At 69.2% G+C, this 111,179-nt stretch carries 116 protein-coding genes, 4 tRNA genes, 2 pseudogenes and 1 riboswitch (2 of these 123 cut by a window edge); of the genes and pseudogenes, 88 read left to right on the forward strand and 34 right to left on the reverse strand.

Annotation, left to right across the window (positions count from 1 at the left end; genetic code table 11):
- Together OHU35_RS25440 and OHU35_RS25445 are read right to left on the reverse strand one after the other, a co-directional pair.
- On the reverse strand, positions 1–226 hold the beginning of the coding sequence (locus tag OHU35_RS25440) for a glycosyltransferase family 2 protein (RefSeq protein WP_189728613.1). Its footprint begins 1,088 nt before the window's first position; 226 of the gene's 1,314 nt are visible here — the first part of the coding sequence; it begins with the start codon at positions 224–226; the stop codon falls past the left edge of the window.
- A 41-nt stretch (positions 227–267) separates the two neighbouring features.
- Positions 268–1,338: a GNAT family N-acetyltransferase gene (locus OHU35_RS25445; RefSeq protein ID WP_372498822.1), complete on the reverse strand. Its 1,071-nt coding sequence runs from the start codon at positions 1,336–1,338 to the stop codon at positions 268–270.
- A 186-nt stretch (positions 1,339–1,524) separates the two neighbouring features.
- Here OHU35_RS25445 and OHU35_RS25450 point away from each other — a divergent pair, with 186 nt between their 5' ends.
- Positions 1,525–2,373: an HAD family hydrolase gene (locus OHU35_RS25450; RefSeq protein ID WP_189728616.1), complete on the forward strand. Its 849-nt coding sequence runs from the start codon at positions 1,525–1,527 to the stop codon at positions 2,371–2,373.
- On the opposite strand, the gene OHU35_RS25455 is transcribed toward OHU35_RS25450, so the two are convergent.
- Positions 2,337–3,110: a LysM peptidoglycan-binding domain-containing protein gene (locus OHU35_RS25455; protein ID WP_189728618.1), complete on the reverse strand. Its 774-nt coding sequence runs from the start codon at positions 3,108–3,110 to the stop codon at positions 2,337–2,339. The genes OHU35_RS25450 and OHU35_RS25455 overlap by 37 nt on opposite strands.
- Before the next feature lie 5 nt (positions 3,111–3,115).
- A riboswitch (cyclic di-AMP (ydaO/yuaA leader) is annotated at positions 3,116–3,292 on the reverse strand.
- A gap of 501 nt (positions 3,293–3,793) precedes the next feature.
- Here OHU35_RS25455 and OHU35_RS25460 point away from each other — a divergent pair.
- From OHU35_RS25460 to OHU35_RS25475, 4 genes are all read left to right on the forward strand, one after another.
- Positions 3,794–4,804, forward strand: a complete 1,011-nt coding sequence (locus OHU35_RS25460; RefSeq protein WP_189728620.1) for a polyprenyl synthetase family protein — start codon at positions 3,794–3,796, stop codon at positions 4,802–4,804.
- Positions 4,805–5,046: 242 nt separating this feature from the next.
- Positions 5,047–6,270, forward strand: a complete 1,224-nt coding sequence (locus tag OHU35_RS25465) for a LolA family protein (protein ID WP_405507012.1) — start codon at positions 5,047–5,049, stop codon at positions 6,268–6,270.
- A 79-nt stretch (positions 6,271–6,349) separates the two neighbouring features.
- Positions 6,350–7,348: an ABC transporter ATP-binding protein gene (locus OHU35_RS25470; protein ID WP_189728624.1), complete on the forward strand. Its 999-nt coding sequence runs from the start codon at positions 6,350–6,352 to the stop codon at positions 7,346–7,348.
- Complete coding sequence (locus tag OHU35_RS25475; RefSeq protein ID WP_405507013.1) at positions 7,335–8,213, forward strand: ABC transporter permease; 879 nt, start codon at positions 7,335–7,337, stop codon at positions 8,211–8,213. Before OHU35_RS25470 ends, OHU35_RS25475 begins: the two co-directional genes overlap by 14 nt.
- A 27-nt stretch (positions 8,214–8,240) precedes the next feature.
- On the opposite strand, the gene OHU35_RS25480 is transcribed toward OHU35_RS25475, so the two are convergent.
- The 3 genes from OHU35_RS25480 to OHU35_RS25490 all read right to left on the reverse strand — a co-directional run bounded on the left by OHU35_RS25480 (position 8,241) and on the right by OHU35_RS25490 (position 10,773).
- Positions 8,241–8,822: a flavodoxin family protein gene (locus OHU35_RS25480; protein WP_189728628.1), complete on the reverse strand. Its 582-nt coding sequence runs from the start codon at positions 8,820–8,822 to the stop codon at positions 8,241–8,243.
- 95 nt (positions 8,823–8,917) lie between these two features.
- A complete protein-coding gene (locus OHU35_RS25485; protein ID WP_405507015.1) occupies positions 8,918–10,264 on the reverse strand; it encodes an amidase in 1,347 nt (448 codons plus the stop codon).
- 5 nt (positions 10,265–10,269) lie between these two features.
- Positions 10,270–10,773: a DUF6668 family protein gene (locus OHU35_RS25490; protein ID WP_189728630.1), complete on the reverse strand. Its 504-nt coding sequence runs from the start codon at positions 10,771–10,773 to the stop codon at positions 10,270–10,272.
- 160 nt (positions 10,774–10,933) lie between these two features.
- On the opposite strand from OHU35_RS25490, the gene OHU35_RS25495 reads away from it, so the two are divergent.
- A complete protein-coding gene (locus OHU35_RS25495) occupies positions 10,934–12,472 on the forward strand; it encodes a tetratricopeptide repeat protein (RefSeq protein ID WP_405507017.1) in 1,539 nt (512 codons plus the stop codon).
- A gap of 6 nt (positions 12,473–12,478) precedes the next feature.
- Here OHU35_RS25495 and OHU35_RS25500 read toward each other — a convergent pair whose 3' ends face one another.
- The 3 genes from OHU35_RS25500 to OHU35_RS25510 form a co-directional block, all read right to left on the reverse strand.
- Entirely contained in the window at positions 12,479–13,426 is a 948-nt protein-coding gene (locus OHU35_RS25500; RefSeq protein ID WP_189728634.1) for a M28 family metallopeptidase, read from the reverse strand.
- Between the two features lie 151 nt (positions 13,427–13,577).
- Entirely contained in the window at positions 13,578–14,051 is a 474-nt protein-coding gene (locus OHU35_RS25505; RefSeq protein ID WP_189728636.1) for a VOC family protein, read from the reverse strand.
- Positions 14,052–14,058: 7 nt separating this feature from the next.
- Entirely contained in the window at positions 14,059–14,484 is a 426-nt protein-coding gene (locus OHU35_RS25510) for a helix-turn-helix domain-containing protein (RefSeq protein WP_189728638.1), read from the reverse strand.
- Positions 14,485–14,650: 166 nt separating this feature from the next.
- On the opposite strand from OHU35_RS25510, the pseudogene OHU35_RS25515 reads away from it, so the two are divergent.
- Positions 14,651–15,730: pseudogene (locus OHU35_RS25515) on the forward strand (MFS transporter); the annotation flags it as partial.
- A gap of 80 nt (positions 15,731–15,810) precedes the next feature.
- Here OHU35_RS25515 and rarD read toward each other — a convergent pair.
- The gene (gene rarD / locus OHU35_RS25520) at positions 15,811–16,761 is read right to left on the reverse strand and encodes an EamA family transporter RarD (RefSeq protein ID WP_405509324.1); all 951 of its coding nucleotides are present in this window, start codon (positions 16,759–16,761) and stop codon (positions 15,811–15,813) included.
- Positions 16,762–16,958: 197 nt separating this feature from the next.
- Positions 16,959–17,813: an SDR family oxidoreductase gene (locus tag OHU35_RS25525; RefSeq protein ID WP_189728642.1), complete on the reverse strand. Its 855-nt coding sequence runs from the start codon at positions 17,811–17,813 to the stop codon at positions 16,959–16,961.
- Positions 17,814–17,904: 91 nt separating this feature from the next.
- Between OHU35_RS25525 and OHU35_RS25530 the strand changes: the two genes are divergently transcribed.
- Complete coding sequence (locus OHU35_RS25530; protein WP_189728644.1) at positions 17,905–18,285, forward strand: helix-turn-helix domain-containing protein; 381 nt, start codon at positions 17,905–17,907, stop codon at positions 18,283–18,285.
- Positions 18,286–18,316: 31 nt separating this feature from the next.
- On the opposite strand, the gene OHU35_RS25535 is transcribed toward OHU35_RS25530, so the two are convergent.
- From OHU35_RS25535 to OHU35_RS25555, 5 genes are all read right to left on the reverse strand, one after another.
- Complete coding sequence (locus tag OHU35_RS25535; protein WP_405507019.1) at positions 18,317–19,396, reverse strand: 2-oxoacid:ferredoxin oxidoreductase subunit beta; 1,080 nt, start codon at positions 19,394–19,396, stop codon at positions 18,317–18,319.
- Entirely contained in the window at positions 19,389–21,317 is a 1,929-nt protein-coding gene (locus tag OHU35_RS25540; RefSeq protein WP_189728648.1) for a 2-oxoacid:acceptor oxidoreductase subunit alpha, read from the reverse strand. The genes OHU35_RS25535 and OHU35_RS25540 overlap by 8 nt, the downstream gene beginning before the upstream one ends.
- 149 nt (positions 21,318–21,466) lie before the next feature.
- Positions 21,467–22,126: a response regulator transcription factor gene (locus OHU35_RS25545; RefSeq protein WP_308401003.1), complete on the reverse strand. Its 660-nt coding sequence runs from the start codon at positions 22,124–22,126 to the stop codon at positions 21,467–21,469.
- Between the two features lie 171 nt (positions 22,127–22,297).
- Positions 22,298–23,662 (reverse strand): sensor domain-containing protein, encoded by a 1,365-nt coding sequence (locus OHU35_RS25550; protein ID WP_359887328.1) that lies wholly within the window; start codon positions 23,660–23,662, stop codon positions 22,298–22,300.
- 138 nt (positions 23,663–23,800) lie between these two features.
- Positions 23,801–25,027, reverse strand: coding sequence for a sensor histidine kinase (locus OHU35_RS25555; RefSeq protein WP_405507021.1), 1,227 nt, complete (start codon positions 25,025–25,027; stop codon positions 23,801–23,803).
- Positions 25,028–25,250: 223 nt separating this feature from the next.
- Here OHU35_RS25555 and OHU35_RS25560 point away from each other — a divergent pair, with 223 nt between their 5' ends.
- The 12 genes from OHU35_RS25560 to OHU35_RS25615 all read left to right on the forward strand — a co-directional run bounded on the left by OHU35_RS25560 (position 25,251) and on the right by OHU35_RS25615 (position 37,186).
- Complete coding sequence (locus OHU35_RS25560) at positions 25,251–25,658, forward strand: NADH-quinone oxidoreductase subunit A (protein ID WP_030234112.1); 408 nt, start codon at positions 25,251–25,253, stop codon at positions 25,656–25,658.
- On the forward strand, positions 25,649–26,281 hold the full coding sequence (locus tag OHU35_RS25565; RefSeq protein ID WP_189728654.1) for an NADH-quinone oxidoreductase subunit B: 633 nt from the start codon (positions 25,649–25,651) through the stop codon (positions 26,279–26,281). The genes OHU35_RS25560 and OHU35_RS25565 overlap by 10 nt, the downstream gene beginning before the upstream one ends.
- Positions 26,278–27,885 carry an NADH-quinone oxidoreductase subunit C gene (locus OHU35_RS25570; RefSeq protein ID WP_405507023.1) on the forward strand — a complete coding sequence of 536 codons (1,608 nt, stop codon included), beginning with the start codon at positions 26,278–26,280 and terminating at the stop codon, positions 27,883–27,885. Before OHU35_RS25565 ends, OHU35_RS25570 begins: the two co-directional genes overlap by 4 nt.
- Positions 27,882–28,850, forward strand: a complete 969-nt coding sequence (locus tag OHU35_RS25575; protein ID WP_189728656.1) for a complex I subunit 1 family protein — start codon at positions 27,882–27,884, stop codon at positions 28,848–28,850. Before OHU35_RS25570 ends, OHU35_RS25575 begins: the two co-directional genes overlap by 4 nt.
- A gap of 2 nt (positions 28,851–28,852) precedes the next feature.
- The gene (locus OHU35_RS25580) at positions 28,853–29,539 is read left to right on the forward strand and encodes an NADH-quinone oxidoreductase subunit I (protein WP_189728657.1); all 687 of its coding nucleotides are present in this window, start codon (positions 28,853–28,855) and stop codon (positions 29,537–29,539) included.
- Positions 29,536–30,210 carry an NADH-quinone oxidoreductase subunit J gene (locus OHU35_RS25585; protein WP_229873329.1) on the forward strand — a complete coding sequence of 225 codons (675 nt, stop codon included), beginning with the start codon at positions 29,536–29,538 and terminating at the stop codon, positions 30,208–30,210. Before OHU35_RS25580 ends, OHU35_RS25585 begins: the two co-directional genes overlap by 4 nt.
- Entirely contained in the window at positions 30,210–30,602 is a 393-nt protein-coding gene (nuoK, locus tag OHU35_RS25590) for an NADH-quinone oxidoreductase subunit NuoK (RefSeq protein ID WP_189728659.1), read from the forward strand. Before OHU35_RS25585 ends, nuoK begins: the two co-directional genes overlap by 1 nt.
- Positions 30,599–32,593, forward strand: a complete 1,995-nt coding sequence (locus OHU35_RS25595) for an NADH-quinone oxidoreductase subunit L (RefSeq protein WP_405507026.1) — start codon at positions 30,599–30,601, stop codon at positions 32,591–32,593. The genes nuoK and OHU35_RS25595 overlap by 4 nt, the downstream gene beginning before the upstream one ends.
- A 6-nt stretch (positions 32,594–32,599) precedes the next feature.
- Complete coding sequence (locus OHU35_RS25600; protein WP_405507028.1) at positions 32,600–34,174, forward strand: NuoM family protein; 1,575 nt, start codon at positions 32,600–32,602, stop codon at positions 34,172–34,174.
- On the forward strand, positions 34,171–35,694 hold the full coding sequence (locus OHU35_RS25605) for an NADH-quinone oxidoreductase subunit N (RefSeq protein ID WP_359887312.1): 1,524 nt from the start codon (positions 34,171–34,173) through the stop codon (positions 35,692–35,694). The genes OHU35_RS25600 and OHU35_RS25605 overlap by 4 nt, the downstream gene beginning before the upstream one ends.
- 239 nt (positions 35,695–35,933) lie before the next feature.
- A complete protein-coding gene (gene htpX / locus OHU35_RS25610) occupies positions 35,934–36,797 on the forward strand; it encodes a zinc metalloprotease HtpX (RefSeq protein ID WP_405507029.1) in 864 nt (287 codons plus the stop codon).
- Entirely contained in the window at positions 36,794–37,186 is a 393-nt protein-coding gene (locus OHU35_RS25615) for a YccF domain-containing protein (RefSeq protein WP_189728669.1), read from the forward strand. Before htpX ends, OHU35_RS25615 begins: the two co-directional genes overlap by 4 nt.
- Before the next feature lie 293 nt (positions 37,187–37,479).
- On the opposite strand, the gene OHU35_RS25620 is transcribed toward OHU35_RS25615, so the two are convergent.
- Complete coding sequence (locus tag OHU35_RS25620; RefSeq protein WP_405507031.1) at positions 37,480–38,745, reverse strand: APC family permease; 1,266 nt, start codon at positions 38,743–38,745, stop codon at positions 37,480–37,482.
- Positions 38,746–38,938: 193 nt separating this feature from the next.
- Between OHU35_RS25620 and OHU35_RS25625 the strand changes: the two genes are divergently transcribed.
- The gene (locus OHU35_RS25625) at positions 38,939–39,205 is read left to right on the forward strand and encodes a GlsB/YeaQ/YmgE family stress response membrane protein (RefSeq protein ID WP_189728674.1); all 267 of its coding nucleotides are present in this window, start codon (positions 38,939–38,941) and stop codon (positions 39,203–39,205) included.
- A 105-nt stretch (positions 39,206–39,310) separates the two neighbouring features.
- Here the strand turns inward: OHU35_RS25625 and OHU35_RS25630 are convergent, their stop codons facing one another.
- Positions 39,311–39,799 (reverse strand): YajQ family cyclic di-GMP-binding protein, encoded by a 489-nt coding sequence (locus tag OHU35_RS25630; RefSeq protein ID WP_189728676.1) that lies wholly within the window; start codon positions 39,797–39,799, stop codon positions 39,311–39,313.
- 221 nt (positions 39,800–40,020) lie between these two features.
- Between OHU35_RS25630 and OHU35_RS25635 the strand changes: the two genes are divergently transcribed.
- A tRNA-Tyr gene (locus tag OHU35_RS25635) sits at positions 40,021–40,102 on the forward strand.
- A gap of 371 nt (positions 40,103–40,473) precedes the next feature.
- The gene (gene rox, locus OHU35_RS25640; protein ID WP_405507033.1) at positions 40,474–41,901 is read left to right on the forward strand and encodes a rifampin monooxygenase; all 1,428 of its coding nucleotides are present in this window, start codon (positions 40,474–40,476) and stop codon (positions 41,899–41,901) included.
- A 317-nt stretch (positions 41,902–42,218) separates the two neighbouring features.
- Here rox and OHU35_RS25645 read toward each other — a convergent pair whose 3' ends face one another.
- Positions 42,219–44,468 carry an MFS transporter gene (locus tag OHU35_RS25645; protein ID WP_405507034.1) on the reverse strand — a complete coding sequence of 750 codons (2,250 nt, stop codon included), beginning with the start codon at positions 44,466–44,468 and terminating at the stop codon, positions 42,219–42,221.
- A gap of 188 nt (positions 44,469–44,656) precedes the next feature.
- Between OHU35_RS25645 and OHU35_RS25650 the strand changes: the two genes are divergently transcribed.
- The gene (locus tag OHU35_RS25650; protein ID WP_359887302.1) at positions 44,657–44,869 is read left to right on the forward strand and encodes a hypothetical protein; all 213 of its coding nucleotides are present in this window, start codon (positions 44,657–44,659) and stop codon (positions 44,867–44,869) included.
- A gap of 67 nt (positions 44,870–44,936) precedes the next feature.
- Here the strand turns inward: OHU35_RS25650 and OHU35_RS25655 are convergent, their stop codons facing one another.
- Together OHU35_RS25655 and OHU35_RS25660 are read right to left on the reverse strand one after the other, a co-directional pair.
- The gene (locus tag OHU35_RS25655) at positions 44,937–45,593 is read right to left on the reverse strand and encodes an NAD(P)H-binding protein (RefSeq protein ID WP_189728685.1); all 657 of its coding nucleotides are present in this window, start codon (positions 45,591–45,593) and stop codon (positions 44,937–44,939) included.
- A gap of 88 nt (positions 45,594–45,681) precedes the next feature.
- Entirely contained in the window at positions 45,682–46,941 is a 1,260-nt protein-coding gene (locus OHU35_RS25660) for an amidohydrolase family protein (RefSeq protein WP_405507036.1), read from the reverse strand.
- Positions 46,942–47,180: 239 nt separating this feature from the next.
- Here OHU35_RS25660 and OHU35_RS25665 point away from each other — a divergent pair.
- The 9 genes from OHU35_RS25665 (at position 47,181) to OHU35_RS25705 (ending at position 52,396) form a co-directional block, all read left to right on the forward strand.
- A tRNA-Thr gene (locus tag OHU35_RS25665) sits at positions 47,181–47,253 on the forward strand.
- A gap of 46 nt (positions 47,254–47,299) precedes the next feature.
- Positions 47,300–47,372: transfer RNA gene (locus tag OHU35_RS25670), tRNA-Met, on the forward strand.
- An 89-nt stretch (positions 47,373–47,461) separates the two neighbouring features.
- Complete coding sequence (gene rpmG / locus OHU35_RS25675; protein ID WP_003948671.1) at positions 47,462–47,626, forward strand: 50S ribosomal protein L33; 165 nt, start codon at positions 47,462–47,464, stop codon at positions 47,624–47,626.
- A gap of 100 nt (positions 47,627–47,726) precedes the next feature.
- Positions 47,727–48,179 (forward strand): MaoC family dehydratase N-terminal domain-containing protein, encoded by a 453-nt coding sequence (locus OHU35_RS25680; RefSeq protein ID WP_215119497.1) that lies wholly within the window; start codon positions 47,727–47,729, stop codon positions 48,177–48,179.
- Between the two features lie 8 nt (positions 48,180–48,187).
- Complete coding sequence (locus OHU35_RS25685; RefSeq protein ID WP_189728801.1) at positions 48,188–48,616, forward strand: MaoC family dehydratase; 429 nt, start codon at positions 48,188–48,190, stop codon at positions 48,614–48,616.
- Between the two features lie 115 nt (positions 48,617–48,731).
- Positions 48,732–49,301, forward strand: coding sequence for a TetR/AcrR family transcriptional regulator (locus OHU35_RS25690; protein ID WP_189728691.1), 570 nt, complete (start codon positions 48,732–48,734; stop codon positions 49,299–49,301).
- 91 nt (positions 49,302–49,392) lie between these two features.
- Positions 49,393–50,829: an MFS transporter gene (locus OHU35_RS25695; protein WP_359887297.1), complete on the forward strand. Its 1,437-nt coding sequence runs from the start codon at positions 49,393–49,395 to the stop codon at positions 50,827–50,829.
- A gap of 35 nt (positions 50,830–50,864) precedes the next feature.
- Positions 50,865–51,245, forward strand: a complete 381-nt coding sequence (locus OHU35_RS25700; RefSeq protein ID WP_189728695.1) for a DUF3291 domain-containing protein — start codon at positions 50,865–50,867, stop codon at positions 51,243–51,245.
- Between the two features lie 92 nt (positions 51,246–51,337).
- On the forward strand, positions 51,338–52,396 hold the full coding sequence (locus OHU35_RS25705) for a UDP-N-acetylmuramate dehydrogenase (RefSeq protein WP_359887293.1): 1,059 nt from the start codon (positions 51,338–51,340) through the stop codon (positions 52,394–52,396).
- Positions 52,397–52,409: 13 nt separating this feature from the next.
- Here the strand turns inward: OHU35_RS25705 and OHU35_RS25710 are convergent, their stop codons facing one another.
- Complete coding sequence (locus OHU35_RS25710; RefSeq protein ID WP_189728699.1) at positions 52,410–53,441, reverse strand: adenosine deaminase; 1,032 nt, start codon at positions 53,439–53,441, stop codon at positions 52,410–52,412.
- Between the two features lie 141 nt (positions 53,442–53,582).
- Positions 53,583–54,809, reverse strand: coding sequence for a pyridoxal phosphate-dependent aminotransferase (locus OHU35_RS25715; RefSeq protein WP_189728701.1), 1,227 nt, complete (start codon positions 54,807–54,809; stop codon positions 53,583–53,585).
- A gap of 306 nt (positions 54,810–55,115) precedes the next feature.
- On the opposite strand from OHU35_RS25715, the gene OHU35_RS25720 reads away from it, so the two are divergent.
- The 10 genes from OHU35_RS25720 to OHU35_RS25765 all read left to right on the forward strand — a co-directional run bounded on the left by OHU35_RS25720 (position 55,116) and on the right by OHU35_RS25765 (position 68,393).
- A tRNA-Trp gene (locus tag OHU35_RS25720) sits at positions 55,116–55,188 on the forward strand.
- 108 nt (positions 55,189–55,296) lie between these two features.
- The gene (gene secE, locus OHU35_RS25725) at positions 55,297–55,581 is read left to right on the forward strand and encodes a preprotein translocase subunit SecE (RefSeq protein WP_104785540.1); all 285 of its coding nucleotides are present in this window, start codon (positions 55,297–55,299) and stop codon (positions 55,579–55,581) included.
- Between the two features lie 80 nt (positions 55,582–55,661).
- Complete coding sequence (gene nusG / locus OHU35_RS25730; RefSeq protein ID WP_189728703.1) at positions 55,662–56,486, forward strand: transcription termination/antitermination protein NusG; 825 nt, start codon at positions 55,662–55,664, stop codon at positions 56,484–56,486.
- Between the two features lie 162 nt (positions 56,487–56,648).
- A complete protein-coding gene (gene rplK, locus OHU35_RS25735; RefSeq protein WP_189728705.1) occupies positions 56,649–57,083 on the forward strand; it encodes a 50S ribosomal protein L11 in 435 nt (144 codons plus the stop codon).
- Between the two features lie 76 nt (positions 57,084–57,159).
- Positions 57,160–57,885 carry a 50S ribosomal protein L1 gene (rplA, locus tag OHU35_RS25740; RefSeq protein ID WP_189728707.1) on the forward strand — a complete coding sequence of 242 codons (726 nt, stop codon included), beginning with the start codon at positions 57,160–57,162 and terminating at the stop codon, positions 57,883–57,885.
- Positions 57,886–58,013: 128 nt separating this feature from the next.
- Positions 58,014–58,880, forward strand: coding sequence for a hypothetical protein (locus OHU35_RS25745; protein ID WP_405507039.1), 867 nt, complete (start codon positions 58,014–58,016; stop codon positions 58,878–58,880).
- A 426-nt stretch (positions 58,881–59,306) separates the two neighbouring features.
- Entirely contained in the window at positions 59,307–59,837 is a 531-nt protein-coding gene (gene rplJ, locus OHU35_RS25750) for a 50S ribosomal protein L10 (protein WP_189728711.1), read from the forward strand.
- 114 nt (positions 59,838–59,951) lie between these two features.
- Entirely contained in the window at positions 59,952–60,341 is a 390-nt protein-coding gene (gene rplL, locus OHU35_RS25755; protein WP_189728713.1) for a 50S ribosomal protein L7/L12, read from the forward strand.
- Positions 60,342–60,913: 572 nt separating this feature from the next.
- Positions 60,914–64,399 carry a DNA-directed RNA polymerase subunit beta gene (gene rpoB, locus OHU35_RS25760; RefSeq protein ID WP_189728715.1) on the forward strand — a complete coding sequence of 1,162 codons (3,486 nt, stop codon included), beginning with the start codon at positions 60,914–60,916 and terminating at the stop codon, positions 64,397–64,399.
- Positions 64,400–64,493: 94 nt separating this feature from the next.
- Complete coding sequence (locus OHU35_RS25765; protein ID WP_189728717.1) at positions 64,494–68,393, forward strand: DNA-directed RNA polymerase subunit beta'; 3,900 nt, start codon at positions 64,494–64,496, stop codon at positions 68,391–68,393.
- Between the two features lie 53 nt (positions 68,394–68,446).
- Here the strand turns inward: OHU35_RS25765 and OHU35_RS25770 are convergent, their stop codons facing one another.
- The 6 genes from OHU35_RS25770 to OHU35_RS25795 form a co-directional block, all read right to left on the reverse strand.
- The gene (locus OHU35_RS25770) at positions 68,447–69,397 is read right to left on the reverse strand and encodes a M48 family metalloprotease (RefSeq protein WP_359887281.1); all 951 of its coding nucleotides are present in this window, start codon (positions 69,395–69,397) and stop codon (positions 68,447–68,449) included.
- Between the two features lie 44 nt (positions 69,398–69,441).
- The gene (locus tag OHU35_RS25775; protein WP_405507042.1) at positions 69,442–69,948 is read right to left on the reverse strand and encodes a Pycsar system effector family protein; all 507 of its coding nucleotides are present in this window, start codon (positions 69,946–69,948) and stop codon (positions 69,442–69,444) included.
- A complete protein-coding gene (locus OHU35_RS25780) occupies positions 69,945–70,853 on the reverse strand; it encodes a hypothetical protein (RefSeq protein ID WP_405507043.1) in 909 nt (302 codons plus the stop codon). The genes OHU35_RS25775 and OHU35_RS25780 overlap by 4 nt, the downstream gene beginning before the upstream one ends.
- 20 nt (positions 70,854–70,873) lie before the next feature.
- Complete coding sequence (locus OHU35_RS25785; RefSeq protein ID WP_189728723.1) at positions 70,874–72,979, reverse strand: hypothetical protein; 2,106 nt, start codon at positions 72,977–72,979, stop codon at positions 70,874–70,876.
- A complete protein-coding gene (locus OHU35_RS25790; protein WP_189728725.1) occupies positions 72,976–73,716 on the reverse strand; it encodes a hypothetical protein in 741 nt (246 codons plus the stop codon). The genes OHU35_RS25785 and OHU35_RS25790 overlap by 4 nt, the downstream gene beginning before the upstream one ends.
- A gap of 123 nt (positions 73,717–73,839) precedes the next feature.
- On the reverse strand, positions 73,840–74,544 hold the full coding sequence (locus tag OHU35_RS25795; protein ID WP_189728727.1) for a Crp/Fnr family transcriptional regulator: 705 nt from the start codon (positions 74,542–74,544) through the stop codon (positions 73,840–73,842).
- A gap of 203 nt (positions 74,545–74,747) precedes the next feature.
- Between OHU35_RS25795 and OHU35_RS25800 the strand changes: the two genes are divergently transcribed.
- The 5 genes from OHU35_RS25800 (at position 74,748) to tuf (ending at position 79,920) form a co-directional block, all read left to right on the forward strand.
- On the forward strand, positions 74,748–75,269 hold the full coding sequence (locus OHU35_RS25800; protein ID WP_229873335.1) for a DUF1707 and DUF4190 domain-containing protein: 522 nt from the start codon (positions 74,748–74,750) through the stop codon (positions 75,267–75,269).
- A gap of 290 nt (positions 75,270–75,559) precedes the next feature.
- Positions 75,560–75,931 carry a 30S ribosomal protein S12 gene (gene rpsL / locus OHU35_RS25805; RefSeq protein WP_003948652.1) on the forward strand — a complete coding sequence of 124 codons (372 nt, stop codon included), beginning with the start codon at positions 75,560–75,562 and terminating at the stop codon, positions 75,929–75,931.
- A 2-nt stretch (positions 75,932–75,933) separates the two neighbouring features.
- Positions 75,934–76,404: a 30S ribosomal protein S7 gene (rpsG, locus tag OHU35_RS25810; protein WP_003992340.1), complete on the forward strand. Its 471-nt coding sequence runs from the start codon at positions 75,934–75,936 to the stop codon at positions 76,402–76,404.
- A gap of 39 nt (positions 76,405–76,443) precedes the next feature.
- On the forward strand, positions 76,444–78,570 hold the full coding sequence (gene fusA, locus OHU35_RS25815) for an elongation factor G (RefSeq protein ID WP_189728729.1): 2,127 nt from the start codon (positions 76,444–76,446) through the stop codon (positions 78,568–78,570).
- A gap of 156 nt (positions 78,571–78,726) precedes the next feature.
- The gene (gene tuf, locus OHU35_RS25820) at positions 78,727–79,920 is read left to right on the forward strand and encodes an elongation factor Tu (protein ID WP_189728731.1); all 1,194 of its coding nucleotides are present in this window, start codon (positions 78,727–78,729) and stop codon (positions 79,918–79,920) included.
- A gap of 119 nt (positions 79,921–80,039) precedes the next feature.
- On the opposite strand, the pseudogene OHU35_RS25825 reads toward tuf, so the two are convergent.
- From OHU35_RS25825 to OHU35_RS25835, 3 genes and pseudogenes are all read right to left on the reverse strand, one after another.
- Positions 80,040–80,171, reverse strand: a pseudogene (locus OHU35_RS25825) (Uma2 family endonuclease); the annotation flags it as partial.
- A 99-nt stretch (positions 80,172–80,270) separates the two neighbouring features.
- Entirely contained in the window at positions 80,271–81,116 is an 846-nt protein-coding gene (locus tag OHU35_RS25830) for a helix-turn-helix domain-containing protein (protein ID WP_359887268.1), read from the reverse strand.
- A 212-nt stretch (positions 81,117–81,328) separates the two neighbouring features.
- Complete coding sequence (locus OHU35_RS25835) at positions 81,329–81,784, reverse strand: ATP-binding protein (protein WP_189728734.1); 456 nt, start codon at positions 81,782–81,784, stop codon at positions 81,329–81,331.
- A gap of 155 nt (positions 81,785–81,939) precedes the next feature.
- Here OHU35_RS25835 and OHU35_RS25840 point away from each other — a divergent pair, with 155 nt between their 5' ends.
- On the forward strand, positions 81,940–82,818 hold the full coding sequence (locus tag OHU35_RS25840) for a helix-turn-helix domain-containing protein (RefSeq protein ID WP_405507046.1): 879 nt from the start codon (positions 81,940–81,942) through the stop codon (positions 82,816–82,818).
- Positions 82,815–83,000: a DUF397 domain-containing protein gene (locus OHU35_RS25845; protein WP_359887263.1), complete on the forward strand. Its 186-nt coding sequence runs from the start codon at positions 82,815–82,817 to the stop codon at positions 82,998–83,000. Before OHU35_RS25840 ends, OHU35_RS25845 begins: the two co-directional genes overlap by 4 nt.
- A gap of 7 nt (positions 83,001–83,007) precedes the next feature.
- Here the strand turns inward: OHU35_RS25845 and OHU35_RS25850 are convergent, their stop codons facing one another.
- Positions 83,008–84,384 (reverse strand): S41 family peptidase, encoded by a 1,377-nt coding sequence (locus OHU35_RS25850; RefSeq protein WP_405507047.1) that lies wholly within the window; start codon positions 84,382–84,384, stop codon positions 83,008–83,010.
- A gap of 142 nt (positions 84,385–84,526) precedes the next feature.
- Between OHU35_RS25850 and OHU35_RS25855 the strand changes: the two genes are divergently transcribed.
- The 38 genes from OHU35_RS25855 (at position 84,527) to truA (ending at position 110,568) form a co-directional block, all read left to right on the forward strand.
- A complete protein-coding gene (locus OHU35_RS25855) occupies positions 84,527–85,048 on the forward strand; it encodes a hypothetical protein (protein ID WP_405507048.1) in 522 nt (173 codons plus the stop codon).
- 62 nt (positions 85,049–85,110) lie between these two features.
- Positions 85,111–85,761, forward strand: a complete 651-nt coding sequence (locus OHU35_RS25860; protein WP_405507050.1) for a hypothetical protein — start codon at positions 85,111–85,113, stop codon at positions 85,759–85,761.
- A 7-nt stretch (positions 85,762–85,768) separates the two neighbouring features.
- Entirely contained in the window at positions 85,769–86,311 is a 543-nt protein-coding gene (locus OHU35_RS25865) for a barstar family protein (RefSeq protein WP_405507051.1), read from the forward strand.
- Between the two features lie 174 nt (positions 86,312–86,485).
- On the forward strand, positions 86,486–91,000 hold the full coding sequence (locus tag OHU35_RS25870) for an RHS repeat-associated core domain-containing protein (RefSeq protein ID WP_405507053.1): 4,515 nt from the start codon (positions 86,486–86,488) through the stop codon (positions 90,998–91,000).
- Positions 91,000–91,461, forward strand: coding sequence for a hypothetical protein (locus OHU35_RS25875; RefSeq protein WP_405507055.1), 462 nt, complete (start codon positions 91,000–91,002; stop codon positions 91,459–91,461). The genes OHU35_RS25870 and OHU35_RS25875 overlap by 1 nt, the downstream gene beginning before the upstream one ends.
- A complete protein-coding gene (locus OHU35_RS25880) occupies positions 91,436–91,981 on the forward strand; it encodes a hypothetical protein (protein ID WP_405507057.1) in 546 nt (181 codons plus the stop codon). Before OHU35_RS25875 ends, OHU35_RS25880 begins: the two co-directional genes overlap by 26 nt.
- On the forward strand, positions 91,978–92,637 hold the full coding sequence (locus OHU35_RS25885; protein WP_405507059.1) for a hypothetical protein: 660 nt from the start codon (positions 91,978–91,980) through the stop codon (positions 92,635–92,637). The genes OHU35_RS25880 and OHU35_RS25885 overlap by 4 nt, the downstream gene beginning before the upstream one ends.
- Positions 92,638–93,100: 463 nt before the next feature.
- Complete coding sequence (rpsJ, locus tag OHU35_RS25890; RefSeq protein WP_003948644.1) at positions 93,101–93,409, forward strand: 30S ribosomal protein S10; 309 nt, start codon at positions 93,101–93,103, stop codon at positions 93,407–93,409.
- 17 nt (positions 93,410–93,426) lie between these two features.
- Positions 93,427–94,071 carry a 50S ribosomal protein L3 gene (gene rplC / locus OHU35_RS25895; RefSeq protein WP_030839681.1) on the forward strand — a complete coding sequence of 215 codons (645 nt, stop codon included), beginning with the start codon at positions 93,427–93,429 and terminating at the stop codon, positions 94,069–94,071.
- Between the two features lie 7 nt (positions 94,072–94,078).
- Positions 94,079–94,735, forward strand: coding sequence for a 50S ribosomal protein L4 (rplD, locus tag OHU35_RS25900; protein WP_189728748.1), 657 nt, complete (start codon positions 94,079–94,081; stop codon positions 94,733–94,735).
- Positions 94,735–95,154 carry a 50S ribosomal protein L23 gene (rplW, locus tag OHU35_RS25905; protein WP_031105224.1) on the forward strand — a complete coding sequence of 140 codons (420 nt, stop codon included), beginning with the start codon at positions 94,735–94,737 and terminating at the stop codon, positions 95,152–95,154. The genes rplD and rplW overlap by 1 nt, the downstream gene beginning before the upstream one ends.
- 40 nt (positions 95,155–95,194) lie before the next feature.
- The gene (gene rplB, locus OHU35_RS25910; RefSeq protein WP_030839671.1) at positions 95,195–96,031 is read left to right on the forward strand and encodes a 50S ribosomal protein L2; all 837 of its coding nucleotides are present in this window, start codon (positions 95,195–95,197) and stop codon (positions 96,029–96,031) included.
- Between the two features lie 12 nt (positions 96,032–96,043).
- Entirely contained in the window at positions 96,044–96,325 is a 282-nt protein-coding gene (gene rpsS, locus OHU35_RS25915) for a 30S ribosomal protein S19 (RefSeq protein ID WP_057607913.1), read from the forward strand.
- 42 nt (positions 96,326–96,367) lie between these two features.
- Entirely contained in the window at positions 96,368–96,715 is a 348-nt protein-coding gene (gene rplV / locus OHU35_RS25920; RefSeq protein ID WP_184591450.1) for a 50S ribosomal protein L22, read from the forward strand.
- Entirely contained in the window at positions 96,715–97,539 is an 825-nt protein-coding gene (rpsC, locus tag OHU35_RS25925) for a 30S ribosomal protein S3 (RefSeq protein WP_184591448.1), read from the forward strand. The genes rplV and rpsC overlap by 1 nt, the downstream gene beginning before the upstream one ends.
- Before the next feature lie 5 nt (positions 97,540–97,544).
- On the forward strand, positions 97,545–97,964 hold the full coding sequence (gene rplP, locus OHU35_RS25930) for a 50S ribosomal protein L16 (protein ID WP_003992362.1): 420 nt from the start codon (positions 97,545–97,547) through the stop codon (positions 97,962–97,964).
- Positions 97,964–98,188 carry a 50S ribosomal protein L29 gene (gene rpmC, locus OHU35_RS25935; RefSeq protein WP_010036720.1) on the forward strand — a complete coding sequence of 75 codons (225 nt, stop codon included), beginning with the start codon at positions 97,964–97,966 and terminating at the stop codon, positions 98,186–98,188. Before rplP ends, rpmC begins: the two co-directional genes overlap by 1 nt.
- Positions 98,188–98,475: a 30S ribosomal protein S17 gene (gene rpsQ, locus OHU35_RS25940; protein ID WP_003992363.1), complete on the forward strand. Its 288-nt coding sequence runs from the start codon at positions 98,188–98,190 to the stop codon at positions 98,473–98,475. Before rpmC ends, rpsQ begins: the two co-directional genes overlap by 1 nt.
- Before the next feature lie 107 nt (positions 98,476–98,582).
- Positions 98,583–98,951, forward strand: coding sequence for a 50S ribosomal protein L14 (gene rplN / locus OHU35_RS25945; RefSeq protein ID WP_003992364.1), 369 nt, complete (start codon positions 98,583–98,585; stop codon positions 98,949–98,951).
- A gap of 2 nt (positions 98,952–98,953) precedes the next feature.
- The gene (gene rplX, locus OHU35_RS25950) at positions 98,954–99,277 is read left to right on the forward strand and encodes a 50S ribosomal protein L24 (protein WP_053674523.1); all 324 of its coding nucleotides are present in this window, start codon (positions 98,954–98,956) and stop codon (positions 99,275–99,277) included.
- On the forward strand, positions 99,277–99,834 hold the full coding sequence (gene rplE / locus OHU35_RS25955) for a 50S ribosomal protein L5 (RefSeq protein ID WP_003992366.1): 558 nt from the start codon (positions 99,277–99,279) through the stop codon (positions 99,832–99,834). Before rplX ends, rplE begins: the two co-directional genes overlap by 1 nt.
- Before the next feature lie 5 nt (positions 99,835–99,839).
- Complete coding sequence (locus OHU35_RS25960) at positions 99,840–100,025, forward strand: type Z 30S ribosomal protein S14 (protein ID WP_003948630.1); 186 nt, start codon at positions 99,840–99,842, stop codon at positions 100,023–100,025.
- 213 nt (positions 100,026–100,238) lie between these two features.
- On the forward strand, positions 100,239–100,637 hold the full coding sequence (gene rpsH / locus OHU35_RS25965; RefSeq protein WP_030839654.1) for a 30S ribosomal protein S8: 399 nt from the start codon (positions 100,239–100,241) through the stop codon (positions 100,635–100,637).
- Positions 100,638–100,661: 24 nt separating this feature from the next.
- Positions 100,662–101,201, forward strand: a complete 540-nt coding sequence (gene rplF / locus OHU35_RS25970) for a 50S ribosomal protein L6 (protein ID WP_059424839.1) — start codon at positions 100,662–100,664, stop codon at positions 101,199–101,201.
- 3 nt (positions 101,202–101,204) lie between these two features.
- Positions 101,205–101,588: a 50S ribosomal protein L18 gene (gene rplR, locus OHU35_RS25975; protein WP_007494754.1), complete on the forward strand. Its 384-nt coding sequence runs from the start codon at positions 101,205–101,207 to the stop codon at positions 101,586–101,588.
- 43 nt (positions 101,589–101,631) lie between these two features.
- On the forward strand, positions 101,632–102,237 hold the full coding sequence (gene rpsE / locus OHU35_RS25980) for a 30S ribosomal protein S5 (RefSeq protein WP_164332815.1): 606 nt from the start codon (positions 101,632–101,634) through the stop codon (positions 102,235–102,237).
- Positions 102,238–102,239: 2 nt separating this feature from the next.
- Positions 102,240–102,422 (forward strand): 50S ribosomal protein L30, encoded by a 183-nt coding sequence (gene rpmD, locus OHU35_RS25985; protein ID WP_003974250.1) that lies wholly within the window; start codon positions 102,240–102,242, stop codon positions 102,420–102,422.
- A 2-nt stretch (positions 102,423–102,424) separates the two neighbouring features.
- Complete coding sequence (gene rplO, locus OHU35_RS25990; RefSeq protein WP_005481206.1) at positions 102,425–102,880, forward strand: 50S ribosomal protein L15; 456 nt, start codon at positions 102,425–102,427, stop codon at positions 102,878–102,880.
- A 245-nt stretch (positions 102,881–103,125) separates the two neighbouring features.
- Complete coding sequence (gene secY, locus OHU35_RS25995) at positions 103,126–104,439, forward strand: preprotein translocase subunit SecY (protein WP_189728750.1); 1,314 nt, start codon at positions 103,126–103,128, stop codon at positions 104,437–104,439.
- Positions 104,439–105,101 carry an adenylate kinase gene (locus OHU35_RS26000; RefSeq protein ID WP_189728752.1) on the forward strand — a complete coding sequence of 221 codons (663 nt, stop codon included), beginning with the start codon at positions 104,439–104,441 and terminating at the stop codon, positions 105,099–105,101. Before secY ends, OHU35_RS26000 begins: the two co-directional genes overlap by 1 nt.
- Before the next feature lie 132 nt (positions 105,102–105,233).
- Positions 105,234–106,070, forward strand: a complete 837-nt coding sequence (gene map, locus OHU35_RS26005) for a type I methionyl aminopeptidase (RefSeq protein ID WP_189728753.1) — start codon at positions 105,234–105,236, stop codon at positions 106,068–106,070.
- A gap of 234 nt (positions 106,071–106,304) precedes the next feature.
- Positions 106,305–106,526 carry a translation initiation factor IF-1 gene (gene infA, locus OHU35_RS26010; RefSeq protein ID WP_003948620.1) on the forward strand — a complete coding sequence of 74 codons (222 nt, stop codon included), beginning with the start codon at positions 106,305–106,307 and terminating at the stop codon, positions 106,524–106,526.
- Positions 106,527–106,584: 58 nt separating this feature from the next.
- A complete protein-coding gene (rpmJ, locus tag OHU35_RS26015) occupies positions 106,585–106,698 on the forward strand; it encodes a 50S ribosomal protein L36 (RefSeq protein WP_003948619.1) in 114 nt (37 codons plus the stop codon).
- A 197-nt stretch (positions 106,699–106,895) separates the two neighbouring features.
- Positions 106,896–107,276, forward strand: coding sequence for a 30S ribosomal protein S13 (gene rpsM, locus OHU35_RS26020; RefSeq protein ID WP_189728755.1), 381 nt, complete (start codon positions 106,896–106,898; stop codon positions 107,274–107,276).
- Positions 107,277–107,341: 65 nt separating this feature from the next.
- The gene (gene rpsK / locus OHU35_RS26025) at positions 107,342–107,746 is read left to right on the forward strand and encodes a 30S ribosomal protein S11 (protein ID WP_003956432.1); all 405 of its coding nucleotides are present in this window, start codon (positions 107,342–107,344) and stop codon (positions 107,744–107,746) included.
- A gap of 136 nt (positions 107,747–107,882) precedes the next feature.
- On the forward strand, positions 107,883–108,905 hold the full coding sequence (locus tag OHU35_RS26030) for a DNA-directed RNA polymerase subunit alpha (RefSeq protein ID WP_003966937.1): 1,023 nt from the start codon (positions 107,883–107,885) through the stop codon (positions 108,903–108,905).
- A gap of 164 nt (positions 108,906–109,069) precedes the next feature.
- Positions 109,070–109,570 (forward strand): 50S ribosomal protein L17, encoded by a 501-nt coding sequence (gene rplQ / locus OHU35_RS26035; RefSeq protein WP_189722693.1) that lies wholly within the window; start codon positions 109,070–109,072, stop codon positions 109,568–109,570.
- Positions 109,571–109,713: 143 nt separating this feature from the next.
- Entirely contained in the window at positions 109,714–110,568 is an 855-nt protein-coding gene (gene truA / locus OHU35_RS26040) for a tRNA pseudouridine(38-40) synthase TruA (RefSeq protein WP_189722694.1), read from the forward strand.
- 3 nt (positions 110,569–110,571) lie between these two features.
- On the opposite strand, the gene OHU35_RS26045 is transcribed toward truA, so the two are convergent.
- Positions 110,572–111,179 carry the 3' portion of a hypothetical protein gene (locus tag OHU35_RS26045; RefSeq protein ID WP_189722695.1) on the reverse strand. Its footprint extends 265 nt past the window's final position, so the window shows 608 of its 873 coding nt (coding positions 266–873); its start codon lies beyond the right edge, outside the window — the gene reads right to left on this strand; its stop codon occupies positions 110,572–110,574.

Genomic DNA, 111,179 nt, shown 5'->3' on the forward strand with positions numbered 1-111,179 from the left:
GCACCACCTGCGCGTCCGCCCCCTCCGGTACCCGCCCGAGCAGCGTGCCCACGGGCCGCCCACCCCGGCGGACCAGCACGAACACCTCGCCGTGCGTCACCGGCGGGCTTCCCGGACCGGGGCTGAGCACCGCCTCGTCGCCGTCGAGGTCCAACTCGGCGATCTGCACCGCCCCGATGTCCAGGAACCGCCGTATCTCCTCCCGCGCACGCGACGAACGAGCCATGCGCCCCTCACCCCCCACTCGTGTCAGGTACGAACTCGCGCTCAGGTACGGCGCAGCCGAGCCGCGCCCTTCAGGGTCCGCGCGGCCAGCGCCGCGAGCCGCGGCCTGCCGCGGACGAAACTGTGCGCGCGGCGCGCCGGCTCGCGGCTCAGCCAGTGCAGCGCCGCGCCCGCCCCCGGCCGCGTCACCGCACCCTCGTACACGGGCAGTTCACCCGTCCTCAGCGCGTCCTTGTACTCCGCCGCGCCGCGCCCCAGGTCGAGCATGCCGATGCCCTCGGCGGCCGCCGCCTCGGCCATGCGCAGGTGCAGCACCAGCCCCGGCGAGTACTTCGCGAACTCCGGGTCGTAGGCCGGGAACCAGCAGGCCAGGACGGATGCCGAGCGCAGTCCGAAGTGCGCGGCGACGGGCCGCTCCCCGGCGTACAGCACGGACAGCGTGCCGGCGCACTCCGGTGCCCGGGTCCGGGCCAGCCGTCCCACGAGCCGGGTGATCCACTCCCGTGCGAAGCGGTCCTGCCGGCCCGTCCTGCGGTACTGCGCCGACTTCCACTCCATGAGGGTGCGCAGCGCGGCCGGGTCGCGTTCGTCGAACACGAACCGCGGCTCGCCGACCTGCCGGCCCAGCTTGCGCTCCTTGGCCAGGGTGGTCTTCAGGAACTTCGGCGACTGGGCGCGCAGCACCGACTCGTACGTCTCGTAGCCCTTCTCCACGTCGACGACGTAGGTGGCGTGCTCCTCGGCCGCGTACCGGACGAACAGCCGCTGCTCGGCCTCCAGGTTGTCGAAGGCGAAGCTCGACACCGAGCAGGCCTTGAGGAGCCGGCCCGTGTCCAGGTCCAGGCCCGGCCGCAGGATCGCCCCCTGCGCGTCCGAGACGCCGAGCCCGATCGCCCGGCCCTGCCCCAACGGGCCCCGTTCATAGGGCAGGAAGCCGACCGGCTCCAGCCCCTCGTACACCACCGCGACCCGTGCCCGCGGCCTCACCAGGCCGACGGCTTCGGTGAACTCCGGCTCCATGAAAGGGTTGCGCGGTGCCTCGGAGGCAGCGCGCAGTGCGCGCCAGCGCTCCTTTTCCCCTTCGCCGAGCTCCCCGGGCCCAGCCACGCGAATGCGCCCACTGCTCAACCCGACCCCCCGATCAAGTCCCCCCTGGACACATGGAAGGTACCGCTCGAGACGGCCCCGACGGTAGGTAGCGGACCATGTTGTTGCCAACTGGTACAGAGGCCTTCAACCGGGCAATCGGCGTGCGCCGGGGGATGAAACGAAGGGGCGCGCTGTCCGTATTCTCTGATCATGGCCGCACCCATCGCATATTCACTCATCGCCACCGACCTGGACGGAACGCTGCTGCGCGGCGACGACACCCTCTCCGACCGGTCGCTCGCCGCGCTCGCGCGGGTGGCGGACACCGGTGCCCAGCACCTCGTGGTGACGGGCCGGCCGGCGCCGCGTGTGCGACCGCTCCTCGACGACCTCCGCTGCACGGGGCTCGCGGTGTGCGGGCAGGGCGCGCAGGTGTACGACGCGGGCGCGGACCGGCTGCTGTGGTCCATCACCCTGGACCGGGAACTGGCGGAGACCGCGCTCGGCAAGATCGAGGCCGAGGTGGGGCAGGTGTACGCCGCGGTCGACCAGGACGGAGTCGACGGCCTCACGCTCATCGAGCCGGGCTACCTGATGCCGCACCCGACCCTGCCGGCCGTACGGGTCGACCGGCGCGACGATCTGTGGGGCGAGCCGATCAGCAAGGTGCTGCTGCGCCACCCCTACCTGACGGACGACGAGTTGGCGGCGACGGCCCGTTCGGTGGTCGGCTCACTGGCGACGGTGACGATGTCGGGGCCCGGCACGGTCGAGCTCCAGCCGTGCGGTGTCACCAAGGCGACGGGCCTGGCGCTGGCCGCCGAGCATCTGGGGCTGCGGCCGGCGGACACCATCGCCTTCGGTGACATGCCCAACGACATCCCGATGTTCGACTGGGCCGCCCACGGCGTCGCGATGGCGAACGCCCATCCCGAACTCAAGGCCGTGGCCGACGAGATCACCCTGTCGAACGAGGACGACGGCATCGCCGTCGTCCTCGAGCGACTGCTGGGCGGGACGGCTCAGTACGGGCCGTTGACGTTGTCGATCGAGCCGTAGCGGTCGGCCGCGTAGTTGCAGGCCGCCGTGATGTTGGCGACCGGGTCGTACGGGTCCCACGACGTGCCGTCCACGTGGTAGGCCTGGAAGGTCGGGTCGATGGTCTGGAGCAGGCCCTTGGACGGGGTGCCCGCGACGGCGTTCGAGTCCCAGTTGTTGATCGCCTGGGGGTTGCCGGACGACTCGCGCATGACGTTGCGGTAGATGCCGTCGTACGACCCCGGAATGCCCTTCTGCGCCATGATGTCCAGCGCCTCGCGGATCCACCCGTCGAGGTTGTTGGCGTAGGTCTTCGCGGAGGCCTGGGTGGCCTTGGCGACGCCACCGGGCTTCGCGGCCGGCTTGGCGGGGGCGGACGACGTGGTCGCCTTCTTCGCGGCGGCCGCCTTGGTCGTCGACACCTTCAGCTTCAGGCCCGGGTGGATCAGCTTCGGGTCGTCGCCGATGGCGGAGCGGTTGTCCTTGTACAGCTTCTTCCAGCCGCCCGAGACGTCGTACTTGTCCGCGATGCGGTAGAGGGTGTCGCCCTTGGTCACGGTGTACGTGAGCGACTTGGGCTGGGCCGCCCGGTGCACGGACTGTGCGACGACGGGTGCGCTCTGCGGCGCCTCGGCGGCGCTCGCGTAGGTGGCTCCGAGGAGCGGGAGGGTGAGTGCCGCTCCGCCGGTGCCGGCGATGGCGACACCTCGGGTGAGCGGGTTGGTTCTGGGGCGACGGTGCTTGCCTCGTCCGGCCATGGCGAAATTCCTCTCCGGCGCCTGCGAGGTGAGCTGTCGGGTTCGGGCCGGGAGGTGCCCGGCCGCGTACGGCGGTGTACTGCCGTGCGCGGCTTCACCCCGAGCCGTGCCGCTGTGCGGACCGGCGACTTACCTGGGTCCCCCGCTCCTGCCCTGCGTGAGTGAGTCGGTTCGTGTGGGGGTCCGGGCGGTGGCAGGATTCGGCGTCCGCCGGACAGGCCGGGAACGTATGCGAGAGCACATGTCGGGAACAAGCACCGGAGTCACATATCGCGTGGTTGACCTTGGTCGGGGGTGTTTGGTCCGCTTGATCCTTTGCGAGAGCCAAGGCTCAACTGGCGTTCGGCTGAAGGGGGTACGGGTCGATGCCGGGGTGGGGCGGCAAAGGGGTTAACGTGATTCAACTCACTGATCACAAGCCTGTGGGGCAATTCCCGCCAATGGGAATTTGCTCAATCATCATGGCAAATCGTGTATATCTCACTACCTCCTGGTAAGTCGATAAATGTCTGTTCTTATGAGTTGATCGAAAACATAACGGTCGTGATCAGATACCACCCGGCCTGTAACCATGGGCGCTGGCGGTGATCGAAACGTGACCGGATACGCTGACTCGAGTGATGGCAGCGACCTATCGACAATCCGCGTAATCACCGGCAGACACAGCAGACAGGAGACCCCTCGTGACCGACGTCGGGCCGTTCGGGCTGAGCGTGCGGGACCAGGCTCTGGAAGCCGATGTCCAGGCCGGGTTGGCGGCTGTCGAGGAAGGCTTGTTCGAGGCCACCAAGAGCGAGGTGCCCTTCATCACGGAGGCCGCCCAGCACCTGGTGCGGGCCGGCGGCAAGCGGTTCCGTCCGCTGCTCGTGATGCTCTCCGCCCAGTTCGGTGACCCGTACGCGCCCGGGATCGTGCCGTCGGCCGTCGTCGTGGAGCTGACCCACCTGGCCACGCTGTACCACGACGACGTGATGGACGAGGCGACGGTGCGCCGCGGGGTGGCGAGCGCGAACACCCGCTGGGGCAACTCCGTCGCGGTCCTCACCGGCGACTTCCTCTTCGCCCGTGCCTCGCACACCCTGGCCGACCTCGGTCCGGAGGCGGTGCGGGTGCAGGCCGAGGCGTTCGAACGGCTGGTGACCGGACAGATCCTGGAGACGGCCGGACCGCAGGACGGCCGCGACCCCGTCGAGCACTACCTGGACGTGCTGGGCGGCAAGACCGGTTCGCTGGTGGCCGTGTCGTGCCGGTTCGGCGCGATGATGTCCGGTGCCGACGAGACGACCGTGGACGTGCTGACCCAGTACGGCGAGCGGCTCGGCGTCGCCTTCCAGCTCGCCGACGACGTCCTGGACATCGCCTCCGACTCGCACGAGTCCGGCAAGACGCCGGGCACCGATCTGCGCGAGGGCATCCCCACGATGCCGGTGCTGCGGCTGCGCGAGCGGGCGGCCCGGCTCGGGCTCGCGGACGACATCGCCCTGTGCGAGCTGCTGGACTCCGACCTCACCGACGACGAACGGCACGCCGAGGCCCTGCGCCTGCTGCGGGTCCACCCGGCGCTGGAACAGGCCCGGAAGGACACCGTCCGCTACGCCCAGGACGCCCGCTCGGCGCTGGCCCCCCTGCCCGAGTGCGCCGCGAAGACGGCACTCGTGGAGCTGTGCGACGCGGTGGTGCACCGGGCCGGCTAGCCCCGAAGCGGCCCGAAGCGGCCCCCCGTCCCCTACGGGTCGGGGGAGGAGCCGCGCCTCCGTGTCATACCCCAGCAGTACGTGGAGTTGAGTCCGGGGTCTGACGTATTTCCCTGGCCGATTTGGTCAGATGGACACCACGGAAAACACCACTCCTCACCTGTTCGGGTGAGAATGGCGGCTCAGGGACGAGTGCGTGGACGACACGGACAGCCGCCGCCGACCACGGAGGTAGGGCACACATGGCACCGTACGCATCCGACGACAGCACGACCGCCGGGGAGGTCGACGAGCCACGTTCCGGACGGCGCAAGGCCGCACGGTACGTCGTACCGGTCACGGTGATGGGGGTGGCGGCCGCGACGATCGGGCTGGTCCCCGCGCTCGCCGACTCCGGTGACCCCGACCTTCCGAAGATCACCGCACAGCAGCTCATCGAGAAGATCGCGAAGTCGGACGTCCAGCAGCTGTCCGGCACCGTGAAGATCAGCACGGACCTCGGGCTGCCGGACCTCGGCGGGCTGGAGAGCAGCCTGATGTCCGGTGCCGCGAGCCCGGACGGGGGCGGCTCCTCCGCCGACCCGACGGCCAAGCTCACCGAACTGGCCTCCGGCACGCACACCCTGCGCGTCGCGGCCGACGGCCCGGACAAGCAGAAGCTGTCGCTGCTGGAGAACGCCGCCGAGTACAGCATCGTCCACAACGGCAAGGACGTCTGGGCCTACGACAGCAAGTCGAACGAGGTCCACCACGGCACGGCCTCCGAGAGCGGCAAGGACCAGCGGCCGCCGGCCACGCCGAAGGACTTCGCCGAGGAGGCCCTCAAGGCCGCCGACGACACGACCTCCGTGACCGTGGACGGCACCGCCCAGGTCGCCGGCCGGGACGCCTACAAGCTGCTCATCAAGCCGAAGCAGTCCGGCTCGACGGTCGGTGCGATCACCGTCGCCGTGGACGCGAAGACGGGCACGCCGCTGAAGTTCACGCTGACCCCGGCGAGCGGTGGCTCCGCCGTGGTCGACGCGGGCTTCACCCAGGTCGACTTCGCCAAGCCGGCCGCGTCGACCTTCGACTTCACCCCGCCGAAGGGTGCGAAGGTCACCGAGGAGAAGGCCTCGGAGCCGAAGGCGCCCGGCAAGGCCGAAGCGCGCGAGCACGCCCCGAAGTCCCTCCCGAAGTCCGAGGAGGACCTCGGCAAGGGCCTCGACGGCATGAAGACCATCGGCGAGGGCTGGAACTCCATAGCCACCTTCGACACCGGCGGCGAGGGCGTGCCCTCCGGCGAGGCCGGCGGTGACCTCGGCGGCTTCGTGAACTCGCTCGGCGACAAGGTCACCGGCAAGTTCGGCTCGGGCACGGTCTTCTCGACCCGCCTGGTCAACGCCCTGATCACGGACGACGGCAAGGTCTATGTCGGCCTGGTCACCAAGGACGCGCTCGTGAAGGCGGCCGACGCCGGCAACTAAGTCCCGAACGGCTACAGGACGTCGCGAGAACCACAGGGCGTCGAGAGAACCACGGGACGTCGAGAGAACGAGGAAGCCGATGGGCGAACCGTCCGCCACGGAGCCCGAGCGTGTGCCGGAGCCGAGCGGCGCGGATGCCGCGGCCGGGGAACCGGTCATCGCCACCCGCGCGCTCACCAAGCGCTACCGCGGCGGACAGCTCGCCGTCGACGGTCTCGACCTGACCGTCCCGGCGGGCAGCGTCTTCGGCTTCCTCGGGCCCAACGGCTCCGGCAAGACCACCACCATCCGCATGCTGATGGGCCTCATCGAGGCCACCTCCGGCACGGCGCGGGTCCTCGGGCAGCCCATGCCCCGGGCCACCCGCGCCGTGCTGCCGCACGTCGGCGCCCTCATCGAGGGCCCGGCCCTCTACGGCTTCCTCTCCGGCCGCGACAATCTCATCCGGTACGACTCGGCCGACCCGGCCGCCGATCCGCGCACCCGGCGGGCCCGGGTCGCCGCCGCCCTGGACCGGGTGGGCCTGACGGCCGCCGGGGGAAAGAAGGCCAAGGCGTATTCCCTGGGCATGAAACAGCGCCTGGGCCTCGCGGCCGCGCTGCTCCAGCCCCGCCGGCTGCTGGTGCTCGACGAGCCGACCAACGGCCTCGACCCGCAGGGCATGCGCGAAATCCGCACCCTGATACGGGAGCTGGCCTCGGACGGCACGACCGTCTTCCTCTCCTCCCATCTGCTCGACGAGATCGAGCAGGTCTGCACCCACGCGGCCGTGATGGCCCGGGGCCGTCTGATCACGCAGGGACCGGTGGCGGAGCTGTCCGCAGGGGCGCGCGGCCGGCTGGTGGTGACCACGCCGGACCCGGCGGAGGCGGCCCGGGTGCTGAAGGAGCAGGGCGTCGGCGATGTCGTCGTCACCGACGACCGGGTGACCGGCGAACCCCCGGACCGCGACCTCGCCGAGGTGAACGCCGCGCTGGTGACGGCCGGGGTGCGGGTGCGGGGCTTCACGGTCGAACGGGCCTCGCTGGAGGACGCGTTCGTGGCGCTGACGGGGGAGGGGTTCGATGTCGCAGGCTGAGACCGCGGGGGCCGTACGCCCGGTGAGCCCGCTGTGGACCTTCGGGCTGCTGCGCAGCGAGCTCACCACGACCTTCCGGCGCTGGCGCACCCTCGCGCTGCTGGCCGTGCTGGCGGGCGTGCCCGTCCTGGTCGGCATCGCCGTCAAGGTGGAGACCAGTGACGGTTCGTCGCCCGGCGGTGGCGGCGGCGGAGGCCCGGCCTTCATCTCGCAGATCACCAACAACGGCCTGTTCCTGGTCTTCACCGCGCTGGCCGCCACCCTCCCGTTCTTCCTGCCGATGGCGATCGGGGTGATCGCGGGCGACGCGATCGCCGGCGAGTCGAACGCAGGCACGCTCCGCTACCTGCTCGTCGCACCGGCCGGCCGCAGCCGTCTGCTGCTCACCAAGTACGCGACCGTCGTCATCTTCTGCCTGGTGGCCACCCTGGTGGTCGCCGTCTCGGCGCTGACGGTCGGCGCGCTGCTGTTCCCGCTGGGCGACCTGACGACCATCTCCGGTACGCGGATCAGCTTCGCCGAGGGCCTGGGCAGAGCCCTGCTGATCGCCCTGGCCGTCGCCGCGTCACTGATCGGCGTCGCGGCGCTCGGCCTGTTCGTGTCGACCCTGACGGGCAGCGGCATCGCGGCGATGGCGACCACCGTCGGTCTGCTGATCACGGTCCAGATCCTCGACCAGATCCCGCAACTGCACGCCCTCCAGCCGTACTTCTTCTCGCACTACTGGCTGTCCTTCGCCGACCTCATGCGCGAGCCGGTCTACTGGGACGACCTGACGAAGAACCTCGGCCTCCAGGCCCTGTACGCGGCGGTGTTCGGCTCTGCGGCCTGGGCCCGGTTCACGACGAAGGACATCACGGCCTAGAGGTCCCTCGCCGTGAGGGGCCGGGGCTCACTTCTCGTAGAGGAACCGGGCGGGCGGTGCCTCCTGGGTGAAGAACGTCTTCGCCCGGGTCAGCGCCTCGGTGTCGTTCAGCACGTCACCGGGCTTGCTGCCGTTGCCGAGCAGCACCCCGCCGAAGCGCATCCCCATGTACGCGGCCGAGTTGTGGAGCGTCCCGATCAGCGGGTCGGCGACCACCTCTTCCCGGTGCGCGAGGGCGGTGACGCCCCACAGGGTGCGTCCGGCCAGGGTCGCCTTGAAGTCGAGGCCGGGCGTGCGCAGCCAGCCCGACCAGTAGTCCAGGTAGCGCTTGGTCTGTGCGGAGACCGAGTACCAGTACAGGGGCGTGACGATCACGATGTCCGTCGCCGCGAGCGTGGCGTCGAGCAGCAGGGCGAGGTTGCCCTCGGTCGGGCGGACATGGTCGCTGTCGTGGCGCAGGTCCTCGAAGTCGGGTACCGGGTGCTCGCTGAGGTCGAGCCACTGCTGTTCGGCGTCCGGGGGCAGTTGCTCGGCGGCCCGGCGGGCCAGCAGCTCGGAGTTGCCCTCGGCGCGGGCGCTGCCCAGGACGAAAAGGAAGCGGCGGGTCATGGTGTCCCCCAGAAGAAAGGCGTACGGCGATTACGCGCGCTTGCATCATATGCGTGCGCATTCAAATCCGCCAGGGGTGGCCGACCGGAGTGCCGTCAGCTCCCGATACGCGCCTCCGCCTCCCGCGCCACGGCCAGCAGCAGCGCCTCCCGCCCGTGCGGCGCCACGAGGTGCAGCCCGGCCGGGCAGCCGTCCTCACCGAAGCCCGCCGGGAGGCTCAGCGCCGGATGCCCGCTGAGGTTGAACGCCCAGGTGAGCGAGGTGGAGTAGCGATCCCCCGGCCCTTCGTGGCCGTGCGGCGCGGTGGGTGCCGTGGGCGTCAGCAGCAGCTCCGCGTCGTCGAACAGCCCGGCCAGCCGCCGGTCGTTCTCCGCCCGGACACGGTGGGCCTCGGCCAGGTCGGCACCGGGCGTGCGCAGGGCGAGCCACGCGGGCCCGGGGTCCATGAGCCGCAGCGGCACCCGAGGTCGTACGAGCCGTACGACGCCCGCCGCCACGAGTCGTTCCACCGTGGCCCTGGCGAGGGCGACGGGCTCCGGATCGGGCCCGGCGAAACCGAGGTCGGGGGACCAGACGGCGGTGACGGGCAGGGGCGGCAGGACGGGCTCCGGCTCGCCCGTCACCACCTGCCACCAGCCCGCCGCGTCCGACGCCGAGCGGGCGAGCACGCCGGGGACGGCAAGCCCCGTACGGTCGGCGGAGGGCAGCCGCCCGGCCGTGGTCTTCAGGCCGACGACCCCGCACCACGCCGCCGGGATCCGCACCGACCCGGCCCCGTCGCTGCCCGTCGCCAGGGGCACCAGCCCGGCCGCCACCGCCACCGCCGACCCGGCCGAGGAACCGCCCGGCGTACGGTCGGCCCGCCACGGATTGACGGTCCGGCCGCGCGCACCGAGCCCCCAGGTCTGCCAGGGCGTCCCCGGCCCGGGCACGGAGGTCGCACCCACGACGACCCCTCCGGCCGCGAGCAGCGGCCCCGCCGCCCGCATCCCGTGCCGCCCCTTCACCGCGACCGGCACACCGGCGAGCGGCAACGACCCGCCCTCCATGAGCCTGTCGGCGACACCCCCTGACCCTTGGGCACCACTCGTGCGAGGGGCATCCCCGGATGTCTCGGCATCACTCGTGCGAGGGACGCCCCCGAGCCTGGCGGTCGCGCTCCCGCGGGGGACGTCCCCCGGCCCGTCGGGGGCTTCGCCCGCGCGCCGGAGGTGCCCGGAGTCGTCAGCTCCACTCGTACGGGGGACATTTCCGGAACGCCCGTCGAGCAGCGCGTCCACCTCGCCCGCCCGTCGCAGCGCCTCCTCGTGCCACACCTCGACGAAGGCGCACAGCTCCGGATCGGCCCGATCGATCCGCTCCAGCGCCGCCGCGACCACGTCCACCGCGCGCAGCTCCCGGGCCCGTACGCCCGCCGCGATCTCCCCGGCCGACAGGGGCACGGCCGTCAGCGTGCCGCTCCCGTCAGCCTGGCCAGGGGTGCCGTCTCGCGCGGCGGGTGGCCCAGTTCGCCGAGCCGCCAGGACGGCACCCACGGCACGCGGTACACGTCGATGACCGCCTCCAGGGACTTGACCCGCTGGGCGAGCGGGCGCGGCAGCCGGCCCGGGGCGTCCGCCACGAGGACGACGCCGTCGAGGTCGAGCCCCGGCGGAGCCTGACCGCGCCGGAAGATCTCCACCGCACCGGCGACCGTGTCCAGCCCGGCCGCGTGCGTCCGGGCGACCAGCAGCACCGACGGCGGATCGCCCGGCCCGGGCCAGGCGCGGCCGCTGTCATGACCGCCGTAGACCGCGGCGAGCGTGGAGACGCCCGCGCCGCCGTGCGTGCCGACCCAGGAGAAGCGCCGGGCCGCGGCATGGGCGTGGGCCGGCTCCGGCGGTCCCGGCTCCGGGGTGGTCACCGGGCCGCGGAGCCAGATCTCCGGGCCCTGTCGCATGCCTGTCTGCATGCACCTCTCCTCCCTCGTACTCCCGATCTTCATGCCAACCGGAACAACGCGCGCCGGGGCATACAGTCCTTGGGACGAGCCTGTGACACCGCGGTGACGTGAGAAACGGGAGCGAGCGGACACACTCGACAGTAGGTGTTCGACGCCGAGTGAGGGGACGATGTCGCGACTCAGCCGCGAGAAGAAGCGGGAACAGAAGCAGGCCGCACACGCGGCGACCCCGGCGGCGCCGATCGACGTCCATGTCCCAAGGGCAGGACACGGCGCCGGGCCGGGTGCCGTGGCGGGTGCCGGTGTGGCGGGCGTGTCCGACGGTGCGTCCGTCGGCGGCGTCCCGGTCTACGCGGCCCCCGGTGAGGAGATCCACAAGGCCGTCCTGAACCGCCTCCACCACATCGCCCTCGCCACCGGCCATGCCGTTCTCGCCACGATCCACGACGAGCGCATCGGCTACGTCGTCCCCCTCCAGGTCGACCCGGACGGCTCCAGCCACTTCACGGCCGAGCCGGTCCGTACGACACCGCCGGAGGGCGCCGTCGCCGGACGCCCGCCGGAACCGCCGACGGCCGGCGCGGCCACGGAACCGCCCATGGCCGGCGCGGCCACGGAACCGCCCATGGCCGGCGCGGCCACGGAACCGCCGATGACCGGCGCGGCGACGGTGTGGCCCGCCGCCGGCGCCGCTGCCGAGCCGCCCGAGGCCGGCCCGGCGACGGAGCTCCCCACGCGGGGCCCGGCGACGGAATGGCCCCAGGCGGGCCCGGCTACGGAGTGGCCCGAGGCGGGCGCGGCTGCCGAGCCGCCCCTTCCGGAGCCCGGACCGATGCCACCCGCGGCGGAGCAGGAGTCCCCGCGCAGCGACAGCGCCACACACGTCCTGCGCCCTGTACCGGGGTCCGGCGATCTCGGCGCGGCCCCGACCTTCCCGCTGCGCGCCGTACAGGAGCCGCCGCGGCCCGCCACACCGGAAGGCGCGCCTCCGGGCCCGGCCGCACCGCCCGGCACCGTCGCGCCCCCGACCGGTGAGTTCGGGCCGCCTCCGCCCATGGATGTGAGGCCGCTCCCCGTCCCCGAAGCCGGTCCCGCCGCCGAGCCCCGGCGCAGGAAGCCCGACCCGGTGCTCGAAGCGGAGCTGCTCGCCGACCTCGACGCCAAGCCCACCCCCGCACGCGGCTTCGACGCCGTCGCGGAGGCCATGTTCGGGGACGAGACTCCCGGCACCCCGGGGGACTCCGGTGCCCCTGCCCTCGTCGCGGAGCCGATCACGCGGATCAACGAGGCCGTGAAGGAGGGCAGGATCGACGCGGCGGCCGGGCTGGCGGAGCAGACCGTCGCGCAGGCGTCGGCGACGCTGGGGCCGGAGCACTCCGAGGTGCTCCGGCTGGGTGAACTCAGCGCGTACATTGCCTACTTGGCGGGCGACCCGCTCCGCGCCTTCCGGCTGTCGCTCGATCTGGCCGGTGCCCGCCGCCGTACGGGGGACGCGGAGGCCGCCTACGGCAACGTGCAGAGCGCGGCCACCGCCTGGCGGGCGGTGCGCGACCCGGCGCTGGGGCTGGAGCTGGGGCGCGACCTGATCGGCCTGTGGACCGAGCTCGCCGCCGTGGACGGCCCGGCCGCCGAGGAGATCGAGCAACTGGAGTCGGCCCGGGCCCGCATGGGCCGCCTCACGGAACGCGCCCGCGACCAGGAGGGGTGACCCGGACTACTCCGACAGCTCCCACACCGCGTACGCGACCGCGTCGCTGTTGCGGTCGAGGGCCGTGTCGTTGATGTTGGCGGTGGTGTCGCAGGAGGAGTGGTAGCAGCGGTCGAAGGCCTGCCCGGCCGTACCGCCCCACTTGGCCACCTGCGCCGCCGTCTTCGCGCGGCTGGCCCCGGTGAACAGGCCGCCCACCGGCACGCCGGCGCTCTTGAAGGGCGCGTGGTCGGAGCGGCCGTCGCCCTCGGTCTCGATCTCGGTCGGGACGCCGAGGCCGGTGAAGTACTCCTTGAAGGTCTTCTCGATCGCCGGGTCGTCGTCGTAGACGAAGTAGCCGGGGTTCGGGGAGCCGATCATGTCGAAGTTGAGGTAGGCGCTGATCCTCGAACGGTCTCCGGTGGCCAGCCGGTTGACGTAGTAGCGGGAGCCGACCAGACCGAGTTCCTCCGCGCCCCACCAGGCGAACCGCAGATGCTTGGTGGGCTTGTACTGCGCCCGGGACACGGCGAGGGCGGTCTCCAGGACGGCGGCCGAGCCGGACCCGTTGTCGTTGATGCCGGGCCCGGAGGAGACGCTGTCGAGGTGCGAGCCGGCCATCACGACCTGGCTCGTGTCACCGCCGGGCCAGTCGGCGATCAGGTTGTAGCCGGTGCGGCCAGAGGCGGTGAACTGCTGGAGCGTGGTGGTGAATCCGGCGGCGTCCAGCTTGGCCTTCACGTAGTCGATCGAGGCCTTGTAGCCGGTCCGGCCGTGCGCGCGGTTGCCGCCGTTGGCGGTGGCTATGGACTGCAGCTGGGTCAGATGGGCCTTGACGCCCGCCAGGGGCAGGTCGGGCGCCGCGGCCGGTCTCGGGGGAGCGGACGCGGCATCGGCCACGGCGCCACCAGTCAGGAGCATGACAGCCGCTATGCCGCCTGCTGCCACGGCACGCGCGGAAACGGAGAGCTTCATGTGGGGACTCCGAGTTCCTTCGGGCAGCCCGTGGGGTGTCCGCAGGCCGCCCACGGTGAATGGGGTGCCTGGATGGTGAAGCTGATACTGACTCTCCGTCAAGACCCCGAACAGGCCAGGGCGTTGTGAGGACGGCCGGTGTTCGCCGGTGTCACTGCACGCAGAACTCGTTCCCCTCCGGGTCCGCCATCAGGGCCCACTCGCCGCCCTGTTCCGCCACGCGCCGCAGCACCCTCGCCCCGAGGCCTTCCAGCCGCGCGACCTCTTCCTCGCGCCGCCCCTCGCCCGGGTGCAGATCGAGATGGAGCCGGTTCTTGACCGTCTTGGTCTCCGGCACCCGCTGGAACAGCAGCCGCCGCCCCAGCCCGGTCCCGCTCTCCTCCTCGAACGGGTCCTCGGGGTGCCGTACGGCGATCAGGTCCCGGAAGGCGTGACGGCCGTGCGACTCGACGACGAGTTCCTCCGGCACGACGCCGGCGCCGAGCAGCTTCCCGATGAGGACGCTGTTGTCCTCGACCTCGTAGTGGAGCGCGGCGGCCCAGAAGTCGGCCTGCGCGTGCGGGTCGTTCGCGTCGATGACGACCTTCCAGTGCACGGGGGCGGGACGTGCCGGTGTCTGTGTCATGTACCAGTTATACGGCGCGGGTGTCGTACGCGGTCCGGGCCGCGGCGATCTCGTCCTGGTGTTCCTCCGTCCAGGTCACCAGGGACTGGATCGTGGTGTGCAGCGTCCTGCCGAGGGAGGTCAGTTCGTACTCGACCCGCGGCGGCACCACCGGGTGCACGGTCCGCTTCACCAGGCCGTCCCGCTCCAGCGACCGCAGGGTCACCGTCAGCATCCGCTGGCTGACCCCGTCGATCTCCCGGCGCAGCTCCGTGAAGCGCAGCCGCCGGTTCTCCAGCAGCGCGATGACCAGCAGCGACCACTTGTCGGCGATCCGGTCGAGGATCTGCCGGACCTGGCAGTCCTCCCGGGTGTCCCACTGGAAGGGATCGGCGTCGCCGTAGTCCACGGTGCTCTCGCAGTTACTCGGTGACTTCGAAGTGCCTTCTTCCATGTCTGTCGATGCTGCCGCAGGGTGGTCATGGTTACAAGAGGGAACTGACCCTCAGTTGCGTAACCGACTACTGGCGGAGGAGTGTGGACTGATGGGCACCCGTGCCTGGGCGCTGCTGCTCGTTCTGTGCGGAACGATCTTCCTCGAAGGCATCGACGTCGCGATGATGGCGGTGGCGATCCCGGCCATCCGCTCCGACCTGGGGCTGGGCACCGACACCGCGGCGTGGGTGATGAGCGCCTACGTGCTCGGATACGCCGGCTTCACCCTCCTGGGCGGCCGGGCCGCCGACCTGCTCGGCAGGCGCCGGATGTTCCTGCTCTGGCTGGCCGTCTTCCTCGCCTTCTCGGGGCTCGGCGGCTTCGCGACCGACGGCTGGATGCTGGTCGTCGCCCGGTTCGTCACCGGCGTCGCCGCCGCCTTCATGACCCCCGCCGCGCTGTCCCTGATCACCACGTCGTACGAGCAAGGCCCGGAGCGCAACAAGGCCCTGCTGATCTTCGCGGGGACGGGTGCGGCCGGCTTCTCCCTCGGCCTGGTGATCGGGGGTCTGCTCACCGAGTTCGGCTGGCGCTGGGTGTTCTTCGCGCCCGTGCTGCTGGCCGCGGCCCTGCTCGTCGCCGCCGTACGGCTGATTCCCCGGAGCGATGTCCCGCCGGCCCGCCGGGGCACCTTCGACCTGCCCGGCGCGATCACCGCCGCCGGCGCGATGCTGCTGGCCGCCTACACCGTCGTACGCCTGGAACACGGCCTGCGCGACTGGCCGCTCACCGCGGCCTCGGGGCTCGCGGCGCTGCTCCTGGCCGGTGCCTTCGTCGCGGCCGAACGCCGCTGCCCGGACCCGCTCGTCCGCCTCGGCATCCTGCGTCAGGGCCCGGTCGTGCGCGCCGACCTGGGGGCGCTGCTCTTCCTCGGCGCCTTCTTCGGCTTCCAGTTCATCGTCACGCTCTACCTGCAGGAACTGCGCGGCTGGTCGTCCCTCCAGACGGCGCTGGCCCTGATCGTCATGGGCATCGACGCCGTCCTCGCCCCGACGCTCACACCGCGGCTGGTCGCCCGCTGGGGCAACGCCCGCGTGATCGTCGGCGGTTTCGTCCTGGCCGTGGCCGCGTACGCGCTGTTCCTGCCGGTCGGCATGGACTGGTCCTACGCCGCGATGTTCCCGACGCTGTTCCTCGCGGGCCTCGCCTTCGCCCTGGCCTACGGGCCGCTGACGATCGCGGCCACGGACGGGGTCGCCGAGTCGGAGCAGGGGCTGGCGGGCGGGCTGCTGACCACCGCCACGCAGTTCGGCTCCGCGATCGGCATCTCGGCGGTGACGGCGGTCTACGGCTTGGCGTCCACCGGGTCCGGCCCCGAGGCCACGCTCTCGGCGTTCCGGGCGGCGCTGGTCGTGCCGGTCGTCCTGGTGGTGCTGGGCACGCTGATCTCGTCGGTGAGCGCGCGGGCGGCGCGGCGGGCGGTGCGCAGCGCGTCCCAGGTGAGCAGCGTCAACGCCAGCCACACCAGCGCGAACCCGGCCCAGCGCTCCGGCGGCATCTCCTCGTGGAAGTAGAGGATGCCGAGCAGGAACTGGATGACCGGCGTCGAGTACTGCAGCAGGCCGATGGTGGACAGGGGGACGCGGATGGCGGCCGCGCCGAAGCAGACCAGGGGCAGCGCGGTGACGATGCCGGCCGAGGCGAGCAGTGCCGCGTGTCCCGCGCCCTCGGTGGTGAAGGTGGAATCGCCCTGCGCGGTCAGCCACACCAGGAAGCCGAGCGCGGGCAGGAACTGGATCGCGGTCTCGGCGGCCAGGGACTCGATGCCGCCGAGGCCCACCTTCTTCTTCACCAGCCCGTACGTGGCGAAGGAGAAGGCGAGGCAGAGGGAGATCCACGGGGGCCGGCCGTAGCCGATGGTCAGGACGACGACCGCCACGCAGCCGGTCCCGACGGCCGCCCACTGCACCGGCCGCAGCCGCTCCTTCAGCAGCAGCACCCCGATCGCGATGGTGACCAGCGGGTTGATGAAGTACCCGAGCGAGGCCTCGACGACGTGCCCGGAGTTCACGGACCAGATGTACAGGCCCCAGTTGACGGTGATGACCGCCGCGGCGACCGTGATCAGCGCCAGCTTGCGCGGCTGGCGCAGCAGCTCTCCGGCCCAGGCCCAGCGGCGCAGCACGAGCAGGGCGGCGCCCACGAAGACCAGCGACCACACCATCCGGTGGGCCAGGATCTCCACCGCCCCCGCCGGCTTCAGCAGGGGCCAGAACAGGGGGACGAGCCCCCACATCCCGTAAGCCGCGAACCCGTTCAGCAGTCCTATGCGTCCCTCGCCCCTCGGCTTGCCGGTCACGGGCCCCCTCCTTCGCACGTGGTGTTACGCGACCACGAAGGTAACGCCGAGCGCCCCCGGCTGTCATGCCCGTATCGGCATACGGTCATGACAGTCCGGGGGTGGGGCGGCTCAAGGGCCCGCCGGGTGGAACTTCAGCCCTTGAGCGCGGCGGCGATGGCCTCGGAGAACGGGGTGGTCGGACGGCCGGCCAGGCGCGACAGGTCGCCGGTCGAGACGACCAGCTCACCCTTCTCGATGGAGGCGTCGACCCCGGCCAGGATCTGGGCGAACGGCTCGGGCAGGCCGGCGCCGGCCAGGATGCCGGTGAGTGCCTCGGGCGTGACCGCGTTGTAGGTGATCTCCTTGCCGGTCTGCCGGCTGAGCTCGGCCGCGTACTCGGCGAAGCTCCACGGGGTGTCGCCGCCCAGCTCGTACGTCTTGTTCTCGTGCCCCTCGCCGGTCAGTACGGCGACGGCGGCAGCGGCGTAGTCGGCGCGGGAGGCGGAGGAGACCTTGCCCTCGCCGGCGGCGGCGACGACCGCGTTGTGCTCCAGCACCGGGGCGAGGTTCTCGGTGTAGTTCTCGTGGTACCAGCCGTTGCGCAGCAGCGCGTAGGGCACGCCCGAGTTCAGCAGGGCGTCCTCGGTGCCGCGGTGGTCGTCGGCGAGCGCGGCGGTCAGGCTCCCCGGGGCGCTGGTGTAGGCGAGCAGGGCGACCCCGGCCGCCTTGGCGGCGTCGATGACGACCTTGTGCTGCTGCACACGGCCCTTGTCGAACTCGTTGCCCGAGATCAGCAGGACCTTGTCACCGGCGGAGAAGAGGCCGTCGAAGGACGCGGGGGTGTTGTAGTCGGCCAGCGCGATCCTCACCCCGCGGTCCGCGAAGCCGGCCGCCTTCTCGGCGTTGCGGACGACCGCGGTGATCTGCTCGGCGGGGACCTTCTCCAGCAGCTGCTCCACGACGTGACGGCCGAGCTGTCCGGTGGCTCCGGTGACGACGATGCTCATGGTGATGACTCTCCTTGTGGGGTGCGATGGCACTAACCATAGGAGAAGCGCTAACTCTTCGAAAGTACCCACTTTGAAGTAAGGTACTGGCATGGCAGTAAGTGATGGCGAGGCCCTGTGCCCGTACCGGCTCGTCCTGGAACACGTCACCAGCCGCTGGGGCGTGCTCGTCCTGATCGAGCTGCTGGACCGTCCGTACCGGTTCAGCGAGCTGCGCCGGGCGATCAGCCGGTACAGCGGCCGGGGCGTCAGCGAGAAGATGCTCACGCAGACGCTCCAGACCCTGGAACGCGACGGCCTCGTCGACCGCGACGCCAAGCCGGTGATCCCGCCCCGCGTCGACTACTCCCTCACCGACCTGGGCCGCGAGGCCGCCGAGCAGGTCAAAGCCCTCGCACAGTGGACCCAGCAGCGCATGGACGACGTGGAGAAGGCCCGCCTGACATACGACGAGACCCGGGCCGCTTCCTAGCGCTCCCGGGCCCCGGTGTTCCCGAAGCGGCTCAGCCGACGACCGTCCAGGTGTCCCCGCCCGCCAGCAGCGCGCCCAGGTCGCCCTTGCCGTGCTGCTCGATCGCCTGGTCGAGCTGGTCGGTCATCTGGGTGTCGTAGACGGGCCGGTCCACGGCACGGAAGACGCCGATCGGGGTGTGGTGCAGGGTGTCCGGGTCGGCCAGGCGGGACAGCGCGAACGCCGTGGTCGGGGATGCGGAGTGCGCGTCGTGGACGAGCACCTGGTCCTCGTTGTCCGGCGTCACCGCGACCACCTTCAGGTCCCCGGTCAGCCGGTCCCGTGCGACGCCCTTGGCCAGGTCGCCGCCGAAGCGGATCGGCCTGCCGTGCTCCAGCCGGATCACGGCCTCCTCGGCCTGCTGCTTGTCCTTCAGGGCCTCGAAGGCGTTGTCGTTGAAGATATTGCAGTTCTGGTAGATCTCGATCAGGGCCGTGCCCTGGTGGGCGGCGGCCTGGCGCAGCACCTCCGTCAGGTGCTTGCGGTCGGAGTCGACCGTCCGCGCCACGAACGACGCCTCCGCGCCGATCGCCAGCGACACCGGGTTGAAGGGCGCGTCCAGCGAGCCCATCGGCGTCGACTTGGTGATCTTCCCGACCTCGGAGGTCGGCGAGTACTGGCCCTTGGTCAGACCGTAGATCCGGTTGTTGAACAGCAGGATCTTGAGGTTGACGTTGCGGCGCAGCGCGTGGATCAGGTGGTTGCCGCCGATGGACAGCGCGTCGCCGTCGCCGGTGACGACCCACACCGACAGATCGCGGCGGGAGCTGGCCAGACCCGTGGCGATGGCGGGGGCGCGGCCGTGGATGGAGTGCATCCCGTACGTGTTCATGTAGTACGGGAACCGGGAGGAGCAGCCGATGCCCGAGACGAAGACGATGTTCTCCTTCGCCAGACCCAGTTCGGGCATGAAGCCCTGCACCGCCGCGAGGATGGCGTAGTCGCCGCAGCCGGGGCACCAGCGCACTTCCTGATCGGACTTGAAGTCCTTCATCGACTGCCTGCCCTCGGCCTTGGGGACGAGGGAGAGCGCTTCGACGGTGCCCGTGCCGTGCGTGGACGTCTCAGCCATCGATGGCCTCCTTGAGAACCGCGGCGAGCTGCTCCGCCTTGAACGGCATGCCGTTGACCTGGTTGTACGACTGGGCATCGACCAGGTACTTCGCCCGGATGAGCGTGGCGAGCTGCCCGAGGTTCATCTCGGGGATCACCACCTTGTCGTAACGCGCCAGCACCGCGCCCAGATTCCGCGGGAAGGGGTTGAGGTGGCGCAGATGCGTCTGCGCCACGGACTCCCCGGCTCTGCGCAGCCGCCGCACCGCCGCCGTGATCGGCCCGTACGTGGAACCCCAGCCCAGGACGAGGGTCCTGGCCTCGTGCGGGTCGTCCACCTCGAGGTCCGGGACGTCGATGCCGTCGATCTTGGCCTGCCGGGTGCGGACCATGAAGTCGTGGTTGGCCGGCGAGTAGGAGATGTTGCCTGTGCCGTCCTCCTTCTCGATGCCGCCGATCCGGTGCTCGAGACCGGGCGTGCCCGGGATCGCCCACGGCCGGGCCAGCGTCTGCGGGTCGCGCTTGTAGGGCCAGAACACCTCGGAACCGTCGTCGAGGGTGTGGTTCGGGCCGTGCGCGAACTGCACCCGCAGGTCGGGCAGCTCGTCCAGGTCCGGGATCCGCCAGGGCTCGGAGCCGTTGGCCAGATAGCCGTCGGAGAGGAGGAAGACCGGCGTGCGGTACGTCAGTGCGATCCGCGCCGCCTCCAGGGCCGCGTCGAAGCAGTCCGCCGGGGTGCGCGGCGCGACGATCGGCACCGGAGCCTCGCCGTTGCGCCCGTACATCGCCTGGAGCAGGTCCGCCTGCTCGGTCTTGGTCGGCAGACCCGTCGACGGCCCGCCGCGCTGGATGTCCACGACCAGCAGCGGCAGCTCCAGGGAGACCGCGAGGCCGATGGTCTCCGACTTCAGCGCCACCCCGGGACCACTCGTCGTGGTCACGGCCAGCGAACCACCGAAGGCCGCGCCCAGCGCGGCCCCGATACCGGCGATCTCGTCCTCGGCCTGGAAGGTGCGCACGCCGAAGTTCTTGTGTTTGGACAGCTCGTGCAGGATGTCCGACGCCGGAGTGATCGGGTACGACCCCAGATACAGCGGCAGATCCGCCTGCCGGCTCGCGGCGACCAGGCCGTACGACAGGGCGAGGTTGCCGGAGATGTTGCGGTAGACACCCGGCGGGAACGCCGTGGCCGCCGGGGCCACCTCGTAGGAGACGGCGAAGTCCTCGGTGGTCTCGCCGAAGTTCCACCCCGCCCGGAACGCGGCGATGTTGGCCGCCGCGATGTCGGGCTTCTTGGCGAACTTGGACTTGAGGAACTTCTCCGTGCCCTCGGTGGGCCGGTGGTACATCCAGCTCAGCAGGCCCAGCGCGAACATGTTCTTGCTGCGCTCGGCCTCCTTGCGGCTGAGGTCGAACTCCTTCAGCGCCTCCACGGTGAGCGTGGTCAGCGGCACCGGGTGCAGGTGGTAGCCGTCCAGCGACCCGTCCTCCAGCGGACTGGTCTCGTAGCCGACCTTCTGCATCGCCCGTCTGGTGAACTCGTCCGTGTTGACGATCACCTCGGCGCCGCGCGGCAGGTCGCCGATGTTCGCCTTCAGCGCGGCCGGGTTCATCGCCACCAGCACGTTCGGCGCGTCGCCGGGCGTGAGGATGTCGTGGTCGGCGAAGTGCAACTGGAAGGACGACACACCCGGCAGGGTCCCGGCGGGCGCCCGGATCTCGGCCGGGAAGTTCGGCAGCGTCGACAGGTCGTTGCCGAACGACGCGGTCTCCGAGGTGAAGCGGTCACCGGTGAGCTGCATACCGTCACCCGAGTCCCCCGCGAACCTGATGATCACCCGGTCGAGACGGCGGACGCCCTTGGCGCCCTCCGCTTTGCGCTGCTCTCCTACGACTGGTCCGTCGGCCTGCTCCGCTGGGCTACTGACCTGGCTGGTCACTGAACTGGACCTCCCTCGAGGCGGCTGTCCCGGACAGGCCTTCCCGCAGGCCTCCCAGGATCAACCCTACGACCGTAAGGGTCGCCTTCTTTGTGTCATTCGCATCTTGGACGCGACTTTGGGGTGATCACGCACCCGTGCCGCCCATGTCAGGAATTGAGGTACGTCAGCACGGCCAGGACCCTGCGGTGGTCCCCGTCGCTCTGCGACAGCCCCAGCTTCAGGAAGATGTTGCTGACGTGCTTCTCGACCGCTCCGTCGCTGACCACCAGCTGCCGGGCGACCGCCGAGTTCGTCCGGCCCTCGGCCATCAGCCCCAGCACCTCCCGCTCCCGCGGGGTGAGCCCCGCGAGCACGTCCTGCTTACGGCTGCGGCCCAGCAGCTGCGCGACCACCTCCGGGTCGAGGGCCGTACCGCCGTCGGCCACCCGCACCACCGCGTCCACGAACTCACGGACCTCGGCCACCCGGTCCTTCAGCAGATAGCCGACGCCCCGGCTGGACCCCGCCAGCAGCTCCGTGGCGTAGCGCTCCTCCACGTACTGCGACAGCACCAGCACACCGAGCCCCGGGTGCGCCTTGCGCAACTGCACCGCCGCCCGCACCCCCTCGTCGGTGTGCGTCGGCGGCATCCGCACATCGGCCACCACGACATCCGGCAGCTCGCCCTGCGCGTCCAGCTCGGTGATGGTCTTGATCAGTGCCTCGCCGTCACCCACCCCGGCGACCACCTCGTGCCCGCGGTCGGTCAGCAACCGGGTCAGGCCCTCCCTGAGCAGCACTGAATCCTCGGCGATGACCACCCGCACCCTGTCCTCCACGATGTTTCGGCCCCCCACAGCCCGATGCCGCCCGTCCGCGGCCCACAACGGCTCCGCGCCCACCCGTGCGACGGGTCCAGCATTTCAGGATCGGGGGGTGGATGGGGGTAGGACCGGCTTCTTGTCCGGCTGAGTCAGGCAACGGCTTTCAACCGGAGGTCACCGCACGTACGCGCCCCGCCACGGCAGCTCCGCGGTCACCCGGGTCGGCCCGCCCGCCGGCGAGTCCACCACCAGGATCCCGTCCACCGCGTCGAGCCGCTCCGCCAGCCCCGCCAGGCCGGAGCCCTGGGACACGTCGGCCCCGCCCGCGCCGTTGTCCACGACCTGCAGCATCAGCCGGTTCTCCGTCCGCCACACCTCCACGCCCGCCCAGGTCGCCCGCGCGTGCTTGCTGACGTTCTGCAGCAGCTCCGACACCGTGAAGTACGCGATCCCCTCGATCGCCGGCGCCGGCCGCTCCCTCAGATCGACCTCGACCCGCACCGGCACCGTGCACCGCGAGGCCACCGCCGACAGCGCCGCGTCCAGCCCCCGGTCCGTCAGCACCGCGGGGTGGATCCCCCGGGCCAGGTCCCGCAGCTCCTGCAGCGCCGTCTTCACCTCACCGTGCGCCTCGTCCACCATCCGCGCGGCCGCCTCCGGATCCTCCTGGAGCTTCTCCTTCGCCAGCCCCAGATCCATGGCCAGTGCCACCAGGCGGGCCTGCGCCCCGTCGTGCAGATCCCGCTCGATGCGCCGCAGGTCGGCCGCGGCGGTGTCGACCACGACCCCCCGGTCCGACTCCAGCTCCACCACCCGCGAGGCCAGCCGCGACGGCCCGAGCAGCCCGTGCACCAGCAGCCGGTCCACCATCGTCAGCGCCCGCAGGATCCACGGCATCGCGATCGTGAACAGCAGACCCACCAGCGCGGTCATCGTGATCTCGAAGGGGTTGTCGAGGTAGATCTGGTGCGTCTCGTCGCCGTACAGCTGGATCCCGTCCTGGCCGGCGGACATCGGGAACACCCAGAACCACAGCGGGTACGTCAGCAGCCCCCAGCCCAGCACCCACACGTTCACGGCGACGGCGAACGAGAACACCGCCCAGGGCAGCTGCAGCAGCGCGTACAGCAGGGCCCGCCACGAGGCGCCGCTCTTGAGGACGGCACCCATCCACGCCATGGCGCCCGGCTTCCTCATCCGCAGCGGCTCCGGCTCGGCCACCTCCAGGTCCAGCAGCGCCCGCGCCCGGAACCGCTCCACCGCCCCGAAGCCACGGCACCCGGCGAGCGCCGCCGCCAGCACCGGTACGCCGAGGAACGTCACCAGCAGCCCCGCCCCCAGCGACACCATCGTCACCGCGTAGACGAACAGCAGGATGCTGATCGGCAGGCTGAGCAGCACATGGCCGAATTCCCGCCAGGTGCGGCCCTCGACCGGCGCCCGCAGCGCGACGGGCAGCCGGTGCCGCCGTCGTTCGGTGCTCCCGTCGAACCCGGGCCCGCCGTCGAGCCCGTATCCCTGTCCGTACTCCGTGGCCATCGGCGTCGTCCTTCTCCTCGTCCTGCGGCTGTGCTCTCGATACCTCCACCCTGCTCCGCCGCAGGTCGGCGGACCATGGAGTCCGTCGGCGTCTTGGACGGGGGGTTTTCCCCACCTCCGGCCGAGCGGTTCCCCGGCTCAGCGGCCGCTGGTGCCCGCGGCGGAGGCGTCCGTGCGGTCGCGCCACGGCAGTTCCGCCGTGACCGTCGTCGGGCCGCCCTCGGGCGACTCCAGGACGAACAGGCCGTCCACTGCGCCCAGCCGGTCGGCCAGGCCCTTCATCCCCGTACCGCCGTCGAGACTCGCGCCCCCGCGGCCGTCGTCCCACACCTGGATGAGCAGCCGGTCGGCCGTGCGCCACACATCCACCGACGCCGACCTCGCCCGGCTGTGCTTGCTGACGTTCTGCAGCAGCTCCGAGACGGTGAAGTAGGCGATGCCCTCGATGGCCGCGGCCGGCCGCGCGGGCAGGTCGGCCGTCACCTTCACCGGGACCGTGCAGCGCGAGGCGACCGAGGACAAGGCCGCGTCCAGGCCGCGGTCGGTCAGCACCGCCGGATGGATCCCGCGGGCCAGATCCCGCAGCTCCTGAAGCGCCAGCTTCACCTCGCCGTGCGCCTCCTCGACCATCGCCGCCGCCGCGTCGGGGTCCTCCAGCACCTTCTCCTTGGCCAGGCCGAGACCCATGGCCAGTGCCACCAGCCGGGCCTGCGCCCCGTCGTGCAGATCCCGCTCGATGCGCCGCAGGTCGGCCGCGGCCGTGTCGACCACGACCCCCCGGTCCGACTCCAGCTCGGCGATGCGCCGCTCCAGCTCGTCCGAGGGCGACAGCAGCCCGCGCACCATGGCCCGGTCGGCGTTGGCCAGCACCCGTGCGATGAACGGCAGCACCGGCCACAGCACGAACAGCGAGGTCAGCGTGATGGTGAAGGTGAGGACGCCCCACGGCAGCCGTATGAACTCGTACAGCACCGCCCGCCAGCCCACCGGGTCCTTCAGCGACATCCACACCTGGGCGAGGAAGCCGCCCGAGCCGCGCAGCGGCAGCCGGCTCGGCTCGTCCACCCGCACCCCGAGCAGCGCCCTGGCCCGCGCCCGCTCCAGCTTGCCCAGTTGCCGCGCGCCCATGAGTCCGGCCGCGAGCAGCGGGAACCCGATCACCGTGACGGTCAGCCCGAAGCTGGTGAACAGCACCGTCATGACGTAGGTGAATCCGAGCAGGGAGAGAGGAAGGTTCGCCAGGAGGTGCGCGATCTCCTTCCAGGTGTGCCGGTCGTAGGCGAACCGGGGCGGTGGCGGGCGGTCGTCCTGCCCGGCCGACGTCGCGGCCGCCTTCGAGCCGGTGGACGGGAAGCGTTCGGTCATACGCGTCAGCCTGCCCGGCCGCGGGCAGCCGCGCCATGAGGTGGACCGCCAGGATCGACTGAGGAAAACCCCACCCCCGCATGCCAGGGCGTGACGGGCTGCTTACCCTGCCTTTATCAGGGCCTAGACTCCCGTGCGTACAGATCGTCGAACAGCGGCGTCCGGGTGAGCCGGGGGATCGTCGCGGGACCAGGTCCGAGTTTCAAGGGAGCGAGGGACGGACGTGCCGGAACCGACCGTCGTCACCACGACCGTCGTCGCGGCGGACTACTTCCAGTCCTATTCGGTCGTCGGACTGCTCGCCGTCGTCGGCGTGCTGTTCGTCGCCGTCGCCTTCGGGGCCGGCCGCCTGCTGCGGCCCGTGGTCCCCACGCCAGAGAAGCTCCTGACGTACGAATGCGGCGTCGACCCCGTCGGCGAGGGCTGGGCCCACACCCAGGTCCGCTATTACGTCTACGCCTTCCTCTACGTGATCTTCGCCGTCGACTCGATCTTCCTGTTCCCCTGGGCGACCGTCTTCGCCGCCCCCGGCTACGGCGCGGCGACCCTGGTGGAGATGTTCATCTTCCTCGGCTTCCTGGCCGTGGGCCTGCTCTACGCATACAAGAAGGGCGTCCTGGCATGGACGTGACCCCCGACGTGACCCCCGCCGGCTCTGAACCCGTGCTGCTTCCGGAACCGAAGCGGCTCGGCGCCCTCGCGCGCCTCGCACCCGAGCCGATGAAGGTGATCCTCAACTGGGGCCGCCGCTACTCGCTCTGGGTCTTCAACTTCGGCCTCGCCTGCTGCGCGATCGAGTTCATCGCCGCGTCGATGGCCCGCCACGACTTCATCCGGCTCGGCGTCATCCCGTTCGCACCGGGCCCGCGCCAGGCCGACCTGATGGTGGTGTCCGGCACGGTCACGGACAAGATGGCGCCGGCGGTGAAGCGCCTCTACGAGCAGATGCCGGAGCCCAAGTACGTCATCTCCTTCGGCGCGTGCAGCAACTGCGGCGGCCCGTACTGGGACTCGTACTCCGTCACCAAGGGCGTCGACCAGATCATCCCCGTCGACGTCTACGTCCCCGGCTGCCCGCCCCGTCCCGAGGCGCTGCTCCAGGGCATCCTCAAGCTCCAGGAGAAGATCGCCCGCGAGTCGCTGGGGGAGCGGTACGGCACGGGACGCCCCTCTGCGGCGGCGCTGCAGAGCGGCTTGGTGCGACCGCCGTCCCCGTCCACGGCCTCGGAATCCGCGCCTGAGGAGGGACGATGACCGCGGTCGGCTGGCTGCCCGCCGACGTCGGGGAACTCTTCGGTACGGACGCGACGGCCGAGGAGTCGTACGAGGTCCTGACGGTCGACGTCCCGCCGGCGAGCTGGATCTCCGCCCTGGAGACCGCCCGCGACCGGCTGGGCTGCACCTATTTCGACTGGCTGAGCGCCGTCGACGAACCGGGCACGGGCTTCCGCGTCACGGCCCACATCGCGGCCCTGTCGCCCCTCCGCCGCCTCCTCCTGCGTACGACGATCCCGCACGAGACCCCCGCCCTGCCCTCCGCGGTCGGTGTCTACGCGGGCGCCGCCTGGCACGAACGCGAGACGCACGAGATGTTCGGCATCGCCTTCGAAGGCCACCCGGCACTCGACCACCTGCTCCTGCCGGACAGCTTCGAAGGCCACCCCCTGCGCAAGGACTTCGTCCTGGCCGCACGCGTCGCCAAGGCCTGGCCCGGCGCGAAGGAACCCGGCGAGTCGGAACACGGCGGCCCCAAACGCCGCCAGATGCTCCCACCCGGCGTCCCCGACCCCAACGAATGGGGCCCCCTCAAGGGCCAACTCCCCCCGGCCCCGACCCGCCCTACCCGCGGCACACCCCGAGCCTCGGGCGACCGCCCGACCCGCACCGCCGGCGAGCGTCCCGTGCGGCGTGCGCGTACGGCGGGGGAGGGCTCGGCGAGCCAGGCTGCTGCGGGCGAGGCGGCCGCTCCGGCTCCGGCAGGTCCGCGTCGTGCGCGTACGGCGGCGGAGGGGTCGGCGAGTCAGTCTTCGCCCGGGGAGTCGCCTGCTTCGGCTCCGGCTGGTCCGCGTCGTAACCGCACGGCGGGGGAGGGCTCGGCGAGCCAGGCTGCTGCGGGCGAGGCGGCCGCTCCGGCTCCGGCTGGCCCGCGCCGTGCGCGTTCGGCGGCGGAGGGGTCGTCGAGTCAGTCTTCGCCCGGGGAGTCGCCTGCTTCGGCTCCGACGGGGCCGAGTCGTGACCGCACGGCGGCCGAGGGCTCAGCGAGCCAGACGACGCCCGGCGACACCTCTCCCTCGTCCCCGGCCGCCCCGCGCCGTACCCGTACCGCCGCGGACGGCTCGGCGAGCCAGACACCCGGCGGCTCGGAGTCCCCGGCGACCGGCCCTGAGTCCCCGGCGCCCGGCCCTGAGTCCCCGACGCCGGGATCCGACTCCCCTGCGACCGGTTCCGAAGCAACGGTGCCCGGCATCGAGACGCCGACCACCGGGCAGCCGGAGTCTCCCGCCGCCGAGGCCGAGGCCGAGGCCGAGTCCCCGGCCCCGTCGGCCGGACCGCGCCGCGCGCGCAGCGCGTCGGAGGGCAGTTCGAGCCAACGCGCCGCGTCCGACCGAGGCGACAGCCAGCCGGGCAGGTCTGCCCGCTCTGCGCGCAGCTCGGACGCCCCCTGGCACCACGCCCGCCCGGCCTTCGAGGAACCGGAACCGGCACCGGAACCCGAACCGTCGCCCGAGACCGCGCAGTCGCCGGCCTCCGAGTCCTCTGGCGACTCGGAGACCCCCGAGCCCACAGAGACCACAGAGACCACAGAGACCCCAGATCCCACGGACAGCCCCGAAGACCCCGCAGGAGGTACGCGGTGAACGACGCGCTCGACGTCACCCTGCGACTCCTGATCGTCTTCGTCGTCTTCCTCACCTTTCCCCTGATCATCGGTCAGACGGAACACAAGGTCATGGCCCACATGCAGGGCCGCCTGGGCCCCATGTACGCCGGCGGCTTCCACGGCTGGGCCCAGCTGATCGCCGACGGCGTGAAGTTCGCGCAGAAGGAGGACATCGTCCCCGCGGGCGCGGACCGCCGTATCTTCCAACTGGCCCCCGCCGTCGCCCTGCTGCCGTACCTCCTCGTCCTGCTCGCCATCCCCATCGGCCCGGACGAGGGAGCCGTCGGCCAGGTCATCGACGCGGGCGTCTTCTTCGTCCTGGCCGTCATGGGCGTCGGTGTTCTCGGCTCTCTCATGGCCGGCTGGGCGTCCGCGAACAAGTTCTCCCTCCTCGGCGGCCTCCGCACCGCCGCCCAGCTCCTCGCCTACGAACTGCCGATGCTCCTGACCGCGGCCTCGGTCGCGATGGCGGCCGGCACGGTCTCGCTCCCCGGCATCCTCGACGCCTTCGAGTGGTGGTGGCTGCCCTGGCAGATCGTCGGCGCGATCGTCTTCTTCGTGGCCGGCCTCGCCGAACTCCAGCGCCCGCCCTTCGACATGCCCGTCGCCGACTCGGAGATCATCTTCGGCGCGTACACCGAGTACACCGGCCTCCGCTTCGCCCTCTTCCTCCTCGCCGAGTACGCCGGAATCGTCGTCCTGTGCGGTCTGACCACCGTCCTCTTCCTGGGTGGCTGGCACGGCCCCTGGGGCGCCGACGGCCTCGGCTGGGTCTGGACCCTGCTGAAGGCCGCCGTCCTCGCGTTCCTCGTGATCTGGCTGCGCGTCACCTACCCGCGCCTGCGCGAGGACCAGCTCCAGAAGCTCGCCTGGACCCTCCTCGTCCCCCTGTCCCTCGCCCAGATCGCCCTCACCGGCGTCGTCAAGGTGGTGATCCAGTAACCATGGCTGCCTCCCTCCCGCCCTCCCGGCCCCGCATCCCCGGCAGTGGCCTCGCCAAGGGCCTGGCCGTCACCCTCCGCACGATGACGAAGAAGTCCGTCACCGCGCAGTACCCGGACGCCCAGCCCGACCTCCCGCCCCGCACCCGCGGTGTGATCGGCCTGTTCGAGGAGAACTGCACGGTCTGCATGCTGTGCGCCCGCGAGTGCCCGGACTGGTGCATCTACATCGACTCCCACAAGGAGACGGTCCCGGCGGCGACCCCCGGCGGCCGCGAACGCAGCCGCAACGTCCTCGACCGCTTCGCCATCGACTTCGCCCTGTGCATGTACTGCGGTATCTGCATCGAGGTCTGTCCTTTCGACGCCCTGTTCTGGTCCCCGGAGTTCGAGTACGCCGAGACCGACATCCACGACCTCACCCACGAGCGCGACAAGCTCCGCGAGTGGATGTGGACCGTCCCGGCCCCGCCGGCCCTCGACCCCGCAGCGGAGGAGCCGAAGGAAGTCGCCACCGCCCGCAAGACCGCCGAGAAACTCGCGGCCCAGCAGCAGCCCGCGCCCACCGAGTCCGCCGCCGACGAGCAGGCCCGCGCGGCGGAGGCCCCCACCCGCCCGGCAGGAGACTCCCGGCAGCAGACCGACCAGCCGAGGCAGCGGCCCGCGGACGGGCAGGAGGGACAGGAATGACCCTGGCCGCAGCCGCCACGACAGCGGCACAAGCCACCACCACGGCAGCGCACGCCACCACCACGGCCGCCGAAAGCCACGGCTTCCTCTCCCCGACCGGCGTCGAGATCGCCTTCCTCCTCGTCGGCCTGGTCACCTTCGGCGCCGCGATCGTCACCGTCACCACCCGGCAGCTGGTGCACGCCGCCCTGTGGCTGGTGGTGACCCTCGGCGGCCTGGCCGTCGAGTACCTCCTGCTCACCGCCGAGTTCATCGCCTGGGTGCAGGTCCTCATCTACGTCGGTTCCGTCGTCGTCCTCCTTCTGTTCGGACTGATGCTCACCAGGGCCCCGATCGGCCGCTCCCCGGACGCCGACTCCGGCAACCGCTGGGCCGCCCTCACCGTGGCCCTCGCCGCGGCCGCCGCCCTGGTCTGGGTCGTCGTCGACGCCTTCCGCACGACCTGGATCGACCTGGACGGCCCCGCAGCCGGTTCCACCGAGGCCACCGGCGCGAGCCTCTTCCAGAACTGGGTCCTCCCCTTCGAGGCCCTCTCCGTCCTCCTCCTCGCCGCCCTGGTCGGCGCGATCGTCCTGTCCCGCAAGGCGAAGGCCGACGCGGCGACCGCACCCGAGGGCGCCCCAGCCGATGGCACCCCGGCCGGCCGGAGCGAGAAGGAAGGCACCCGCTGATGCACCTCGCCTATCCCGCCGTCCTCTCCGCCCTCCTCTTCTGCACGGGCCTGTACGGCGTCCTCGCCCGCCGCAACGCGATCCTGGTCCTGATGTCGGTCGAGCTGATGCTCAACGCCGTCAACCTCAACCTGGTCGCCTTCGACGTCTGGCTCAGCAAGACCGCCGAGGAGACCCTGCACTCCGGTCAGGCCCTGACCCTGTTCACCATCGCCATCGCCGCCGCCGAGATCGGCATCGGCCTGGCGATCGTCCTCGCCGTCCACCGCAACCGCGGCACCGCGGACATCGACAGGCTCCGCGACACCGCCGAAGGCCACGACTCCGACGGCCCCGACCACGACGCGGCCGAGCAGTCCGACGAGGCCCAGAAGGCTGAGGCCACCGCGTGACCACGACCACCCTCGCCGTCCTCGTCCCCCTCCTTCCGTTCCTCGGCGCCGCCGCCGGCCTGCTCCTGGGCCGCACGGCACCCGGCTTCGTCCGCCCGCTCGCCGTCCTGCCGACCCTGGCCTCCCTGGTGCTCGCCGCGCTGGTCGCCGCACGCCAGGGCGGTGACACGGCCGTCAACGCGGCCACGGAACTCACCCCGACCGGCTCGATCCCGATCGAACTCGCCCTGCACATCGACGGCTTCGCCGCCCTCGTCGCCGTCGTGGTCGGCCTCGTCGCCTCCTGCGTGCAGATCTACTCGACGGGCTATCTGCGCGACGACCCGCGCTACTCCTCGTACGCCGCTCTCGTCTCCCTGTTCACCTCCGCGATGTTCCTGGTCGTCTACTCCGGCGACCTGATCGTGCTGCTGGTCGGCTGGGAAGTCATGGGCATCTGCTCCTACTTCCTGGTCGGCCACTACTGGGAGACCCCGGAGGCCCGCGCCGCCTCCCTCAAGGCCTTCCTGGTCACCAAGCTCGGCGACGTCCCCTTCCTCATCGGCCTGTTCGCTCTCGCCACCGACGCCGGCTCCTTCCGCATCACGAAGGTCCTCGGCGCCGTCGCGAGCGGTGCGCTCGACCACCCGACACTGATCGCCCTGCTGCTCCTCGCGGGCGTGGCGGGCAAGTCGGCGCAGTTCCCGCTGCACACCTGGCTCCCCGACGCGATGGCGGGCCCGACCCCCGTCTCCGCGCTGATCCACGCCGCGACGATGGTCGCCGCCGGTGTCTACTTCATTGCCCGTCTCCTCCCGGTCTTCGAGGCCTCCCAGGCAGCGATGGTCGTCCTCGCCGTCATGGCCGCCGTCACGATGGCCGGCTCGGGGCTCGCCGCGCTCGCCCAGGACGACATCAAGCGCGTCCTCGCCTACTCGACGATCGGCCAGCTCGGCTACATGACCGGCGCCCTCGCCGTCGGCGACCGCGGAGCCGCCGTCTTCCACCTCCTGTCCCACGGCGCCTTCAAGGCGCTGCTGTTCCTCGCGGCCGGCGTGATCATCCACGCCGCCGGCACCAACTCGCTCGCCGCCATGTCCCGCATGCGGAACCTGCGCGACCGCGTCCCCGACGCCTACTGGACGATGACCGTGGCGCTGCTCGCACTCGCCGCGATCCCGCCCTTCAGCGGCTTCTTCTCCAAGGAGGCCGTCCTCGGCGTCGCCGAGCACGTCGTCACCGGACACACCGAGCACGCCCCCGCCGCCGCGGGCTGGATCGTCCTCGTCGCCGGCCTGCTCACGGCCGTGCTCACCGCCGCCTACGCGATGCGCCTGTGGCTGCTCGCCTTCCGGGGCCGGGGCACCGAAGCCCCCGACCACGGCAAGGAGCCGCTGACGATGACCGTCGTGCTGTGGGTGCTGGCCATCCCGTCCCTGGCCCTCGGCGGATTCGCGTTCCGCCTGCTGCCCGACTGGTTCGACGGCCGTGACCTCGGCCCGACCCTCACCACCTCGGTGCTCGGCACCGGCGTGGCCCTGGTCGGCGGCATCGTCACCTACGGCGCCTGGCGGCACACCACCGCGCTCGCGGCCCGCGTCCCGCTCGGCGCGGTCGCCGCCCACCCCGAGGGCGACGCCGCCCAGGTCGAGGCCGAAGCCATCGCCACCCACGAGCCGGCCTACGGGGACATCGCCTACGCGCCCGACCCCGCAGACCCGGGACGGCTCCTGCTCGGCCCCCTGCACCGGCACGCGGCCGCCGGCTTCCACCTGGACGCCGTGTACACGGCGCTCTTCGTCCGCCCGGTCCAGGCCGGAGCGAGCCTCGTCCGGTTCCTCGACCGCGAGGTCGTCGAGACCTATGTACGCGGTGCGGGTGCGCTGCCCCGCTGGCTCGGCGCCGCCGTACGGCGCGCCCAGACCGGCAACGTCCAGACCTATGTGAGCGCGCTGCTCGCCGGCACCGTCGTCCTCGCGGTCGCCGCCGTCCTCGTCGCCACGGGAGCGTGAGCAGGCGTGATCGATATCAACGAGTCCGTGATGCAGGTCCTTCTGGCGTTCATCGTCGTCGGCCCGCTCCTCGGCGCCGCCGCGGCTCTCCTGCCGGCTCCGCCCGGGCTGAAGGGGAAGTCACCCGAGCAGGCGGTGCTCCGGCACGGCGTCACCGTCACCGGTGCGGTCCTCATCGCGGCGATCGTCCTCGCGCTCGGCTTCGACCATGACCAGCCGTCGAAGATGCAGGCCAGCACGGACATCAGCTGGATCCCCGCACTCGACGTACGCGTCCACCTCGGCATCGACGGCATCTCCCTCCCCCTTCTGGTCCTGACCGCGCTGCTGACCTTCCTCTGCGCGCTCTACTCGTACTTCAAGATGCCCGAAGGCCCGACCCCGAAGGCCTTCGTCGCCCTGCTGCTCGTCCTCGAGTCCGGCACCCTCGCGACCTTCGCTGTCCTCGACCTGCTGCTGTTCTTCCTCGCCTTCGAGATGGTCCTCATCCCGATGTACTTCCTCATCGCCCGCTGGGGCGGTGAGGGCCGGAGCCAGGCCGCCTGGCGGTTCATCCTCTACACGCTGCTCGGCTCCGTGGTCATGCTGCTCGGCCTGCTCCTGATCGGGCTCAAGGCGGGCACGTTCGACATGATGGCACTCGCCACTGACAACGGCCGGTCGCTGACCACATCCGTGCAGGTCATCGCCGTTTTGTCGATCGGGATCGGGCTCGCGGTCAAGACGCCGATGTGGCCGCTGCACAGCTGGCTGCCCGACGCCCACACCGCCGCGCCGACCGTCGGCTCTGTCCTGCTGGCCGGTGTCCTGCTGAAGATGGGTACGTACGGATTCGTCCGGATCCTGCTGCCCATCGCGCCCGACGGCTTCCGCACGTTCGCGCCCTACCTCGCGGCGCTCGCCGTCGTCGGCATCATCTACGGATCCTTGGCCTGTCTGGCCCTCGCCAAGCAGGGCGCGAAGGGCGATCTCAAGCGCCTCATCGCCTACTCGTCCGTCGGTCACATGGGCTTCGTCCTGCTCGGTATCGCCACCATGACCCCGACCGGCGTGAACGGCGCCCTCTTCGCCAACATCGCCCACGGCCTCATCACCGGCCTGCTCTTCTTCCTGGTCGGCGCGCTGAAGGACCGCACCGGCACCACCGACCTCGACACCCTCGCCGAGGAGACCGGAGCCGCGCTCTACGGCAAGGCCCCGCGCCTCGGCGGCCTGCTCGCCTTCGCCGCGGTCGCCTCGCTCGGCCTGCCGGGCCTGGCCGGCTTCTGGGGCGAGATGCTGGCACTGTTCGGCGCGTTCCAGCCCGCCGCCGGCCTCAGCCGACCCGCCTTCCTCACCTTCATGGCGATCGGCGCGTTCGGCACCCTGCTGACGGCCGCGTACCTGCTGATCGTGGTCCGCCGCGTCTGCATGGGCGCCATGCCCCAGGACACCCCGAAGCTGACCGACGTGCGCTCGTACGAGTTCGCGGCCTGGACCCCGCTCGTCGCCCTCACCGTCGTCGCGGGCCTGTGGCCCAAGGTCCTCCTCGGCCTGAGCGACCCGGCCGTCCAGCAGCTCCTCGCAGGAGGCACCCGATGAGCTCCCCGGTCCAGCCCCTGGCCGCGTCGCTGGTCCAGTCCGTCGACTGGCTCGCGATCGCGCCGCCCACCATCGCGGCGGTGGTCGGACTCGTCGTCCTGGTCGCCGACCTGTTCGTCGCCGAGCACCGGAAGACGCTGCTCGGCTGGTCGTCGGTTGCGGGCCTGGCCGCCGCCACACTGATGCTGCTGCCCCTCCTGGACGGCGACCGCAGCACCTTCTGCCTGACCGGCGACGCCACCGTCTGCAGCTACACGGCCGACCGTTTCACCCTGGTCATCCAGTTCCTGGTCCTCGGCGGGGCCCTCCTCACCGCCCTTCTGTCGGTCACCGCCCTGAAGGACGCCCGCAAGGACCTCCCCGAAGGGGAGTACTGGTTCCTACTGCTGTCCTCCGCGGCCGGCGCCGCCCTCCTGCCCGCCTCCCGCGACCTCGCGACCCTGATCGTCGCCCTGGAGGTCGCCTCCCTGCCCGCCTTCGCGCTGGTCGGCCTGAAGTACGGCGACCGGAAGTCCTCCGAAGCGGCCCTGAAGTTCTTCCTGTCCTCGGTCACCGCGACCGCGGTCAGCCTCATGGGCATCAGCTTCGTGTACGCCTCCACGGGCACCCTCTACCTCACCCAGGTCGCCGACCGCATCCAGAACGTCGACGGGCAGCTCCACACGCTCGCCCAGACCGGCGTCGTCCTCACCCTCGTCGGCTTCGCCTTCAAGACGGCCGCCGTGCCCTTCCACTTCTGGGTGCCCGACACCTACGTGGGGGCGCCGCTGCCCATCGCCGCCTACCTGTCGGTCATCGGCAAGGCGGTCGGCTTCAGCGGCCTGATCCTCGTCACGGTCGTTGCCCTCCCGTCGTACGCCGACCTCTGGGGCCCGGCCCTGGCGGTCCTGGCCGCGCTCACCATGACCGTGGGCAACGTCGGAGCCCTGCGCCAGCAGGCCACGCGCGCGTACAGCGCGGTCCGGCTGCTCGCCTGGTCGTCCATCGGTCAGGCCGGCTACCTGCTCGTACCGATCGCCGCCGCCGCGTACTCCGGGGACGCCGAGAAGTCGATCGGTTCCACCGTCGCCTACGCCCTGATGTACGGCGCCGTGAACCTCGGCGCCTTCGCCGTGGCCGCGCTCGTCGGCCGGACGAAGACCCTCAACCGCATCGCGGACTACCGCGGCCTCTACGCGTCGAACCCCTTGTCCGCCCTGCTCCTCGCGTTCTTCCTGCTCTGCCTCGCCGGACTGCCCCCGGGCATCATCGGCCTCTTCGCCAAGGTCACCGTCTTCGCGGCGGCCGTCGACGCGGGCCTCGGCTGGCTGGCCGTGATCATGGCCGTCAACGTCGTCATCGCGCTCTTCTACTACCTCCAGTGGACGACTCTGCTCTTCCGCGCGCCCGAGGGCGAGCCCGTGAAGCACCGCGTCCCCGCCCCTCTCACCGCCGCGATCGCCCTGACCGGTGTCCTCGGCATCGCCCTGTCCGGGGCACCCCAGCTCGTCCTGCGCTTCACCGACACCGCCCTCTTCTGAACGACAGCCGCTTTCGCCACGCGCGCGTGGGGCACCCGCCTCCCCACGCGCGCGTTGCCGTTTCCCGGCGCCGTTCACCCGGACGGCCCATACCCGCCGCCGCACGCACAAGGGAACTAGTGCCCCCCGCCTGGCGTTGACCAGTACGGGAGGGTCCACTGGACGTGACACCACGGCACCAGTGGCACCGCAGATCACCGAGCAAGGGTCCCCCTGCCGCACCACTTGGAGGGCGTACCGTGCACCGCCGGCACAACGGGCTCAGGACCGCAGTCCTCCTCGGGGGACTGTCCGCCCTCATCGTCGTCATCGGCAGCTTTTTCGGCCGCATGGGGCTCGTCATCGCCGTCCTGGTCGCGCTGGCCACCAACGCGTACGCCTACTGGAAAAGCGACAAGCTGGCACTGCGCGCGATGCGGGCCCGCCCGGTCAGCGAGTTCGAGGCCCCGGCGCTCTACCGCATGGTCCGCGAGCTCTCCACCCAGGCTCGCCAGCCCATGCCGCGTCTGTACATCTCCCCGACGGAGGCCCCCAACGCCTTCGCCACGGGCCGCAACCCGCGCAACGCCGCCGTGTGCTGCACCGAAGGAATCCTGCGCCTCCTGGACGAGCGCGAGCTGCGCGGCGTCATCGGCCACGAGCTCAGCCACGTCTACAACCGCGACATCCTCATCTCGTCGGTCGCCGGTGCCCTCGCCTCCGTGATCATGTTCCTGGTCAACTTCGCCTGGCTGATCCCGATCGGGCGCTCGGACGACGATGACGGCCCCGGCCTGCTCGGCATGCTGCTGATCATGATCCTGGGCCCGCTCGCCGCCTCGCTCATCCAACTGGCCATCAGCCGCTCCCGGGAGTACCAGGCGGACGCCTCCGGCGCCCAGCTCACCGGCGACCCCCTCGCCCTGGCCGGCGCCCTGCGCAAGCTCGAACTCGGCACGAAGCAGCTCCCGCTGCCCCCCGAGCCGCGTATCGAGACCGCCAGTCACATGCTGATCGCGAACCCGTTTCGCCCCGGCCAGGGCCTCTCGAAGATGTTCTCCACGCACCCGCCGATGGCGGAACGCATCGCCCGGCTAGAGAAGATGGCAGGTGGGAACCAATGAGGACCATTCTCAACGTCATATGGCTCGTCCTGAGCGGCTTCTGGCTGTTCCTCGCCTACATGCTCGCGGGCCTGCTCCTCTGTATCACCATCATCGGGATCCCGTTCGGTATCGCGGCCTTCCGCATCGGTGTCTACGCCCTGTGGCCCTTCGGGTACACGACGGTGGAGCGCCGTGACGCGGGCGCGCCGTCCTGCGTGGGCAACGTGCTGTGGCTGGTGCTCGCGGGCTGGTGGTTGACCCTCGGCCACATCGCCACCGGCATCGCCCTGTGCGTCACGATCATCGGTATCCCGCTCGGCATCGCCAACTTCAAGCTCATCCCGGTCTCGCTGCTCCCGCTCGGCCGCGACATCGTCCGGACGGACGAGCCCTTCACGGCACGCTGACGGCGGGGCGACGCAGCCCGGTTTCCACAGGCCAGGGGTTATCCACAGGCCCGCCCGGCTGTCAGCGGCGGCCTGCATGATGAACCCATGACCGCGATCGAGCAGTTGCCGACCCGAGTGACGGCCAGGACCCACAAGCCCCGCCCAATGGGCCGGACTTCGCATCACGAGCCCGGGAACACGGTGAGAGGCCCCTGACCGGCGCCAGCCACAGGGGCTGGCCGGCAACAGCTGCGAAACTCTGCCCCCAACTGCCCCCAACTGCCCCAACTGCCCCAACTGGCCCAGCAGCCCTACGCCCTCCCCGCCCCGGCCCCCGTCCACCGCCGCACGCCGTACAGAACCGCCCCCACCACCAGCACACCCGCTCCCACGACCACCGAAACCGCCGGCAGCGAGAACGCCAGCACCACGCACCCGGCCAGCCCGACTCCCGCCACCACCCGAGCCGCCGGCACCGCCGATGCCGAATCCAGCGTCCAGGCCGACGCGTTGGCCACGGCGTAGTACGCCAGCACACCGAAGGAGGAGAACCCGATAGCGCCCCGGACGTCCACCGTCGCGGTCAGGACCGCGACCACCGCACCCACCGCCAGCTCCGCCCGGTGCGGCACCTGGAACCGCGGATGCACGGCCGCCAGCGCCCCCGGCAGATGCCGGTCCCGGGCCATGGCCAGCGTCGTCCGCGAGACGCCGAGGATCAAAGCCAGCAGTGAGCCCAGCGCGGCCACGGCCGCACCGACCCGCACCACCGGCACCAGCCTGGGCATACCCGCCGCCCGCACCGCGTCGGCCAATGGCGCCGCCGCGTCCACGAGCCCGTCCGACCCGAGCACCGAAAGGACAGCCACCGCCACACACGCGTACACCACCAGCGTGATGCCCAAGGCAAGTGGAATCGCGCGCGGAATGGTGCGCGCCGGGTCGCGTACCTCCTCACCGAGGGTCGCGATACGGGCGTACCCGGCGAACGCGAAGAACAGCAGGCCGGCCGCCTGAAGCACTCCGTCCGCACCGCCCGAGGCCCCGACGTCCAGCCGCCCGGAGTCCGCCGCACCGGACACCAGACACCCGACCACCACGGAAGCGAGGACAGCCAGGACCACCGCCACGATCACCCGCGTCAGCCACGCGGACTTCTGGATCCCGCCGTAGTTCACCGCGGTCAGTGCCACCACGGCCGCGACCGCCACCGCATGCGCCTGCCCCGGCCAGACGTAGATGCCCACGGTGAGCGCCATCGCCGCACAGGAGGCCGTCTTCCCGACCACGAACGACCAGCCGGCGAGATACCCCCAGAAGTCCCCGAGCCGCTCACGCCCGTAGACGTACGTGCCGCCCGAGGCGGGATACAGGGCGGCGAGGCGAGCCGAGGACATGGCGTTGCAGTAGGCGACCACGGCGGCGACGGCGAGCCCGAGAAGCAGCCCGGATCCAGCCGCTTGCGCCGCCGGCGCGAGGGCGGCGAAGATCCCGGCTCCGATCATCGAGCCGAGTCCGATGACGACGGCGTCCCCCACGCCGAGGGTGCGGCGCAGTCCGGAAGCGGATGCTGTCATGCGTCGCACCCTACTGATCAGTGCAACCGGCGGGCGGCGCCAAGGCGTCCTTCCCACCAAGACGGCGTGACAACGCGTGGCAAGGACGACGCGCGGGGTACGCCCGACGTACGACGCACGGGCACGGCCTGCCGGGAGCAAGATCACATGGCCGGGACAGTGCGGGCACAGCGTGAAAGGGCAGGTTCACGGCATGACCATTATCAGCTGGATCATCCTGGGACTGTTGGCCGGAGCCATCGCGAAGTTCCTGCTGCCGGGGCGCGACCCGGGCGGCCTCATCGGCACGACCCTGATCGGCGTCGCGGGCGCGTTCATCGGCGGCTGGATATCGGCCCGCTGGATGGACCACCCGATCACCAAGGACTTCTACGACGGCACGACCTGGGCCGCGGCGATCGGCGGATCGCTCGTCCTCCTGGTCGCCTACCGCCTCCTGTTCGGCAACTCGCGCAACTGAGCGCGCACACCGACCGCAGCCGACAGGCGAGAAGGGTGGACACCGGCAGGTGCCCACCCTTCCTCGTACCTGTGCAGACCGTGAGCCCCGAGGACCCGACCGGACCTACCGGTAGTTCACGAACTGCAGGGCGAAGTCGTAGTCCTTGTCCTTGAGCAGGGCGATGACGGCCTGCAGATCGTCACGGCTCTTGGAGCTGACCCGCAGCTCCTCGCCCTGCACCTGCGCCTTCACGCCCTTCGGGCCCTCGTCGCGGATGGTCTTCGCCACCTTCTTCGCGTTGTCCTGGGAGATGCCCTCCTTGATCGAAGCGAAGATCTTGTACTCCTTGCCGGAGAGCTGGGGCTCGCCCGCGTCCAGAGCCTTCAGCGAGATGCCGCGCTTGATCAGCTTGGACTGGAAGACGTCGAGGATCGCCTTCACCCGGTCCTCGGAGTTCGCCTCCATGAGGATCTGCTCACCGGACCACGAGATCGAGGCGCCCACGCCCTTGAAGTCGTAGCGCTGCGAGATCTCCTTGGCGGCCTGGTTGAGTGCGTTGTCGACCTCCTGCCGCTCGACCTTCGAGACGATGTCGAAACTGGAGTCGGCCATGTCCTGTGGCTCCTTGTATCGGGGTGCGTATCGTGCGTACCGGCGTACGTGGGCGGCCGCCGGTCCCGTTCAGGTCCCGGGCCGCATCCGGACAAGCCTAGCCACCCCCCGCCCTCCGGGCGCCGATCAATCGGGTGGCGAAGCACCCCTCCACATCAGGTATCGTTTACGTCGTTGCCACGGAGCGCCGCCGAAAAGCGGCTCGCCGGGCAGCTAACCCAGGCGGTGTGCCCGAGCGGCCAAAGGGAGCAGACTGTAAATCTGCCGGCTCAGCCTTCCCAGGTTCGAATCCTGGCGCCGCCACACTGGGGAGAACCCCCTTCCTCTGCGGAGACGCAGCGGAAGGGGGTTTTTCGTATGTGGTGGCCGCAGAGGCGGCGCTCCTCGGAGCAGGGTGATGCGTCTCTCACTGGGCAGCTACGGCAGCCAGCTACGGCGGCACAGAGGCAGCGAACCCCTGTGACGGCTGCGGGAGTTCGGGCGGCGACCGGCCTGGCCGTCAGGGTGCCGACCCTCTCGCTGATCCGCTCCACGGCGACAAAACAATAGGCAAGGAGTCACGTACTCCTTGCCACTCTCAACGTATAGCGCGCTGGGGGCCTTGCGGCAAGCCCCCGGTCGTGCCGCAAAATCTTCGGCCTGGAGCCAGAAACAGGCGAAAAGTGGGGTTTGCCGTGATTGATGTGATCATTGTCGGCGGTGGACCGACCGGCATGATGCTGGCCGCCGAGTTGCGCCTGCACGGCGTGCACGTGGTCGTGCTGGAGAGACTGGCGGAACCGACCGGGCAGTCCCGCGCGCTCGGTATCCATGTGCGCAGCATCGAGCTGATGGACCAGCGCGGTCTGCTGGAGCGGTTCCTCCCGCTCGGCCGGAAGTATGAGACCGGCGGATTCTTCGCCGGCATCGGCACGTCGTGGCCCGACCGGCTGGATACCGCGCATGCGTACGTCCTCGGCATCCCGCAGAGCGTCACCGAGCGCCTGCTGACGGAGCACGCCGTCGAGATCGGCGCCGAGATCCGGCGCGGCCGCGAGCTGGTCGGGCTGAGCCAGGACGACGACGGTGTGAACGCCGAACTGGCCGACGGCACACTGCTGCGCTCGCGTTACCTCGTCGGCTGCGACGGCGGCCGCAGCACCGTGCGCAGGCTGCTCGGCGTGGGCTTCCCCGGAGAGCCCGCCCGGCACGAGACGCTGCTGGGCGAGATGGAGCTGGCCATGCCGCCGGAGGAACTGGCGGCCGCGGTGGCCGAAGTCCGCAAGACCGAGTGGCGGTTCGGCGCCATGCCCCTCGAAGGCGGGACGTACCGCGTCATCGTGCCGGCCGAGGGGGTGACCGCGGACCGCACGGTTCCGCCGACCCTGGAGGAGTTCGAAGAGCGGCTGCGGCACTTCGCCGGCACCGACTTCGGCGTGCATTCGCCGCGTTGGCTGTCCCGGTTCGGCGACGCCACGCGGCTGGCCGAGCGCTACCGCGTCGGCCGGGTGCTGCTGGCCGGCGACGCGGCCCACATCCACCCGCCGACCGGCGGTCAGGGGCTCAACCTCGGGATCCAGGACGCGTTCAACCTCGGCTGGAAACTGGCCGCCGAGGTGCGCGGCTGGGCACCGGCGGGGCTGCTGGACAGCTACCAGACCGAACGGCATCCGGTGGCCGCGAACGTGCTGGACAACACCCGTGCGCAGATGGAGCTGTTGCTCTCCGAGCCGGGGCCCCGGGCCGTGCGCCGGCTGGTCGAGGAACTGATGGATTTCGAGGACGTGAACCGGTACCTGATCGAGAAGATCACCGCGATCGCGGTCCGCTACGACTTCGGCGAGGGCCACGAACTCCTCGGCCGGCGGCTGCGGGACGTGACGCTGAAGCGGGGTCGTCTCTACGAGCTGATGCGCGGCGGCCGCGGGCTGCTGCTCGATCAGACCGGCCGGCTGTCGGTGGCGGGGTGGGCGGATCGGGTCGACCACGTCGTCGACGTCAGCGAGGAACTGGACGCGCCCGCGGTCCTGCTGCGACCGGACGGCCATGTGGCCTGGGTCGGCGAGGACCAGCAGGAACTGCTCGGCCGGCTTCCGAGGTGGTTCGGCGCGGCGACGGGCTGATCGCGTCCAGCGGCCCGGACACCGGCGGCGGCTCACTCACATGAACAGCTCGCCCGGACACCGGCGGCGGCTCACTCACATGAACAGCTCGCCCGGACACCTGCGGCAGCTCACTCACATGAACGGCTCGCCCGGACACCTGCGGCAGCTCACTCACGTGAATTCATGAACTGCCGCCCGGATGCCGAGCTGGTTCGGCGCGGCAACCGGGCGAGAGGGCACGTCCTGAGCGACCTGACACGGGCGGGGCTCACCCGGTCGTACGTACGGCACCCGGGCGAGCGCGCCCCACGTGCCCCCAGTCACCACACAGCCGCCTACTCGCTCCCATGGGCGAGTTCGATGTCATGGTCGTCCACGCCGGTGCCCGAGACCGACACCGACGCCGCCTGCGGCGGATATCCGGTCGCGATGACCGTGTACGCACCGGTGTCCAGGTCGGAGAAGGCGTACGCCCCGTCGACGCCGGTCCGGGTCGTGGCGACCACGTTGCCCGCCGCGTCCACCAACGTCACCCGCGCGTCGCTCAACGGCGCGCCCCCTCCCCGCACAGTGCCCCGCACCTGCGCGCCGGGCCGCAGCTCGAGCTCGACCCGCGTGGTCCCGGCCCCGCCGATCTCGACGATCTGGGCCAGCGGCCGGTGCTTGGGGGAGTTGATCGCGAGGGTGACTGGGCCCGGCGCCAGGTCGGTGACGGTGAACTCGCCCAGCACATCCGTCCGTCCGGTGGCCAGGACGTCCCCGCGCACGTTTGTCACGATGACCACAGCCTCGGCGACCGGCGTCCCGCTGTCCGCCGACCGCACCACACCGGCGAGCCCGCTGGTGCCGCTCAGCAGCACGTCGTAGGCCACCGGCTCACCGGCCACGACGATCGTGGAGGCCTGCGGCTGGTAGCCCTCCGACGAGGCGATCAGGACGTAGGAACCGGCGTCGGGAGCGTCCACGCCGTACGACCCGTCGCCCCGCGAGACCGACCGCCCGAGCTGCTTGCCGCCGAGAGAGATCAACGTCACCGCGGCCCCGCCGACCGGCACCCGCTCGGCACCCAGGACACGCCCCTGCACGGGGACCCCGGCACCGGCGGACCCCATCGCCTCGACCTCCGCGGCAACAGGCCCTTCGACGGCCGGCACCTCCGCCGCCACCCCCACCCGCTGCCGCGGGATGAACGACGCGACCACGAAGGCGAGCAGCGCGGCCCCGGCCCCGATGGCCAGGACGACCTTGAACCCGTTCTGGGACGGCAGGGCGGTCTGCCCGAAGGGCGTCGTCATCTGGGCCAGGATCACCCCGGCCACCGCGCTGGCCGTCGACGTACCGATGGACCGCATCAGCGTGTTGAGGCTGTTCGCCGCGCCCGTCTCGGAGGCGGGCACCGCGCTCATGATGAGCGCGGGCATCGAACCGTAGGTGAAGCCGATGCCGGCACCGATGACGCAGGTGACGAGCACGAAGTGCCAGAGCTCGGACATCAGCACGATGTTCAGCCCGTACCCGGCGGCCACGATCAGCGCGCCGACCATCAGGGTGATCTTCGGGCCCTTGGCCTTGGACAGGGCGGCGGAGACCGGGGCCGTGGCCATCATGACCAGGCCGGACGGGGCCATCGTCAGGCCGGCGACGAGCAGCGACTCGCCCAGTCCATAGCCGGTCGCCTCAGGCAACTGCAGGAGCTGCGGAATGACGAGGGACATCGCGAACATCGCGAACCCGACGGCGATCGAGGCGAGGTTGGTGACCAGCACCTGACGGCGTGCGGTGGTGCGCAGGTCGACCAGCGGCTCCCGGACCCGCAGCTCCCACCAGCCCCACACCAGCAGCACGACGACGGCCGCCGCGAACAGACCGAGGGTGGTGCCGCTGCTCCAGCCCCAGTCGGCGCCCTTGGAGATCGCCAGCAGCAGGGACACCAGCCCCACGGCCATGCCGATGCCGCCGACCAGGTCGAAGCGCCCGCCGGTGCGCACCTCCGACTCCGGCACGATGGCCGGCACCAGCACGAGGGCGACGGCGCCCAGTCCGGCCGAGGCCCAGAACAGGACGTGCCAGTCGAAGTTGTCCGCGATCAGCGCGGCGGCCGGCAGTCCGAGGGCGCCGCCGACGCCGAGGGAGGCGCTCATCAACGCCGTGGCGGAGCCGAGCCGTTCGGCGGGCAGATCGTCCCGCATGATGCTGATGCCGAGCGGGATCACACCGGACGCGAGGCCCTGAAGTGCCCGTCCGACGATCATCGGGGCGAGCGCGTCGCTGAGTGCTGCGGTCACCGAGCCGGCCACCAGCATGACGAGGCTGATCAGGAGCATCCGGCGCTTGCCGTACATGTCGCCGAGCCGGCCCGTCATCGGGGTGGCGACGGCCGCGGCGAGCAGCGTGGCGGTGACGGCCCAGGCGGCGTCCGACGCCGAGGCGTTCAGCAGCCGGGGGAGCTCCGGGACGATCGGGATGACCAGGGTCTGCATCAGCGAGACCACGATCCCGCCGAAGGCCAGGACCGCGACGACGGCGTTGGCCCGTGGCGCTGCGGGCTTCCCGACGTCGGCGGGTCGGGAAAGGTCGTGGGACATGGCCGGGCCTCCGTAGGGGGCGTCAGGGACAGCGCGACCCGCCAAAACTAAGTCAATTGATTGACTTAAGCAACCGGAATGAGGTGAGGACCCAGTGGACGAAGGAAGCAGGCAAGGAAGCAGGAAAGGAAGCAGGCGCGGAGCAGGGGACAGGCATACACGCGCCCCACACGCGGCACACTGGCCCCATGTCCTCCCGCCGCAGAAACTGCCCCGAGTGCCGCCGCGAGATCGCCGTCGTCGCCGGGCGGTACGCGCGCCACGACCCGCCCGGCGCCCGGGAACACGGCGAACTCACCTCGTGCCCGGGCTCCCGCCGACAGGCCCGGCCCGGGGCGGAGCAGCCGTCCCTGGACGGCTACGCGGTGCCGGACTTCCCCGGCCAACTGCCCCTGTTCTAGGCGCTCTCCAGGAGTTCCCCGCCGACCGGCGGAGGAGGCCCGGCCGCGAACCGCCGGGCCCGGCTCCTCAGTTCCCGGCCACCGACTTCACCGCCACGGACACCGGCGCCGGTCCGCTGATCAGCTCCAGGGTGAGCCCGGCCGTCGCGGCGGTGTCCACCAACTCCGCCAGTACCGCGGCCACGTCGTCGCGCGGAATCGGCCCGCGGCCCGTGCGCGCCTCCAGGCGGACGAGTCCGGTGCCGGCGTCGTCGGTGAGCTGACCGGGCCGCAGGATCGTCCAGTCCAGGGCGTTGAGGCCGCGCACGTACGCGTCCGCCTCGCCCTTGGCGCGCAGGTACACGTCGAAGATCTCGTCGCCCTCGTGCCGCGGGTCGGCACCCATGGACGACACGACCACCAGACGCCGTACGCCCGCCTTCACCGCCGCGTCCGCGAAGAGGACCGCCGCGGCCTTGTCCACCGTCTCCTTGCGGGCCGACCCGCTGCCCGGACCCGCGCCGGCCGCGAAGACCGCCGCGTCGGCACCCCGCAGCCGGTCCGCGACCTCGTCCACGGACGCCGACTCCAGGTCGAGCACGACCGGTTCGGCACCGGCCTCCCGCAGATCGTCGGCCTGTTCGGCCTTGCGGATGATCCCCGCTACCTCGTCCCCGCGCGCGGCGAGCAACCGCTCCAGCCGCAACGCGATCTGACCATGACCACCAGCGATGACAATGCGCATGCCTTCGACCGTACGCCCGGACGCCCCCATCCGCCGCACGACTTCGGCCACGCCCCACCGGCCCACGCCCCACGACAGGGCCCCGGCCCTACGACACCTCCCCCCGCCCCTGCCGCGGCAGCCCCGGCTCCACCGAAGCCGCCGAATCGCAGTACTCCCGGACCGCGCTGGTCCGCGCCACCACACGCCCCCGGTGCACCACCACCCGGCTGTACGCCAGCGACAGCGCCCCCGCCAGCCGGTCCCCGCGCACCGCGAGCAGTTCGGCCGGGAAGCCCGCCTCCACCCGCACCTCGGGCAGCCCCAGCACCGCCCGCGCCGACCCGCTCACCGTGTCGTACGCCTCCTCGGGCGCCAGCCCGTAGCGCGAGGCCAGCAGGAACGCCGCCTCCAGGGGGTCGCCGCGCCCCACGGGGTTCGACACGTCCCGCAGCGCCCCGCTTCCGGCGGCCACCCGCACCCCGGCCGCGCGCAGCAGCCGAACCGGAGCCGCACCCCGCCGGTCCACGCCGCCGCAGCCGCCCTGTGGCAGGCACACCACCGCCACCCCGGCCGCCGCGAGCTGGTCGGCGGTCCGCGAGGCCACCTCGGTGGGCAGCCGTCCGAGGTCGCCGCACGGGCTCAGGCTCACGCCGGGACGCAGCCCGCCCGCCATCGCCGCGAGCCGGGCCAGCCGTGCCGGATCCCCGGCGTCCGTGTGCAGGTCGACGGGACAGCCGTGCTCGGAGGCCACCTCCAGGACCGCCTCCACGTACCCCGTCGGATCCGGGTCGAGATCGGGCCGGCCGCCCACCACCGAGGCGCCCATCTTCACCGCGTCCCGCAGCACCGCCAGCCCGTCCGCCCCGGCCACTCCGGTCAGCACCCGGGGCATCGCCACCGTCGTCAGCTCGGCCAGTCCTCGCAGGGCCCGCCGCGCCTGCAACACCGCCTCGAGCGCGCCCAGTCCCTGGACGTCCCCCACGCGCACATGGGCCCGCAGCGCCGTCGCCCCGTGCCCGAGCTGGAGCAACGCGGCCTCGGTCGCCCGGCGCTGCACGTCCTGCGGCTCGTACGGGACCGGCCCCTCGGCGTCGGCCGACAGGGCCGTGTCGGCGTGGGCGTGCGGTTCGGCCGGGGCCGGCAGGAGCAGATAGCCGCCGAGATCCACCCGCGCCCCGCACGCGCGCGTGCCGCCCGCCGCCAGGCTGCCGGCCGTCCCGACCGCCTCGATGCGCCCGCCGCCCAGCCGCACGTCCACGGTCCGGCCGTCGGTGAGCCGCGCCCCGCACAGCAGCAGCGACGAGGGGTCGGCCGGACCCGGAGAGGAGGACGGGGGCGGTGGCGGCTGCGGCTGGCTGTCGGGCATCGCGCTCCAGGGGCTCGGGCTTGCGCACGGGAGGACGCATGATCACGCAGAGTGAGTCGAGCCTAGGACGGCCTCCCGCCCATGGCGGGGAGGAGCGCAATAGTCGTACCGGTGTGGCCCGCTGTGCGGAAGGGAAGGCGCTTGCGAGGCTGCCGGCAGGACGGTCGGAGCGCCCGCGGCGGGTACCCCGAAACGGATTTGGGTGAACGGCTGCCGAGCGTGTAATGTCTTCATCGCTCGCCCCAATAGCTCAGTCGGCAGAGCGTCTCCATGGTAAGGAGAAGGTCAACGGTTCGATTCCGTTTTGGGGCTCTGGTGTGTGAGGTTCCCGCCGCGAGGCGGGGCCCGATCGCATCACAGCGGTGTAGCTCAGTCGGTAGAGCAAGCGGCTCATAATCGCTGTGTCACCGGTTCAAGTCCGGTCACCGCTACTGACAGTAGCCGATTGCGGGGTCGGTCCTTCGATCGGCTACTCTTTTATGCGTTAAACCGTCCCATCCGTTCGTCAAGGAGCACTCACGTGGCTGCCACCGACGTCCGCCCGAAGATCACGCTGGCCTGCGTGGAGTGCAAGGAGCGGAACTACATCACCAAGAAGAACCGGCGTAACAACCCGGACCGTCTTGAGATGAAGAAGCACTGCCCGCGTTGCAACGCGCACACCGCGCACCGCGAAACGCGATAAAACAGGCTCGTACACGAGGCCGCTCCCGAGTGATCGGGGGCGGCCTCGCGTCGTTGAATGACCCGTACCGGTCAGTAGAGCAACCAGGAGGTGCCGAGCCATGGCGCTCGACCAGTCCTTCGTGGGGCGGACGTACCCGCCCACCGCGCCCTACGAGGTGGGCCGGGAGAAGATCCGTGAGTTCGCCGAGGCGGTCGGGGACGCCAACCCGGCGTACACGGACGCGGAGGCGGCCAAGGAACTCGGCCACCCCGACGTGATCGCGCCGCCGACCTTCGTCTTCTCGATCACCTTCAAGGCCGCCGGCCAGGTCGTCCAGGACCCCCAGCTCGGCCTGGACTACAGCCGGGTGGTGCACGGCGACCAGAAGTTCGCCTACCGCCGCCCGGTCCGCGCCGGCGACCGGCTCACGGTCACCTCGACCATCGAGGCCGTCAAGTCCCTCGCGGGCAACGACATCCTGGACATCCGCGGCGAGGTCCACGACGAGGCCGGCGAGCACGTCGTGACCGCCTGGACCAAGCTCGTGGCCCGCGCGGCCGAGGAGGCGTGAGCGATCCCATGACGGCGAAGATCTCCTACTCCGACGTCGAGGTCGGCACCGAACTGCCCGCGCAGACCTTTCCCGTGACCCGCGCGAACCTCGTCCAGTACGCGGGCGCCTCCGGCGACTTCAACCCGATCCACTGGAACGAGAAGTTCGCCAAGGAGGTCGGCCTGCCGGACGTCATCGCGCACGGCATGTTCACCATGGCCGAGGCGATCCGCGTGGTCACCGACTGGGTCGGCGACCCGGGCGCGGTCGTCGAGTACGGCGTCCGCTTCACCAAGCCGGTCGTCGTCCCGAACGACGACGAGGGGGCCGTGATCGAGGTCGCCGGCAAGGTCGCGGCCAAGCTCGACGACAACACCGTCCGCGTGGACCTGACGGCGACCAGCGCGGGACAGAAGGTGCTGGGCATGTCGCGGGCGGTCGTACGGCTGGCCTGAGCCGGCAAGACGAGTGACGGGTAAGGGGCGCTCTCCATGGCGGGGCGCCCCTTACGCGTACGGAGTCGGCGATGTGCCCTTGACGTAGTTAGTGATTGAGTACTAACTTACTTGCATGGTCAGGATGAGTGCGGAGGAGAGGCGCGAGAGCGTCATCCGCGCGGCGACGATCGAGTTCGCCCGCGGCGGCTATCACGGCACGTCGACCGAGGCGATCGCCCGGCGGGTCGGCGTCTCGCAGCCGTACCTCTTCCGGCTCTTCCCCGGCAAGAAGGCGATCTTCCTGGCGGCGGCGCAGCGGTGCGTGGAGGACACGATCCGCACGTTCGCGGAGGCCTCCGAGGGGCTCGAGGGCGAAGACGCCCTGCATGCCATGGGGAACGCGTACACCAAGGTCATCGCGGAGCGGCCCGAGCGGCTCATGATGCAGATGCAGATGTACGTCGCCGTGAAGGCCGCCGAGGAAGAGGGCGACCACGAGTTCGGCGAGTCGGTGCGCGCCGGCTGGATGCGGCTGTGGGACACCGTCCACGTGCCGCTGGGCGCCGATGTCAACGAGACGACGACCTTCATGGCCTACGGGATGCTCGTCAACTGTCTGGCGGCCATGGGCTTCCCTCCCGAGCATCGCGTCTGGGAGGGGCTGTACCCGTCGGCACGGCTCAAGGGCCGACTGGAGATCTGACAAGGGAAGGCGGGATCGCCGCGCCTTTTCATGATCGCGAAAGTTAGTAATCAATAACTAATCGATCACGCGAATCACCCTTGGGGGAGCGATGTCACAGCAGACCGCACGTCGCGGGGGAGCCGCCTGGGCCCTCGTCATCACCAGCGTCGCCGGATTCATGGCGGCTCTCGACAACCTCGTCGTCACCACGGCCCTGCCCTCCATCCGCGAGGACCTCGGCGGCGCCCTGCACGACCTGGAATGGACCGTGAGCGCCTACACGCTCACCTTCGCCGTCCTGCTGATGTTCGGCGCGGCCCTCGGCGACCGCTTCGGCCGCCGCCGGCTCTTCATAGCGGGACTCGCCGTCTTCACCGGGGCCTCCGCCGCCGCGGCCATGGCACCCGGCATCGACTCCCTCATCGCCGCCCGCGCGATCCAGGGCGCCGGCGCGGCCGTCATGATGCCGCTGACGCTCACCCTGCTGACCGCCGCCGTACCCGCGGCCAAGCGGGGCATGGCGTACGGCATCTGGGGCGCCGTCAACGGACTGGCCGTCGCCTCCGGCCCGCTGGTCGGCGGCACCCTCACCGAACACATCTCCTGGCAGTGGATCTTCTGGCTGAACGTCCCGCTGGGCCTGGCCCTGCTGCCGCTCGCCCGGCTGCGCCTCGCCGAGTCCCGCGGCACCGGGGCCCCGCTGGACATCCCCGGTACGCTGCTCGCCAGCGGCGGTCTCTTCGGCATCGTCTACGGCCTGGTCCGCGGCCCCGTGGACGGCTGGACCGGCTCGCTGGTCCTGACGGGCCTGTTCGCGGGCACCGCACTGCTCGCGGGCTTCGTCCTCTACAGCACCCGTGCCAAGAACCCCATGCTCCCGATGCGGCTCTTCCGCTCCCGGGCGTTCTCCGGCATCAACGCGGCGAGCCTGCTGATGTTCCTCGGCATGTTCGGCTCGATCTTCCTGCTCAGCCAGTACATGCAGGGCGTCCTCGGCTACTCGCCCACCGAGGCGGGCCTCAGGATGCTGCCCTGGACCGGTATGCCGATGCTGGTCGCCCCGATCGCCGGCATCCTCGCCGACCGCATCGGCGGCCGCCCGGTCGTCGCCGCCGGCCTGTTCCTGCAAGCCCTGGGCCTCGGCTACATGTCGGTCGTGGCCACGGCGGACGCCTCCTACACCGCCCAGCTGCCCGCCCTGATCGTCAGCGGCATCGGCATGGCCCTGTACTTCGCCCCGGCCGCGCACCTGGTGATGTCCAGCGTCCGGCCCCAGGAGCAGGGCATCGCCTCCGGCGCGAACAACGCCCTGCGCGAGGTGGGCGGAGCGCTCGGCATCGCCGTCATGGCGTCGATCTTCGCGGCCCAGGGCGGCTATGAATCCGGCCAGGCCTTCGTCGACGGCATGCGGCCCGCCCTGGTGACGGGCTCGGCGGTGGTCGGCCTCGCGGGTATCGCGGCCCTGCTGATCCCGACCCGGCGGCGCACCGAGCGGCAGACGGCCCCGGCCGAACCGGCGCCCGTCCTGGAGACCGCTTCCCACTGACACCAAAGGTCTGACGACCCGAAGGAGGACCGGCCATGCCCACCCTTCCCTGGACCGTCCCGAACACCCCGCCCCACGACACCGAGGTGCACGTCTTCGCCTCCCGCTTCGAGACCCGGACCCTGTGGGGAGCGCTCAAGTTCCTCGCCGGCACGCCCGCCGTCTGGCGGCAGGTGAGCCGGAGCCCGGGCGCCTACGGGGCCACCCTGAAGGCCAAGCCCCTCAAGCGGACCTTCTGGACGCTGTCCGCCTGGGAGTCGAAGGCCGCGCTCCAGGACTTCGTCCGCTCGGGCGCCCACGGGCCGGCTGCCCGGGGCCTCGCCTCGCAGATGAGGGACGCGACGTTCACCACCTGGCAGGCGAGGAGCGACGACCTCCCGCTCTCCTGGTCCGAGGCGTTCCGACGCCTGCCCTGACAGCCACGCGCGCGTGCGGCCCACTTCCTCGCGAAGTCGGCCGCACGCACGCGTGCCCGAGGCTGTCAGTGCCGTCTCGTACTCTTGAGCCCGTGCAGGAACTCCACGACGCCCCCCTCGCCCCGCTGACCACCTTCCGGCTGGGCGGTCCCGCGACCCGGCTGATCACCGCGACGACGGACGACGAGGTGATCGCCGCCGTCCGCGAAGCCGACGAGGCGGGCACCCCCCTGCTGCTCATCGGCGGCGGTTCGAACCTGGTCATCGGCGACAAGGGCTTCGAGGGCACCGCCCTCGTCATCGCCACCAAGGGCTTCTCCCTCGACGGCACCCGGCTGGAGCTGGCCGCCGGCGAGGTGTGGACCGACGCCGTGGCCCGCACGGTGGAGGCGGGCCTCGCGGGCGTCGAGTGCCTGGCCGGCATCCCCGGCTCGGCGGGCGCGACCCCCATCCAGAACGTCGGGGCGTACGGCCAGGAGGTCTCCTCGACGATCACCGAGGTCGTCGCGTACGACCGCCGGACCGGCGAGACGGTCACCCTGGCCAACGAGGACTGCGCCTTCTCCTACCGCCACAGCCGCTTCAAGTCCGACCCGGAGCGATTCGTGGTGCTGCGCGTGCGCTTCTCCCTGGAGGACGCCGGCGGCCTCTCCGCCCCCCTCAGGTACGCCGAGACGGCCCGCGCACTCGGCGTCGACGCCGGCGACCGTGTCCCGCTCGCGTCGGCGCGGGACACGGTGCTCAAGCTGCGCGCCGGCAAGGGCATGGTCCTGGACGCCGAGGACCACGACACCTGGTCGGCCGGCTCCTTCTTCACCAACCCGATCCTCACGGACACCGACTTCGCGACGTTCCGCGCGCGCGTGAAGCAGCGCCTGGGCGACGACGCCGAGCCCCCCGCCTACCCGGCGGGAGAGGGCCACACCAAGACCTCCGCCGCCTGGCTGATCGACAAGGCGGGCTTCACCAAGGGCTACGGCGACGGCCCCGCCCGCATCTCCACCAAGCACACCCTGGCCCTCACCAACCGGGGGAGTGCGACCACGGAGGACCTCCTCACCCTGGCCCGTGAGGTCGTGGCCGGTGTCCACGAGGCCTTCGGCATCACGCTGGTCAACGAGCCGGTGACGGTCGGGGTCAGCCTCCAGTAGGAGAGGCCGGGCGCTAGGACAGCAACCAGTCGTCCACCCTCGCCAGCAGCTTCTCCTTCACATCCTCCGGTGCCGCCGACCCTCGTACCGACTGCCGGGCCACCTCCGCCAGCTCCGCGTCCGTGAACCCGTGATGCTGCCGCGCGATCTCGTACTGCGCCGCCAGCCGGGACCCGAACAGCAGCGGATCGTCCGCGCCCAGAGCCATCGGGACACCCGCCTCGAACAGAGTCCGCAGCGGTACGTCCTCCGGCTTCTCGTAGACACCGAGCGCCACGTTCGACGCCGGGCACACCTCGCAGGTCACCTCCCGGTCGGCCAACCGCTTCAGCAGCCGTGGATCCTCCGCCGCACGCACCCCGTGCCCCAGCCGGTTCGCGCCCAGGTCGTCCAGACAGTCCCGCACCGACGACGGGCCGGTCAGCTCACCCCCGTGCGGCGCCGACAGCAGGCCGGCCTCCCGCGCGATCGCGAACGCGCGGTCGAAGTCCCGCGCCATCCCCCGTCGTTCGTCGTTCGAGAGCCCGAAGCCGACCACGCCCCGATCCGCGTACCGCACCGCCAGCCGGGCCAGGGTGCGGGCGTCCAGCGGGTGCTTCATCCGGTTCGCCGCGACCAGGACCCGCATACCGAGCCCCGTGTCACGCGACGTCGTCTCCACCGCGTCGAGGATGACCTCCAGCGCCGGGATCAGACCCCCCAGCCGCGGTGCGTACGACGTCGGGTCGACCTGGATCTCCAGCCACCCCGAGCCGTCCCGCAGATCCTCCTCCGCGGCCTCCCGCACCAGCCGCTGGATGTCCTCCGGCTCCCGCAGGCACGAGCGCGCCGCGTCGTACAGCCGCTGAAAGCGGAACCAGCCCCGCTCGTCCGTCGCCCGCAGTCTCGGCGGCTCCCCGCTGACCAGCGCCTCGCTCAGCGCGTCGGGCAGTCGCACCCCGTACTTGTCGGCCAGTTCCAGCACGGTCGAGGGCCGCATCGATCCGGTGAAGTGCAGGTGCAGATGGGCTTTCGGCAGTTCAGAGACATCACGTACACGCTCCATCCCAGGATCCTGCCGTATGCCTCAGCCGTCCCGACAGCGTTTTCCCCGAACGTGGTCTTGCTCGCACGCGCACACGACAGAGCGGGCCGCTCCCCGCGAGGGGAACGGCCCGCTCCAAACTACTCACGTGAGCAGGCTGGATCAGTCCCTGGCCTCCGCCAGCAGCTTCTGGATCCGGCTCACGCCCTCGATGAGATCCTCGTCACCCAGCGCGTACGACAGCCGCAGATACCCCGGCGTGCCGAACGCCTCGCCCGGCACCACCGCGACCTCGGACTCCTCCAGGATCAGCGCGGCCAGCTCGACCGTGTCCTTGGGCCGACGCCCCCGGATCTCCTTGCCGACCAGACCCTTCACCGACGGGTACGCGTAGAACGCGCCCTCCGGCTCCGGGCACACCACGCCGTCGATCTCGTTCAGCATCCGGACGATGGTCTTGCGGCGCCGGTCGAACGCCTCACGCATCTTCGCGACGGCGTCCAGGTCGCCGGAGACGGCGGCCAGCGCCGCCACCTGCGCCACGTTGGACACGTTCGACGTGGCGTGGGACTGCAGGTTCGTCGCGGCCTTGACCACGTCCTTCGGGCCGATGATCCACCCGACCCGCCAGCCGGTCATCGCGTACGTCTTCGCGACACCGTTGACCACGACGCACTTGTCGCGCAGCTCGGGCACCACGGCCGGCAGCGACACGGCGGACGCGTCGCCGTAGACCAGGTGCTCGTAGATCTCGTCGGTCAGCACCCACAGGCCGTGCTCGGCGGCCCAGCGGCCGATCGCCTCGGTCTCGGTCTCGCTGTACACCGCGCCCGTCGGGTTGGAGGGCGACACGAAGAGGACCACCTTGGTCTTCTCCGTACGGGCCGCCTCCAGCTGCTCGACGGACACCCGGTAGCCGGTCGTCTCGTCGGCGACGACCTCCACCGGGACACCCCCGGCCAGCCGGATCGACTCCGGGTACGTCGTCCAGTACGGCGCGGGCACGATGACCTCGTCGCCCGGGTCGAGGATCGCGGCGAAGGCCTCGTAGATGGCCTGCTTGCCACCGTTGGTGACGAGGATCTGCGACGTGTCGACCTCGTAGCCCGAGTCGCGCAGCGTCTTCGCGGCGATCGCGGCCTTCAGCTCGGGCAGACCGCCGGCCGGCGTGTAGCGGTGGTACTTCGGGTTCTTGCAGGCCTCGATCGCGGCCTCGACGATGTAGTCCGGGGTCGGGAAGTCGGGCTCACCGGCGCCGAAGCCGATCACCGGCCGCCCGGCGGCCTTGAGGGCCTTGGCCTTGGCGTCCACGGCGAGGGTGGCGGACTCGGAGATCGCGCCGACTCGGGCGGAGACCCGGCGCTCGGTGGGAGGGGTTGCAGGGCTCATGGGCCCCATCGTTTCAGACCGGAAACGCTCGCGGCACGGGGGTTTCACAGACTGAACAACGTCGGGCAAACCCCTGAACAACAGTACGGATCGGCCGCCTGGCCTGGACGATCTTCAGCCTGAGGCCTGCCGTCCGCTTCCTGTCCCGAGGGCGATCTTGCGCCAACAAGGCCTCCCGCGGGCCCTTTCTGTTCGACGACCGGCCGCGGAGCACGTACACTCTCACCTCGTTGGCCTTCAGCAGGCCGCGCCCGTTCGGTGCACACCAGGCATCCGGATGGATGCGGTACGTTGGGGGACACACAAAGGGTCGTAGCTCAATTGGTAGAGCACTGGTCTCCAAAACCAGCGGTTGGGGGTTCAAGTCCCTCCGGCCCTGCTACACACACCTTCGCCAGGATGTGTGCGCATGTACGTACAGCAATGCACCGCCGTGCGGCTCAGACCGGGCGCGGCACGGCCACGACCCGGAATCAGGTGAGGACGAGTGACGGACGCCGTGGGCTCCATCGACATGCCTGATGCCCAGGATGAGGCGCCGGAGTCCAAGAAGGCCCGCAAGGGCGGCAAGCGCGGCAAGAAGGGCCCGCTGAAGCGCCTGGCCCTCTTCTACCGCCAGATCGTCGCGGAGCTGCGCAAGGTCGTCTGGCCGACGCGCAACCAGCTCACGACGTACACGACCGTGGTGATCATCTTTGTCGTCATCATGATCGGCCTGGTCACCGTGATTGACTATGGACTCAGCAACGCCGCCAAGTACGTGTTCGGCTGAGCAGCCCGCGAAGAGCGCCGAGGTACCCGGCGCTCCTTTCGCATGTTCCACCCCTATGTATCCAGGAAGAAGCAGCCACCGTGTCTGACCCGAACGTGAACGACGCCATCGAGCCTGTCGAGTCCGTCGAGGACGAGCTCGACACCGTCGAGGGCGCGGACAGCGAGGACACCGAGACCTCCGCCGAGGTCGAGGCTGCCGACGCCGTCGCGGACGACACCGCCGAAGCGGAGTCCGAGGACGGCGAAGAGGCCGCGGACGAGCCTGAGGAAGAGCCTGAGGACGACCGCGACCCGATCGAGAAGCTCCGCGAGGAACTGCGGGTCCTGCCCGGCGAGTGGTACGTCATCCACACCTACGCCGGTTACGAGAACCGCGTGAAGACCAACCTCGAGCAGCGCGCCGTCTCGCTGAACGTCGAGGACTACATCTTCCAGGCCGAGGTGCCGCAGGAAGAGGTCGTCCAGATCAAGAACGGCGACCGCAAGACGATCAAGCAGAACAAGCTCCCCGGCTACGTCCTCGTCCGTATGGACCTGACGAACGAGTCCTGGGGCGTCGTGCGCAACACCCCCGGCGTCACCGGCTTCGTGGGCAACGCCTACGACCCGTACCCGCTGACGCTGGACGAGATCGTCAAGATGCTCGCCCCGGAGGCCGAGGAGAAGGCCGCCCGCGAGGCCGCCGAGGCCGAGGGCAAGCCGGCTCCGCAGCGCAAGGTCGAGGTCCAGGTGCTGGACTTCGAGGTCGGCGACTCGGTCACCGTCACCGACGGCCCGTTCGCCACGCTGCAGGCGACCATCAACGAGATCAACCCGGACTCGAAGAAGGTCAAGGGCCTCGTCGAGATCTTCGGCCGCGAGACGCCGGTCGAGCTCTCCTTCGATCAGATCCAGAAGAACTAGCAGTCACCCAGCTTCCGAACAGGTCAGACGGGCTCCTGGAGCCTGCCTGACCTGCTCGGTTTTTGGCCGCACGTAGATACCCGTTATCGTGGTGCGGTATGCCTCCATCCGGATGATCCGGATCGGCGGCTGGAAAACTCTCACTAGGACCCGGAGAGAGCAATGCCTCCCAAGAAGAAGAAGGTCACGGGGCTCATCAAGCTCCAGATCCAGGCCGGTGCCGCCAACCCGGCCCCGCCGGTCGGCCCCGCGCTGGGCCAGCACGGCGTCAACATCATGGAGTTCTGCAAGGCCTACAACGCGGCGACCGAGTCGCAGCGTGGCTGGGTCATCCCGGTGGAGATCACGGTCTACGAGGACCGTTCCTTCACCTTCATCACCAAGACCCCGCCGGCCGCCAAGATGATCCTGAAGGCCGCGGGCATCGAGAAGGGCTCGGGCGAGCCGCACAAGACCAAGGTCGCGAAGATCACGCGTGACCAGGTCCGTGAGATCGCCACGACCAAGATGCCCGACCTCAACGCCAACGACCTGGACGCCGCCGCGAAGATCATCGCCGGCACCGCCCGGTCCATGGGCGTCACGGTCGAGGGCTGAGCCCCAACTCCATCAGCAGAAGTGGCGGGGCCTGCTCGGCCCGGACCACGACTCCTAAGAATCCACAGGAGCAGTAGTGAGCAAGCGCAGCAAGTCCCTTCGCGCTGCGGACGCCAAGATCGACCGGGAGAAGCTCTACGCCCCGCTCGAGGCCGTCCGTCTCGCCAAGGAGACCTCCACGACCAAGTTCGACGGCACCGTCGAGGTCGCCTTCCGTCTGGGTGTCGACCCGCGTAAGGCCGACCAGATGGTCCGTGGCACCGTGAACCTCCCGCACGGCACCGGTAAGACCGCCCGGGTCCTGGTCTTCGCGACCGGTGACCGTGCCGAGGCCGCACTCGCCGCGGGCGCCGACATCGTCGGCTCCGACGAGCTGATCGACGAGGTGTCGAAGGGCCGTCTGGACTTCGACGCCGTCGTCGCCACCCCGGACCTCATGGGCAAGGTCGGCCGCCTCGGCCGCGTGCTCGGCCCGCGTGGTCTGATGCCGAACCCGAAGACCGGCACCGTCACCCCCGATGTCACCAAGGCTGTCAACGACATCAAGGGCGGCAAGATCGAGTTCCGCGTCGACAAGCACTCGAACCTGCACTTCATCATCGGCAAGACGTCGTTCGACGACACCAAGCTGGTGGAGAACTACGGCGCGGCGCTGGAGGAGATCCTCCGTCTGAAGCCGTCCGCCGCCAAGGGTCGCTACATCAAGAAGGCCGCCATCAGCACCACGATGGGCCCCGGCATTCCGCTCGACTCCAACCGCACCCGCAACCTCCTCGTCGAGGAGGACCCGGCCGCGGTCTGAGCCTGACGGCTCGCCCAACCGGTCACGGGCCCCGCACCTCTTACAGGTGCGGGGCCCGTTCCCTTTTCCGGTACGTACGCCGGTGGCCTGGGTTAACGTGCGGGAACCGGATACCAACGGGGGGACGTATGCAGGGCACGACCGTGCGCCGCGTGGGCCTGGTGCTCGCGGTGGCGACCGCGCTGACGGGGGTGGCCGCCTGCACCTTCCCGGACTCCTCCGACCGCCCCGGCAAGGACGACCGTGCCGCGCACGGCACCTCCCTGGCGGCCCTGCGCTCCGCCGAACGGGCCACCGCACGGGCCGAGTCCGCCCGGGTCGAGTCCACGACGACCATGGGCTCGCTGATGTCCATGACCGCCGACGGCACCCTCGGCTGGAGCGACGGCATCACCGGCATCCTCACCATCACCTACACCGGCGGCACGATCGCCGACACCATGCGCCGGCTCGGCACCACCTCGATGGAGGCCCGCTACCTGCCCGACGCCTACTACGCGCGCATGGGCGACACGTTCGCCGAGCAGGCCGACGGCAGACACTGGATCCGGTACGCGTACGACGATCTCGAGGCCCTCGCCGGCGGTTCCGGGGCGCACCTCGGCGACCAGATGCGCACCACCACGCCCAACCAGTCCGTGAAATTGCTGCTGGCCTCCGGGGACGTCAGAAAGGTCGGTGAGGAGACCGTGCGCGGCCGGGCCGTCACGCACTACTCCGGCACCGTGGCCGCGGCGGATGTCCCCGACGAGGGTCTGAGGAAGCAGCTGACCGAGGCCGGCGTCGCCACCGAGACCGTCGACATCTGGATCGACGAGCGGGATCTTCTGGTCAAGAAGGTGGAGAAGGCGCGGATGACCACGGGCCGGATGACCCAGACCGCGCACTACCGCGACTACGGGGTGCGGGTCCGGGCCCAGCGGCCGCCGCTGTCCGACACGGGGGACTTCGAGGACCTGATGCGGAAGAAGGCCGGTACAACCGGTACGCCCTGAGGCTGCCGTGAGGGCCGCACCAGGGGCGAGGCGTCGATGTGCTTGAAGCCCACGATCGGCATGAGCGTGAAGGTGACGGCGCCCTGGAGCTGGAGCAGGGCTGATCAGCTCCGCACCGATCCGCCCGCACCGATCCCGTCGTACGGGCGGATTTGCTTGACGGGGATCCGTTCCCGTACCCTCCTGTAGAAGCCAAAGACCGCTGGTCGTTGCCGCGTGCTCGATGAGGGCGCGGTGGCCGAAGGATCCGCTGAACAGCGGACGACCCGCGCAGGTGACACTGGAAGAGCTCCTGGAGTTCGCCGCCGTGTGCGAGCGGACAACCGGTTGAGCTACGCCCCGTGCGCTTGCGCCGGGGCGTTTCGTTTTCCCCAGTCCTCCTTCGGGTCCGCGCGGTCCGAATCACCCGGAAGGAGGCCGAGGCTCATGGCGAGGCCTGACAAGGTCGATGCCGTCGAGGAGATGCGGGACAAGTTCCGCAACTCCAACGGTGCCGTCGTTACCGCGTACACCGGTCTCACCGTGGCGCAGCTGCAGCAGCTGCGTCGTTCACTCGGTGAGAACGCTAACTACCGTGTGGCGAAGAACACGCTGACCAAGATTGCGGCCAATGCGGCCGGGATCAACACGATCGACGACCTCTTCACGGGTTCGTCGGCCGTCGCCTTCGTGACCGGTGACCCGGTCGAGGCGGCGAAGGGTCTCCGCGACTTCGCCAAGGACAACCCGAACCTCGTCATCAAGGGCGGTGTCCTTGACGGCAAGGCGCTGTCCGCCGACGAGATCAAGAAGCTTGCGGACCTCGAGTCCCGCGAGGTTCTGCTCTCCAAGCTGGCCGGTGCCATGAAGGGCAAGCAGTCCCAGGCTGCCTCTGTCTTCCAGGCGCTGCCGTCGAAGCTCGTCCGCACCGTGGACGCGCTCCGTGCCAAGCAGGACGAGCAGGGCGGTGCCGAGTAACTCGGCTCGCATCCCGGCCCCCGCTGCCTGAACGCGGAGGCCGTCGCGGGCCAGACGTACGCCCGCCTCACATGTACATCCGGCACCTGCCGATTTAGTGGAAGGACCGCCATCATGGCGAAGCTCAGCCAGGACGACCTGCTCGCGCAGTTCGAAGAGATGACCCTCATCGAGCTCTCCGAGTTCGTGAAGGCCTTCGAGGAGAAGTTCGACGTCACCGCCGCCGCTGCCGCGCCGGTCGTCGTCGCCGGTGGTGCCGCTGGTGGCGCCGCCGCCGAGGCCGCCGAGGAGCAGGACGAGTTCGACGTCATCCTCACCGGTGCCGGCGACAAGAAGATCCAGGTCATCAAGGTCGTGCGTGAGCTGACCTCCCTGGGTCTGAAGGAGGCCAAGGACCTCGTGGACGGCGCCCCGAAGCCCGTTCTCGAGAAGGTCGCCAAGGACGCCGCCGAGAAGGCCGCCGAGTCCCTCAAGGGCGCCGGCGCCTCCGTCGAGGTCAAGTAACACCCTCGGATCCTTCCGGATCCACGACACGTCCGGCTGGACGTGTAACGCGTAAGCGCGGAAGAGCGATCATCCATCCGGGTGGTCGCTCTTCGGCGTTCCCGGGGTCCGGCCACGGTTGCCTTGCACCCTCAGTGACGGGGGGTATGGTGATCTTCGTCGTGTCTCCGGGCGGCTCCGCTTCGGGCAGGGGGGCCTTGACGAACCGCACGCAGCGCGCAATTCTCAGGACGCGTCGTCACAAGGATCCGTATCCGAGGCATGGATCGACGACGAAGAGGGCAGTATCAACGTGCGTTGAGGGCAGCGCCTTGTAGCAGGAGTGGAACAACGAGGGTCAACACGGGCGTGAAAACCCGGACTGGACATCAGTGTGCCAAGTGGCTACACTGACCCTTTGCGCTGCCTGTTAGCTGTCCCCTGCCCGTCACCAGGGGTCTGCCCTCACTCGAGCATCGACGACAAGAACTGTCTGACCTGGCCTTTCGGCCGGACCGACTCAGCTTGTCTCTGTGTACGGGAGAGGGGCCGGTACGCGCGTAGTGAGTCCGAGCCCTCGGAAGGACCCCCTCTTGGCCGCCTCGCGCAACGCCTCGACCGCGAATACGAACAACGCCGCCAGCACTGCCCCGCTGCGCATCTCTTTTGCAAAGATCAAGGAGCCTCTCGAGGTTCCGAACCTGCTCGCGCTGCAGACCGAGAGCTTCGACTGGCTGCTCGGCAACACCGCTTGGCAGAGTCGGGTCGAGGAGGCTCTGGACAGCGGTCAGGACGTCCCCACCAAGTCCGGTCTGGAGGAGATCTTCGAGGAGATCTCCCCGATCGAGGACTTCAGCGGGTCGATGTCGCTGACCTTCCGTGACCACCGCTTCGAGCCGCCGAAGAACTCGATCGACGAGTGCAAGGAGCGCGACTTCACGTACGCGGCCCCGCTCTTCGTCACCGCCGAGTTCACGAACAACGAGACCGGCGAGATCAAGTCCCAGACCGTCTTCATGGGCGACTTCCCGCTCATGACGAACAAGGGCACCTTCGTCATCAACGGCACCGAGCGTGTCGTGGTGTCGCAGCTGGTCCGTTCGCCGGGTGTCTACTTCGACTCCTCGATCGACAAGACGTCCGACAAGGACATCTTCTCCGCCAAGGTCATCCCGTCCCGGGGTGCCTGGCTGGAGCTGGAGATCGACAAGCGCGACATGGTCGGTGTCCGCATCGACCGCAAGCGCAAGCAGTCCGTCACCGTCCTGCTCAAGGCTCTCGGTTGGACGACCGAGCAGATCCTCGAGGAGTTCGGCGAGTACGAGTCCATGCGCGCCACCCTGGAGAAGGACCACACCCAGGGTCAGGACGACGCGCTGCTCGACATCTACCGCAAGCTGCGTCCGGGCGAGCCCCCCACGCGTGAGGCCGCGCAGACGCTGCTCGAGAACCTCTACTTCAACCCCAAGCGCTACGACCTCGCCAAGGTCGGCCGCTACAAGGTCAACAAGAAGCTGGGCGCGGACGCTCCGCTCGACGCCGGCATCCTGACCGTCGAGGACGTCATCTCGACGATCAAGTACCTGGTGAAGCTGCACGCGGGCGAGACCGAGACGGTCGGCGACAGCGGCACCTCGATCGTCGTCGAGACCGACGACATCGACCACTTCGGCAACCGCCGTCTGCGCAGCGTCGGCGAGCTCATCCAGAACCAGGTCCGTACGGGTCTGGCCCGTATGGAGCGTGTCGTCCGCGAGCGGATGACGACCCAGGACGTCGAGGCGATCACGCCGCAGACCCTGATCAACATCCGGCCGGTCGTCGCCTCCATCAAGGAGTTCTTCGGCACCAGCCAGCTGTCGCAGTTCATGGACCAGAACAACCCGCTGTCGGGTCTGACGCACAAGCGGCGTCTTTCCGCGCTCGGCCCGGGTGGTCTGTCCCGTGAGCGGGCCGGCTTCGAGGTCCGTGACGTGCACCCCTCGCACTACGGCCGCATGTGCCCGATCGAGACGCCCGAAGGCCCGAACATCGGTCTGATCGGCTCGCTCGCCTCCTACGGCCGGGTCAACGCGTTCGGTTTCGTCGAGACCCCGTACCGCAAGGTCTTCGAGGGCCAGGTCACCGACGACGTCGACTACCTGACCGCCGACGAGGAGGACCGCTTCGTCATCGCGCAGGCCAACGCGCCGCTGACGGACGACCTCCGCTTCGCCGAGGCCCGCGTCCTGGTCCGCCGTAAGGGCGGCGAGGTCGACTACGTCACCGGTGAAGACGTGGACTACATGGACGTCTCGCCGCGCCAGATGGTGTCGGTCGCGACCGCCATGATCCCCTTCCTCGAGCACGACGACGCCAACCGTGCCCTCATGGGCGCGAACATGATGCGTCAGGCCGTGCCGCTGATTAAGTCCGAGGCCCCGCTCGTCGGCACCGGCATGGAGTACCGCTCCGCCGCCGACGCCGGCGACGTGGTCAAGGCCGAGAAGCCGGGTGTGGTCCAGGAGGTCTCCGCGGACTACATCACCACCGCCAACGACGACGGCACGTACATCACGTACCGCCTGGCCAAGTTCGCCCGCTCCAACCAGGGCACCTCGGTCAACCAGAAGGTCATCGTCAACGAGGGCGACCGGATCATCGAGGGCCAGATCCTCGCCGACGGTCCGGCCACCCAGCACGGCGAGATGGCGCTGGGCAAGAACCTGCTCGTGGCGTTCATGCCGTGGGAGGGTCACAACTACGAGGACGCGATCATCCTGTCGCAGCGCCTCGTGCAGGACGACGTCCTCTCCTCGATCCACATCGAGGAGCACGAGGTCGACGCCCGTGACACCAAGCTCGGCCCCGAGGAGATCACCCGGGACATCCCGAACGTCTCCGAGGAGGTCCTCGCCGACCTCGACGAGCGCGGCATCATCCGCATCGGTGCCGAGGTCATCGCCGGTGACATCCTCGTCGGCAAGGTCACGCCCAAGGGTGAGACCGAGCTGACGCCCGAGGAGCGCCTGCTGCGCGCGATCTTCGGTGAGAAGGCCCGTGAGGTCCGTGACACCTCGCTGAAGGTGCCGCACGGCGAGACCGGCAAGGTCATCGGCGTCCGCGTCTTCGACCGCGAGGAGGGCGACGAGCTTCCCCCCGGTGTGAACCAGCTGGTGCGCGTGTACGTCGCGCAGAAGCGCAAGATCACCGACGGTGACAAGCTCGCCGGCCGTCACGGCAACAAGGGCGTCATCTCGAAGATCCTGCCGATCGAGGACATGCCGTTCCTGGAGGACGGCACCCCGGTCGACATCATCCTCAACCCGCTGGGTGTGCCGTCCCGAATGAACCCGGGTCAGGTCCTGGAGATCCACCTCGGCTGGCTCGCCAGCCGCGGCTGGGACGTCTCCGGTCTCGCGGACGACTGGGCGCAGCGCCTCCAGGCCATCGAGGCCGACAAGGTCGAGCCCGGCACCAACGTCGCCACCCCCGTCTTCGACGGTGCGCGTGAGGACGAGCTGGCGGGTCTGCTGAACCACACGATCCCGAACCGCGACGGCGAGCGCATGGTGCTCCCGACGGGTAAGGCGCCGCTGTTCGACGGCCGCTCCGGCGAGCCGTTCCCGGAGCCGATCTCGGTCGGCTACATGTACATCCTGAAGCTGCACCACCTGGTCGACGACAAGCTGCACGCCCGTTCGACCGGTCCGTACTCGATGATCACCCAGCAGCCGCTGGGTGGTAAGGCCCAGTTCGGTGGCCAGCGCTTCGGTGAGATGGAGGTGTGGGCGCTGGAGGCTTACGGCGCCGCGTACGCCCTCCAGGAGCTGCTGACCATCAAGTCCGACGACGTCACCGGTCGCGTGAAGGTCTACGAGGCCATCGTCAAGGGCGAGAACATTCCCGAGCCCGGCATCCCCGAGTCCTTCAAGGTGCTCATCAAGGAGATGCAGTCCCTGTGCCTCAACGTGGAGGTGCTGTCCTCGGACGGCATGTCCATCGAGATGCGCGACACCGACGAGGACGTCTTCCGCGCTGCGGAGGAGCTTGGCATCGACCTGTCCCGGCGCGAGCCGAGCAGCGTCGAAGAGGTCTGACGGGAGTTCGGAGGCCTTCGCCATGAAGGCCTCCGGCCCCAGGACCCCCGTATCAGACCCCATGACTTACAACCCTGAGAGGGATTGACGCATAGTGCTCGACGTCAACTTCTTCGACGAGCTCCGGATCGGTCTGGCTACCGCTGACGACATCCGTCAGTGGAGCCACGGCGAGGTCAAGAAGCCCGAGACCATCAACTACCGCACCCTCAAGCCCGAAAAGGACGGACTCTTCTGCGAGAAGATCTTCGGTCCGACCCGGGACTGGGAGTGCTACTGCGGCAAGTACAAGCGCGTCCGCTTCAAGGGCATCATCTGTGAGCGCTGTGGCGTCGAGGTCACCCGCGCCAAGGTGCGTCGTGAGCGGATGGGCCACATCGAGCTGGCCGCGCCCGTCACGCACATCTGGTACTTCAAGGGCGTCCCGTCGCGTCTGGGCTACCTGCTCGACCTGGCTCCCAAGGACCTCGAGAAGGTCATCTACTTCGCGGCGTACATGATCACGTACGTCGACGAGGAGCGCCGTACGCGCGACCTGCCCTCGCTGGAGGCCCACGTCTCCGTCGAGCGCCAGCAGGTCGAGCAGCGCCGCGACGCCGACCTGGAGGCCCGGGCCAAGAAGCTCGAGACCGACCTGGCCGAGCTGGAGGCCGAGGGCGCCAAGGCCGACGTGCGCCGCAAGGTGCGCGAGGGTGCCGAGCGCGAGATGAAGCAGCTGCGTGACCGTGCGCAGCGCGAGATCGACCGGCTCGACGAGGTGTGGAACCGCTTCAAGAACCTCAAGGTCCAGGACCTCGAGGGCGACGAGCTGCTCTACCGCGAGCTGCGTGACCGCTTCGGCACGTACTTCGACGGCTCGATGGGTGCCGCGGCGCTGCAGAAGCGCCTGGAGTCCTTCGACCTCGACGAGGAGGCCGAGAAGCTCCGCGAGATCATCCGCACCGGCAAGGGCCAGAAGAAGACCCGTGCGCTCAAGCGCCTGAAGGTCGTCTCCGCGTTCCTGCAGACCAGCAACAGCCCCAAGGGCATGGTGCTCGACTGCGTGCCGGTCATCCCGCCGGACCTTCGCCCGATGGTGCAGCTGGACGGTGGCCGCTTCGCGACCTCCGACCTGAACGACCTGTACCGCCGTGTGATCAACCGGAACAACCGCCTGAAGCGCCTTCTCGACCTCGGTGCGCCCGAGATCATCGTGAACAACGAGAAGCGCATGCTCCAGGAGGCCGTCGACGCGCTGTTCGACAACGGCCGTCGTGGCCGTCCGGTCACCGGTCCCGGCAACCGCCCGCTGAAGTCCCTCAGCGACATGCTGAAGGGTAAGCAGGGCCGCTTCCGTCAGAACCTGCTCGGTAAGCGTGTGGACTACTCCGCGCGTTCCGTGATCGTCGTCGGTCCGCAGCTGAAGCTGCACCAGTGCGGTCTGCCGAAGGCCATGGCGCTGGAGCTCTTCAAGCCGTTCGTGATGAAGCGCCTGGTCGACCTGAACCACGCGCAGAACATCAAGAGCGCCAAGCGCATGGTCGAGCGCGGCCGCACGGTCGTGTACGACGTGCTGGAAGAGGTCATCGCGGAGCACCCGGTTCTGCTGAACCGTGCGCCCACGCTGCACCGCCTCGGCATCCAGGCCTTCGAGCCGCAGCTGGTCGAGGGCAAGGCCATTCAGATCCACCCGCTCGTCTGCACCGCGTTCAACGCGGACTTCGACGGTGACCAGATGGCCGTCCACCTGCCGCTCTCCGCGGAGGCGCAGGCCGAGGCCCGCATCCTGATGCTGTCCTCGAACAACATCCTCAAGCCCGCCGACGGCCGTCCGGTGACGATGCCGACCCAGGACATGGTCCTCGGTCTGTTCTTCCTCACCACCGACGGCGAGATGCGCGACCTCAAGGGCGAGGGCCGTTCCTTCGCCTCGGTCGCCGAGGCGATCATGGCCTTCGACGCGGGCGAGCTGTCGCTCCAGTCGAAGATCGACGTCCGCTTCCCGGTGGGCACCATCCCGCCGCGTGGCTGGATGCCGCCGGCGCGTGAGGAGGGCGAGCCCGAGTGGCAGCAGGGTGACAGCTTCCGGCTGAACACCACCCTGGGCCGCGCGCTCTTCAACGAGCTGCTGCCCGAGGACTACCCGTTCGTCGACTACGAGGTCGGCAAGAAGCAGCTCTCCGAGATCGTCAACGACCTCGCCGAGCGCTACCCCAAGGTCATCGTGGCGGCGACGCTCGACAACCTGAAGGCGGCCGGCTTCTACTGGGCGACCCGTTCCGGCGTGACCGTGGCCATCTCCGACGTCGTCGTTCCCGAGGCGAAGAAGGAGATCGTCCGCGGGTACGAGGCGCAGGACGAGAAGGTCCAGAAGCAGTACGAGCGCGGTCTGATCACCAAGGACGAGCGCACGCAGGAGCTCATCGCGATCTGGACCAAGGCGACCAACGAGGTCGCCGAGGCGATGAACGACAACTTCCCGAAGACCAACCCGATCTTCATGATGGTGAACTCGGGTGCACGAGGCAACATGATGCAGATGCGTCAGATCGCCGGTATGCGTGGTCTGGTGTCGAACGCGAAGAACGAGACGATCCCGCGTCCGATCAAGGCGTCGTTCCGTGAGGGTCTGTCCGTGCTGGAGTACTTCATCTCCACGCACGGTGCCCGTAAGGGTCTGGCGGACACCGCTCTGCGTACCGCCGACTCGGGTTACCTGACCCGTCGTCTGGTCGACGTCTCCCAGGACGTCATCATCCGCGAGGAGGACTGCGGCACCGAGCGCGGTCTGAAGCTGCGGATCGCCTCGAAGGACGAGACCGGTGTCCTGCGCAAGGCCGAGGACGTCGAGACCAGCGTCTACGCCCGCATGCTCGCCCAGGACGTCGTCATCGACGGCAAGGTGATCGCGCCGGCCAACGTGGACCTGGGCGATGTGCTCATCGACCAGCTCGTGCACCACGGTGTCGAGGAGGTCAAGACCCGCTCGATCCTGACCTGCGAGTCGCACGTCGGCACCTGCGCCATGTGCTACGGCCGTTCGCTGGCCACCGGCAAGCTGGTCGACATCGGTGAGGCGGTCGGCATCATCGCCGCCCAGTCCATCGGTGAGCCCGGCACCCAGCTGACGATGCGTACCTTCCACACCGGTGGTGTGGCCGGTGACGACATCACCCAGGGTCTGCCGCGTGTCGTCGAGCTCTTCGAGGCCCGTACCCCGAAGGGTGTCGCCCCGATCTCCGAGGCCTCCGGCCGCGTGCGGATCGAGGAGACCGAGAAGACCAAGAAGCTCGTTGTCACCCCGGACGACGGCAGCGACGAGACGGCGTTCCCGATCTCGAAGCGTGCCCGGCTCCTGGTCAGCGAGGGCGAGCACGTCGAGGTGGGCCAGAAGCTCACCGTGGGTGCCACCAACCCGCACGACGTGCTGCGCATTCTGGGTCAGCGTGCCGTCCAGGTCCACCTGGTCGGCGAGGTCCAGAAGGTCTACAACTCGCAGGGTGTGTCGATCCACGACAAGCACATCGAGATCATCATCCGGCAGATGCTCCGCCGCGTGACGATCATCGAGTCCGGCGACGCCGAGCTGCTGCCCGGCGAGCTGGTCGAGCGCTCGAAGTTCGAGACCGAGAACCGTCGTGTGGTCCAGGAGGGCGGTCACCCGGCCTCCGGTCGTCCGCAGCTGATGGGTATCACCAAGGCCTCGCTGGCGACGGAATCCTGGCTGTCGGCCGCCTCCTTCCAGGAGACGACCCGAGTTCTGACGGACGCGGCGATCAACGCCAAGTCCGACAGCCTCATCGGCCTCAAGGAGAACGTCATCATCGGTAAGCTCATCCCGGCCGGTACGGGTCTGTCCCGCTACCGCAACATCCGGGTCGAGCCGACCGAGGAGGCCAAGGCCGCGATGTACTCGGCCGTCGGCTACGACGACATCGACTACTCGCCGTTCGGCACGGGCTCCGGCCAGGCCGTTCCGCTGGAGGACTACGACTACGGTCCGTACAACCAGTAAGCGAGTCGCTTGAGTCGAGGGCGGTCACCTTGGGGTGGCCGCCCTTCGGCGTGTCAGCGCCGGTTGTCCAGATGGGCCTGCAAGCGGTGCAGCCGGGTGTGGACGTCGGGGTGCGAGTCGAGGAGCCGCGCGATCATTCCGCCCTTGTTGAAGGCGAGACCCGGGGCGGTGGCCGTGGCCTCCCGTTCGCGCTCCTGGTGCAGTACGGCCATCAGCTGGGGCGCGAAGCCGAGCCCCGCCGCGTGCTCGTCGGCCCGCAGCTCGGACCGCCGGGAGACCGCGGCCACCAGGTAGGGCGTCGCCAGCGGCAGGAAGATCAGCCCGTACGTGGCGGTCGCCAGCGCGATCAGGGTGGCCCCGGCCACGCCGATCACCACGGCGGCCGCACCTGTCGGGAGCCGGTCGAGCCGTGTGGCCGACCGGAGCAGCAGCCGCCAGGTGAGCCGGGCCGGCAGCGCGTACCAGAGGGACAGCAGTGAGGACCACGCGTGTCCCCGCGTGTGATGTCCCAGTTCGTGGGCGAGGACGCCGGCGAGCTGGGCGGGCGTCAGGGTCCGCAGCGAGTGACGGGTGACGCCGACGATGTGCCCGGCCGCCGCCAGGGCGTTGATCTCGTCGCTCTCCTCCATCCAGAGCTGATAGGCGCCCGCGTCCACTCCGGCCCGGGCGGTCACCTCGCGCCAGACGGGCCGCAGTCGCCCGTCCTCCTCCGGCGTGGGGTAGCGCAGGCCGAACAGCCACCGGGCCAGGAGCCGCTCGCACGGCCGGTGGAAGACCAGGGCCCCGCTCAGGACCCAGCAGCCGAAGAGAAGCCACCAGGGCAGATCGCTCAGGTGGCCCAGGGCGTACGACACGACGAAGACGACGGCCAGGCTGGCGGTGACGTGGGGGAGGTGCAGCGCCAGCGAGCCGAGGGCGGTGAGGTCCGCCCCGCGCCGGCGGGCGGCTATGTGGACACGGCCGGGGCGGCGGGGGAGGTCGTCGTCGGGGACCGGTGAGGACATGGGTAGGGGCCTTCCTTCCCGTGCGGGGAACAGAGCGGCGAGGTTCAGGCGAGGAGCATCGATCCGGGCAGCAGGACCGCCGCGCAGCCGAACGAGAGCAGTCCGGTCCGGATCCAGAAGTGCTTGCGGGCGGCGATGCCGCTCGTCTCGGCGAGGGCGAGCAGAAGGCCACGAGCGGGGTCGCGGCCCGTGTCCGCGAGGGCCGTGGTGAGCCGTCCCTCGCGTGCGGCTCGTCGTACGTCGCCGAAGTACGTGAGCGGGCTGCCGGGCGTCCAACGGCTGCCCCGGTAGCGGGGCGTGACCGCCAGCAGCAGGGCGAACAGCGCGACGACCAGGGCCGCCGCCCCGGCCCACCACAGCACGGCGGCGGGCGCCGGAAGCCGGTCGGGAGTCCAGCCGCGCTGGGTCAGGAGCGCGGCGAGCATGCCCCCCGAGATGCCGAGCGCGCCCACGAGCACGGTGGCCTTGGCGTCGGCACGGGCGATCTCACCGCGGAGGTCGGCGAGCAGCTGGGTGCCCGCCCGCACCGCGGAGTCGTCCGAGGGGGTCATGTGCCGGACTCCGGGTCGTCCTCGGGCGGGGCGGACGGGTCCGTGGTCCGCAGGATGGCCTTCATCCGCTCGGCGATGAGCTTGTGGGGCTCATCGAGCTGGTAGCCCTCCAACTGCTTGTTGTCCAAGGCCTGGTTGATCAGGTTCACCTGGGTGTCCAGCAGCCTGTTCTGGCCTGACTGGAGGTGTTCCAGGACGAGCCGGGTCTCGTCGGGGTGTGCCGCCAGGTGCAGGGCGAGTGCGGCGGTGCCGCCCCTGGCCAGGGTGAGTTGGTAGAACCTGATCTGTTCGGCCCTGCGCTCGGCCTCGTACGTGTCACGGAGCCGGGTCGCCTCGTGCTCCGGCTGCGCGGCCTCCACCTCGTGCCGGGCGGTCCGCAGGCGGTCCTGGTGGGATCGCTCGGTGGCGTCCCGGCGCAGGCGTATGGAACAGGTGACGTGCAGGCCCTGGGCGCGGCCCAGCGAGGTCGCGTCCCGCACCGCCCGCTGCACGGCCTGCTCCGCCTCGGCGCTCGCGTCGATGGGGTGACGGCGGCCGGCCTCCCGCATCAGGGGCAGCAGCTCCCGTGTGAGCAGGCCGGGCACGTCCCGCTCCTGGCTGCGGACGAAGAGCGCCGGGTGGGTGACCCGCCAGCCGACGTCGGCCGTGACCTCGAACTCGAAGCTGTCGACCAGGCTGGGCAGGGGCACGGTCAGCTCGAAGGCGTGCGGGTCCGTGTCCACCTCGTACACGGCGACGTACCGCCGCACGGACGTGGGACGGTCGGGCGGCGGGAAGGTCTCGTACGCGCCCTTTCGGGTCACACACACCAGGGCGTGGTCGATGCGCCCCATGAAGCGCCGGCCGCCGAGATGGAAGCGTGGCAGCTGCCAGACGGTGCGGACGGGGTCGGTGTCGTGTTCCATGGTCGGCCTCCGAAGGCGGGTCAGTCGAGGGCGAGGCGCTTGCTCAGCCGGTCCGCGGCCGGTGTGACGGCTCCCCTGGAGTCGCGGACCGTGCCCAGCAGATGGCTGACGCGCTGCCGGTCGGTGGGCGTGGTGACGAGGGCGCCGAGCAGCGAGGCGAGGGCCGATTCCGTCTCCGGGTCGTCGTCGGCTCCGCGCACCCAGCCGCGCAGGACGCCGAGGGCCTTCGGGTTGTGGGTCCGGTCGGTGAGCAGCGCGTCCCAGAACGCGGCCAGCTGCCGGGCGGCCGCCGGGTCCTCGGCTGCCGCGGCCCGCGCGTACCAGGCGAGGACGGGCGGGCGGTCGCTGTCGTCGTCCTTCGTCTGCCGGCAGGCCTGGAGGAAGGCGAGCAGGGCGTGCGGGCGGACCACGCGGTCGGTGCGGCGGAGTTCGTCCAGGGCGGTCAGTACGGGGTCCCGTACGGCGAGGAGGAGGAGTTCGAGGGCGTCGGCGAGCTGCCGGGCCTCCTCCGGTGGCTCCCCGTCCTCCTGGACACTGGCGGCCTCGGCGGGCGGTGGCCGGTGCATGGCGTCCACGAGTGCCGCCAGGGTCTCCTCGTGGAGCACCGGTCCCAGGAGGCCGTAGGCACGGATGGCCGTCCAGCGGCGGCTCTCGACGTCCCCGATGCACCAGTCGTGCAGGATCCGGGAGACGGCCGGCACATCCAGCAGCTGGGTCATGGTGAGGGCGTTGGCCGCGGTCAGCCAGGCGTGCGGTTTACGGCCGTCCGCCCACGGCTCGATGAGGTGGGCCATGGCGGACGACAGATCGGCCCTGGCCAGCCGCGCGGCGGCCGACGCCGCCCGGGTCCGCACGAGCGGGCGGCGGTCATCGGCCAGCTTGCGGATCCACTCCGCGAAGGCCGGGCGCGCGGACGGGTGGAGGTTCCACACCTCCTCCAGCAGCATCGGAGCCGTCCGCTCGTCCCGGAAGGCGGCGCAGAACCTGCCCTTCAGGGGACCCCACTCGGTGACCTCCGCTGTCATATAGCCGTCGGCGTGCGCGAGCCGGAGCCGCTCCTCGCGGGAGCTGCCGAAGACGGGAATGGACGGCCGGACGTTCGGATCCTGGATGTCGTGCAGGCGTACGAAGAGGCCGTCGGCGAGCTCGGCCGTCACCGCGTACGGCGCCTTGTCGAAGACGGCGAGGGAGACGAGGAACGCCTTGTCGCGCAGCTCGGGCTTCTCCTCGGTGAGCCAGCGGTTCACCTGGGTCGCCACGGCCGTCTCGCCGAAGGCGGCGAGCTCCGCCTCGTCGACCTCGCCGCGATGGTGTGCGACGAGCTGCACGGCGAACTGCCTGATCTCGTCGGGCCGGTGGTGCCGGGTGAGGAACTCCTTCACCGCCGTCAGTCCGCACAGCTCCGGCCAGGCGGACTCACCGGCCGCCGGTGTGACATGGGCGTGCAGCAGGTTCTCGGCCGACGGCGGCTCCCACCGTACGGAGGGCAGGTCGCCCAGCGCCGCCGAGGGCTCGACGGTGATCACCATACGGGCGTGGGCGCGCTCCAACCGCTCGCGAAGACGGTGCAGTTGGGCCTCGCGCAGGGGACGGTTCCGGCTGACGGGCAGATCGCACAGGACGTATCCGGCCGAGGAGTCCACCTGGTCGGCCAGCGCCGGGAACGACGCGGGAGGATCCAGGGAGCGCAACCGCTCGGCGCCCAGCCGGTGCAGCAGCATCAGCGCGGCGGTACGGCGGCCTGTCTCGCGTCCGCCGGACAGGATGACGAGCCTGTCGTCCCGCAGGAGCTCCAGGGCCTCGTCGAAGCTCTGGCAGCCCCGGAAGACGACCTTCAGTTCTTCGATCTCCGCGTGCGGTATCGGCCCGGACAGCGGAAGAGGCGCCTCGGCCCGGCCTCCGAAGTGGAAGTGCTGGTCGCCGTAGTGCGTGCCGCCCGCCTGGCCGAACTGGTCGCGGGCGACGAGAGTGGAGACGAAGTCCGGGGCGTGCGCGATCAGGTCCCGGCGCGCGGCCCACGCCTCCTGCCTCGGCTGTTCCTCGGCCGCCTCGTCCCGCTGCTTCTTCTCGCCGTCCTGCGCGTCGGCCGGATTCGCCGCGTCCGCCGCCGTTTCCTCCTGGCTCATCGGCGCTCGTCCCGGGCGCGGCCGGTGAAGTCGAAGTGCTGGCCGCCGTGGAGTGTGCCGCCCGCCTGACCGTACTGATCGCCGTGGACGCGGACGTCGGAGCGCTGGGGGGCGGGTGCGTCCGGGCCCGAGGCACCGGCGGGGGCTTCGGGGGAGGCCGGCGTGCTGCCCGGCTCCCCGTGCACCCAAGCCACCGTGGGCCCCTCCTTCGTCCCCACCGTCACCCGGTGGAACTCCTCCGGCCGTACACCCAGCGGGCCGTGCCGTACCACCCCCTGGTAGATCCCTTCCGACACGCACAGCACGCAGTCGGACTCGCGCTGCTTCAGGGCGTCGCGCAGGGGGTCGGAGTTCAGCAGGCGGACCGCGTGGTTGAGGTCGGAGCCGACCCAGCCGTCGAGTTCGTCGACGGCGACGTAGCCGGAGGACAGGACGATGCGCAGCCGCATGCGGGCACTGGTCGCCAGGAGGCGGTTCTTGTTGTGGAGCAGGGCCGGGGTCTCGGTCAGAAGGGTCTTGATCAGGGCGGGTACGGGGACCGCGGTGTCGATCAGCTCCATCACGGAGTCGCCGCGGTCGGCGCGCAGCCGGGCCGTCTCGTCGACGGCGGCGTCGAGCAGGGTCGTGTCGACGACGTCGTACAGGACGCGGCGTAGGAACGCCTGCTCCACGTCGTCGCGTGAGCCGTACTGCTCGATGTCGAAGAGGAGGATCGTGCGGTACACGGGGTCGGTCATGGCTGCCTCTCGCACGTCGGTGTCCGTCGTCCAGCACGATGGCGGGTCGCGGGCGAGCGCCGGAGGGCCGATGACACGGACGGAATGTGACCGTGTGCATGGAACGGCGGGCGGGGATGTGCGTCAGGCGCAGGCGTCGCCGGCGATGCGGCGCAGCACGTCGGGGCGGAGAACGACGATGCGGCGGCGCCGGGTGGCGACGACCTGCCGGTCCCGCAGCTCCTTGAGGAGCCGGGCCACCGCCTCGCGCGAGGAGCCCACGGAACCGGCGAACTCCTGCTGGCTGAGCCCGATGGTGAGTTCGATGCCCTCGTCCGTCCGGCTGCCGTGCGTGCGCACCAGTTCGAGCAGCAGGACGGCCAGCCGCTCGCGCACGCTCAGCGCGGCCCATTCCAGCCGGCGGCGGTCGGTCGAGCGCTGCCGGTCCGTGGACAGGCTCAGCAGGTGCAGGGCCACCCGGGGGTTGTCCGAGACGAACACGGTGAAACGGTTCTGGTCGATGACGACCGCCTCGACCGGCTCCAGGGCCGTCACGGTCGCCGAGCGGCCGCGGCCGCTGAGGGCCGCGCCCTCGCCGATGATGTCGCCGGGGCCGCGCAGGGCGAGCAGAGCCTCGTAGCCGTTGGCCGCGATCGCCGTGACCTTGGTCCAGCCGTGCAGTAGCAGCAGGACGTGGGCCGAGGGCTCGTCCTGGTGCAGGATGACGCCGCGGGCCCGGTAGCCGAGGGGGCGTCCGATGGCGAGCAGGGCGGAGCGATCCTCCCGCTCCAGCCGGGCGAGGAACGGGACGCCGTCGTCGTCCCACGCGCGTGCCTGCCCCCCGGTCATTCCGCCGACCCCCGCGTTCACCTGTGCCGATGCCTGCCCTCTACAGGCGTCGTACTCGCGTCAACGTACTGGAAACGACCATGGAGGAAACGGGCGTGATTCGGCCGCGTGGCTGACGAACGGCGCCTCGCCCGGGTGCACCGATGCCGGAACCGTCCCTTCGGCGCATCATGGAAGGACTCAGGCTCCCGGGGAGGTACTCCGTGTCGCAGCCGCCCTATCCGTCCTGGCAGCCCTGGCAGGGCGCCGGCGCCCCGTCGATGCTCGCCTCGCACGCCGATCGGGAGCGGGCTGTGGACGTGCTCAGAGCCGGGTACGGCGAGGGCCGGATGGAGCGGGACGAGTTCGAGAAGCGGGTGGCGCGGGCGTACGGGGCCCGCACCGTGGGGGAGCTGGCGCTGCTCGTCGCGGATCTGCCGCAGGGGCCCGTGCCGCAGTCGGCCGGTGCCGTGCCCGTGTCGCGGACGTTCCTGCCGGTGCCGCGGCCCCCGACGAACGGCAAGGCGGTCGCGGCCGGTGTGTGCGGGCTGCTGTGTGTGCCGACGATGGGGCTGACCGGGATTCCGGCCGTCGTGCTGGGGCACGTGGCGCGGGCCGAGATCCGCAGCCGGGGCGAGCTGGGGGACGGGCTCGCGCTGACCGGGCTGGTGCTCGGATGGTTGTCCACGGCAGGCTGGGCACTCGTCCTGGTGTTGCTCACGGTGGTGTCCATCGCGGCGGGCTGAACGGCCGGGGGACGGTCGTGGGGTCTTGACATGTCCCGCATATCGATGCGGGCGGTGCCCATTTGTTTTGACCGCAGCGAATGCGATAGGTACGCTCAGACCTTGTGCCTGGGGTGTGCCCTGGCTCTCGTGCGTGCCATCAACCGCATCGCGAGCTGTTACCGGCCACCGCAATCTGCGCTTCTTTCTGCCTCGCGGCGGGAGTCCGCGGGATTCGACACACCCGACCGCGTGGGTCGGCGACGTTCCAGGTTAGCTTCACCATTCGGCACACAGAAACCGGAGAAGTAGTGCCTACGATCCAGCAGCTGGTCCGTAAGGGCCGGCAGGACAAGGTCGAGAAGAACAAGACGCCCGCACTCGAGGGTTCCCCTCAGCGTCGTGGCGTCTGCACGCGTGTGTTCACGACCACCCCGAAGAAGCCGAACTCGGCCCTGCGTAAGGTCGCGCGTGTGCGTCTGACCAGCGGGATCGAGGTCACCGCTTACATTCCGGGTGAGGGACACAACCTGCAGGAGCACTCCATCGTGCTCGTGCGCGGCGGCCGTGTGAAGGACCTGCCGGGTGTTCGCTACAAGATCATCCGCGGCTCGCTCGACACCCAGGGTGTCAAGAACCGCAAGCAGGCCCGCAGCCGCTACGGCGCCAAGAAGGAGAAGTAAGAATGCCTCGTAAGGGCCCCGCCCCGAAGCGCCCGGTCATCATCGACCCGGTCTACGGTTCTCCTCTGGTGACCTCCCTCATCAACAAGGTGCTGCTGAACGGCAAGCGCTCCACCGCCGAGCGCATCGTCTACGGCGCCATGGAGGGTCTGCGTGAGAAGACGGGCAACGACCCGATCATCACGCTGAAGCGCGCACTGGAAAACATCAAGCCGACCCTCGAGGTCAAGTCCCGCCGTGTCGGTGGTGCGACGTACCAGGTTCCGATCGAGGTCAAGCCCGGTCGTGCCAACACGCTCGCGCTGCGCTGGCTGGTCGGTTACTCCCGCGCCCGTCGCGAGAAGACCATGACCGAGCGTCTGCTCAACGAGCTTCTCGACGCCTCCAACGGCCTTGGTGCCGCTGTGAAGAAGCGCGAGGACACCCACAAGATGGCCGAGTCCAACAAGGCCTTCGCGCACTACCGCTGGTAGTCGCTACCCACATCGAGACCGAGAGAAGACTGAAGCCTTATGGCTACCACTTCACTTGACCTGGCCAAGGTCCGCAACATCGGGATCATGGCCCACATCGACGCGGGCAAGACGACCACCACCGAGCGGATCCTGTTCTACACCGGCGTTTCGTACAAGATCGGTGAGGTCCACGACGGCGCTGCCACCATGGACTGGATGGAGCAGGAGCAGGAGCGTGGCATCACGATCACCTCTGCTGCCACCACCTGTCACTGGCCGCTCGAGGACAACGACTACACCATCAACATCATCGACACCCCGGGTCACGTCGACTTCACCGTCGAGGTGGAGCGCTCCCTGCGCGTGCTCGACGGTGCCGTGACGGTGTTCGACGGTGTCGCCGGCGTTGAGCCGCAGTCCGAGACGGTGTGGCGTCAGGCGGACCGCTACGGCGTTCCGCGGATCTGCTTCGTCAACAAGCTCGACCGTACCGGTGCCGAGTTCCACCGCTGCGTCGACATGATCACCGACCGTCTGGGCGCGCAGCCGCTGGTCATGCAGCTGCCGATCGGTGCCGAGGCGGACTTCAAGGGCGTCATCGACCTCGTGACGATGAAGGCCCTGGTCTGGTCGGCCGAGGCGACCAAGGGCGAGATGTACGACACCGTCGACATCCCGGACACCCACGCCGAGGCTGCCGAGGAGTACCGCGGCAAGCTGCTCGAGGCCGTCGCCGAGAACGACGAAGAGCTGATGGAGCTGTACCTGGAGGGCACCGAGCCCACCGTGGAGCAGCTCTACGCCGCGATCCGTCGCATCACGATCGCGTCCGGCAAGAGCGACGGCACCACCGTCACCCCCGTGTTCTGCGGCACCGCGTTCAAGAACAAGGGCGTTCAGCCCCTGCTCGACGCGGTCGTGCGCTACCTGCCCACCCCGCTCGACGTCGAGGCCATCGAGGGCCACGACGTCAAGGACCCGGAGCAGGTCATCGCGCGCAAGCCGTCGGAGGACGAGCCCCTCGCCGCGCTGGCGTTCAAGATCATGAGCGACCCGCACCTCGGCAAGCTCACCTTCGTCCGCGTGTACTCCGGCCGCCTGGTGTCCGGCACTGCTGTGCTGAACTCCGTCAAGGGCAAGAAGGAGCGCATCGGCAAGATCTACCGCATGCACGCGAACAAGCGTGAGGAGATCGAGTCGGTGGGCGCCGGCGACATCGTCGCCGTCATGGGCCTGAAGCAGACCACCACCGGTGAGACGCTGAGCGACGACAAGAACCCGGTCATCCTGGAGTCCATGGACTTCCCGGCGCCGGTCATCCAGGTCGCCATCGAGCCCAAGTCGAAGGGTGACCAGGAGAAGCTGGGCGTCGCGATCCAGCGCCTGGCCGAGGAGGACCCGTCCTTCCAGGTCCACACCAACGAGGAGACCGGCCAGACCATCATCGGTGGTATGGGCGAGCTTCACCTCGAGGTGCTGGTCGACCGCATGAAGCGCGAGTTCAAGGTCGAGGCCAACGTCGGCAAGCCGCAGGTCGCCTACCGTGAGACGATCCGCAAGGCCGTCGAGCGCGTCGACTACACGCACAAGAAGCAGACTGGTGGTACCGGCCAGTTCGCCAAGGTGCAGATCGCGATCGAGCCGATCGAGGGCGGCGACGCCGCGTACGAGTTCGTGAACAAGGTCACCGGTGGCCGCATCCCGAAGGAGTACATCCCTTCGGTGGACGCCGGTGCGCAGGAGGCCATGCAGTTCGGCATCCTGGCCGGCTACGAGATGACGGGCGTCCGCGTCACGCTCATCGACGGTGGCTACCACGAGGTCGACTCCTCCGAGCTCGCGTTCAAGATCGCCGGTTCGCAGGCCTTCAAGGAGGCCGCCCGCAAGGCCAGCCCCGTGCTGCTCGAGCCGATGATGGCCGTCGAGGTCACCACGCCCGAGGACTACATGGGTGAGGTCATCGGCGACATCAACTCCCGTCGTGGCCAGATCCAGGCCATGGAGGAGCGGGCCGGTGCCCGTCTCGTGAAGGGCCTGGTGCCCCTCTCGGAGATGTTCGGCTACGTCGGAGACCTCCGCAGCAAGACGTCGGGTCGCGCAAGCTACTCGATGCAGTTCGACTCCTACGCCGAGGTTCCCCGGAACGTCGCCGAGGAGATCATCGCGAAGGCCAAGGGCGAGTAACGCACCGCGTCTACACGCCGTAGGCTTGACTCCGGAGCCTTGAGGGGCATTCCGCCACAATCATGGTGAGAATGCCCCGGGGCCCGGGCTTTCCAGCAAAGATCACCTGGCGCCGATGAGTAAGGCGTACCAGAACCACTCCACAGGAGGACCCCAGTGGCGAAGGCGAAGTTCGAGCGGACTAAGCCGCACGTCAACATCGGCACCATCGGTCACATCGACCACGGTAAGACGACCCTCACGGCCGCCATTACCAAGGTGCTGCATGACGCGTACCCCGAGCTGAACGAGGCCTCGGCCTTCGACCAGATCGACAAGGCTCCCGAGGAGCGCCAGCGCGGTATCACGATCTCGATCGCGCACGTCGAGTACCAGACCGAGACGCGTCACTACGCCCACGTCGACTGCCCCGGTCACGCGGACTACATCAAGAACATGATCACGGGTGCGGCGCAGATGGACGGCGCCATCCTCGTGGTCGCCGCCACCGACGGCCCGATGCCGCAGACCAAGGAGCACGTGCTCCTGGCCCGCCAGGTCGGCGTTCCGTACATCGTCGTCGCCCTGAACAAGGCCGACATGGTGGACGACGAGGAGATCCTGGAGCTCGTCGAGCTCGAGGTTCGTGAGCTTCTCTCCGAGTACGAGTTCCCGGGCGACGACCTGCCGGTCGTCAAGGTCTCGGCGCTCAAGGCCCTCGAGGGCGACAAGGAGTGGGGCAACTCCGTTCTCGAGCTCATGAAGGCCGTCGACGAGAACATCCCGCAGCCCGAGCGTGACGTCGACAAGCCGTTCCTGATGCCGATCGAGGACGTCTTCACGATCACCGGTCGTGGCACCGTCGTCACCGGTCGTATCGAGCGTGGTGTCCTCAAGGTCAACGAGACCGTCGACATCGTCGGTATCAAGCAGGACAAGACCACCACCACGGTCACCGGCATCGAGATGTTCCGCAAGCTGCTCGACGAGGGCCAGGCCGGTGAGAACGTCGGTCTGCTGCTTCGTGGCATCAAGCGCGAGGACGTCGAGCGCGGCCAGGTCATCATCAAGCCGGGCTCGGTCACCCCGCACACCGAGTTCGAGGCGCAGGCCTACATCCTGTCCAAGGACGAGGGTGGCCGCCACACGCCGTTCTTCAACAACTACCGCCCGCAGTTCTACTTCCGTACGACGGACGTGACCGGCGTGGTGACCCTCCCCGAGGGCACCGAGATGGTCATGCCGGGTGACAACACCGAGATGAAGGTGGAGCTCATCCAGCCCGTCGCCATGGAGGAGGGCCTGAAGTTCGCCATCCGTGAGGGTGGTCGGACCGTGGGCGCCGGCCAGGTCACCAAGATCAACAAGTGAGTCTTCGGACTGGCTTGAGGGTCTACTGACCTGAGTGGCTCGAAGGGGCCCGTACGACTTCGGTCGTGCGGGTCCTTTTGCTGTGTCGGCTTGGCTGTGTGTCGGCCGCCTCCAGCGGCTCACCCCTGCGGGGTGTCGCTGTCCCGGTACAGGGGCAGGCCGTCCGTGGCGATGGTCCAGTCGGCGATGGTCACGTCCTCGCCGTAGACGAAGTCCTTGCGTGTGGCGTAGCGGGGGCCGTCCGGCGTGCTGAGGCGCCCTGCCGCGCGTTGTCCGGGGCGATGGTCATGGCGCTCGCTCCTCGTCACCTGTGCCCAGGGCAAGGATCGTCACGTTCATGCTGGGCGGCCTCACGGGGAATCGGATCGGCAATCGCTGCAGCGGCCGCCGCCGGGACCGCGGAAGGCCCGGTCGCAGCCGTCACAGTTCTGGAGGGGGTGTCGGACGGACGCTGGTGGTGCGGGAGCGCGGAACGGGGGCGGTGGTGGCAGCTGGGCTGTGAGGCGGTGGGCCAGGAAGGCGACTGGACGGACCAGGGGCTCCAGGGGCAGGTCGTCAGCCAGGGCCTGGCGTACGGCGGCCGGGGTGACGTCGCGTTCGAGCCAGGCGGCGACGCCGGGGGCGAGGTGGGCGGTGTCGCACACGGAGAGCAGGAGACGGGGGTCCTCGCGGCGGAGGCCGGCGAGGAGGTCCGAGGCCTGCTGGAGGAGAGCGGGGGCGGGGCAGGCCGGTTGCGGTACGGCGGGCAGGGGCTTGCTGCCGGGCGGCCTCGTCCGTTTCCTCGGGGCTGGGCGTGGGGCCTCCGTACCGCTGTGACCTGGCTGGTTGCAGGAAGTCGTACGGGTGATGATCCGGCCGTCGGGGACGCGTACGCGCTCGCGGCGCAGGTAGCCGTGGGATTCCAGCTCGCGCAGGGCGGCGGCGATGCGGGTCGTGCCCTCGGGGAAGCGGGCGGCGAGGGTCTTGATGTCGATGCGGGCGCCGACCGGGAGGGACTGGATGTGCGTGCCGAGCCCGATCGCGAGCAGCGACAGCTCCGGGTGCTGGGCGAGGTGGTTGCCGATCACCGTGAAGCGGGTGGTGTGGCGGGTGTGGTCGTGGACCAGGCCGGAGTGGGGGTGCCGCCGGTTCGGGTGCTTCTTTGCTGCAACTCGGGTGTGGGCGTGCGCGGGCACGTTAGGGTTCTGCGTATCCATCGGGAAGCTCTCTTCTTCCTCGGTGGTCAGGCCCTCGCACTGGGATTGCCGTCCCGGCGGGGGCCGTCGCATGTCTGCGGTTGTGTGGTGACGTGTTGCGCTGAGCGTAGGGCAGGCAATGGCTCCCGAAGCTAGTCGAGTTGGTGATGTTCACCCGCGCGGGTGAGGCCGCTCGGTGGGCGGGAGGAGGGGTGGGGCTTGGTGGGGTTCTTTCACCTATGTGGTCCTTCTGGGAGACCGTCCGCGCCACCGGAGTGCAGGTTCTTGGGTTCCGGTGCGAGGTTCAGTTCTGCCCAGACGGTCTTGCGGGGCGGGAGTCCTGGGGCGGTGCCCCAGCGGTCGCTGAGTGCCTCGACGAGGAGCAGGCCCCTGCCGGAATCGGACAGCGCCGGCAGACGGTCGTCGCGGGTGTCCGTCACCTCGATGCGGAGAGTGTCGGCGACGACGTAGAGGAGCAGGCGGAAGTCGCGGCCGGGGACGCGGCCGTGCGTCACCGCGTTGGCCGCAAGCTCCGCGACGACCTGCCTCGCCGGGTCCAACGGAAGCCCCCAGGAGCGCAGTTGCTCGGCGGCCAGGAGGCGGGCCAGGCGGGCGCCGCGTGGAGTCGGCGACAACTGGAGGCTGAAGTTGCGGATGGGGGAGGTGAGTTCGGGGGATTTCTGCTTCACGTCACTCAGCGTGGCGGTCCGTGCCTACTGTGAACAGTGACTCAGCGGGTGCGTACGGTGACTGTCCGGAGCTTGTCCGGTGGTGTCCGGGCTGTCGGAGCCGGGCGTACGGGTAGAGCGCTGGGCACGGTCGTGCGACGGCGGAAGGGTGCGGGATGACGGTGGTCGAGGCTGGCTCGGGGCGGCTCAAGGGCGAGGCGGACGAGCCGGGTTGGGAGGTGGATCCCGACGACGAGTGGGGCGTCGCCCTCATTGCGACCGTCGGGCGGCAGCTGAAGCTGCGGCGGGAGGCGGTGGGGATGCGGGCCGCGGAGTTCGGGACGGCGGTGGGGTACGGCGAGGACATGGTCTACAAGATCGAGGGCGGGAAGCGGATTCCTCGGCAGGACTATCTGAGCAGGGCCGATGAGGTGTTGGGGGCGGGTGGGCTGGTTGCGGCGACTTGGGAGGACGTGAAGAGGGTTCGGTATCCGAAGAAGGTGCGGGAGCTTGCCAAGTTGGAGGGGCAGGCGGTTGAGATCGGGGTGTATGAGTGCAACAGCATCAATGGGCTGCTGCAGACCCCCGACCATGCGCGAGCCCTGTTCGAGTCATGGCAGCCCGCGTACTCGCCTGAGGAGGTTGAGCGTCTGGTGGGCGCCCGTATGGCCCGGCAGTCCGTGTTCGAGCGGTCGCCCGCGCCATCGCTCAGCTTCGTCCAGGAGGAGGCGACGCTGCGCCGCCCGGTTGGGGGCACAATGGTCTGGCGTCAGCAGCTTGAGCGTCTGCTGGAGGTGGGACGGTTGCGTAACGTCAGGCTTCAGGTGATGCCGACGAGCAGCGAGGCCCATCCCGGTCTGAACGGGAGGATCGAGGTGCTGAAATTCGGGGACGGCACTGCGGTGGGCAGGTCCGACGGCGCTTTCGCCGGCCGGCCGACCACCGATCCGAAGCACATCCGGATCCTCGAACTCCGCTATGGCACCATCCGAGCTCAGGCCCTTCCCCCGCGGGAGTCGCTGGCCTTCATCGAGCAACTGCTGGGAGAGACATGATCCGCAACGCTGAACTGGCGTGGTTCAAGAGCAGCTACAGCAGTGGCCCTGACGGCGACTCCTGCGTCGAGATCGCGATAGCCCCCCACACCATCCAGGTCCGCGACTCCAAGCACGCCACCCAGGGCCCCCGGCTCGCGCTCGCGCCGGAGGCCTGGGTCGGGTTCGTGGCTTCCCTCTAGCCGTCGTTCAGCCCTTGTTCCGAAGGACGCTCACCGCGCGGTCGAACGCCGAGTCGCGCTTCTTGGCGAACTCCTCCTTCGTGAAGACCGGTTCGGTGAGGTGGGGCGGGACGCCGGAGCCGTCGTAGGTCCGGCCCGACCGGTTCAGGAACTCCTCGTTCGGGAGGATCGCGGTCATGCCGTTGGGCAGGTTGCGTTCCATGACGTCGGAGAAGACGCCCTGGGTGGGCCGACCGATGCGGATGGTGCCGCCCGGCCGGTCGATGAGGGCCTGGGTGAAGGTCTCGCCCGCGCTGACGGTGGAGCCGCCGGTCAGTACGGCGATGGGGCCGGTGTAGCGGGGGCCGTCGGCAGGGGCCACCCGGATGGGCTCGGGGCGGGTGTGCCGGCCCGGGTCGGTGGGGTGATTGCGGGCGCGCTTGGCGTAGGCGACGTAGGGCTTGTCCGTGAGGCGCTCGGCGATGTGGATGCCGAGGGCGTCGGAGCCGCCGCCGTTGATGCGCAGGTCGATGATCAGGCCTTTGAGCCGCTGGGTGCGGTCCTTGGTGAGGATGGTGTCCAGGGCCTTGTCGAGTGCGGCGAGGTGGGCGGCGTACGGGGCGTCCTCGGAGGTGTAGCCGCCGAAGCCGGAGATACGGAGATAGCCCTGGCGGGCGCTACCGGGCAGGTCGGCGTAGGTGATGCGGCCGTTCGCGAAGTCCTGGCGGTACGGGGCGCCCTTGAGATCGCGCTCGACGACGAACTTCTTGACCTTGGTGTCCAACGACTCCGTGGGCACCTCGGTGCCCGGGCGGGCCTGGGCGAAGACGAGGTCCCCGTCCTCGACGGCGACATGGGCGTCGTAGAGAGGCCGCACCATGTCGCTGAAGATCCCGAAGAGCTCCTTGCGGGTGGTGTCCTTGTGCACCATGGGCCGATACCGGTCCCGCATGTCCTGCCAGTCGATGCCCTTCGCGGCGAAGAAGGGGTAGTTCTCGGCGAAGGAGTGCCAGAAGACGTCGAAGGAGGTGCGGGCGTCCTTGGGCGTGGGGCGGGTGCAGTCGGAGGGCAGTTCCTTGATCCGCCGGAGTGCGCGATGGCCGACGGAACTGTCCGCTCCGAGGGTGGCGCGGTCCTGGTCGGGGCCGGGGCGGACGGTCAGCACGGTGCCGTCGTCGGTCGTGTAAGCGCCAGGCCCGGTCCTCCGCGCGGCCTCGCCCTCGACGCAGCTGACGGATGTCGTCTGGAACTCCTGGAGGGTGTCGCCGTCGAGGGAGAGGACAGTGCCGTAGCCGTCCATGCGCCAGACGCCGTCGATGCCGGGCCTGCTGGGGCTGGCGGCGGCGGGCGCTGCCGCTGCCGCGGCGAGGGCCAGGGTGAGGACGGTGGCTGTGACGGTTCGCATGATCGGTTCCCCCGTTGAGTGGTCGTGTATCTCCTACGGTGCCCGGGGGAGCGGGGGCGGGCCATCCGGCGGGCTGGTGGACGGGGGTGGGGACAGCCCCCTCTTCCGCCGGTCGGTCGCTGCCGTGCTGTGACACTGGAGCATGACTTCAGAACCGGCGGCTCGCGATGACCACCTTGACCTGGACGCGATCGAGGAACTGTGCGCGGCCGCGACCACGGACCCCGCGTTCGCCGCCATGGCGAGGGAAGCGGTGCCGCGACTGGTGGCAGAGGTGAGGCGCCTGCGCTGGCTCGTCTCCTTCGGGGCGTGCGATACGGCCGGCACCACGGGCACGGAGTTCGTGCTGGCGCTCGACGAGGAGATGCTGGCGTACTTCCGCGAGATGGCGGACGTACTGGTGGAGCGCATCGGTATCTCCCGTGCGGAGGCGGTCGCGAGGATCAACGCGGTGTACGGGACGCGCGAGTCGGTCAGCTGGGGTGTGGGGCTCCTGGGCCACGAGCTGCCCGAGTACTGGGCCTACGGGGTCTACTACGGTCCGGACGACCGACACCGTCTCCCGATCGGCGACCCGAACGCCGACGCGGACATCGACTTCAGCACACACCCCGTGCGCCCCGCACCACCGAAGGACTCGCCGTTCTGGACGCTGGAGGAGTAGTGGCACGATGTGCGCACGGGAACGAATGACCGAGTGATCGTGCGAACGGGGAGGCCGGCGTCATGGCCCGCTACATGGAGACACTGACCGTCGAGCGGGGCGGTTTCCGGATCAAGGTGCCGGAGACGTGGTGGGAGTTCGACGTACGGCCGGAGTCGCGGGACGATTCGATCCGCCGGATGGTGAGCGAACGTGTGCAGCAGCGCCCGGAGTTGGAGCAGTATCGCGGCACGTACGTCGACTTCCTCCAGAAGGCCGCCGCGGACGCCTGGAAGTCGGGCGCGCTGTACTGCGGCTGCATGGCGGAGAACTTCGGAGGCGAAACGCCGATAACCGGCTCGGTGACCGTCTCCCTGGTCGGCGGCCGCAACGAGCGGGGCGAGCCGCTGTCGAACGACCCCTCTGTCATCGCGAGCCAGCTCGCGGTGAAGGAGGCCAAGCGGGAGGGCGACTCCTGGCGCAAGGTGACGACGGTCGACATCCCAGGGGTCGGTCCCGCCGCGCGCACGCAAGGCATCGAGGACATCGCCGTACCCGGCGACGCGCTCAATCGCACGATCCGCGCTGTGCTGATGCAGACGTACATCCCCGTGCCGGGCCAGGAGGGCAAGGTGGCCCTGGTCGCCGGCAGCAGCCAGGTCCTCGACCTCGCGGACTCGTTCTTCGACATCTTCGACGCGATCACGTCTACGTTCCGGTTCACGGAGGCGTGATGAGGCAGTGACCGGTGTCGATATCACGGGGACATCGAAGCCCTGGGTTGTCTTCGTGTCGCGAGGAGACACCGGGATCCATCGGCAGTTGTCAGGTCTGGAGGCGAAGGGAGGGCGCGTATACCACTTCGACTCCCGCGACCTGATCACCGAGGAGGGGATCTACCGCTCGTTCGCTGAGCTGCTGCAGTTCCCCGGCTGCTTCGGGAGGAACTGGGACTCTGTGGTGGACTGCCTGGATGACCTGTGCGGTGCGGTGACGGGCGGAGTCGGGATCGCGGGTGTGATCCATGACGCGGATCGAGTGCTGGAGGCGGAACCCTTTCCCCTGTTCGTGTCAGTCCTTTGTCAGGGAGCCGACCGCGCGAACTCGGCGGTAGATCTCGACGGGTTTCCCCTGGATCGTCCTGCGATCGCCGAACACTTCGTCTTCGAGTTCCGTCAGTTCGATCGCGAGAAGGTGGCGCTGCGCATCGAACAACCTGACCTCACCGTCACCACCGGCGACTCCTTCGTCGCTGCCACTCTCAACCCCCGGATGTGGCACTGAAGTCGCGGCGAGCGGGCCGTGCTCGGACGCCGTCCGCGATGTGGGCGCTCATGTTTCCGTCGAACGGTTGTGCCTTGTAAGTTCACGTGTGCATACGGTTGTTGACGTTGATGTGCGCGTGACGGGGGTTGCGGTATGGCGGGGCACAGGCCGGCGGACTGGCACGTCCTGGACTTGGACAAGGACCCGACCCCTGGCGATCCGCAACGCGTGCGTTCGCTCGCGAAGCAGTTGCATGACTTCGCTGACGACGTCTCCGACGCGCTGCGTCTGGTCAAGGGCATGGCGGGGGAGGGCACGCTCCTGGAGTGGGCGGGCAAGTCCGCGGACGTCTTCAAGGAGGACTTCGCGGATGTCCCGAAGAACCTCAAGAAGCTGAAGAAGTCGTACGAGATGTGCGGCGACGCGCTCTCCGACTTCTGGCCGAAGCTGGAGCGGGCCCAGTCCCTGGCGGACAAGGCGTTGCGCAAGGGCCGCGAGGCGCGCGACAGCCTCTCCACCGCCCAGTCGAAGCTGACCTCTGCCGACTCGTGGGTGACGCGGGCCGGCAAGGAAGCGGACAAGTACAAGGACGACCCCACCGGCAGCAAGTCCGACGCCGACAAGCCGGACGAGGCCAAGGTCCGCGCCGCCACCCGGGATGTCCAGCACGCCAAGTCCGCCCAGTCCAAGGCACAGTCGGATGTCTCCGACGCCCAGGACGCTCTCGCCGCGGCGAAGAAGATGGCCGCGGACGCCCGCACGATGCGCGATGAGGCCGCGCGCGAGGCGAAGTCGAAGATCGACGAGGCGTCCGACGCCGGTATTCAGAATCGGTCGTGGTGGGAGGAGGTCGGCGACTGGTTCGTCGACAACTGGGACACCATCGTGGCCGTCTGCAAGGTCGTCGTCGCGGTGGTCGGGATCGTGGCGATGATCATCGGCGGGCCGATCCTGGGCGCGATCGTGCTGATCGCCGCCGCCGTTGTCCTTGCCGACACGCTCTACAAGTACTCCAAGGGGCAGGCATCTCTATGGGATGTCGGGTTCGCGGCCCTGGACTGCATACCCGGCATGAAGGGCCTGACCACCGTCGGCGGCCTCGCCAAGGGGCTCAAGGGTGGGATGGCCGGGTTGAAGGGCCTCAAGGGCGGTCTGAGGGGGATGGGGCTCGCCGCGCGCGGGCTGGGCAAGAACGCTCGCCGCATGATCGCGGACGGGGCCCAGGGCGCACACAACCGGGTCAAGAGCGTGGTGCGTTCCGACGGCAGTGACCCGGTCGACATGGCCACAGGCAGGATGTTTCTCCCTCAGACTGACGTGGAACTTCCAGGGCTGCTCCCCATGGCCTTCGAGCGCCGGGCGGAGTCGGGATACGGCACTGGCTGGTGGTTCGGTCCTTCTTGGTCCTCCACCTTGGACCAACGGCTCGAAATTGATGAGGAGGGCATCGTCTTCGTAACTGAAGACGGGCTGCTCCTCGCCTACCGGCACCCGAACGACCCCGCGTCACCGGAGCTACCGGATGTCGGCCCACGTCGGCCCCTGACCCGACTGGATGACGGCGGCTACACGGTGACCGACCCCGTCACCGGACACACCCGCACTTTTGGCAGACCACGCGACGGTCTGGCACTGCTGCAGCGGATATCCGACCGCAACGGCCACACCATTGACTTCCGCTACGACAGCGCCGGGGCCCCGATCGACATCCGGCACTCGGGTGGCTACCACCTGAAGTTCACTGCCGAGGATGGTCGCATTACTTCGCTGTCCTTGGCCGAAGCGGCCGAGGACGGCTCAGACGTCACCGTCAAGCGGTATGGCTACACCGACGGCAACCTCACTGAGGTCATCAACTCCTCCGGTGCGTCGCTTCGCTTCACCTACGACGAGCGGTTGCGCATCACCTCGTGGACCGACAGCAATGGCAGCCGCTACGGGTACACCTACGATGCTTTGGATCGCTGCACGGCCGAGGGCGGCGAGGCCGGCCACATCGCGATCGCCCTGACCTACGACGGCACGCATCCACACTGGCCGGACCTCGCGGTCACGACCCTGGCCACCGCCGAGGGCGCGGTGAGCCGCTTCGTGATCAATGACCGTTGCCAGGTGGTGGCCGAGATCGATGCCAACGGCGGCACCAGGCGCACCGTGTACGACGACAACCACCATGTGCTGGCCCGGACTGATGCTCTGGGCCACACCACGCGATTCACCAACGACTCGGCGGGTCGGCCCCTGACCATCGCCCACCCGGACGGCGAAGTCACCCAGTACACGTACAACGAGCTGGGGCTTCCCACGACCGTCGTCCTGCCCGAAGCTGCTCGTTGGCAGCGGGAGTACGACGATCGTGGCAACTGCACCGCAGTCACCGATCCCACGGGGGCCACGGTTCGGTACACCTTCGACGACGCCGGCCGGCTGACGGCGGTCACCGACGCACTCGGGGAGACCACACACGTTCGCTGCACAGCCGTCGGCCTGGTGACCGAAGTAACCGATCCGTTGGGCAACTGTTTCAGCGCACACCATGATGCTTTCGGCCGGACCGACCTGATCACAGACCCACTGGGAGCGCAGACCCGCCGCTGGTGGACCGTGGAGGGACATCTCGCTCGGACACTCGGTCCGGATGGCGCGGAACAGTCGTGGGTGTACGACGGGGAAGGCAACTGCATTCGCTACACAGACGCCGATGACCGCGTCTCCACCTACGAGTACACACACTTCGACCTGCTGACCGCGCGGACAGGGCCCGACGGAGCTCGCTACGAGTTCGAGCACGACCCATCGCTACGACTGACCAAGGTCATGGCTCCAAGTGGCCTGACGTGGGCATATGAGTATGATCCGGCCGGTCAGCTCATCGCGGAGACGGATTTCGACGACCGCCGGATCGCGTACCGGCATGATGCGGCAGGCCGCTTGGTGGCGCGCACGAATCCGTTGGGGCAGTCGGTTGAGTACGAGTACGACGAATTGGGCCGACTCACGACGAAGCGCGTGGACGGTGCGGTCACGACGTACGAGTACGACCGCTTGGGAAGGCGGCTGCGCCTCGTGAGCCCTGACTGTGAAGTGGCCTGGGAGCGCGACGCCTCGGGGAGGCTCGTTGCCGAGGCGGTGAACGGCCGCACACTGCGGTTCAGCTACGACGCGGCGGGTCGGCGTACTGAGAGGACGACGCCAACGGGTGCCCGCGCCGTCTACGGTTACGACGCGGTGGGCCGCACGACTTCGCTGGTCAGCTCCGGTCATGCCTTGGCCTTCACCTACGACGCCGCCGGCCGCGAGGTGCATCGCCTGATCGGTGACTCGCTCACCATTTCCCAGGGACGAGACGCGGCTGGTCGACCGACAGACCTGGCGGTGACCACGCCAGAAGGGCTCGTCCAACGCCGTTCATACTCATTCCGTCGGGACAACGCCCTCGTCGGCATGGACGACCCCTCGCACGGCCCTGTGGTGTTCGGCCTGGACGACGCCGGTCGTGTGACGGACGTCAGCGCTCGGAACTGGACCGAGTCCTATGCCTATGACGCGACAGGCAACCAGACCCGAGCTTCCTGGCCCCTCCACAACCCCGGCCAGGAAGCGCAGGGCGACCGTGCATACACCGGCAACCGCCTCACGCAGGCAGGCTCCGTCCGATATGAGTACGACGGAGCAGGGCGCATCGTGGTTCGGCGCAAGATCCGCCTCTCGCGCAAGCCCGACGTATGGCGGTACGAGTGGGATGCCGAGGACCGCCTCACCTCGGTGACCACCCCTGACGGGACGGTCTGGCGTTACCGCTACGACCCGTTCGGCCGTCGGACAGCGAAACAACGCCTGGCTGCGGACGGGGTGACGGTCTTGGAGGAATCGCAGTTCACCTGGGACGGCCAGACCGTCACCGAGCAGACCACCACCGCTTCACATCTGCCGCACCCGGTGACACTCACCTGGGATCACGAGGGACTGTTTCCCGTGGCACAGACCGAGCGCCTCACCGACGAGTCCCTCCAGGAGGAGATCGACTCCCGCTTCTTCGCCATCGTCACCGACCTTGTCGGAACTCCTACCGAACTCATCGACGAGTCCGGCAATATCGCTTGGCACTCACGCAGAACCCTCTGGGGCATCACCACCTGGCAGGCGGACAGCACTGCCTACACGCCGTTGCGGTTCCCCGGCCAGTATCACGACCCCGAAACCGGTCTTCACTACAACTACCTTCGCTACTACGACCCTGAGACGGCCCGGTACACGTCCCCCGACCCTCTGGGCATCGAACCCGCGCCCAACCCCACCGCTTACGTCCACAATCCCCACACCTGGGCGGACCCGCTCGGTCTTGCTCCGTACAACAGGAACTTCGACACACGGCAAGAGGCATTCAATGCCGCCAAGGACCGGGCGGGTGTTCCGCGCAGTCAGCCGCCCACCCGTCAATGGACGGTCGGCGACGACCCGGCCATGCGGCACAGGACCAGTAACTACGTCTACGACGAAAGCCCTGGTTCTCACGGGCGCTACTACCAATATGAAACACCTGAGGGCACGCGAGTGGTCGTCAACCACACGAATGACCCCAACGCGCCGCATCCGCACTTCCACGCAGGGCAGCCCAAGGGTGGGGGCAGGAACGTCGACATGATGGGGCAGCGCTACCAGCAAGTAGGCGACAAGCACCACTTCTATTACCCGGAAGGTACCTAGTGCCGAGCGAAGAATTGCGCAAGAAGCTCCAGTTGCGCAAGGAAGAGACTGAAGCGGCACGGCTCCCGGAACTACTGGGCGACGTGCGAACCTTGGGCTACCGCCAGGACAACGAGATGCCCGGTTGGCTGGCGAGGATACTGGCTGAATTTCGGCGAACCGACTCTGTGCCGACCTCTCGGATCGGGGACGAGGCGAGTGAAGAGGAGGTGAATCGGTGGATCGAGAAATTCACCGAGGAATCGGGAGTCGGGAAGAGATTTTACGTGCACACTCGGATGGAATTCTTTCCGTGGCTCGACTGCCTCGTTGCCCGACCAGGATGGGTCGGATCACTTCGTGAAGTGTTGGGCAGTGATCTCGTCTTCGTCTCCCACGACGCGAAGGCGTTGGTCGTGATCTTCGAGGAGGAGTACGACCATCAAGCCTTTCGATATGCTCCGACCGACGCCGAGCAGTAGAGGGCCGCACACAGTCTCCTCGGCACCCCGCGACGTCTTCTGGGCCGCTCCCGAGAGCCGAGCCGCATGGGACGAGCTCTCGCGGCCCGTCCTGGAAGCGATCGCCCGGTGCGACGCGGAGCGGCTGGAGGTGGAGCGGTCGCGAGTCGCACCCCACCTGCGGGAAAAGATCACGGCACCCGTGTACTCGGTGGCGGACCGCTTCGCCTCCTGGGAACGCCTGGTGCGCCGGCTGGAGCCCGGCTGGTCGAGCGACGAGTTCTACCCCATCAGCGCCTACGACAATGACCTCGACTCCAGGGACGCACTGGACGAGGTGATGCGTGTCCTGACCGTGGAGGCGTTCGAGGGTGCGCTCGGGCAGCTCCTGGCACGACTGGACGCACGTTTTGGCGGCGCCACCCTTCCCGACCCGGAGGGTTCGCTCCGCCCTTGGGTGAGGCCGACGAACGAGAGGCCGGAAGAGGAACTCGGCGAGTGGCGGAAGCGCAAGCCGGTGCGCGTTCCCTGGGCCGAATGATCTTGTCCCGCCAGGAGACGACACGCCCTCCGGAGGACAGGCTCGCGCGCTCCGTCTTCGGTCCGCTCGGGGGAGTGGTGGAGATCGGCGCGGTGAACGCCACCGGTACCTGGAGACTCACGGACGTTTCCCTGGGCGCCTTCGTGGCGGTACGACAGCATGACGTGGACCGCATGCTGGACGGCATTCGCTCGGTCTGCCGGTTCAGCGACGCGGCCATGACGATCGTCGGCGAACTGGGATACCTCAGGGACCACGAGGTATCCGCAGCCGCGCTGCTGCTGTGGTCCGACGGCATCGCAGGCGTTCCTGAATCCCTGACGCAGCTCGAGGAGCCCTCGCTCGTGCGGCGCATGTGCCGCATCGGCACCGATCTTCAGCTGACCCGGCTCCTCCAGGCCCTCGTCACCGCCGCGCTCGCCGCGGGAACCGAGGCAGGGGAGGGAGTCGCCGGGATCGCGGAGATCCTCCGAGTCGTCGGCGGCCTCGCCGACCCGGATGAGGGCGCCCGTACCACCCCCGCCGACATCCACCGCATGTGGCGCGTCGCCCACCTGCCCGGCATCCTGCGGCCGGCATCGGACGCACCCGAGTGGGGGAAGGCCGGCTACCGGGCCTACGACGCAGAGCTGGAGCGGCTCGTCCAGCGGGAGTGAGGGGCTCGCGGGCAGGGTCGTCCGGCCTTGGGTTTGACCTACATCACCCCCGGGGTATTCTCCTCGGCTCGATTGGCGTCCCCCCTGCCCCATATGGCAGACTGTCCGAGTTGCTCGGTCGAGTGTTGATGCTGCGCGCCTCCCGCCGGGGGGACCGGAAGCGAGTCCCACAGTACTCGTCGCCCTAACTGCCACACGGCAGCGCTGGGGCGGACGTACGGGAATCTTTCGGGAAGTGTTAGTGCGGCACCGGCCAGGCACCCGGTGGGCCCGCGTCAGCCAATTGATGCAGTCGCCCCCGGCTCGCGGTTCCGGAAGGGCCGTGTGCAATCCCGCAGGGATGTTCGAACCATGGGACATCCATGTCAGCGAGAGAGCGACACGCCCGACCGCGTGGGTCGGAGAACGAAGGTACGGAACACCGGGTTCCAGAGCGTTACGAGAGACAGGACTACTAGTAGCCATGGCGGGACAGAAGATCCGCATCCGGCTCAAGGCCTACGACCACGAGGTCATCGACTCCTCGGCGAAGAAGATCGTCGAGACGGTGACTCGCACTGGTGCGTCGGTCGCGGGCCCGGTGCCGCTGCCCACTGAGAAGAACGTGTACTGCGTCATCAAGTCGCCGCACAAGTACAAGGACTCGCGCGAGCACTTCGAGATGCGCACGCACAAGCGCCTGATCGACATTCTCGACCCGACCCCCAAGACCGTTGACTCTCTGATGCGACTCGACCTCCCGGCCGGTGTCGACATCGAGATCAAGCTCTGAAGGCCGGTGATCTGAGAATGGCTAAGCAGATCAAGGGCATCCTGGGCGAGAAGCTCGGCATGACGCAGGTGTGGGACGCGAACAACCGTGTTGTTCCGGTCACCGTCGTCAAGGCCGGCCCCAACGTCGTCACCCAGGTCCGCACGAACGACGTCGACGGCTACGAGTCCGTCCAGATCGCGTTCGGCGAGATCGACCCGCGCAAGGTGAACAAGCCCCTCAAGGGCCACTTCGCCAAGGCCGACGTCACTCCCCGCCGCCACCTCGTCGAGATCCGTACCGCTGACGCCAGCGAGTACACCCTCGGCCAGGAGATCACCGCCGAGGTGTTCGAGGCCGGCCTCAAGGTCGACGTGACCGGCAAGAGCAAGGGCAAGGGCTTCGCCGGTGTCATGAAGCGTCACAACTTCAAGGGCCTCGGCGCCGGACACGGCACCCAGCGCAAGCACCGCTCCCCCGGTTCCATCGGTGGCTGCGCCACCCCGGGCCGCGTGTTCAAGGGCCTCCGCATGGCGGGTCGCATGGGCAACGAGCGTGTCACCACCCAGAACCTGACCGTCCACGCCGTTGACGCGGAGAAGGGTCTGCTGCTCATCAAGGGCGCGGTTCCCGGTCCGAACGGCGGCCTCGTCCTGGTCCGCACCGCGGCCAAGGGGGCCTGAGGTACCGATGAGCACTGTTGACATCCTTTCGCCTGCAGGCGAGAAGACCGGTAGCGTCGAGCTCCCCGCGGAGATCTTCGGCGTGGAGAAGATCAGCATTCCGCTGATCCACCAGGTCGTCGTCGCGCAGAACGCCGCTGCCCGCCAGGGCACGCACAAGACCAAGCGTCGCGGTGAAGTCCGTGGTGGCGGCAAGAAGCCGTACCGCCAGAAGGGCACCGGTCGCGCCCGTCAGGGTTCGACCCGCGCGCCGCAGTTCGCCGGTGGTGGCGTCGTGCACGGTCCCGTGCCGCGCGACTACTCGCAGCGGACCCCGAAGAAGATGAAGGCTGCCGCTCTGCGTCACGCCCTCACCGACCGGGCCCGCCACAACCGCATCCACGTCGTCTCCGGCGTCATCGAGGGTGAGAACCCGTCGACGAAGGCCGCCAAGTCGCTGTTCGGCAAGATCTCGGAGCGCAAGAACCTGCTCCTGGTCGTCGACCGCGCCGATGAGGCCGCGTGGCTGTCCGCCCGTAACCTGCCCCAGGTCCACATCCTGGAGCCGGGCCAGCTGAACACGTACGACGTTCTCGTCTCGGACGACGTGGTCTTCACCCAGGCCGCCTTCGAGTCCTTCGTGTCCGGCCCGAAGGCCAATGACACCGAAGGGAGCGAGGCCTGATGGCTATCCGTCACCCCGCTATCGCCTCCAAGGCGGCGAAGAAGGCCAAGGCCGCGCGCGTCGCCAAGGCGCGCCGCCACGCCGCCGAGGGCAAGAACACCGTCGAGACCCCGCTGAGCAAGTCCTTCACGGACCCCCGTGACGTGCTGCTCAAGCCGGTCGTCTCGGAGAAGAGCTACGCGCTCCTCGACGAGGGCAAGTACACGTTCGTCGTGGACCCGAGCGCCAACAAGACCCAGATCAAGCAGGCCGTCCAGGCGGTCTTCTCGGTCAAGGTCACCGGGGTCAACACGATCAACCGCCAGGGCAAGCGCAAGCGGACCCGCACCGGCTTCGGCCAGCGCGCGTCCACCAAGCGCGCGATCGTGACCCTCGCTGAGGGCGACCGTATCGACATCTTCGGCGGTCCGACCGCCTAAGGGCGGTCCGGATCGTCCGATATCGGACGAGGACTGAGAAATGGGAATCCGCAAGTACAAGCCGACTACGCCGGGCCGCCGTGGCTCCAGCGTCGCCGACTTCGTCGAGGTCACGCGGTCCACGCCGGAGAAGTCGTTGGTCCGCCCCCTGCACAGCAAGGGTGGCCGTAACAACTCCGGTCGTGTGACCGTCCGCCACCAGGGCGGTGGCCACAAGCGCGCCTACCGCGTGATCGACTTCCGTCGTCACGACAAGGACGGCGTGCCGGCGAAGGTCGCGCACATCGAGTACGACCCCAACCGCACCGCGCGCATCGCGCTGCTGCACTACGCCGACGGCGAGAAGCGCTACATCCTCGCCCCGCGCAACCTGCAGCAGGGTGACCGCGTCGAGAACGGTCCCGGGGCCGACATCAAGCCGGGCAACAACCTTGCCCTGCGCAACATCCCGGTCGGTACCACGCTGCACGCCATCGAGCTGCGTCCGGGCGGCGGTGCGAAGTTCGCCCGCTCCGCCGGCGCCTCGGTGCAGCTGCTCGCGAAGGAGGGCTCGATGGCCCACCTCCGCATGCCGTCCGGTGAGATCCGCCTGGTCGACCAGCGCTGCCGCGCCACGGTCGGCGAGGTGGGCAACGCCGAGCAGAGCAACATCAACTGGGGTAAGGCGGGCCGTAAGCGCTGGCTGGGCGTTCGCCCGACCGTGCGTGGTGTGGTCATGAACCCGGTGGACCACCCGCACGGTGGTGGCGAAGGCCGTACCTCGGGTGGTCGTCACCCGGTGTCCCCCTGGGGCAAGAAGGAAGGCCGTACTCGTTCGCCCAAGAAGGCGTCGAACAAGTACATCGTCCGCCGCCGCAAGACGAACAAGAAGCGCTAAGGACGGGTTGAGATGCCTCGTAGCTTGAAGAAGGGGCCCTTCGTCGACGACCACCTGATCAAGAAGGTGGACGCTCAGAACGAAGCCGGCAGCAAGAACGTCATCAAGACCTGGTCCCGTCGCTCCATGATCGTGCCGGCCATGCTCGGCCACACGCTCGCGGTGCACAACGGCAAGACCCACATTCCGGTGTTTGTCACCGAGTCGATGGTCGGCCACAAGCTCGGCGAGTTCTCGCCGACGCGCACCTTCCGGGGTCACGTCAAGGACGACCGGAAGTCGAAGCGCCGCTAGCAGCGGGGTGGAATGACCATGACAGACACTGGAAGGACAACCATGGACGCCAGGGCCCAGGCGCGGTACATCCGCGTCACGCCCATGAAGGCCCGCCGAGTGGTGGACCTCATCCGTGGCCTGAACGCCACGGAGGCTCAGGCGGTCCTGCGTTTCGCCCCGCAGGCCGCGAGCGTGCCGGTCGGCAAGGTGCTGGACAGCGCCATTGCCAACGCCGCGCACAACTACGACCACACCGATGTCGACAGCCTCTTCATTTCCGAGGCCTACGTCGACGAGGGCCCGACCCTGAAGCGGTTCCGTCCGCGTGCCCAGGGCCGTGCCTACCGGATCCGCAAGCGGACCAGCCACATCACCGTGGTCGTCAGCAGCAAGGAAGGAACCCGGTAATGGGCCAGAAGGTAAACCCGCACGGGTTCCGGCTCGGTGTCACGACCGACTTCAAGTCGCGTTGGTACGCCGACAAGCTGTACAAGGACTACGTCAAGGAAGACGTCGCCATCCGTCGGATGATGACGTCCGGCATGGAGCGCGCCGGGATCTCCAAGGTCGAGATCGAGCGCACCCGTGACCGTGTGCGTGTGGACATCCACACCGCGCGTCCGGGCATCGTCATCGGCCGCCGTGGCGCCGAGGCCGACCGCATCCGCGGTGACCTCGAGAAGCTCACGGGCAAGCAGGTCCAGCTGAACATCCTCGAGGTCAAGAGCCCCGAGACCGACGCTCAGCTGGTTGCCCAGGCCGTCGCCGAGCAGCTCTCCTCCCGCGTCTCCTTCCGTCGCGCCATGCGTAAGAGCATGCAGGGCACGATGAAGGCCGGCGCCAAGGGCATCAAGATCCAGTGCGGTGGCCGCCTCGGTGGCGCCGAGATGTCCCGCTCGGAGTTCTACCGCGAGGGCCGTGTGCCCCTGCACACGCTCCGCGCGAACGTGGACTACGGCTTCTTCGAGGCCAAGACGACCTTCGGCCGCATCGGTGTGAAGGTCTGGATCTACAAGGGCGACGTCAAGAACATCGCCGAGGTCCGCGCCGAGAACGCTGCTGCCCGTGCGGGTAACCGCCCGGCCCGCGGCGGTGCCGACCGCCCGGCCCGTGGTGGCCGCGGTGGCGAGCGGCGCGGTCGCAAGCCGCAGCAGGCTGCCGGTGCCGAGGCCCCCAAGGCCGAGGCTCCCGCGTCCGCCGCTCCGGCTGAGAGCACCGGAACGGAGGCCTGACCGAAATGCTGATCCCCCGTAGGGTCAAGCACCGCAAGCAGCACCACCCCAAGCGCAACGGCATGTCCAAGGGTGGCACGCAGGTTGCGTTCGGCGAGTACGGCATTCAGGCCCTGACCCCGGCGTACGTGACGAACCGGCAGATCGAGGCAGCTCGTATCGCCATGACGCGTCACATCAAGCGTGGCGGCAAGGTCTGGATCAACATCTACCCGGACCGCCCCCTCACGAAGAAGCCCGCCGAGACCCGCATGGGTTCCGGTAAGGGTTCTCCGGAGTGGTGGATCGCCAACGTCAAGCCCGGACGCGTGATGTTCGAGCTGTCGTACCCCAACGAGAAGATCGCGCGCGAGGCCCTGACCCGTGCGGCCCACAAGCTGCCGATGAAGTGCAAGATCGTCAAGCGCGAGGCAGGTGAAGCGTGATGTCGGCCGGTACCAAGGCGTCCGAGCTGCGCGAACTGGGCAACGAGGAGCTGCTGAACAAGCTCCGCGAGGCCAAGGAAGAGCTGTTCAACCTCCGCTTCCAGGCGGCGACGGGCCAGCTCGAGAACCACGGCCGGCTGAAGGCCGTCCGTAAGGACATCGCGCGGATCTACACCCTGATGCGTGAGCGCGAGCTGGGCATCGAGACGGTGGAGAGCGCCTGATGAGTGAGAGCAACGTGACTGAGCAGACTGCAGAGGCCCGCGGCTTCCGCAAGACCCGTGAGGGTCTCGTCGTCAGCGACAAGATGGACAAGACCGTCGTCGTCGCCGTCGAGGACCGCGTCAAGCACGCGCTGTACGGCAAGGTCATCCGCCGTACCAACAAGCTCAAGGCGCACGACGAGCAGAACGCCGCGGGTGTCGGCGACCGTGTCCTCCTCATGGAGACCCGGCCGCTGTCCGCGACGAAGCGCTGGCGCGTCGTCGAGATCCTCGAGAAGGCCAAGTAATCCCGCCTAGGGGGACCCCCTAGGCATCGTTCCGCCAGGCTCGGCAGGGGCCGACCTCGTAAGAGGAGAGCCCCTGCCGGGAACCGGCAGACAACCAGGAGATAGACGTGATCCAGCAGGAGTCGCGACTGCGTGTCGCCGACAACACGGGTGCGAAGGAAATCCTCTGCATCCGTGTGCTCGGTGGCTCCGGTCGCCGCTACGCGGGTATCGGTGACGTCATCGTCGCCACCGTCAAGGACGCGATCCCCGGCGGCAACGTGAAGAAGGGTGACGTCATCAAGGCGGTCATCGTTCGCACCGTCAAGGAGCGCCGCCGTCCGGACGGCTCGTACATCCGCTTCGACGAGAACGCCGCTGTCATTCTGAAGAACGACGGCGACCCTCGTGGCACCCGTATCTTCGGCCCGGTCGGCCGTGAGCTGCGCGAGAAGAAGTTCATGAAGATCATCTCCCTCGCGCCGGAGGTGCTGTGAGCATGAAGATCAAGAAGGGCGACCTGGTCCAGGTCATCACCGGTAAGGACAAGGGCAAGCAGGGCAAGGTCATTGCCGCTTACCCGCGCGATGAGCGCGTCCTGGTCGAGGGTGTCAACCGGGTCAAGAAGCACACCAAGGCAGGTCCGACGGCTCGCGGTTCGCAGGCCGGCGGCATTGTCACCACCGAAGCGCCGATCCACGTCTCCAACGTCCAGCTGGTCGTGGAGAAGGACGGCAACAAGGTCGTGACCCGCGTCGGTTACCGCTTCGACGACGAAGGCAACAAGATCCGCGTTGCCAAGCGGACGGGTGAGGACATCTGATGACGACCACCACCAGCCCGCGTCTGAAGCAGAAGTACCGTGAGGAGATCACGGGCAAGCTGCGTGACGAGTTCAAGTACGAGAACGTCATGCAGATCCCCGGTCTCGTCAAGATCGTGGTCAACATGGGTGTGGGCGACGCCGCCCGCGACTCCAAGCTGATCGAGGGTGCCATCAAGGACCTCACCACGATCACCGGTCAGAAGCCGGCCGTCACCAAGGCCCGCAAGTCCATCGCGCAGTTCAAGCTGCGTGAGGGCCAGCCGATCGGTGCCCACGTCACGCTCCGTGGCGACCGCATGTGGGAGTTCCTGGACCGCACCCTGTCGCTCGCGCTGCCGCGCATCCGCGACTTCCGCGGCCTGTCCCCCAAGCAGTTCGACGGCCGTGGCAACTACACCTTCGGTCTCACGGAGCAGGTCATGTTCCACGAGATCGACCAGGACAAGATCGACCGCACCCGGGGTATGGACATCACCGTGGTGACCACGGCGACCAACGACGCTGAGGGCCGTGCGCTCCTTCGTCACCTCGGCTTCCCCTTCAAGGAGGCGTGAGCGAGATGGCGAAGAAGGCTCTGATCGCTAAGGCTGCTCGCAAGCCCAAGTTCGGTGTGCGTGGCTACACCCGCTGCCAGCGCTGTGGCCGCCCGCACTCCGTGTACCGCAAGTTCGGCCTGTGCCGCGTGTGCCTTCGTGAGATGGCTCACCGTGGCGAGCTGCCGGGCGTGACCAAGAGCTCCTGGTAATCCCCCTTTTAGGGATTCCAAGGGCTCTCGGTAAGCAATGGGCGCGTCAGGCGCCCTCCCCTTCATGGCTTAGGCTTGGAGGGTTGGGCGCCTGACGGTCGCCCGTACGACTTACTACGCCGTAGGTCCACCGCGCCGCACCCGTCCCGTCTCGGATCGGGGAGAGGGATGGCGCACCAGGAAACCCCGGCGAGAGAGGCCGAAGGCCAATTCATGACCATGACTGATCCGATCGCAGACATGCTGACGCGTCTGCGGAACGCGAACTCGGCATACCACGACTCCGTGACGATGCCGGCGTCGAAGATCAAGTCGCACATCGCGGAGATCCTCCAGCAGGAGGGCTTCATCACGGGCTGGAAGGTCGAGGACGCCGAGGTCGGCAAGAACCTCGTTCTCGAGCTGAAGTTCGGCCCGAACCGTGAGCGCTCCATCGCGGGCATCAAGCGGATCTCCAAGCCCGGTCTCCGGGTGTACGCGAAGTCCACCAACCTGCCGAAGGTTCTGGGCGGCCTGGGCGTGGCCATCATCTCCACGTCCCACGGTCTCCTGACCGACAAGCAGGCGCAGAAGAAGGGCGTGGGTGGGGAAGTCCTCGCCTACGTCTGGTAGTTCGGGAACGGAGGAGAGACAGCAATGTCGCGTATCGGCAAGCTCCCCATCCCGGTTCCCGCCGGCGTGGACGTCACCATCGACGGCCGTACGGTCGCGGTCAAGGGCCCCAAGGGCGAACTGACCCACACCGTCATCGCGCCGATCGACATCGCCAAGGCCGAGGACGGCACCCTTCAGGTGCTCCGGCCCAACGACGAGCGGCAGAGCAAGGCCCTGCACGGCCTGTCCCGCACGCTGGTGGCGAACATGATCACCGGTGTGACCCAGGGATACGTCAAGAAGCTCGAAATCAGCGGTGTCGGTTACCGCGTCCAGGCCAAGGGCTCCAACCTGGAGTTCTCCCTGGGCTACAGCCACCCGATCCTGGTCGAGGCCCCCGAGGGCATCACCTTCAAGGTGGAGTCCCCGACTCGTTTCTCGGTCGAGGGCATCGACAAGCAGAAGGTCGGCGAGGTTGCGGCCAACATCCGCAAGCTGCGCAGGCCCGACCCGTACAAGGCCAAGGGCGTCAAGTACGAGGGCGAAGTCATCCGCCGCAAGGTCGGAAAGGCGGGTAAGTAAGCCATGGCATACGGACAGAAGATCCTTAAGGGCGACGCCTACAAGCGCGCCGCGATCAAGCGCCGCCACATCCGGATCCGTAAGCACATCAACGGAACGGCGGAGCGTCCGCGTCTGGTCGTTACCCGCTCGAACCGCCACATCGTGGCCCAGGTGATCGACGACATCAAGGGTCACACCCTTGCGTCGGCGTCCACCCTGGACACCTCGATCCGCGGTGGCGAGGGCGACAAGTCCGCGCAGGCCAAGCAGGTCGGCGCCCTGGTCGCCGAGCGCGCCAAGGCCGCCGGTGTCGAGGCCGTCGTGTTCGACCGTGGTGGTAACCAGTACGCGGGGCGCATCGCCGCCCTGGCGGACGCCGCCCGCGAGGCCGGACTCAAGTTCTGAGTCCTGGTTCCGTAGCTAGCGGAGACAGAGAGAGGTAATTCCAATGGCTGGACCCCAGCGCCGCGGTGGCGGTGCCGGTGGCGGCGAGCGGCGGGACCGGAAGGGCCGTGACGGCGGCGCAGCTGCCGCCGAGAAGACCGCGTACGTTGAGCGCGTCGTCGCGATCAACCGCGTCGCCAAGGTTGTGAAGGGTGGTCGTCGCTTCAGCTTCACCGCGCTGGTCGTGGTGGGCGACGGTGACGGCACCGTGGGTGTCGGTTACGGCAAGGCCAAGGAGGTGCCGGCCGCCATCGCCAAGGGTGTTGAGGAGGCCAAGAAGCACTTCTTCAAGGTCCCCCGTATCCAGGGCACCATCCCGCACCCCATCCAGGGTGAGAAGGCTGCCGGCGTCGTGCTGCTCAAGCCCGCGTCGCCCGGTACCGGTGTTATCGCCGGTGGTCCGGTGCGTGCCGTGCTCGAGTGCGCCGGTATCCACGACGTGCTGTCGAAGTCGCTCGGCTCCGACAACGCGATCAACATCGTGCACGCGACCGTGGAGGCCCTCCGGGGCCTGCAGCGTCCCGAGGAGATCGCGGCCCGCCGTGGTCTGCCCCTCGAGGACGTCGCCCCCGCGGCTCTTCTCCGTGCGCGTGCCGGGGCGGGTGCGTAATCATGGCGCAGCTCAAGATTACGCAGGTCAAGTCCTACATCGGCAGCAAGCAGAACCACCGTGACACTCTGCGCTCCCTTGGTCTCAAGGGCATCAACACGCAGGTCGTCAAGGAGGACCGCCCCGAGTTCCGCGGCATGGTGCACACCGTCCGCCACCTCGTGACGGTCGAGGAGGTCGACTGATCATGGCGGAGAACAACCCGCTCAAGATCCACAACCTCCGTCCCGCCCCGGGCGCCAAGACCGCCAAGACCCGTGTCGGTCGTGGTGAGGCGTCGAAGGGTAAGACGGCCGGTCGTGGTACCAAGGGCACGAAGGCCCGTTACCAGGTTCCGGAGCGCTTCGAGGGTGGCCAGATGCCCCTCCACATGCGTCTTCCGAAGCTGAAGGGCTTCAAGAACCCGTTCAAGACGGAGTTCCAGGTCGTGAACCTGGACAAGCTCGCCGCCCTCTACCCCGAGGGTGGGGAGGTCACCGTTGCCGACCTGGTCGACAAGGGTGCCGTCCGCAAGAACAGCCTCGTCAAGGTCCTCGGCCAGGGCGAGATCTCCGTGGCGCTGCAGGTGACGGTCGACGCCGTCTCCGGTTCCGCCAAGGAGAAGATCACCGCCGCCGGCGGTACCGTCACCGAGCTCGTCTGAACACCACAGGCGTCTTGATGACCTGAGCGATCCCGACCGGGGATACCCCACATATGGGGTATCCCCGGTTGGTCGTTCCTAGGGTGGCAGTCTCGCCGGTAAGGTGGCCTGCACTGCCCTCTTTTCACAGGGTGCTTCACTTCGGGCACTCTGAGCGGCAGTTGACCGTTACCTATGTCGTTGTTCCTATTGGACTCTCAGACCGTCACCCTTGACGCAGTTGCGCGGGGGTCGCAGGAGGCACCGTGCTCACCGCGTTCGCCCGGGCGTTCAAGACGCCCGACCTGCGCAAGAAGCTGCTCTTCACGCTCGCCATCATCGTGGTCTACCGGATCGGTACACACGTCCCGATCCCAGGTGTCGATTACCGGAACGTCCAGACCTGTATCGATAACGCCCAGGCCAACCAGGGTCTCTTCGGTCTGGTCAACATGTTCAGTGGCGGCGCGCTGCTGCAGATCACCATCTTCGCGCTGGGCATCATGCCGTACATCACGGCGAGCATCATCCTCCAGCTGCTGACCGTGGTGATCCCCCGCCTGGAAGCCCTGAAGAAGGAGGGCCAGGCCGGTACGGCGAAGATCACGCAGTACACCCGTTACCTGACGATCGCCCTCGCCATCCTTCAGGGCACCGGCCTCGTCGCCACCGCCCGCAGCGGCGCCCTGTTCCAGGGGTGCCCGGTGGCCAGCCAGATCGTCCCGGACCAGTCGATCTTCGTCACCATCACCATGGTCATCACGATGACCGCCGGCACGGCGGCCGTGATGTGGCTCGGTGAGCTCATCACTGACCGCGGCATCGGCAACGGCATGTCGATCCTGATGTTCATCTCGATCGCCGCCACCTTCCCGTCCGCTCTGTGGGCCATCAAGAAGCAGGGCTCCCTGGCCGGCGGCTGGATCGAGTTCGGCACCGTCATCCTCGTCGGCCTGGTCATGGTCGGCCTGGTCGTCTTCGTCGAGCAGGCTCAGCGCCGCATCCCGGTCCAGTACGCCAAGCGCATGATCGGCCGCCGCTCCTACGGCGGTACGTCCACGTACATCCCGCTGAAGGTGAACCAGGCGGGTGTGATTCCCGTCATCTTCGCCTCGTCGCTGCTCTACATCCCGGCCTTGATCGCCCAGTTCGCCGGCGGCAAGTCGGAGTGGAAGACCTGGATCGAGCAACACTTCGTCAAGGGCGACCACCCGTATTACATCGTTTCGTACTTCCTGCTGATCGTTTTCTTCGCGTTCTTCTACGTGGCGATCTCCTTCAACCCCGAGGAAGTCGCCGACAACATGAAGAAGTATGGTGGCTTCATCCCGGGCATCCGGGCTGGCCGACCGACCGCTGAGTACCTGAGCTACGTACTCAACCGGATCACCTGGCCGGGTTCGCTGTACCTGGGTCTGATCGCTCTCGTGCCGACGATGGCGTTGGTTGGTTTCGGGGCAAACCAGAACTTCCCGTTCGGCGGGACCAGCATCCTGATCATCGTGGGTGTGGGCCTCGAGACCGTGAAGCAGATCGAGAGCCAGCTCCAGCAGCGCAATTACGAAGGGTTCCTCCGCTGATGCGTATCGTCCTCGTCGGGCCGCCGGGTGCCGGTAAGGGAACGCAGGCCGCGTTCCTGGCCAAGAACCTGTCGATCCCGCACATCTCCACGGGCGACCTGTTCCGGGCCAACATCAGCCAGCAGACGGAACTCGGCAAACTGGCGAAGTCCTACATGGACGCGGGCAACCTGGTGCCCGACGAGGTCACCATCGCCATGGCGAAGGACCGCATGGAGCAGCCGGACGCCGAGAACGGCTTCCTGCTGGACGGCTTCCCGCGCAATGTCTCGCAGGCCGAGGCGCTCGACGAGCTGCTCGAGACCGAGAGCATGCAGCTGGACGCGGTGCTGGACCTGGAGGTCCCCGAGGACGAGGTCGTCAAGCGGATCGCCGGCCGCCGTATCTGCCGTAACGAGTCGGCGCACGTCTTCCACGTGACGTACAAGCCGGCCGCCAAGGAGGGCGTCTGCGACGTCTGCGGCGGCGAGCTGTACCAGCGGGACGACGACTCCGAGGAGACCGTCCGCACGCGGCTGGAGGTCTACCACACGCAGACCGAGCCGATCATCGACTACTACAAGGCGCAGGGCCTGGTGGTCACGATCTCCGCGCTCGGCAAGGTGGAGGACGTCACGACGCGCGCCATGGAGGCGCTCAAGCGTGACGAGGGCGACAAGTAGTCGTTCGTACGCAGCCACGGCCGCGGTTCCCCTCGGGGAGCCGCGGCTGCTGCGTGGGGCGGGGTCGCCGGCGCGGCCCCTTATCGTTGAAGGCGTTCATTCTCTCTCCGGTCCAGAAAGGCCGTAGTCCCCATGGTGCAGATCAAGACCTCCGAGCAGATCGCCAAGATGCGTGAGGCGGGCCTGGTCGTCGCCGCCATCCACGCGGCGACCCGTGAAGCCGCCGTGCCGGGGGCCACGACGAAGGATCTGGACCAGGTCGCCCGCAAGGTGCTCACCGAGCACAACGCCAAGCCGAACTTCCTCGGCTACGGCGGCTTCCCGGCGACGATCTGCACGTCCGTGAACGAGGTCGTCGTCCACGGCATCCCGTCCGACGACGTCGTCCTCAAGGACGGGGACGTCATCTCCATCGACTGCGGCGCGATCATCGACGGCTGGCACGGCGACGCCGCCTACACGGCCTTCGTCGGCTCCGGCCATGCCCCGGAGCTGGTCGAGCTCTCCCGGGTGACCGAGGAGTCGATGTGGGCCGGCATCGCCGCCATGAAGCAGGGCAACCGCCTGGTCGACGTCTCCCGGGCCATCGAGACGTACATCCGCCGCCAGCCGAAGCCCGGCGGTGGCAAGTACGGGATCATCGAGGACTACGGCGGCCACGGCATCGGCACCGAGATGCACATGGACCCGCACCTGCTGAACTACGTCGACCGGCGGCGCGGCAAGGGCCCGAAGCTGGTGCCGGGCTTCTGCCTCGCCATCGAGCCGATGGTCTCCCTGGGCACCCCGAAGACGGAGGTCCTCCAGGACGACTGGACGGTCATCACCACCGACGGCACGTGGTCCTCGCACTGGGAGCACTCGGTCGCCCTGACCGAGGAGGGGCCGCTGGTGCTGACGTCTCCCGACGGGGGGAAGGCGAAGCTCGCCGAGCTGGGGATCACGGCAGCTCCTGACCCGCTGGGCTGAGCGCCTTCCGGGTTGGGTGGTCCGGACCGTCGGAGGCTGCGGGAGCGTGGGGGTTCTTCGCGCAGTTCCCCGCGCTCCTTTCGGGGCGCTTAAAGATCTGTCCGTTGGGGCAGACTCCCCCGATTCGTGTTTCTGAGGGGCCTGACGTAGACTGACTCGTCGGCTCTGGTGCACCCGCATGCCTGCATGCGCTCGCTCGGAGTCGATCAAGGTAGTCGATTCGAAGGGCGAAGCGTGGCCAAGAAGCAAGGTGCCATCGAGATCGAGGGCACTGTCGTCGAGTCTCTTCCGAACGCCATGTTCAAGGTCGAGCTCCAGAACGGCCACCAGGTCCTGGCACACATCAGCGGCAAGATGCGCATGCACTACATCCGCATCCTCCCTGACGACCGGGTCGTGGTGGAGTTGTCTCCGTACGACCTGACGCGTGGCCGGATCGTCTACCGCTACAAGTAGATCTTGCCCCGCATCTCGCTTCGGCGGGGTGGTGGCACTGACCCGGAGAACCTCACTAATGAAGGTCAAGCCGAGCGTCAAGAAGATCTGCGACAAGTGCAGGGTGATCCGCCGTCACGGCCGGGTCATGATCATCTGCGACAACCCGCGCCACAAGCAGCGCCAGGGCTGATCGACAGCGGATCGCACCCTCTGCATCCATCGCAGGGATTCGCGCGACGCGAGCTGAATATGTTCATACGCAGGACCCGGGCGGACGGTGTTCGCCTGACACCCCTGGTTCGGAGGCCGGGGACCCAGTTCGTACCTCATACGGCGGCTGGGAGTCGGTTCTGTGGAAGACCTCCGACAAGTAACTGGAGCCATTGAATGGCACGCGTTTCCGGTGTCGACATCCCGCGCGAAAAGCGCGTGGAGGTCGCCCTCACCTACGTGTTCGGTATCGGCCGGACCCTCGCGCAGCAGACGCTGGCCGCCACCGGCGTCGACCCGAACACCCGCGTTCGCGACCTCTCCGAGGAGCAGCTCGTCGCGATCCGCGAGTTCGTGGACAACAACATCAGGACCGAGGGTGACCTCCGTCGTGAGATCCAGGCCGACATCCGCCGCAAGGTCGAGATCGGCTGCTACCAGGGTCTGCGTCACCGCCGCGGCCTGCCCGTCCGCGGTCAGCGCACCAGCACCAACGCCCGCACCCGCAAGGGCCCGCGTCGCGCCATCGCCGGCAAGAAGAAGCCGGGCAAGAAGTAGTCCGCAGCGGACGCCTGTCCACGGTCTTCGCTGTAGGACCGACCACCTCCCGTAGGAGTTAAGAGATGCCCCCCAAGGGACGTCAGGGCGCTGCCAAGAAGGTGCGCCGCAAGGAAAAGAAGAACGTCGCTCACGGCCACGCGCACATCAAGAGCACGTTCAACAACACGATCGTCTCGATCACGGACCCCTCGGGCAACGTGATCTCCTGGGCCTCCGCCGGCCACGTCGGCTTCAAGGGCTCGCGCAAGTCCACGCCGTTCGCCGCGCAGATGGCCGCCGAGTCGGCTGCCCGCCGCGCCCAGGAGCACGGCATGCGCAAGGTCGACGTGTTCGTCAAGGGCCCGGGTTCGGGTCGTGAGACGGCCATCCGTTCGCTTCAGGCGACCGGTCTCGAGGTCGGCTCCATCCAGGACGTCACGCCCACCCCGCACAACGGCTGCCGTCCGCCCAAGCGCCGCCGCGTCTGATCTTTCACAGATCGCTGACGCAGGCCGCTTGGTCTGAGGTTTTCGGGCGGTATGGCTCTTCGGGGCCATATCGCCCGTACCCTTGTTACACCTCAGGGCGTCAAATAGCGGGCGCCCCTGACAGAAGGATCGCAACATGCTGATCGCTCAGCGTCCCTCGTTGACCGAAGAGGTCGTCGACGAGTTCCGTTCCCGGTTCGTGATCGAGCCGCTGGAGCCGGGCTTCGGTTACACCCTCGGCAACTCCCTCCGCCGGACCCTGCTGTCCTCGATCCCGGGTGCGGCGGTCACGTCCATCCGTATCGACGGTGTCCTGCACGAGTTCACCACCGTGCCGGGCGTCAAGGAGGATGTCACCGACCTGATCCTCAACATCAAGCAGCTGGTCGTCTCCTCGGAGCACGACGAGCCGGTCGTGATGTACCTGCGCAAGCAGGGCCCGGGTCTGGTCACCGCCGCCGACATCGCGCCCCCGGCCGGTGTCGAGGTGCACAACCCCGACCTGGTTCTGGCGACCCTGAACGGCAAGGGCAAGCTGGAGATGGAGCTGACGGTCGAGCGTGGCCGTGGCTACGTCTCCGCCGTGCAGAACAAGCAGGTCGGCCAGGAGATCGGCCGGATCCCGGTCGACTCGATCTACTCGCCGGTGCTCAAGGTCACGTACAAGGTCGAGGCCACGCGTGTCGAGCAGCGGACCGACTTCGACAAGCTGATCGTCGACGTCGAGACCAAGCAGGCCATGCGTCCGCGTGACGCGATGGCGTCGGCCGGCAAGACCCTGGTCGAGCTGTTCGGTCTGGCCCGTGAGCTCAACATCGACGCCGAGGGCATCGACATGGGTCCGTCCCCGACGGACGCCGCCCTCGCCGCTGATCTGGCGCTGCCGATCGAGGAGCTCGAGCTCACCGTCCGGTCGTACAACTGCCTCAAGCGTGAGGGCATCCACTCCGTGGGTGAGCTCGTCGCTCGTTCCGAGGCGGACCTGCTCGACATTCGCAACTTCGGTGCGAAGTCGATCGACGAGGTCAAGGCGAAGCTGGCCGGCATGGGCCTGGCCCTCAAGGACAGCCCGCCCGGATTCGACCCGACCGCCGCCGCCGACGCCTTCGGCGCCGACGACGACGCGGACGCCGGGTTCGTCGAGACCGAGCAGTACTAAGAGCTCGGGACCGATCGCCGGTTCTTGGCTGTGCGCCCGCTGTGGCTGGTCGCGCAGTTCCCCGCGCCCCTTTGGGGCGCGGGGTCTCCGACGAGCAAACCCGCTCGCTCGGATACTGACCCCGGTACCTGATACGGCCGGGGCAGACACCTAGGAGAAACACCATGCCGAAGCCCACCAAGGGTGCCCGTATGGGCGGCAGCGCCGCGCACGAGAAGCTCCTCCTCGCGAACCTCGCGAAGGCGCTGTTCGAGCACGGTCGCATCACCACCACCGAGGCGAAGGCCCGCAAGCTGCGGCCGTACGCCGAGCGTCTGGTCACCAAGGCGAAGAAGGGCGACCTTCACAACCGCCGTCAGGTGCTCCAGGTCATCACGGACAAGAGCATCGTCCACACGCTCTTCACCGAGATCGGCCCGCGCTACGAGAACCGTCCGGGTGGCTACACCCGTATCACCAAGATCGGTAACCGCCGTGGCGACAACGCGCCCATGGCTGTCATCGAGCTGGTCGAGGCGCTGACGGTGGCGCAGGAGGCGACCGGCGAGGCCGAGGCCGCGACGAAGCGTGCGGTCAAGGAAGACGCGCTCAAGAAGGACGAGGCCGTTGAGGCCAAGTCCGACGAGGCCGTCGAGGCTCCCGCCGAGGAGTCGAAGGACGCGTAAGCGTTCTGCCGGGGGCCTGTGCGTTTGCGGCTGCGGCGGCGTCGTGGCTTGTCGCGCAGTTCCCCGCGCCCCTTCAGGGCGTTGGCGGGTCCGTTCCTCATTGAGGAGCGGGCCCGCTTTTTGGTTGCTGAGAGGATCTGTGCGTGAGTGATGAAGCAGCTGCCGGGTTCGTTCGTGTTCGGCTTGATCTGTCGTACGACGGGAGTGAGTTCTCCGGGTGGGCCAAGCAGGCCGGGGGGCGGCGGACCGTGCAGGGGGAGATCGAGGACGCGCTGCGGACCGTGACGCGGTCGCGGGAGACGTACGAGCTGACCGTGGCGGGGCGTACCGATGCCGGGGTGCATGCCCGGGGGCAGGTCGCGCATGTCGATCTGCCGCTCGAGGTCTGGGCCGAGCACCATCAGAAGCTGCTGAAGCGGCTCGCCGGGCGGCTGCCCCGGGACGTGCGGGTCTGGGCCCTCAGAGAGGCGCCCAGTGGCTTCAACGCGCGGTTCTCGGCCGTGTGGCGGCGGTACGCGTACCGGGTCACCGACAATCCCGGAGGCGTCGACCCGCTGCTGCGGAGCCACGTGCTGTGGCACGACTGGCCGCTGGACGTCGACGCCATGAACGAGGCCGCGGGGCGGCTGCTCGGGGAGCACGACTTCGCCGCCTACTGCAAGAAGCGGGAGGGCGCGACGACGATCCGTACGCTCCAGGAGCTGAGTCTCGTGAAGGGCGACGACGGGATCATCACCGCGACCGTGCGGGCCGACGCCTTCTGCCACAACATGGTGCGCTCGCTCATCGGGGCGCTGCTGTTCGTGGGCGACGGGCACCGGCCGCCGGACTGGCCCGGGAAGGTGCTGGCGGCAGGCGTCCGGGACTCGGCCGTGCACGTCGTACGGCCGCACGGGCTGACGCTGGAGGAGGTCGGCTACCCGGCCGACGAACTGCTGGCCGCGCGCAACAAGGAGGCGCGGAACAAGCGGTCGCTGCCGCCGGCCGGGTGCTGCTGACGGCTATTCGTTGGCCGCGGCCGATGCCTGGGCCTCGCCGCGGCGGCGGATCTGGTTGAACGTGAACTGGGCCAGGTCGTTGCCGGTCCTGAAGACCGCCGTGTCCTTGGGCGTCACGTCCTTGCCGTTGGTGAAGCCGGCGTTGGTGAAGTAGGCGTAGCGGCCGTAGGAGTTGCTGGTCGTGCGGCAGAACCCGGCCTCGCAGAAGCCCTTCACACCGCCGCCGGAGAGCGACTTGACGAAGCTCCTCTTGTTCGTCTGGCCCTTGGCCTTGACCGCCTGGGCCTCGGTGTCGAAGACCGCCACGCCGACCGTCACCGCGATGCCGTCCTTGGTGTAGGTGACTCGTATCAGGCGTGTGCAGTCGTTCGCGGTGAGGACCTTGGGGAGCGTGCCGCCGGCCGCCGATGCGCAGTTCTTCGTGTCGGCGGTGGGGCCCTTCTTGTAGACCGTCTCGCCCATGGTCAGCTGCGTGCCGGGGAAGAGGGTGTCCGGGCCGAGCGGAGCCTTGTCCTTCTTCGCGCTGGCGACGAAGTCCTTCGGGTCCAGCGGGGGCGGGGCGCTGGTCGGGGCGAACGACGGGCCGGAGGGCGACCCGCTCGGGATGTCCG

The sequence above is a fragment of the Streptomyces purpurascens genome (assembly GCF_045040895.1).
GTDB lineage: Bacteria > Actinomycetota > Actinomycetes > Streptomycetales > Streptomycetaceae > Streptomyces > Streptomyces purpurascens.

Excerpts from the sequence above, each read along its gene's own strand:
- OHU35_RS25450 (WP_189728616.1), top strand. The coding sequence starts at position 1,525 with ATGGCCGCACCCATCGCATATTCACTCATCGCCACCGACCTGGACGGA.
- OHU35_RS25455 (WP_189728618.1), bottom strand. The coding sequence starts at position 3,110 with ATGGCCGGACGAGGCAAGCACCGTCGCCCCAGAACCAACCCGCTCACC.
- OHU35_RS25465 (WP_405507012.1), top strand. The coding sequence starts at position 5,047 with ATGGCACCGTACGCATCCGACGACAGCACGACCGCCGGGGAGGTCGAC.
- OHU35_RS25470 (WP_189728624.1), top strand. The coding sequence starts at position 6,350 with ATGGGCGAACCGTCCGCCACGGAGCCCGAGCGTGTGCCGGAGCCGAGC.
- OHU35_RS25475 (WP_405507013.1), top strand. The coding sequence starts at position 7,335 with ATGTCGCAGGCTGAGACCGCGGGGGCCGTACGCCCGGTGAGCCCGCTG.
- OHU35_RS25480 (WP_189728628.1), bottom strand. The coding sequence starts at position 8,822 with ATGACCCGCCGCTTCCTTTTCGTCCTGGGCAGCGCCCGCGCCGAGGGC.
- OHU35_RS25490 (WP_189728630.1), bottom strand. The coding sequence starts at position 10,773 with ATGCAGACAGGCATGCGACAGGGCCCGGAGATCTGGCTCCGCGGCCCG.
- OHU35_RS25495 (WP_405507017.1), top strand. The coding sequence starts at position 10,934 with ATGTCGCGACTCAGCCGCGAGAAGAAGCGGGAACAGAAGCAGGCCGCA.
- OHU35_RS25500 (WP_189728634.1), bottom strand. The coding sequence starts at position 13,426 with ATGAAGCTCTCCGTTTCCGCGCGTGCCGTGGCAGCAGGCGGCATAGCG.
- OHU35_RS25505 (WP_189728636.1), bottom strand. The coding sequence starts at position 14,051 with ATGACACAGACACCGGCACGTCCCGCCCCCGTGCACTGGAAGGTCGTC.
- OHU35_RS25510 (WP_189728638.1), bottom strand. The coding sequence starts at position 14,484 with ATGGAAGAAGGCACTTCGAAGTCACCGAGTAACTGCGAGAGCACCGTG.
- rarD (WP_405509324.1), bottom strand. The coding sequence starts at position 16,761 with ATGTGGGGGCTCGTCCCCCTGTTCTGGCCCCTGCTGAAGCCGGCGGGG.
- OHU35_RS25525 (WP_189728642.1), bottom strand. The coding sequence starts at position 17,813 with ATGAGCATCGTCGTCACCGGAGCCACCGGACAGCTCGGCCGTCACGTC.
- OHU35_RS25530 (WP_189728644.1), top strand. The coding sequence starts at position 17,905 with ATGGCAGTAAGTGATGGCGAGGCCCTGTGCCCGTACCGGCTCGTCCTG.
- OHU35_RS25535 (WP_405507019.1), bottom strand. The coding sequence starts at position 19,396 with ATGGCTGAGACGTCCACGCACGGCACGGGCACCGTCGAAGCGCTCTCC.
- OHU35_RS25550 (WP_359887328.1), bottom strand. The coding sequence starts at position 23,662 with ATGGCCACGGAGTACGGACAGGGATACGGGCTCGACGGCGGGCCCGGG.
- OHU35_RS25555 (WP_405507021.1), bottom strand. The coding sequence starts at position 25,027 with ATGACCGAACGCTTCCCGTCCACCGGCTCGAAGGCGGCCGCGACGTCG.
- OHU35_RS25565 (WP_189728654.1), top strand. The coding sequence starts at position 25,649 with ATGGACGTGACCCCCGACGTGACCCCCGCCGGCTCTGAACCCGTGCTG.
- OHU35_RS25570 (WP_405507023.1), top strand. The coding sequence starts at position 26,278 with ATGACCGCGGTCGGCTGGCTGCCCGCCGACGTCGGGGAACTCTTCGGT.
- OHU35_RS25580 (WP_189728657.1), top strand. The coding sequence starts at position 28,853 with ATGGCTGCCTCCCTCCCGCCCTCCCGGCCCCGCATCCCCGGCAGTGGC.
- OHU35_RS25585 (WP_229873329.1), top strand. The coding sequence starts at position 29,536 with ATGACCCTGGCCGCAGCCGCCACGACAGCGGCACAAGCCACCACCACG.
- nuoK (WP_189728659.1), top strand. The coding sequence starts at position 30,210 with ATGCACCTCGCCTATCCCGCCGTCCTCTCCGCCCTCCTCTTCTGCACG.
- OHU35_RS25605 (WP_359887312.1), top strand. The coding sequence starts at position 34,171 with ATGAGCTCCCCGGTCCAGCCCCTGGCCGCGTCGCTGGTCCAGTCCGTC.
- OHU35_RS25615 (WP_189728669.1), top strand. The coding sequence starts at position 36,794 with ATGAGGACCATTCTCAACGTCATATGGCTCGTCCTGAGCGGCTTCTGG.
- OHU35_RS25620 (WP_405507031.1), bottom strand. The coding sequence starts at position 38,745 with ATGACAGCATCCGCTTCCGGACTGCGCCGCACCCTCGGCGTGGGGGAC.
- OHU35_RS25625 (WP_189728674.1), top strand. The coding sequence starts at position 38,939 with ATGACCATTATCAGCTGGATCATCCTGGGACTGTTGGCCGGAGCCATC.
- OHU35_RS25630 (WP_189728676.1), bottom strand. The coding sequence starts at position 39,799 with ATGGCCGACTCCAGTTTCGACATCGTCTCGAAGGTCGAGCGGCAGGAG.
- OHU35_RS25645 (WP_405507034.1), bottom strand. The coding sequence starts at position 44,468 with ATGTCCCACGACCTTTCCCGACCCGCCGACGTCGGGAAGCCCGCAGCG.
- OHU35_RS25650 (WP_359887302.1), top strand. The coding sequence starts at position 44,657 with ATGTCCTCCCGCCGCAGAAACTGCCCCGAGTGCCGCCGCGAGATCGCC.
- OHU35_RS25655 (WP_189728685.1), bottom strand. The coding sequence starts at position 45,593 with ATGCGCATTGTCATCGCTGGTGGTCATGGTCAGATCGCGTTGCGGCTG.
- OHU35_RS25660 (WP_405507036.1), bottom strand. The coding sequence starts at position 46,941 with ATGCCCGACAGCCAGCCGCAGCCGCCACCGCCCCCGTCCTCCTCTCCG.
- OHU35_RS25680 (WP_215119497.1), top strand. The coding sequence starts at position 47,727 with ATGGCGCTCGACCAGTCCTTCGTGGGGCGGACGTACCCGCCCACCGCG.
- OHU35_RS25685 (WP_189728801.1), top strand. The coding sequence starts at position 48,188 with ATGACGGCGAAGATCTCCTACTCCGACGTCGAGGTCGGCACCGAACTG.
- OHU35_RS25690 (WP_189728691.1), top strand. The coding sequence starts at position 48,732 with ATGGTCAGGATGAGTGCGGAGGAGAGGCGCGAGAGCGTCATCCGCGCG.
- OHU35_RS25695 (WP_359887297.1), top strand. The coding sequence starts at position 49,393 with ATGTCACAGCAGACCGCACGTCGCGGGGGAGCCGCCTGGGCCCTCGTC.
- OHU35_RS25700 (WP_189728695.1), top strand. The coding sequence starts at position 50,865 with ATGCCCACCCTTCCCTGGACCGTCCCGAACACCCCGCCCCACGACACC.
- OHU35_RS25710 (WP_189728699.1), bottom strand. The coding sequence starts at position 53,441 with ATGGAGCGTGTACGTGATGTCTCTGAACTGCCGAAAGCCCATCTGCAC.
- OHU35_RS25715 (WP_189728701.1), bottom strand. The coding sequence starts at position 54,809 with ATGAGCCCTGCAACCCCTCCCACCGAGCGCCGGGTCTCCGCCCGAGTC.
- rplK (WP_189728705.1), top strand. The coding sequence starts at position 56,649 with ATGCCTCCCAAGAAGAAGAAGGTCACGGGGCTCATCAAGCTCCAGATC.
- OHU35_RS25745 (WP_405507039.1), top strand. The coding sequence starts at position 58,014 with ATGCAGGGCACGACCGTGCGCCGCGTGGGCCTGGTGCTCGCGGTGGCG.
- rplJ (WP_189728711.1), top strand. The coding sequence starts at position 59,307 with ATGGCGAGGCCTGACAAGGTCGATGCCGTCGAGGAGATGCGGGACAAG.
- rplL (WP_189728713.1), top strand. The coding sequence starts at position 59,952 with ATGGCGAAGCTCAGCCAGGACGACCTGCTCGCGCAGTTCGAAGAGATG.
- OHU35_RS25770 (WP_359887281.1), bottom strand. The coding sequence starts at position 69,397 with ATGTCCTCACCGGTCCCCGACGACGACCTCCCCCGCCGCCCCGGCCGT.
- OHU35_RS25775 (WP_405507042.1), bottom strand. The coding sequence starts at position 69,948 with ATGACCCCCTCGGACGACTCCGCGGTGCGGGCGGGCACCCAGCTGCTC.
- OHU35_RS25780 (WP_405507043.1), bottom strand. The coding sequence starts at position 70,853 with ATGGAACACGACACCGACCCCGTCCGCACCGTCTGGCAGCTGCCACGC.
- OHU35_RS25785 (WP_189728723.1), bottom strand. The coding sequence starts at position 72,979 with ATGAGCCAGGAGGAAACGGCGGCGGACGCGGCGAATCCGGCCGACGCG.
- OHU35_RS25790 (WP_189728725.1), bottom strand. The coding sequence starts at position 73,716 with ATGACCGACCCCGTGTACCGCACGATCCTCCTCTTCGACATCGAGCAG.
- OHU35_RS25795 (WP_189728727.1), bottom strand. The coding sequence starts at position 74,544 with ATGACCGGGGGGCAGGCACGCGCGTGGGACGACGACGGCGTCCCGTTC.
- rpsG (WP_003992340.1), top strand. The coding sequence starts at position 75,934 with ATGCCTCGTAAGGGCCCCGCCCCGAAGCGCCCGGTCATCATCGACCCG.
- fusA (WP_189728729.1), top strand. The coding sequence starts at position 76,444 with ATGGCTACCACTTCACTTGACCTGGCCAAGGTCCGCAACATCGGGATC.
- OHU35_RS25830 (WP_359887268.1), bottom strand. The coding sequence starts at position 81,116 with ATGGATACGCAGAACCCTAACGTGCCCGCGCACGCCCACACCCGAGTT.
- OHU35_RS25840 (WP_405507046.1), top strand. The coding sequence starts at position 81,940 with ATGACGGTGGTCGAGGCTGGCTCGGGGCGGCTCAAGGGCGAGGCGGAC.
- OHU35_RS25845 (WP_359887263.1), top strand. The coding sequence starts at position 82,815 with ATGATCCGCAACGCTGAACTGGCGTGGTTCAAGAGCAGCTACAGCAGT.
- OHU35_RS25850 (WP_405507047.1), bottom strand. The coding sequence starts at position 84,384 with ATGCGAACCGTCACAGCCACCGTCCTCACCCTGGCCCTCGCCGCGGCA.
- OHU35_RS25855 (WP_405507048.1), top strand. The coding sequence starts at position 84,527 with ATGACTTCAGAACCGGCGGCTCGCGATGACCACCTTGACCTGGACGCG.
- OHU35_RS25860 (WP_405507050.1), top strand. The coding sequence starts at position 85,111 with ATGGCCCGCTACATGGAGACACTGACCGTCGAGCGGGGCGGTTTCCGG.
- OHU35_RS25880 (WP_405507057.1), top strand. The coding sequence starts at position 91,436 with ATGCTCCGACCGACGCCGAGCAGTAGAGGGCCGCACACAGTCTCCTCG.
- OHU35_RS25885 (WP_405507059.1), top strand. The coding sequence starts at position 91,978 with ATGATCTTGTCCCGCCAGGAGACGACACGCCCTCCGGAGGACAGGCTC.
- rpsJ (WP_003948644.1), top strand. The coding sequence starts at position 93,101 with ATGGCGGGACAGAAGATCCGCATCCGGCTCAAGGCCTACGACCACGAG.
- rplC (WP_030839681.1), top strand. The coding sequence starts at position 93,427 with ATGGCTAAGCAGATCAAGGGCATCCTGGGCGAGAAGCTCGGCATGACG.
- rplD (WP_189728748.1), top strand. The coding sequence starts at position 94,079 with ATGAGCACTGTTGACATCCTTTCGCCTGCAGGCGAGAAGACCGGTAGC.
- rplW (WP_031105224.1), top strand. The coding sequence starts at position 94,735 with ATGGCTATCCGTCACCCCGCTATCGCCTCCAAGGCGGCGAAGAAGGCC.
- rplB (WP_030839671.1), top strand. The coding sequence starts at position 95,195 with ATGGGAATCCGCAAGTACAAGCCGACTACGCCGGGCCGCCGTGGCTCC.
- rpsS (WP_057607913.1), top strand. The coding sequence starts at position 96,044 with ATGCCTCGTAGCTTGAAGAAGGGGCCCTTCGTCGACGACCACCTGATC.
- rplV (WP_184591450.1), top strand. The coding sequence starts at position 96,368 with ATGGACGCCAGGGCCCAGGCGCGGTACATCCGCGTCACGCCCATGAAG.
- rpsC (WP_184591448.1), top strand. The coding sequence starts at position 96,715 with ATGGGCCAGAAGGTAAACCCGCACGGGTTCCGGCTCGGTGTCACGACC.
- rplP (WP_003992362.1), top strand. The coding sequence starts at position 97,545 with ATGCTGATCCCCCGTAGGGTCAAGCACCGCAAGCAGCACCACCCCAAG.
- rpmC (WP_010036720.1), top strand. The coding sequence starts at position 97,964 with ATGTCGGCCGGTACCAAGGCGTCCGAGCTGCGCGAACTGGGCAACGAG.
- rpsQ (WP_003992363.1), top strand. The coding sequence starts at position 98,188 with ATGAGTGAGAGCAACGTGACTGAGCAGACTGCAGAGGCCCGCGGCTTC.
- rplX (WP_053674523.1), top strand. The coding sequence starts at position 98,954 with ATGAAGATCAAGAAGGGCGACCTGGTCCAGGTCATCACCGGTAAGGAC.
- rplE (WP_003992366.1), top strand. The coding sequence starts at position 99,277 with ATGACGACCACCACCAGCCCGCGTCTGAAGCAGAAGTACCGTGAGGAG.
- OHU35_RS25960 (WP_003948630.1), top strand. The coding sequence starts at position 99,840 with ATGGCGAAGAAGGCTCTGATCGCTAAGGCTGCTCGCAAGCCCAAGTTC.
- rpsH (WP_030839654.1), top strand. The coding sequence starts at position 100,239 with ATGACCATGACTGATCCGATCGCAGACATGCTGACGCGTCTGCGGAAC.
- rplF (WP_059424839.1), top strand. The coding sequence starts at position 100,662 with ATGTCGCGTATCGGCAAGCTCCCCATCCCGGTTCCCGCCGGCGTGGAC.
- rplR (WP_007494754.1), top strand. The coding sequence starts at position 101,205 with ATGGCATACGGACAGAAGATCCTTAAGGGCGACGCCTACAAGCGCGCC.
- rpsE (WP_164332815.1), top strand. The coding sequence starts at position 101,632 with ATGGCTGGACCCCAGCGCCGCGGTGGCGGTGCCGGTGGCGGCGAGCGG.
- rpmD (WP_003974250.1), top strand. The coding sequence starts at position 102,240 with ATGGCGCAGCTCAAGATTACGCAGGTCAAGTCCTACATCGGCAGCAAG.
- rplO (WP_005481206.1), top strand. The coding sequence starts at position 102,425 with ATGGCGGAGAACAACCCGCTCAAGATCCACAACCTCCGTCCCGCCCCG.
- OHU35_RS26000 (WP_189728752.1), top strand. The coding sequence starts at position 104,439 with ATGCGTATCGTCCTCGTCGGGCCGCCGGGTGCCGGTAAGGGAACGCAG.
- map (WP_189728753.1), top strand. The coding sequence starts at position 105,234 with ATGGTGCAGATCAAGACCTCCGAGCAGATCGCCAAGATGCGTGAGGCG.
- rpmJ (WP_003948619.1), top strand. The coding sequence starts at position 106,585 with ATGAAGGTCAAGCCGAGCGTCAAGAAGATCTGCGACAAGTGCAGGGTG.
- rpsM (WP_189728755.1), top strand. The coding sequence starts at position 106,896 with ATGGCACGCGTTTCCGGTGTCGACATCCCGCGCGAAAAGCGCGTGGAG.
- rpsK (WP_003956432.1), top strand. The coding sequence starts at position 107,342 with ATGCCCCCCAAGGGACGTCAGGGCGCTGCCAAGAAGGTGCGCCGCAAG.
- OHU35_RS26030 (WP_003966937.1), top strand. The coding sequence starts at position 107,883 with ATGCTGATCGCTCAGCGTCCCTCGTTGACCGAAGAGGTCGTCGACGAG.
- rplQ (WP_189722693.1), top strand. The coding sequence starts at position 109,070 with ATGCCGAAGCCCACCAAGGGTGCCCGTATGGGCGGCAGCGCCGCGCAC.